This is a genomic window from Psychrobacter sp. SC65A.3 (genome assembly GCF_025642195.1).
GTDB classification, from domain to species: domain Bacteria; phylum Pseudomonadota; class Gammaproteobacteria; order Pseudomonadales; family Moraxellaceae; genus Psychrobacter; species Psychrobacter cryohalolentis.
The window spans coordinates 2,595,216-2,710,558 of record NZ_CP106752.1 but is presented as its reverse complement, the minus strand read 5'-3'; the positions used below and the strand labels follow the sequence as shown (position 1 = coordinate 2,710,558).

Below are 115,343 nucleotides of genomic sequence, written 5' to 3'. Positions count from 1 at the left end.
AAGCACGGATTTTATTGGTCAGACCGATGCCGCGTCCTTCTTGACGCAGATATAAAATCGCCCCGCAGCCCGTTTTTTGTATCGCATCCATAGCGGTATTTAGCTGTGGTCCGCAATCACATTTTAAGGAGCTAAAAGCGTCACCAGTTAAGCACTCAGAATGAATTCTTATTAACGGAATAGGGCGTTCTGATAAAGCATCATCTTTTTGATTTAAGATGCTGTCGGCAATATCCGTTTGATCAAACACAGGCAGACCTACCGTCAGCATCACATGCTCTTGACCCTCATCATTCTCAAAAATATGAATATCAAACTCGCCGTGACGAGTAGGCAATTTGGCGCTAGTAATAAATTGATATGACATTAATGCCCTGCATAAGCTGATCATCGTGGCGCTAACTGTCTGACATAGCTTTATTATAATAGCTAAGTTCTTGTAAGCTAGAGGGTTTGCAAGATAGTATGCTAATTATATTTATTATAAAAACCCATAAATTATAAAAACACACAAAGTTCACAGACGGCGCACGATGATTAAAGCGACAATTAAAAATAAATGCTATTATGCCATACTATTTTGACGGATACAGTGACAAGTCTTTGCCCTTACATTACTATGTCGTCACTAACGTCCGGTATGGATACAAAATAATAAGGCATAATAGCCATTATTATGACCTTTGAGACAGCTATTAGAGCAGTTTTTAGGGTTGTCATTGAACGTTATTATCTTTATATCAAATAGCGTATTTTGGGTTATTGCAGCGATAAAAGCTGTATCACTAATTGTATAGTCGATGCCATCTATTGTATTAGCGATGATACAAATGATGGCATGGCTATTATTAACGCCACTTAGACTATTGCTAGACCTTGTCTAAGGTAGCATCTGGTCAGCAGATTGGTAGGTATCGTACGTTTTATGCAGCAGTCACCTCATTCCCCACAGTCTCAGTCATTATCTGCGTCAGCTGTTGATTCTGCTGTACCGCTATCAAAACTGCAACAAACGTATGCAGTGATTCCACGTGAGCGTCCACAGACGCCATTGCTCGACAGTGTGGATAGTCCTGCTGATCTCAAGACTTTTAGCAGTGCTGAGCTGATGACTTTAGCCGATGAGCTAAGGCTGTTTGTATTGTATTCAGCGGGTCAAAGCGGTGGTCATTTCGGTGCCAACTTAGGCGTGATTGAATTGACTATTGCGCTACATTATTTGCTAGACACCCCGCAAGATCAGATCGTTTGGGATGTGGGTCATCAAGCGTATGCGCACAAAGTACTGACAGGTCGCCGTGATCAGTTAGGTACTATCCGCTCTAAAACTGGCTTAACGGCTTTTCCAGAACGCGCCGAATCTGTCTATGATACCTTTGGGGTTGGGCATTCATCAACGTCCATCTCAGCCGGTTTAGGCATGAGCTTAGCGCTACGCTATCAAGGGCGCGCGCAGACGGTTGCCTGTATTATCGGCGATGGGGCGATGACAGGTGGCATGGCGTTTGAAGCGATGAATGACGCGGTGCAACAAGACGCTGATTTGATGGTGATTTTGAATGACAATGACATGTCTATATCCTGCTCGATCGGTGGCTTTTCACGGCATTTAGCAATGCTTTGGGAGTCAGGGTATCAGGTTGATATCTCTGATGCAGGCGAGCCAATATTATGTCAACGCCCTGATATGCAAGCCTTTGATCGACGTAAGCGTCATAAAGAGCAGCGCGATGTACCGCAACTAGAAGACAACCTCTTTAAGGCGATAGGCTTTACCTATTTTGGTCCTTTTGATGGTCATAATATTCCTGAGCTACTACGTGTATTGTCTCTTGCCAAGAAAGTCAAAGGTCCAGTTTTGGTCCATATTTATACCACCAAAGGTAAAGGCTTTGCGCCTGCTGAATTAGATCCGGTCGGCTATCATGCTATTAGTAGCTTACCTGCTGAAGATAATGCACCAAAAACTGAAAAAGCAGCGATTAAACCTTCCTTAAAGTACTCGCAAGTATTTGGGCAGTTTTTATGTGACAAAGCGGCACAAGATAATAAGCTGCTCGCCATTACCCCAGCGATGGAAGAAGGCTCAGGGATGATTGAGTTTGCTCGTCAATTTCCAGAGCGTTTCTTTGATGTAGCGATTGCTGAGCAACACGCTGTGACGTTAGCGGGTGGCATGGCAACACAAGGAGTGAAGCCAATTGTGGCAATTTATTCGACGTTTTTACAGCGTGGGTACGATCAGCTGATACATGATGTTGCTTTGCAAAATCTTGATGTGATGTTCGCCATTGATCGCGCCGGCCTAGTTGGTGAAGATGGCGCTACGCATGCGGGCGTATTTGATTTTGCATTTTTACGCTGCGTGCCCAATATGCTGATTGCAGCGCCAAAAAATGAAAACGAATGCTATCATTTGCTCAATACTTGTTATGAATACCAAGGTTGTACCGCAGTGCGCTATCCGCGCGGTGTCGGCACTGGCGCGACTATTACGCAGCCTGCGCAAATTTATAATATTGGTGAGGCGGTTATAGAGTCGGTACTTGGTACAGACGATGCACCCAAGAAACTGGCATTATTGGCATTTGGTACGATGGTCGAAACGGCTGAGAAAGCCGCAGAAATGATTGCGAAATCCCCTTTATTAGCATCAAGCTGTCAGCTGCATGTGGTCAATATGCGTTGGGTGAAGCCTTTAGATACTAACTTGCTTGAAACCCTAGTTGAGCAAGGTATTACTCATATAGCGACTTTAGAAGAGCATATGATCATGGGCGGCGCGGGTAGTGCGGTCAATGAATACTTATTAAATAAATCGGCTGCTTTTAAAATCCATCGTCCATCTATTTGCAATATAGGTATCCCTGATCGGTTTGTTGCGCATGGCTCTCAAGCAGAACAGCTAGCAGATTGTGGTCTAGATGTGGAAGGTGTGTTCAATCAGCTCCAAAACTTATTATCTTAACTGATGTGGCTTAAGGTTTAAAAGACGATTAATCATCTATCTGCTACATTATAAAAATAATAAATACCCATAGTCCGTAAAAAGTTGATAAAATAGCTGTGTAAAAAATAAAGCTGTATTTTTGTGCCAAGATATCGCCTGCTTGCCGTAGGTGTGAACTATTTGACAACTTGAGCGGTGCGACTAATAGCAACCAAATATTGTGGTTTGCTATGTGGCTTTATTTTTCATTGATTTTATAAGTAGTGTTGGTGCTATAAGTATCTCTTACTTTACATACTTTCTTTATTAATAAGTATCTATCGATTGGTACTTATCAATTAATATTTATCTAGTAATATCCATTTATCAAACAAGCAGGTTATTGTATGGAACCCATGGTCGTCATCGCAGCGCGTGCTGCTGAAAAAGTCGGTAAAGAAATTTTGTACGCGCATCAAAACCGTCACAAAATTGAGTTGGATATCGAGTCAAAAGGACTAGATGGTCTGGTTACTCGTATTGATCGCTTTAGTGAAGAGCTGACGATTGAGACGCTAAAAGCCAGCTATCCAAATCATTCGTATTTGGGTGAAGAGTTTGGTATGCAGGAAGGTCGCGGCGAAGATGCTGACTGGTGTTGGATTATCGATCCACTAGATGGCACTAAAAACTTCGTTCATGGCGTACCGCAGTTCTGTGTGTCTATCGCCGTACAGCATAAAGGCGTGACTCAGCATGGTGTTATCTATGATCCTGTCCGTGATGAGATGTTCTCTGCTAGCCGTGGTAAAGGCGCGCGTTTAAATCAACGCCGTATCAGTGTCAGTGAGCGTAAAACGATCGATGGTGGTTTATTTACTACTGGGCATCCTCTTGAGCGTAAGCGCAATGGCGAAGTGATCTCATATGCCAAAGAGCACTACGAAAGCCTACAAAAAATCACTGAAGCGGGCGGTCAAATCCGTCGTTTAGGCTCAGCTGCTCTTGATTTATGTTATGTGGCTGCTGGTCGTTTTGATGGCTACTTTGAGATGTCAATCAAGCCTTGGGATATCGCAGCAGGCGAGCTTATTGTCACCGAAGCACGTGGCGTGGTCGTTGATCATACCGGCGCACACAATTCGATGACATCAGGCTCTATCTTTGCTTGTAATATAAAACTGCTAAAACCTTTGATGCAAGTGGTAGTGCCAGCATGGGGCGATGCACTTTAATCGTCCCCTTTTAGATAGCTAAGTATGACAAACAAAAAGCTGGTTCCGTTACGGAGCCAGCTTTTTTGTTTTACCATTACCTTTATAGCTACTTTTATCTTCAACTGTAATACCATTGAATTCAAGCTCTTTACTAACCTTTTCAAGGAGCTGCAACTCTTCTTCTATCAGCATCAGCATATCTTGCACATGAGGTAAGGCCTTGCTACAGGCAGTAATACCAAATTCAATCTTATCCAAATAACTTGCCAGCGTAATATTCATCGCTTGCCCGTTGAAGACAATCGAGGCAGGGTACAAAGATTGTAGGCGCGCGCCATTCCAATACAATGATTTTTCGGAGCCTGGCACATTTGAGATAATCAGGTTAAAGGCTTGTTTTTTAGGAAACAAACCAGTCGCCAGATTAATCCCTTCCCATGCATAAGACACCACACTGTAGTTAATAACTTGCGCTTGATTCATACGTCTAAAACGGCGTTTTCCATTGTTCATACTGCGATGAATTAGCTTGATTCTACTCAATGGATCATCCAGATGAGTACCCAGATTGGCAAGGACAAATGACAGCTGATTGCCCGCGACACTATCGTCAGTTCGTAAAGACATGGGCACGAACGCAATCAGAGGCTTGCTAGGTAGTGCATCCATCGAAATCAAATAACGCCGGATAGCACCAGCACAAACGGCTAGTACTACATCGTTTTTGCTAATATTAATACGCTCAGCAATATCATTGAAGCGCTTGATATCATAAGATTGTGCCGCTATGCGCCTCGATGCTGAGATGCGTCTGTTTAAAATACTTCTCGGGGCATCAAAGGTACTGACATAGCTGTCGTCATTATAATTTTTAAAATTATCCAGTAATTCTGTGAACACAGGCTTAATGGTAGATACTTGCTCTTTCAGGATGCGTAAAGCGGAGCGCTCTTTGGGCAAGATAGCATCGATCTGATTGCGATGGCGTGCCATTAATGACCAAATAGGCAAAGTAACCGGCTCATTGGGCGATTGTGACAAGGATTTTTTGACCAAACGCATGGCAGCGATGCCATCAACCAGCGAGTGATGGATTTTGAAATACAGCGCAAAGCGCTCTGGGCTACCTTCGCTCTCTGGCTGAATGCCTTCAATCACATGGCATTCCCACAGTGGCATAGCACGGTCCAATAGACGACCATGCTCTCTTGAAACATACATCAAAAGTTCGCGCACACGGGCGGGCTTGGGTAGGGCGACATGATGCAAGTGGTGCTCGACATCAAAATTTTTGTCTTTTTTCCAAAATACCATATGCTCAAGTACTTGGTTGAACGGAAACGTTGGCGGTACATCAGAGTCTTGCATCTGCTTTACAAGCTGATGAACAAAACTGATATCGGCATCCTCTGGTAATTCAAATAAAAATAGACCTCCAACATGCATGGGTTGTTTACGCGACTCAAGAAGTAAAAACAACTGGTCGACTGCTGTAAGAAGTCGCATAATAAATCCTTTTATAATGAAAAATATAATCACCTAACCTTTGATACTACTGAAAAAAGTATCCCGTCTGTGGTGAGCTGGCAGTTGCCATTTTGCGCATCGGCATACGACCCGCCAAGAAAGCCTGACGACCTGCCCATACCGCATGCTTCATTGCTTGAGCCATCATTACAGGATTTTGCGCATTAGCAATGGCTGAATTCATCAGTACGCCATCACAGCCAAGTTCCATGGCAATCGCGGCATCAGAAGCTGTACCGACACCAGCATCAACCAATACGGGTACTTTCGCATTTTCAATAATCAAGCTTAATGTATGGCGATTGAGCAAACCAAGACCAGAGCCAATCAGACTACCAAGTGGCATAATTGCCACGCAGCCCATACTCTCTAATTCTTGAGCAACGATAGGGTCGTCTGACGTATATACCATGACCTCAAAACCGTCATCAATCAACACTTTGGCAGCTTTGAGTGTTTCCATCACATTAGGGTATAAGGTTTTTTCGTCCCCTAATACTTCAAGCTTAACCAGATTATGCCCGCCTAATAGCTCGCGAGCAAGCTTACAAGTACGAATCGCCGTTTCTGCATCAAAACAACCCGCTGTATTTGGCAAAATAGTGTATTTATCTGGTGAAATGACATCAAGCAAATTGGGCTCATTGCTATTTTGACCGATATTGGTACGACGAATAGCGACCGTCACTATCTCTGCTGCTGACGCGCCGATGGCGGCACCCGTTTCAGTCATATCTTTATACTTACCCGTACCGACCAATAATCGAGAAGAAAAAGTACGACTGCCTACCGTAAAAGTATCTTGCAAAAAGGGTGCCGATTGAGTAGCAGTGCTAGTGTTATCTGACATAACTGAAAATCCTAATGACGAGTAAAACAAAATGCTATTATAACAAAATCATGCAATCTTACTTGCAGTCTTTTTGAGTTGAGCCAGTTAAGAATAATACATTTACCATGCTTTGATACAAGTTTTTTTCTGAGTTTTTCTTTATCTATTAGGTCGTTTTTATGATGCAACTGCCGTACAGTTTTGCAAAACGCCATCAGATTTTGGTTATTCTAGCCATTGATCCTGAGCTGCCACCGACATTGCTATTGACCAAGGTGACGCCGCTTTCAGCAATCAATGAAGCGGTGCGATTTTTACAGCAGCAAGGCATACGCGGTGTGCCAATATATGAAAGTGTCAGCTCGGAAGATTTTGAGAAACGCATGAATGCCGCTTATGCAGGTAACACTGGCGAGTCACAGCATATCGCCGCTGGCCTTGAAGACCATCCTGATCTTGATAGCTTGGCAGATAGCGTGCCTGAAACTGAAGACTTGATGGACCAACAAGACGATGCACCTATTATCCGTCTGATTAATGCATTATTGTCCGAAGCGATACGTCTAAACGCCTCAGATATCCATATTGAAACCTTTGAAAAACGCTTGGTCGTTCGCTTCCGCGTCGATGGTGAGCTTAAAGAAATCATCACACCAAAACGTCAATTAGCGCCGTTATTAGTATCGCGCATTAAAGTGATGGCAAAACTGGATATCGCCGAAAAGCGCGTGCCGCAAGATGGGCGTATTAGCTTGCGCTTAGCAGGGCGCGAGGTTGATGTGCGGGTATCGACATTGCCGTCAAGTTTTGGTGAGCGTGTGGTCATGCGCTTACTAGATAAGCAAGCAGGTCGCCTGAATATGACCTATTTGGGGCTATCTGATAATGATTATAGTGAGCTTAAGCGCTTAATCCATCGCCCGCATGGCATTATATTAGTGACAGGACCAACAGGCTCGGGTAAAACCACCACGCTATATTCCGCATTGACTGATTTAAATGATCAAACCCGTAATATCTTGACTGCTGAAGATCCGATCGAGTTCCAGCTTGATGGTATTGGGCAGACGCAGGTCAACAATAAAGTCGATATGACCTTTGCTAAGAGCTTGCGTGCAATGTTGCGTCAAGATCCAGATGTGGTCATGGTGGGTGAAATTCGCGATTTAGAGACAGCAGAAATCGCTGTGCAAGCATCTTTAACAGGGCATTTGGTATTATCAACCCTACATACCAACACCGCTATTGGAGCGGTTACGCGCTTGCAAGATATGGGCGTTGAGCCGTTTTTATTATCATCATCATTGATAGGCGTGGTCGCCCAGCGTTTGGTACGTACGTTATGTACACATTGTCATGATTGGCAGCTGGCTGACCATGAACAAGCCAAATTGTTTACTGAGATTGGTATTCAATCAATGTCTGACAATATTGCAGCTGATAATCTGACAGATAAAGCTATCAAGCTACCTAGAGCAGTCGGCTGCGATAAGTGTAACCAATCAGGCTTTAAAGGGCGGACGGCGATATATGAAGTGGTGCCCGTTGATGATGCGCTGCGACGCATGATTCATAGCAATACTGCCGAGTATGAGCTAGAGGAATACGCACGCCAAAAGACACCATCGATTCGTGCTGATGGTTTGCGTAAGGTAATCGCGGGACGTACGACGTTAGAAGAAGTGCTACGCGTGACCAAAGAAAGCGCCCTACTAGAGGACGCTTTGATTGTTTAGAGTAATATTTTAAGAGACATTTTTATTTGACAGCGATACATTCAACTTCAACGCTGGCACCTGCCGCCAATTCAGCTACGCCAAAAGCTGAACGGACGGGATAAGGCTTTGCCAGTTCAGCTTTGTAGATTTTATTGAAGTCATTAAAATCGTCCATATCGGTGAGCATCACCATACACTTAACGATATCTGACTTTTGGTAACCGTATTTTAATAAAGTAATATTGATATTATCCATTGTCTGTTTGGCCTCGGCTTTAACACCGCCTTTGACCAGCTTGCCATCTTTAAAGCCAATCTGACCAGACATATACAAAGTATCGCCGACACGGACTGCTTCTGAGAAAGGATAACTGCCGCCGTCACCTAAAAACACAGGGCTAGACTTAGTCATAGTTGCTGCATGGTGTGTATGAGTTGAAGTTTTTTCGGGTGCAGCAGTGGCACTAACGGTAAATCCTAATGCACAGATACTGATAAGAAAAGCCTTGGATAAATTAGTAAACGCTGTTTTAGAAGTAGCTTTGGAAATCATTTTGGACATCATTGTCTCCTTATTATAAGTTTATAAATCACCGCTATACGAAGTGCGCTATAAAAATGCTTTAACATGGATAGCGCACTACTTTACGTATTCTTAATATATTAGTTATCTCAAACAGCCTCATCATTATCAGCTGATTGATTGTCTTACTCAGTTTCTACTTTTGCGTCTGTTTCTACTACTTTGGTATGAGACTCAGTATCAGCCTCTGCCGACTTTTCATTAGCTTTGCCTTGACGACGCGCTTCTAACTCAGACTTGGGTATCCAAGCCCATGTCATCTCGACTACGATTGGGTCGCGATCACTGTCCGACTCACGGTCATGAATGACACATGGAATAATCATTTCGCCTTTCGGAGTATTTAAAATATCTAAACGCTGCTCATCAGATAAGCTTGCGATGGCAGCGATTTGTCCTTTTTTAATCGGTCGATAGAAATTCACTGAATAAGACTTAATCAATAGTACACGATCAGCAGGTAAGTTTAAGCCTAAAATGAATCCCGTTGCCGTTTCAGCAAGTAAAGTAATGGCAACTGCATGCACGGAGCCGATATGGTTTTGCACCGCTTTGGTATTATTTAAACTGACCACCACTTGGTTTGGCTCGACCGTTTCATAGTAGATACCCGTTGTGCCCACATAAGGTACTACCTTACCAAATGCTTTCGATAAAATGCTCGAACGTGCACCAGCAGGTAAATATTTGGTGATAGATAACAGTTTGGTAAATTGATTGCTGATTGGTTTAAGCGTGCTATTGGTTTTTTCGACTGCAGGCTTTGTGTTCTCAGAGACTTTGGCTGGCAGTTTATTGGTCCGTTTGATCGGGAGTTTTTTTAATAATCCTGACATACAATATTCCTCATTTAAGTGGGATTTACAATGCTAATGATACTAGGGTTAAAAGGCTCATGTCATAAATGAGTCACCGAATAGGCTTTATGCTAGCAGCTATTTTAGTTATGGTACATTAACTGCTCAGTCGCTACTATTATTACCATGTACTGCTGCGCTTACAAAATAACAGTGACGTAACGGCATCTTAGGCGTTAGTAATTTAAGCACTGATACCCTGTAGAATGAGTAACTATAATGATAAAATGCTAGCGCTTTTTTATACTTTTTTGCTGGATAATGTTATGCCTGATATGTGTGATGATAAGCCGACCAATATTATTTATACGGGCGTCGCGGGTACTGGTAAAACCTACCGATTGCTCCAAATTGCTAAAGAATATACGGACTATCTGCCTAAATCCAATAATGAGGATTTACTCAAGCAGTTATTGCAAGAATTGAACTGGCGTGATGTGGTGTGTTTAATATTTTTAGATTTTCAGTCGCAAAAACAGGACTTAGTAAAAGTACCTGAAATCGTCAATCATGAGTTTTTTATCGCCAAAGCATTACAAAACGCACGTGAGAAAAATTTAAGTAATACAGCGTGGTCTGTACTGCAAATGCACAGTCCAACCAGCTCACAGACGGTTGCGTATAAAAATAGAGCCAGCCAAGCGTATTTTGATAAAGACCCTAGCGGTGCGTGGTATTTACTGCCTGACAGCCTGATGCTATTAAGCGAATTGTCAGAGCAATTGTCAGAATTTCAGCAGGCGCAACGTGATAATAGTGCTAGCCAAAACCAACGCTTTAGCCAACAGCGCTTTAGTATGGTCAGTTTCCATCAGGCATATGGCTATGAAGAGTTTGTCGAGGGCATTCGCCCGGTAATGGCAGCTTCTAATCAGTCGAATAACAGCTCATCTCAAATGAGCTATGCCATTACTGATGGCGCCTTTTTAAAGCTCTGTCAGCGCGCGGCAAATGATCCTCAGCAGCGTTATGCGATGCTGATTGACGAGGTTAATCGTGCCAACGTCTCACGCGTTTTTGGTGAATTGCTCAGCCTTATTGAACCTGATAAACGAGCAGGTACGCCCAATGCGATGACAGTAAGTTTGGCATACTCTGGGCGAGCGTTTAGCGTGCCTGCCAATGTTGATATCTATGCGACCATGAATACCCAAGATCATTCGTTAGCGCCACTAGATATGGCACTGCGTCGTCGTTTTCGCTTTATTAACTGTCCGCCGCAGCCTGAGCTATTACCGATTATCAACCTCAATAAAGGATTAGAAATAGTCGACGAAGCGGAGTGCATCAATTTAGCCAAAGTATTAACGGGTTTAAATCATCGTATTAGCCAAACGTTAGGGATTGAGGCGCAAATGGGTCATGCATTTTTATTCTCCGTGCATAGTCTTGAGCAGTTACAAATGGCACTTACTGAGCAAATTATTCCACAATTAGCCCAAGCAGCTGGCGGGCAAGTGGCTGTCTTGCAGTATATTTTTAGAGATGAACAGCAGCCAATATCGGCACAATTTATTCATGATAGTCAAACGTCAATACATAACGGTATGTCCACTCAAATGGCTAGCGAGAATGGTATAGCTTCTCAGAACTCCATGTTTGCAGGACAGCAATCCTATTTTACTCAATCTATAAATGCCGGCAGTTATGCAATTAATACTGACCTTATTGCCAATACTGGCAAGTTCACCCAGCTTGCCGTCTATCAGCGCTTATATCCATGAGGATGTTAATCGATGATAAATACGCATAAGCACACTCAAAGCTCTGAAATGAATATCATGACGGTATTTGAACATCAGCGTTTAATAGCGTCTAATTTCTTGTACGACTCTGATTTTCAGTGGCTGATAACCCAAGAGCTGTCAGTATTTAGTATTAAACGCAAGCAAGGACAGTGGCAACTCAAGGTTGGACATTATATTGGCGTTATTGTACTGCCTAGTGGCATGACTCTTGAGATACTGCCAAAATTTATTGCAAACACTGCTAGCAACTCTATTAAGCAGCCATATCAGTCAAATGAATCACCAGTAGATGCGGATATTTTACAGACCCGTCACTGGGTACAAAATATGCTGTCAGACCTAATGAATAGTAACGATAACAAATCGCCTCACAACAAAAATTTTGGTCAATATAATGATAAATTAGCCGCACTACCATTAGCAGCATTACCCTTGTCAAATTGGCTGATTGAGCAATTCTTGCAGCGCTTAGCTCATTATCAACCGACCAAACAGTATCAAACCCAAATCCATAACCAAGCAGCAATTCAAGGACGTTTACTCATAAAAGAGCAATTACGTCATAACAGTATGCAGCCACATAAATTCGTTTGTGAGCGCAGTGTGCTGAGCCAAGACATGCTAGGTAATCGCATGATTAAGAGCGCACTGACGCTGCTGATGCCTTTGTTGTCTCAATCAAGTCTGCTTTTACATTTACAGCCGTGGCAGCAAGTGTCTGTCCTACATCTGCATGAAATACGCCAGCTAGAGTCGATATACCTTCAAGCAAAGCGTGAGCTTGCCATTCAGCCGCTGCAAGTAAAGCAATTACAAGCCGCCTTGCAACTGGTAGATTTCGCTTATTGGCTGCTTAGTCAATCAAATATGGAAATCGGTCATAGTATTAATGCACCAAAACCATTTGGTAGTAGGTCTACACCGCCACGCTTATGCTTACTGATAGATATGAATCAAGCGTTTGAGCAATGGGCAAGCCAGCGTATCGCTTTGATTTTTCAGCAATTAAGCGACGACTATAAACCATTATTCCAAGCGCAACGTGTTTGGCTTAATGATGCAGAAGGGCAGGCGTGTTTGTCTATTCGTCCTGATTTATTGATTTACCGCCAGATGCGTTCGAATACTAAAAATAAAGAGAAGCATGATGATGCTTTACCAATAAAGAATTTAGGAGCAAATCCATCACCAGAAAAACAAGCAGGTCAATATAGTCATGTGATCGATATTAAATGGAAGCCTTTAGCGCATGCCAGCGCTATTAGTGCCAGCGACGCTTATCAACTGAGCAGCTATGCGCAGGCGTATCAAGCAGAGCAAGTCTGGCTGGTATATCCAGTACAAGACAATCAGAGACGAGCGGTTGTATTAAAGCAAGATACTCAGGACATATACAATAGTGAAAGTCTATCCTATGCTCAGTTATGGCTGATACCTTTTAATGTGCGCACAGGTACGATAAACACTGACTTGCTTCCGACATAAGATTTAGTATAATATGCGCTTAGCTCATGAGGCACTATGTTAAGTAGCGCTTGTTGTCGACGCTCAGTTTATAAGAAATAAGCCTTTTTTAAATAATTTAGCAGTTATTTCAAATTAATTAAAAATAGGTGTTGACACCATCGGCGTTTCCCCTTAATATGTGCACCTCGATAGCAAGGAACGTTAGCCAGTTAGTGGCATTGCCAACAACCAGTTAATTAACAAACTATCGTGTTAATAGAGAATTTCGGAGTGTGGCGCAGTTTGGTAGCGCATCTGGTTTGGGACCAGAGGGTCGTAGGTTCGAATCCTATCACTCCGACCATCTATTTAAGAGCCTTACAGGCTTTTTTTTATGTATAATGGTTTGGTTTCTTGTATATCAAGCGGACCAAAATATGTAAAAGTCCTCTAAGAGCGCCTGTAGCTCAGTTGGATAGAGCATCTCCCTTCTAAGGAGGTGGCCGCAGGTTCGAATCCTGCCAGGCGCACCATTTAGCCTGCATATATTGCCGAATTTTGGCAACAGTTATGGCGGTTGTAGCTCAGTTGGTAGAGCCCCGGGTTGTGATCTCGGTTGTCGTGGGTTCGAGTCCCATCAGTCGCCCCATTTTTTTGCTATATCCCTTCTGTTTATATTCTATATTAAAATCATTTAAAAAAAGCCGCTGCCATTTTTGGCATTTTTTTGTACCTGTCTATTTTATATCTTTTTGCCTCTGTGATAGTCCTAAACCTTTTAAATCGCTCATGATCTAACAGTCTACTGGCGTTTTTTATCATTTTTTTTATGATACATATTGTGTCGTAAGGGCTTTATAAAGGTATATTAGCTGTACTGTCAAAGAAAAATTCATCTCAGTAGCACTATATTTTTAAATAAAATCGATCCTCATATTAATGCGATTTTTTTATTAAAGTGGCGCGTTATTGAGCAGCTGTTATTGAGGAAATGGTTAATGGATGCATTAAGCGTGTTACTACAAAATGTGCATTTATTCGATACGAAATACTATCGCTTAAATGGTACAGGCAATTGGTCTTACTCACTCACTAGACAAGATACGATTGTGTTTTATTTGGTGATGTCCGGTAGCTTTTGTATTGATATGGGCAGTGGACTCAGAGAAGCGCATGCTGGCGACATTATTATGATTCCTAGCGCGCACAATCATGTCAGTTACGCGCTCAACCATCATGGTGAGAGTGCCAAACCTTTGGATGAGTTGCTTACTAATTGCACGGAACAAGTGCTTGATATTCAGGGCGATGGTGATGCCCAATCATCTTTGATACTGATTGAATGCAAGTACGATAAAGAGATGATTCGTCCTTTATTATCAGTGCTACCAACGATATTGCCTGAAATTAACGATGAATCTGATGGTCGGTTCGAGGTGATTGATGTTGAGATTCGACTGCTGACGTTAGAAGCTGAGCATGAGCGGATGGGTAAGACGGCGATTATCAATCATTGGGCAAGTATTATGATGATTGAGTGTTTGCGGGTTTATATCGAAAGTTTGCCCGAAGCCACGGACAGTTGGCTAAAAGCCATGAAAGACCCGTTTTTAACCAAGGCATTGGTCGCCATGCACGAAAATCCAAGCCAAAACTGGAGCATTCATGAGCTTGCTGAAGTTGCAGGTATGTCACGCTCGAGTTTTGCGCAGCGTTTCAAAGACGTGGTTGGTATGCCGCCGTTGACCTACCTGATTGACTACCGTTTGCGTCTGGCGGCACGTTATTTGCGTTTGCAGCAAAATAGTATCAGCCGTATTAGTGAGCTAGTGGGTTATGCCTCAGACTCAACTTTTAGCCAAGCCTTTAAGCGTGTATATGGCATATCGCCAAAAGCGTACCGCCAGCAATATCAAAAACAAAACCTTGCTTAGCTGCTACTTCACACATAAATAGTCATCCAAGCTGTGTGATATTTTCTAAACTGAGTCAGTGATATAATAGCGTCTATCTGATAATAATTTTTCATCATTAGCATTTCGATCTTGCACAGCTGACAATGAGTGTAGGTTAAGGTACTATGGAATGACAATGAAGTAATAAGTCGCCTAGTTGCGACGGTGTTTTAGCGACCTATATTTTATGCTTATATATTACGGTCTATCCAGAATATAGTATGACTTAGGTGATGTTTATTTTTGCAGCTGATGGTGTTTTATGACTGAACCGACCGCAAAACCAAGCGTAAAATCAAATGATCTACAAGATTCTTCTGCGTCTATTAATCATAAAGACAAACTTAATAGCAGAGTCAAAGCTAACAATAATCAGCATGACTCAAATCTTCAGCAGGAAAATAGCGCACAGGCAGGTATGGCTATTCGGCTTGATAAAGCGGCATTATTAGCATTATTTGTTTTGCCAAATGCGGATGGCAGCTTGACAGAGACTAGCTCTGCTAATATAAATACTGCTAATCATACTCTGATAAACCAAAGCTCATCTATCTCTGCAAGTGACAGTAGTATTGCTACTCAGCGCGTGGCACTTTATCGGGCGCAGCATGAGCGCACGCAGCAATTATATTTGGCTTCTGCTGCTATCCGTCCGACTTACCTTGTACATACCCTCAAAACACAATTTGCCGAATACCAGCAATATTTGCTTGCACAGCAGCTGGATAAACGCGGTTTGATGGATACGGATGCCATTGAGCGCTTATGGCAGCAGCTGCATGTGGTCGATGACATCATCGAAGATATTGTACGCCATATGCCAGCTCAGCAACCTGCAGGTTGGCAGTTGACAATACAGGATGGACATAATCCATTATGCTTTGCCACCGTCGGCAAGCTAAAGCATAATAAACCTATCTTTGATCAAGGCAGTTTGAACAGCTATGTGCTCGGGCACTTTGGCGTCAGTAGCTTTACTTACGATCGTGGTTATTATATAGGACATGTGGTTGGCTATTTATTCAGCTGTTATTTTTGCGCCCATTTATCTATTACCTATGGCGTGACAGCACTTGGTCAGGATGTGGTGAGTGATTATGATTATGCCAGCCTTGAAACCCCGCACATGGTCAGATTGCTACAAGGTTTAGACGGTTATTGCAAAAAACGTATTTATCAATTGGCGGTCATTTGTGCACGTCTCAGTGTGTTTGCCAGTGATAAGCGCATTGAGCGTATGCTGATCGCTGAAGTCAATGATTTTGATAAAAAGCTACAACAACAGCATTTAGATGTTCTATTATTGCAAGGCTTGATGCCGGATAGTAACGATTCTACGCCGCTTCTTTAAGTCGTCTATTCTTTTAATAAGCCAACTTTTCAAATCTTGATCCATCCTCTTTTACTCTTGACCGCCTTAGGATATCCGCTGCTATGCCCGCTTATCATTATAAAGCGCTTGACGATCGCGGCGGCATCCAAAAAGGCTTGCTTGAAGGTGATTCTGCGCGGCAAGTACGCCAGCAGCTGCGTGATAAACAATGGACGCCCGTCGAAGTCAACGCCGTCAATGATAGGCAAAGTCAGCATAAAAGCCGCTATAAAAAACCCTCTGCTTATGAGCTGGCACTGCTTACCCGTCAGCTATCTGTATTACTTGCTGCTGGTATTCCGTTAGAGGAAACTTTGGCAGCTGTCGCCAAACAATCGCCAAAAACCCATATCAAATCTTTGATGCTTGCCGTGCGCTCGCATGTTCTAGAAGGTCTCAGTTTGGCGCGCGCTTTGCAGCAAGCGGCGAGCTTTCCGCCATTATATATCGCTACCATTGCAGCTGGAGAAAAATCTGGTCATTTGGACTTGATCTTAAATCAGCTTGCCGATTACACCGAAAATCGCTTTGCCTTACAGAAAAAAATACAAGGCGCTATGGTTTATCCCATCGTGCTGATGGTGATGGCAGTTGGCGTAATTATGGGGTTAATGAGCTTTGTAGTACCAAAAATTGTCAAAGTGTTTGAGCAGTCCGAACAAGCCCTGCCTTTAATTACCCAAATTGTCCTTAGCTTATCAAATATCATTACCCAGTGGTGGTGGCTGATGCTGCTAGTGTTGGCAGGAACGGCATTTTTATTCTATCGCTTTGCTCAGACGCAAGCGGGCAAACTTGCCATAGATAGTGCTGTGCTAAGATTGCCTATACTGGCACGCTTATCGAAAGGGTTGAATGCGGCGCGCTTTGCCAGTACGCTTGCGATATTGGTGCGCTCTGGTGTGCCATTGATTGAAGCGCTCCATATTGGCGCTGCGGTCACCACCAATTTGCATATTCAAAAAACCATCATTACCGCTGCAGATAGAGTGACAGAGGGTTCAAGTCTGTCGAGTCAATTAGACAAATCGCCCTATTTTCCGCCGATGATGGTGCAAATGATTAAAAGTGGTGAAAACTCGGGCGAGCTTGAAAATATGCTTAGCCGTGCTGCCAATATGCAAGAGGCAGAAGCCACCAATTTCATCAGTACTTTATTGTCATTACTTGAGCCTTTAATGCTGGTGCTGATGGGTGTGGTCGTCATGATTATCGTAATGGCGGTGATGCTGCCAATTGTGAATATGAATGACTTGGCTGGCTAGTTTTTATCAACCTTAAATATACGCTCCTGTTAGTAATAGTTGTTTTATTACCCTTATGCTTAACAGCATTTCTGTTTCCATATTTTGTATTTTCAAATACAGCCTCTATACTTCTAATACTTTGATTCATTTTTTTATTTATATTCTAATGATTTGACTTCAAATTTGGCTACGTTTCTTAAGTTTTGCTTACTGTTGTATATTATTGACCGGCCAACGCTTTTACTTTTGTCAAATCTAACCTTGCGTTATAGTAAGTATCAGTTATAAGTAACAGTCAAACGCTATTTCAAAAGGTTAGCCATCATAGATTATTAATGACACATTGACATAAATGACAACCTGCCTTCAATGCTGGATAAAAGTAAAACCATGGTTTATAGTAATAATCGTTTCAGTGCTCCTTAAGACACTGTAAATATGCCTATTATGAATGTGACGATAAAGGTAACTTAAACAAACGTCATCTTCATTATTTATATAACCTTGACGCGAAAAGCGATGCCAGAAGCGATGACTATGACTGATAATATTCGAGTAAGTACGATTTCACCAAGCAATATGGATGATACGCCAGAGTGTTTAGCGGCAGCGCAAAGTCAGAAAGCTGTTGCTTTATCAAGCACTCAGCGCGTAATCAATCTCCAATCAGGATTTACCTTGATTGAAATCATGGTGGTGATTGTGATTTTGGCCATTCTTGCTGGTCTAGTGGTGCCAAAGGTGGTCGGACAAAGTGATAAAGCACGGGTTAAAACCACTGAAACAGCGCTATCAACAGTATCAAATGCGCTAGATATGTATAAAGTAGATAATTCGCGCTATCCAACGACGGCTCAAGGCTTAGAAGCACTCACCACGCCGCCAGCGGAAGCTAAGAATTATCCTGACGGTGGTTATATTAAAGGCGGATATCCAACGGATGGCTGGGAAAACGAGCTGCAATATGTTGCCCCGGGTAGTGAAGGTCGACCTTATGATTTATTTTCTCTAGGGGCTGATGGCGAACAGGGCGGAGAAGGGCAGGATGCTGATCTTTATGCTCAGCTATAAGCTCTAGCCTACTCAGTTATTTAGGTATTGTTTGCAAGCGATACCATGATAAATACCTTGGCGCTAAAAGCACTTTTAATGAGACTAATATATCAACCAATAAGATGTTATTGGTTGATATTTTTTATGAATATCGCTAACTATAAATATCACTATAGTCAGGGAAAAGTTACATCGATACATCAAGTACTGCTGATATTCATTTTTCTTGCTTGCTGTGCCTACGCAGACAGAGGCTGCAAAAAATTTATATCAGCAGCACTGTAGCGCTTTTGAGATATTTTAACTATAACTTTAAATCCAGATAAGCGGAATCTTAACCCTGCTATTTATTATTAAAACGATTGACTATTTTCTATTGATTGTAAAAAAACAGCTGTTCTTCTAGTAATCCGAGGTAATCATATGTCTATTGAAACATCAAAATCGAAATCAATTATCATGAATAAACAATCAACTAAAAAGCCTTATTTGCTTGCTATAACAGCCACTGCTTTGATGACTACTTTGTCAATGACGTCTGTTGCGACTCAAGCTGCAGGTCTGGGGGAATTGTTTAGTAATAATAGTGCTCAGCAATCAAAATTTTTGCCCGTTGACAAGGCATTTCAAGTGACTAGCAGTACCAAAGCGACGGCTAAAGGCACGCAGTTATCGATCGCTTTTGATATCACATCAGGTCATTACGTGTATAAAGATAAGCTGACCTTAAGTTTTCCAAAAGGTATCAGTGCCGCGCCATTTACCTTTAGCCAATCGCCGGTTTCTATTGATGATCCAACCTTTGGCAAGGTACCCGTATTTACGCAAAAAACTGTGATAGCAACGACTATGATGACGACCAAAAACGGTAAAGCGGCAAAGAATGTGCCGGTTGTGATTGGCTGGCAAGGTTGTGCTCAAGCTGGACTATGCTATCCGCCAGAAAAGGTCAAAACCACGTTAAACATTGCAGTCAAACGTTAGTCACCAATAGATAGCGCAAGTAGGTTGATTTATATCGTCGTTATAACAGGTAGTCCTTTATGTCCATTAAGACAGCAAAAAGCATTTCGTCATTTAAAGCGGTATCCACAAGAAATCAGTCCTCAAATAATCAGCCATCAGTTGTAAATAAAGTGCCAAAGAAGTCTTATTTACTGGCATTGACTATAGCGAGTAGCTCGTTATTTGCAGGATTGACTGCGACGACTATGACGACGCAGGCAGCAGGATTGGGCGATCTTTTTAGTAGCAATCAAAGCGCTGGACAATCGAAATTTTTGTCAGTGGATAAAGCCTTCCAAGTCACGAGTAGCAGTAAAGCTGTCAAAGCTGGCACTCAGTTATCGATTAATTTTGATATCACTCCAGAACATTATGTTTATAAGAATCAGCTTAAACTCACTTTGCCTGCTGGGGTTACGGCGGCAACGTTTACTTTTAGTCAAACGCCTGTCTTAATTGATGATCCAACTTTTGGTAAAGTGCCAGTATTTGATCAAAAAAATATGGTAGCCACTACTACTCTGAGTACTAGTGGCAAGAGCATTGACAATGCAGCGGTGGTGATTGCTTGGCAAGGCTGCGCCAAAGCAGGACTTTGCTATCCGCCTGAGAAAATAAAAACCACTGTCGATATCGTTGCAAGCGCGCCGCAAGCGGTGGTCAATACGACAAGTAATGTCACTAGTGTTGCTAAAGGCGATGTCAATCAAGAGACTACTACTAATGTAAATTCGGTAAATAATAGCAATAGCGTCACAACATCAGAGGCGCCAAATGCCACAAGTATAGACAGTACTGAGGCAATGAGTCCTGAAACAGAGCAAGCGCTTGCAGAAGAAGATGAGGTCATTGATTATGCGTTGTTGGATGATGAGGCTTTAGATGGAGAGCTTGGCGCCACCAATACGATTTCTGGCGCTGATACACTGTTAACAGATAATGTTGCTCCGACAAATGATACGCTAGCTACCGCAGATAATTTGGCTGATGGCGATCCGTTTGGCTTAGCCAAGCATCCTTGGTTGGCATTAGGGTTATTGTTTTTGGCAGGGCTTGGCTTAGCGCTTACGCCGTGCGTACTACCTATGTTACCTATCGTCGCAAATATTGTCGCCCGTCAGCAAAATCCAACGGTTAAAAAAGGTGTCATTTTAACGACAAGTTATGCGATTGGGGTGTCGATTGCTTACGGGATACTTGGTGCTGTCATTGCTGTATTTGGTGAGTCACTCGGCATTATCGGCTGGCTACAAAACCCAATCATCCTGATCAGTTTTGCAGTAATATTCGTTTTGTTAGCCCTTTACATGCTTGAAGTATTTACCATTCGTTTGCCGCATTTTATCAGTAGTAAGATGCAGGGCTTAATCCAAGCAGGCGATAGTAAGCTTGGTAGCGCTGGTGGCAGTTTAGCTGCTGGATTTTTATCAGCATTGGTAGTATCGCCTTGTGTTTCTGCACCATTATTTGGCGCTTTACTTGCTGTCTCAACGATTGGTAATCCGCTATTGGGTTTTGCTGCCCTATTTATGCTAGGCTTTGGCTTGTCAGCACCACTGATTTTGATTGGTGCTACCCAAGGCAAAATTATGCCAAAAGCGGGCGAGTGGATGAACTGGGTCAAGCAAGGTTTTGCCTTATTGTTATTTGCCGTAGCGTTACTATTAATAGAGCGGGTCTTTATATCGTCAGTAATGTTACTGGTATGGGCATTATGGTTTATGGTTGTGGCAACATGGGCATGGAGCTGGCGTGGTAAAGGTCGAATGCTATCGCAAGCCATCGGTTTGATAGCTGGTATTTGGGCTGCTACTTTAGTGATTGGTGCCGCACTTGGTAATGATGATAGCTTACATCCGTTAGCTTCATTAAGTGCCGCCCCTATGTTAGTGCAGTCAGCTAACGGTCAAGCTGGCGCTCAAAATAATGCGACGAATAACTCAGATAAGCATATCACTACGTTGGCAGAATTGGATGTTATCACTGCCGCCAATCCTAAAGTTTTGGTCGATTTGACCGCTGATTGGTGTATTGAATGTCGCATTATGGATAAGAATTTATTTACCAATCGTCCTGCACAAATGCAAGACTGGCAATTGGTACGACTCGATATTACGGAAACCACGGCAGATTCTAAGGCAATTTTAGCACGTTATAAATTATTTGGACCACCAACTTTATTGTATTACCAAGATGGTCAATTGGTACAAAAACAAGTGGGTGAGATTGGTCGTGCAGAGTTTGAGCAGACTTTGACGGCATTAAATAAATAATAGTCGTATCGGAAATCTTTGTTTTATTTCTTTAGATGCCTTAATACGATTCCTATAAAAAAGCCAACGTACTGTCATAGTATGTTGGCTTTTTTATTTTTTCTTAGAAGAAGGCTTGCAGCACTCGATTAGTTGTATTTCGTGCTAAATAAAGCAACATTACTTTGAGAGTGTCATTAGCAAGACACTTGTTAAAGGGTCCTTTTTTTATTCTGTACTCATTATAAGCATTTGGTTTTATGCTACTTATATCTATTTAGCGCTACATTATGCAGCAATAAAGCTAGTATAGTGTGTACGTTTTCATTACAATAAAGCAACATTGCTAAATGCGCATTATTCAGCGTAACAGCAACCCTTTATCTCCAAGTTATATTGATTTTTTATGCCAGTTTAGCGTCGATGCTAATTGTTATATCAATCACCTCATATATTCTATTGACAGTAATGATCAGTTGAATAAAGGATACTTATGTTTTCCCATATTACTTCGCAGCGCCTCTCTGTAAATAAACTTGAAACGCCAAAAAAAATGATGCTCCGAACGACTAAATGCTCTCTACATATTGCCGTTGGTATAGCGCTCACTTGTTTCACAGTACAAGCTCAGGCTGCTGATACAGCTCAGGCTAAGAGCTTACAGCCTATAAATACCAGTATCGCTGTGCAAAATAGCAATGCAGTAAGCGAAGATTTTATCGCTCAGCAGGCTGCTCTGTTCTTTGAATGTACTCAAGTACAGACCAGTTCTGCCCGTTTGGCGTGCTTTGATAAGGTTGCAGAACAAGGCAAAACGCCAAGTTATGTCACAAGTAAACAGCCAGTAGATTTGGCAAAAACGGTTATAAGTACGCTGTCAGGCAACCCTCAAGTCATACTGGCTGAAGAAACCAGTACCATTACTGCCAATGGCAATGTCATCGCTAAAAAGGTTTCGAGCAATTATCCTCAAGATATTGAAACAAACCCGCCCGCTGAGACTGAAAGCTTGGATACGGTTGGACTGACGCAAAGAGAAGCAGAAGTACTGGAAAGTGTCGGCGTGACTCAAGCAGATATTGAAAAATATACGCCGCTAAGCTTAGCATATGATCTTGATAAAAACAGTGAACGCGGTACATGGACAGTCAGAGCCTATCGTCCAACCTATGTTATGCCACTGTTTTATACCTTTGATCCCAATTTAAGCCCAAGTACATCCACTCGACCTCAACCGGAAAAACCTTTTACGTCTAACGACACTCGTAATACGGATTTGAAGTTTCAACTATCATTAAAGACCAAAGTTGCAGAAGATTTGTTTAATACCAATGCTGATTTGTGGTTTGGTTATACTCAGGAGTCGCATTGGCAGGTTTATAATGAAGACAACTCACGACCATTTCGTGCAACCGATTATCAGCCAGAGGTATTTTTGACCCAGCCTGTGACAGCAAATCTGCCTTTTGGTGGACGACTGCGCATGCTCGGAGCAGGTGCTATTCATCACTCAAATGGTCAAGATGATCCATTATCACGCTCGTGGAACCGTGCTTATGTGATGGCAGGGGCAGAGTGGGGTAAATTATCTGTCATACCGCGATTCTGGTTACGAGTGAACAATGAAAATGACAGCAGTGAAGACAATCCCGATATTGAAGATTTTATGGGTTATGGCGATATCAAGTTCTTATATGATTTACCGAGTCAACAAAGCCTAAGTGGTACGTTGCGCTATAATCCAGGCACCAATAAAGGCGCTGCGCAAATCGATTATATTTATCCTTTATCGAAAAATGTTAATGGTTTTGTGCAGGTATTCCAAGGTTATGGCGAATCTATCGTAGATTATAACTATGAGAATACTTCTATCGGCTTTGGTATCGTACTCAATGATTGGAAAGGGCTGTAATATTAGCGCTTTAAATATCGGTGCCTATAGTGACAGCAAGTCATGCGTCACTTAGCGCCTTATCAAGCCGGACTATGGCTGGCAGAGTATATAAACTTACGCTGCCAGTTATGTGCCGTTTATCGTAGTACTCCGCAATCACAGCTGTTACAAAATCCCTCCTCGTCAAACGCTCCATTATTCAGTCAAAACAGTTTATTAGCTGAAAACGCATCGAGCTCTTTATCAGGTAGCCATTCTTCTTTTAGCAAAATCCGAAAGCAACTCTATAGCCGTTTTAGTAGCGGATTGCTGTGCATCAGCTGCCATAGCAGTATTGCGTGGTTGCCTAAGCCATTTGAAGTTGATATTACTGCTGGCATGACGCTCACCATTCAAGCAGCAACTTACTATGACTATCCCATGCGCCAAGCTATTAGAGCCTTCAAGCATCATGAGGATATGACAAAGCTGCCATTATTGTTACATGTGATACGTCAACTACCACGACCTCATGGTTGCCATCATGATAATAGTGTGATTGTCGCTATGCCAACGACCGATGAGCGTCTCATTAAACGTGGCTTCGATCCTGTCAGTATTTTGGCCGCGCATTTATCTAAGCATTGGGACATTCCTTTATGGCAAGGTATCAAGCGTATTGATAATACGGTCAGTCAGCAAGGACTCACCCGTGCCGAACGCTTGAGCAATCTAGACAATGCCTTTACTTTACTAGAGCCTTCTCCCGTTAAACGCCTTATCTTATTTGATGATGTGGCAACTACGGGAGCAAGTTTACAAGCCTTAGCTCGCATTCTGTCAAATTCTCCTGCAGTAGCCTTTAACTCCAATAATAAATATTATCTATATGCCTATGCCTTAGCGCATGGTAGCCAGTCATAGATGCTAGTCAAACTTGTTGGCAACTACTATTATGTTGCTATTATGTTGCTAATATTTTACTCCCACGCTATATTGACAATAACATAGACTATAAACATATGCTGCTAATAGCCAATAGCTAGCCTGCTTTAAAGATAGAGAAGTAAAGTGTTTAAGCTGATTAGATAACTTGTTTTATGGAACAAAAATTGCATGGCTATAGTTGACTATTTTATATTAAAGCCTGCTTAAATATTAGGTATTCACTACGACTGTAAAGCCAGTCCTGCTTGAATATGCCAGCAGCTATATAGGAATTTAACGTGAAAGCATCGGCTAACAATCGACCACAGAAATTACGCATGACTAGCTCAGGGTTTACGCTGATTGAGCTAATGGTAACGATTGCCGTGCTTGCCATTATTGTCGGTATTGCAGCACCTAGTATCAGTACTCAGCTTGCCAATCAAAGAGTTAAGTCGACTGCTTCAACGTTAGAAAACGCTTTAAAAGAGGCTAAGGCTGAGAGCATTATTCGTCGTCAAGACCTTACTTTCACATACAACAATAATGGTACTAATGTAGGAGTTATTAGTGTTGCAAATGTTTCAAGCTATAGCTATAGCGCTAAAAGCACCATTACTGACTCTGAGTCTAAAAACACTATCACCTTCAAACCGAGTAAAAGAGTTGATTCAATTATTTACACTATCTGTGATAGCAATAAGAGTGTGAAGTCACGACAGATTGAAGTAAGTAAGATCGCTAATATCACTAATAAGTTGGGAGGGACCTGCCCATGAAACGCCTGAATAATCAGCATGGTGTGGGTTTAGTCGAGGTATTGGTTGCTGTTTTGCTTCTATCTGTTGCTGTATTAGGTTTTAGTGCGCTACAAATGCGTGCCATTAGTGCCACTGATGAGAGTCTTGTGCGTACTAAATCTTTAACTGTCGTGCGCAACTTGGCTGAGGTGATGCGTGCCTATCCTGAGGCTTATGTGACTGGTAGTGGCTCTACTTTCACCAGTGTGTCTCCGAATACGGCACTTGGTATACCGACTATACAAGCTGTTATTACTAGTACTGCAACAGATAATATCAAAGTTGATACTAAGATAATTAGCCGTAGTGGCACGGATAATTGTCTATCAACTGGTGTCACAACTGATGCTAATGGTAAAAAAATCCCAAATAAATTATGCAATATCAGTCAGCTTGCTACCCGTGATGCGTTAATGATTAAACAGTTAGCAAAAGATGAAGATATCAAGCTCGCTATTGTTACTTGTCCAGGGACGACGACGCAGGCTATCCAACGCCAGATGTGTATTGTTACTGCTTGGAATGATAGCAAAGCATTATTAGATGATACAGATGCGAAGGCATGTGCCAATAGTAAAGGGGTTTATAAGACAGGCAGTCAATGCCTAATATCGGAGGCATATTAATGGACAGCCACAATACTAAAACCTATACCTCCGACGTCATACGTTCTGATGTTGCCGGATTTACCCTTATTGAGCTGATGGTATCATTAGTTTTAGGTTTATTGATATCAGCCGCAGTGATCCAAGTTTATATCATCAGTACTCGTACGGTCACGGTACAACAAGGTGCTTCAGAAGTTCAAGACAGTACAATATTTGCGCTACAGTCATTAGAGAATCAAATTCGTATTGCTAATCTTGGTAATCCAATTACTAATATTAATGACACTACAAAAAATGGTGGTGTTGTATTAAAAGGTGCTAACTTGGGCAACAGTAGTTATGCAGATACTGGTTATCTTACAGTCAGTGCTGGTCAGACAGGAACTGCAGGTGCTAACGGTTGGACAGGTATATCAAATACTAATATTGCTAGTGACCAGTTGACCATTCAATATAGAAACATTACCCCAAATGCTTTATTTGATTGTGAAGGTAAAGAGATTGTCGCTGGTAGCAGTGACTGGGTTATTGAGCGTTATTTTGTTCGTCCAGTAGCAGGTAAGACGGCTGTTACAGGCTCTCAGAATTTAGTTTTGGCTTGTGACTCAGGTCGTTTGAGCAGTGCAGGGATTGTCACTGCTTTAGGCGATAATGGTGAAGTGATGATACCAGCTATCGACCAATTTAAAGTATTACTAGGTACACTAGGAGATGTTAATGGTTTGACCTATCTACCTTCAAGCACGTATCTCAATGTGGATAAACCTTTAGTTGGTGATAAGCCTGCAATCACAACAATTAAATTGGGTGTCATTGTTCGCAGTAGCACACCATTAATTAGTAATATAGACAAAACCAGCTTTAATGTATTTGGTACAGACCATGCATTAAAAACTGAAGCGACTAAATACTATCGACGAAGCTATGAATCAATCAATCTATTGCGTAATGCACGTGTTATGTCAGTGACTGGTATACCAGTTAATAGCAATTAGTACTGCACCAAAAGAGGAAAATATGTCAACTACATCTCGTTATCAGTCATTTAATGGCTCTGTATCAGCGCAGCAAGGCGCTGTATTAATTGTAGTGCTACTATTTTTGGTATTGATTATTTTGGTCGGTGTTATTGCTGTCAAGCAAAGTACTACAGATTTACGACTAGCAACCAGTGATCAGATTAATACTTTGCTATTGCAGTCAGCGGATAACGCCAATCAAAATATCGAACAAGGTGTCAATGGAAATAGTGATGCAGAAGTTTATACAGATATGCTGTCACGTACAGGACCTTTCGGGCATTTTATCCTAGATGCCAATAGTGCCGAACATGAATATGTATTTTGTTTTCGCCCACGTGGTCGCTTCTTTGATATTAATAAAACGACTATTAATACAAAAGATGGCGGTAATATAGTAGGTAGTGAAGTTGGTTATTGTAATCCATCGACACCAGCAGACTATGTCAGTGATCGTAATGCGAGTATGACTCAAGTAAATATTTCACTAACTGAATCAAATGCTAATAATGAAGTATTTCGTAGCTATACTATCGGTCAAGACAGTAGTGAGATATCAAGCCAAGCGTTTATGTTTGATATTAATAGCACGGCAATTTTACCTGCCTATTCTGGTAAAACGGATGCAGCTAAAGACTGTTTTAAAAAGACCAGTCGAGTAGCAACAGTGACAAAGGCTGAAGACGCAATTGGTGGCTGTATGGCAAAGGAAAGCGTACCGAGTACTGTACTCTACGAAGTGGCAAACGTAGAAAATTTGTCATTACGCAAGAACTGTGTCGACTTTGGTAAAGGGAAAGGTGTGATTTGTACACTACCAACCAACTAGTTTTCCGCAATTAAGTATAGATAACACCATATAGTTATTAGAGTACATTTAAGTAGCGAATATATAATTGTTAAATGGCCATTACATGACTGCTAATGATTATCCGCTCGATAACTCAATCCGTTTAAGGAGTCAGTCATGAATAATATAAAAAACAACGCATTTAATCGGAAGTCATGGACTATAAAAGCTCTAACAGCAGTAATCGTTATCGGTATGACTGGTACTATGGTACAAGCAGCTAATCCTAATCATAAACCTATTGGTGATCTAGAGATTTATGCACCAGCAAAAGCAGGCACGGCAACCATCTTTATGATGCTTGATATTTCAGGAAGTATGGATAGTAGGAGTATACCAGTAGATTATGGCAGTTGTAGTAGTAGCTATAGCAGTCAGAGTTCAGAAGAGATTACAGCAGTAGTTCGGCAACGCGATTCAAATGGAAAAATAAACGGAAATCTTAAGGAGAGTGTGAGCTTTGTACCTAAAGGTTGTTATATATCTTCTAATAATAGAAATATGCGATTTGATAGATTGACACGTTTACAAAAAGCTCTCATAGAGTTGCTGGCTGATGAGGTATACATTGGTAATAAAATTCAAGCAGATAAAAGAGTAGCTAATAAAGGAAACTTACCCGATGATTATGAAATAGGCGTCGGTGCCTTTAGTTATAATAGTGATGGAAAATCAGCCTATGTGGTAGCTCCTACTTTTGCCTTAACACCTGATCAACGTATTAATCTTATCAAAGAAATTAAGAGCTTAACAGCTAATGGTGGAACACCTACTGCGTCTGCACTTACAGAGGCAGGTGCCTATATGATGGGGGCGACAACTATTTCTGATACCAAAGTCGTTGCCGAACGTGAGATTCGTAATGGCAGAAATGAATGGCGTCGTTGTAACGGCAATGACAGTTCATTATCATTTGATAATGAACTAGGTATACATATATACGATTGTAATAAGTGGGGTAGCTGGTCAAGTAGCTCTGATGTACTACCGAACTATAGTGTTGATTCTAATATGGACCATGCTGATAGTGGACGTACGTATTTTGGAAGTGGTAGTAACTCATTTAGTGGATTCCCTGGCTCAATAGCAACTTCTAAAAAGTTAAACACAAATAAAAACGACTATACTTCTCCTTTAAATAAAAGTGAATGTAGTGGAAACGGTATTTACTTATTAACGGATGGTGAGCCTTCTAATAATATCAGTAACTCTAACTCACTAGATATAATGAACGCGTCCCTAAAGGAATCTACTTTATCAATGAATTCCTGTAACAATTCTTTAGCAGGAGGCGGTTTAGGTGGCAGTACCAATCAAGGTTGGGGATGTATGGCGACCTATTCTGCGCTACTGAGGAATCCATTAAATCCTGGCAAACTACCTATTAAAACGGCAACAGTGGGTTTTGGTAAAACATTTGCAGGACTAACAGGTACTAGAGATATTGTAACTAGCGGCAAACTAGTAAAAGTTACAGACTGTGAAAGTGGAAGCGCATCAAGAGATTCAGATGTTCGTAATCTATGTAGATTGGGAGAACGTAAAGGGGATAATGAGACCAAAACTTTCGGTGATGGTGGTTTTTACTATACTGAAGAGTCTTCTGAAATCGCAGCCAGTATTGTAGATTTTGCAGCCAACTTGGTGCAGATTATCAATACTTCACCATCAGGAACCATAACTGTCCCTAACGATCCGTACCGTGCTTCTAATCAATTAGCATATGCCTATTTACCTATGCTAGATCCTGATATAGCTTCAGCAGCAAGTATTTGGAAAGGAAATCTTAAAAAATACGACCTAGATCAAGGTACACTGTTCGGCAAAAATAAAAACTTACTATATAAAGATGTCGCTGGTGATCTTAGTGCCACTACTCAAGATCTATGGCAGAACGGTGATTATATTAAAGGTGGTAAAACGTCAAATAATGATGTAGAAGCGGGTGGCGTATATGCTCAATTAAAGTCGCCAAATTCAGGTCTAGGTAGTTTACGTACCCTTTATGTTGAAGACTATACTTCTAGTAGTAATAAAACACCAACTTTACGTAAATTGAGTGTTGATAGTAGTGGTAAGCCACAAGGGTTCAATACACTCATAGATACGGCTACTTATACGCAAATCAATAAGCGCCGCTTGCTAAGTTTCTTGGGCTTTGAGAGTGTGTTAACGAGTGAGGGGCAGCCGACCGACACGAAGAACGTAGAAGATCTACAACTTACTAAACCTACTAAGGCAGTTAAGGTTTTAGGGGGTGTTGTTCACTCAAAGCCTGCTGCAATCTCTTATAGTGCGACGTTAGATGATAATGGTCGTATAACCAGCACGCGTGACGATTACGTTTTGTTCGGTTCTATGGATGGTGCTTTGCATTTGGTAGATTCTGATAAAGGTGAAGAGACATATGCCATCATTCCCAAGAAGATGTTAGAAAGCCAACCAATCGCTTTGGTTGATAGTTCGACAAGGGCAAAAGTTGGTGAGCCGTATTTCGGTGTAGACGCTCCTTGGTTGGTTGTTACTGATTACAATTATGACTTAGAAGCTAAAAAAGTAAAAGTAGATGCTGTGCCAAGTAAGGGAAAAGGTATGTTCGCCTACGGTGGTCTACGTATGGGTGGTGAGGCATTCTATGGAGTAGACATAACAGATAAAAATAGCCCTAAGGTATTGTTTACTTTTACACCAGAAGGACGTAACAACGCGACGAATAGTACTTTTGCGCGCTTAGGTCAAATTTGGAGTAAACCCACTGCCGCTAAAATTCGCCTGACAAAAGATGCAGAGCCAATCAATGTGCTCATATTTGGAGGTGGCTATGACATCAAGTATGAAAATGATGAATATACCGCTACTACTGCTGAACCTGCAAGAGGCAATGCCATTTATATGGTCAATGCAAATGATGGTACGCTAATATGGTCAACTAGCGGTGAAACTGGTAGCGGTGTAAATACCAAGACAACAGATATGATTCATAGTATCACAGGTGGAATTACAGTATTGGATAGGGACAATGATGGGCTAGTGGATCATATATATGCTGCTGACCTTGGTGGACAAATATTCCGTGCTGACTTTCAAAATGCTCGTCCTGCTAAGTTTGGTTTTGAAGTGGTAAACAATTTCTTAGCTAAAGGAGTCACTCGTGTATTAGATAGCAAGCCTAGTGGTAAACCTGCCTATCGTTTTTATGAGCGTCCTGTAGTTAGCTTCTATCGTAACCAGAGTAATGGGACGAATAACGGCAAATTATTTGCGCTTATAAACGTCATATCGGGTAACCGCAGTGCGCCGTTATCGACATTACGTAGTGATAATACTTATGCCAATCGTCTGTATGGGATTATTGATAACGACATTACCAATGCAGATCTTTATAAAAGTGGTTTTACCCTTTCTGTAAAAGACCTAAATGAAAGTAAATTGACAAATCTTGCAACGACATTAGGCAGCGCCCCAAATGAAGCTGCAAAAATTGCAGCAAAGTCAGCGATGGTAGAAGGCACCAAACAAGGCTGGTACTATCCATTGACTCGCTTCGATGGCTACAGCAATGTCAGATATAATAAAGGTATTGGCGACAGTGTCGTGATTAATAACTTATTATACACCACTGTTTATAACCCCGATAAGCTCTACGGTACAGTCTCAAGCTGTTCGGCGAAAATATCTGGTGGTTCAGAGCGTCAACTATACTGCTTACCTTATGGCGTCTGTATGGAATCAACCTCAGTAACAGGCACAGGAGGTTATCTGCCTGCTGGCCAAGGTATCCAAGAGCTGACACTTGGGGCATTCAATGCTAATAATACTGACCTTAAAGTGCTCATTGGAAATACAACGATTGCTGAACGAGCATTAGAAGCTAAACGGACAAGCTATGATGCTGATGGTTCAAAAAACAATAGTAATATCAAAGATTTATATCCAGGTGAGCAAAGCCGTCCTACACAAGTAGGTGGTGATGGTACTGCTGGTGAATATATCTTTAATGAGCGCTATACGATGCAACCACGCGTCTGGTACGAGCGTAAATAGTAGGGTCTATGGCAATCAAAGCCATTGCTCTATAATTACCAGTTGTTAGAATTTTTATTATCAATGGTATCACGTAGATATAGTCACACGATATTTGATAAATAGTGTGACTTATCTGTCATTAGATAACGGGACGTCGTACATGACTCAGACGAGAGATACAATCACACTTAATAACACTCGCGGCTTTACGCTGATAGAGCTGATGATTGTTATCTCTATTATCACAATACTCGCTGCGATAGCTGTTCCAAGCTATCGTCGTTATGTAGTACTCAATGCTGAGCGTGATGCGCAATCGAAGATGTTGCAGTTACAGATACAGCTTGAGCGTTGGCGATCGAAAGCGTTAAGCTACCAAGGATTCCAACCGCAAATGATCAATGGCACAACCAATGCTGTGACTTATAGTTATGCTGATCCGTCGGTAAATAAAACTATCTATGTGCCTGATGGCAGTGATGCATCTAATTATCGGTATAAGATAACCCTTGTCGACGGTGGCAATACTGAAGCATCGCTAGTGTCAACTGGGTTTTCTGTCATCACAGGTAGGACGTGGAAGATGCTAGCAATACCAAATACTTCAGGTCCTGCAAAGGGTGGCAGTACTATCATGCTAAGCAGTAGCGGCATACGCTGTCAGCACAAAACCAATACTATCGCTATTAAAGATAATAACTGCGGTACAGGTGAGGAAAGCTGGTAATGAGATTAACTTTTAATAAATGTGAGTCAGTTAAGCATAAGTCTAACAATCATCATGGTTTTACGTTAGTAGAGGTAATGATAGTGGTTGCTATCATTGGTATACTTGCTGCCATTGCTTATCCAAACTATCAACGCTACGTGATCAAAAGTAAACGAACTGACATGATGAGTGAGATGCATAATATCGCAGCTGAGATTCAAAGTCGCAAGTTAGTGCAGGGTAGTTATAGTAATGATTTAATTACGGGACTAGGGGGCAACTTCCCTCGGCAAGGTCCGACGTTCTATACCATCATCTTCACTCCCAATCCGCTTACCTCAGAGTGGCGTATCATCGCCACACCAAATCCCAACAGTCAAATGGCTAATGACGGCATACTAAGCCTCAATTATCAAAATAATAAGTGTCGGGGTAACGTTTGTGGTACAGGAGATAAGTGGAATGAGTAAAGATTACAGAAAACTGACAAAAATCGTCAGTTTTCTGTAATCTTTACTACTTATGATGGGTATACTGACAATTTTTAGTAGGTTAAGCGTAACATTATTTTTCGGTAAAAATTGGATTGAATGATCATTAGTACAAAAAGCATGATTTATTAAGTAAGAAATAAGAAAAATAGTGATAGCTATAATTTTGGCACGCTAAATGCAGCATCTATAATAAGAGAAAAACATATTATATCCCTAAAGATAAAACGCGACTGTATTAACAACAGCCACTTATCTTTATATACCCCCTAAAGGAGTTCTTATGAACACTGCTCAAAAAGGTTTTACCTTAATCGAACTAATGATTGTTGTTGCTATTATCGGTATCCTAGCTGCGATCGCTATTCCTCAGTACCAGAACTATATCGCTAAGTCGCAAGTTAGCCGTGTGATGGGTGAAACTTCATCTATCAAAACTGCAGTTGAAGACTGTGTATTATCAGGTAAAGTGAGTGCTGCTACTGCTGCTGTCGACGCATGTACTGCTGCTGATTTAGGTTTGACCGCTTCTAATATACAAGCAGGTGCTAGTACAGCTGCTGCTGTCGGTGGTTCTGCAGGATTACCAAGTGTACTTATTAACGCTTCAGGCACAGCATCTATCATTGGTACTCTTGGTCAGAATGCTTCTGCTAACTTGAAAGGTAATAAAGTTGCATGGCAACGTGATGTAAACGGTACTTGGACTTGTAATACTGACTTAGGTGAAACTAAAGCAAAGTACAAACCAGCAGGTTGTGATGGTACCACTGTAACAGCTGCTACAAACTAATAAAAGCAGTTAATATTAAACAGTCTGGAAAAATAAGCTAAGAGCAATCTTAGCTTATTTTTTTGTCTGCTAGCTTTATCATTGGTTTCTATAATAAGAAAGACGATATGTTTAAAACTTTAAAACTTAAAGATTTAGTAATATTCTTTTTATTAATATTGGTGACGGTGACTATCGGTTATTGCTATGCTAATTCACAAGCTCGTAGTCAGCTTTGGCAAAAAGCTTACCCTATACGTGCCGAATTGTCCGTTCGTCAAATAACCTGTAGTGAGGATAGCCCCATATGGCTTACCGATATCCTCAAACACCAAACCCGTAATAATAACGCTCCTGCCAATCAAATCGCTTATATTGAGCCAAATGGCATAGCACACCATTGTGAAAATGGCTATGTCGGTCAGTATCCGCTATTGTCAGATGCCACCACTGTGCAGACGCGCTTTCGTTATGCCAGCGTGACCAAGTTATGGACAGCAGATGCCATTTTAGAGCTTATCAAAGAGGGGAAGCTGTCACTGGATACGCCACTCACCGATATTATCAGCGAGATTGACACGCCGATAGATACCCGTATCAATGACATTACCATTGGTCAGCTACTTTTACACCGTGCAGGATTTGACCGCTATAGTGTATTCGGTCAGGATATGTTTGGTATCGGTAAAGATATTTGCCCCAATCATTTAGCAGGATTGAATGATATCACCCTAGGCTTTGACCCTGATAGCAAGACCAGCTATTCCAACCTTGGCTATTGCCTATTGGGAGAAGTCATTAGTCGCCTCAATCAAGACCGTCCTTATACTGATATTATCACTCAGCGGTATCAGCTGAACGATACCAGTTTACGCTTTGTACCTAATAGCGCATTGGCTGATGAGGTCACGTATAACTACGTCGAGACAGGTCTGACAGGTTATGCTGATATCTATACTGCCTTTGATTATGAGGGTTTAGCATCAGCAGCAGGCCTATCCGGCAATGCGATAGACTTAGCCAAACAAGTACACGTCATGGCAGTTAAGCCTGCTCCAAACATACTGAGCGATAGCCCCAAAGTCGCCTGTGATACCACACAAATAGCTGAGTGCTACGGCTATGCGATGCTTATGTATCAGCCTACACCTCAATCGAAAAAAGTGCATTATAGAGATGGTAGCTTGTTAGGACTGTCAACTGTCGTTGCTGTTGATGAGCGAGGTTCTACGGTGGCATTACTTAGTAATGGCACACCAGATAATGGCAAGGTAGGTAACGATAATATCAAAATGATGATATATGAGCAGTTGATTCAGTGATAGTTTATTTTAAGTAAATATTTTTATTCTCACTGTAGTACTCATTCCTATAAAAAAGCCAAACCTGATGTTTGGCTTTTTTATGTGAAAATAAATAATGGCATATTGTGTGCACTACTAAGTTAACCTTTATAACTTTATATGACCGCTATGACTAACCGTAAAGCGACTCAAAATCGTCACTCACTTACCCAAACAGGCTTTACCTTGATTGAGCTAATGATTGTCGTTGCTATCATTGGCATCTTGGCAGCGATTGCTGTTCCTCAATACCAAATATATATCGGTAAGACTCAGGCGAGTAGAGTGATTAATGAGTTGGGGCAGCTTCGTCTGTCTGTAGAAGAGTGTATACAGACGGGTAGGACAGTCATCGGACTGGGTAGGGATGAGTGTGATCCACGAGCATCGGCTTCCAATCTAATAGTGGGTAGCTCACAAGTAGGAGTAGTACTCCCCAATAATATGGGCGTAGCCCAACTGAGTAATCCACTGGTATTGACGACCAGTATCACTGCTACTGTATCGACACAAGTGACTCCGACTATTGCAGGTAAAAAGGTGCGGTGGCTACGCACTAGTGATGGATCATGGAGTTGTAGTAGTAATATTGAAGCTACCTATCTACCTCAATCATGTACGTATGATGCGAGCTTATAGAATTATTTCTTTTCAATAAAAAACCACCTAGCAGCCCTCTTATTTGATGGCCATTAGGTGGTTTTTTATTATCTCAGTATGTTGAGCGGTTTTAAAAGACTATCTACTTCTCTAAATACTGAATCTTACCTTCCACACCATCCCACTTTTCAGCTTCTGGCATCTGTCCTTTCATCTCAGTAATGTTTGGCCATTTTTGTGCCAGTTCCTCGTTTAGCTGAGTGAACATCTCTTGCCCTTTTGGCACTTCATCTTCTGAGAAGATAGCATTGGCAGGACATTCAGGCTCGCATAGAGCACAATCGATGCACTCATCAGGGTCGATGACGAGGAAGTTTGGTCCTTCATAAAAGCAGTCGACAGGACAGACTTCCACACAGTCGGTGTATTTGCAAAGAATGCAGTTCTCTGTAACGACAAAGGTCATAGTACTGTCTACCTGTTATTGGATTGAGCGAAATAGAATAGATTAAAAATAAGGCACATTTTAGCGCTTTTGAGATAATTTAACAATTCCCTTTAATAACTAATGATTTCCTTCAGATGATATAGTAAATCATGTGCCTGCTTTGGCGTGAGGCTGTCAGGGTCGATAGCCTGTAGTTCGTCTTGTAGGATAAATAGCTGATTCTGTTGTAGAATATCTATATTTTTTTGTTTTTTATCGAGATTCCTGATGTTTGATTTCTCTATATTACTATCATAAGTCTGCTGGCGTTTATCCTTTACCGACTTAGCTAATTCATTTTTGTCATCATCAATACTTTCGTTATCTGGTTTTAGATTATCTATGCTTAAGTTATCTACTAAATAACGCTTGGCATCATTAAGCACTTGAATTGGGATACCCGCCATTTTTGCCACATGTAACCCAAAGCTGGAGCTTGCTGCACCATCTTTGATTTGATGCAGCAGTAACAGTTGACCGTCGATCTCACTGGCGGCGACATGGACATTACGGATAAACTTATCATTACTGCCACTACTTTCTTTAGAGTTTTGCGCCAATTTTGTCAGCTCAAAATAATGAGTGGCAAATAATGTCAGGCAGCCAATCTCTACCAATCGATTAACGCAAGCATGAGCGATTGCCAAGCCATCAGTGGTGGCTGTACCGCGTCCGACTTCATCCATCAGAACCAACGATTTATTGGTCGCTTGGTTGAGAATATTAGCGGTTTCAATCATCTCCACCATAAAGGTTGATTTGCCACCTGCCAAATCATCAGCCGAACCAATACGGGTAAAGATACGGTCGATATCGCCAATATGCGCACGCACTGCTGGGACAAAGCTGCCGCAATGCGCCAGTAGAACAATTAAAGCAGTTTGGCGCATATAGGTAGATTTACCACCCATATTAGGACCAGTAATCATTAATAATCGCTCAGGGTTTGCATGACTGCCCAATGCACAATCATTGGCGACAAAATGACTGCTATGTTTAGCAGGATTATTTTGATGAGTATGAATAGGATTTAGTACAGCTTCTACAACAACATGACGACCTGCTTTGATATCAATACTGGTTTGACTGTTATTATTCAAGCCATTTTCTGAGTGACTGTTTTCTAAGCTGTTATCTAGGATGCTGCTCTCTTTTGAGTCGTTACTCATGACTGGACGCTGCCAGTTATAAGTGATTGCAAGTTGCGCCCAATTACTGAGTACATCTATCTGGGCGATAGCAGCGCTAAGCTGTTGTAATTCAGCTAAATGGCTACCTAATTGTATCAATAGCTCATTATACAGCTGCTTTTCGCGAGTCAATGCTAAGCTTTGCGCGCTTAGATATTCAGTTTCGACTGTTTTTAGCTCGTCAGTGATGAATCGCTCGCTACTTTTCAGCGTTTGCCGACGGATAAAATGCGCTGGCGCATTCTTTGCCTGCATTTTAGGCAACTCGAAATAAAAACCGCTGACCTTATTAAAACCCACTTTTAGGCTGGGTAATTGGCTCTCTTGACGCGCACGTTCTACCATCTCATCCAATGTCATTTGGATATTGTCATGCAGATGAGTCAGGCGATCAAACTCTGCATCATAGCCTGCGGCTAGCATGCCACCATCACGAATATGGGCAGGCGGCTCAACGATAATGGCTCGCTCAATAAGCTCAGCGATGGACTGTATGGCAGGTAACTGCGCAGGCAATTGCTGCATGAGCATGGGTAATAAGCCAGTATCCTCATGGCTGATACCTGATTCAGTTAGCAAACTAGTAAGCTGGGTGCTACTTGCAATACCGTCTGCAAGCTTACGTAAATCGCGTGGCTTGGCGCTCAACAGACCGATACGGCTACTGATACGCTCAATATCGCCGATAGCATTTAAAGTCTCACGTAAGCTTGTAATTAATGAGTCATTTTCTAGATTTCGATTAATATTTTTGTTTTCGACAAAGTAATTATCTGTATTTAGTAAACTGGCTATCGCATCTAAACGCAAATTAATACGGGCATGCTGACGCAGTGGGCGTTTCATTTGCTGCACGAGTAAGCGTCGACCCATCGGCGTTTGACAATGGTTGAGGACAGATATCAATGACGTACCATTGCTGCTAACGGGCGCAAATAGCTCAAGATTTTGCTGACTATTGGCATCAATGATTAAATAGTCATCATTATATTCGACGATAAGCTGGTTAACTTGTGGTACATGACGCTGCTGGGTTTGTCGTGCATAGTGAATAAGCGCCGCACAGCTAGACTGGGCAAGTGGTGCACCGCTAATACCAAGCCCATCAAGACGCTGAACCTCAAACTGTTGGCAAAGGGTTGCGCTGGCATGCTCACGGTGGAAGTCATTGGCCGCAACTTCAATAATAGGGCAATTAAGATGTTGACGTAGCCATAGCAGCCACTCTTCGCTGATATCACCATTACTGTCACTCAGCGCTTCACTAATAATACATTCGCTTGGCGCAAAGCGTGCCAGCACCGTGAGCATTTGGGTTTGTAAAGATTCAATATCATCTTGATTAGCGCTGATCGTTTGCGTCGTCAAAGTCCCAGCGGCTAAATCCATTTGGCTAACGGCAGCTTGCACAGGTTGTTTGCTGTTCGATTTAGGAGTCTCGATATCAATAGCGACGACAGTCGGGGTGTGATTGGGCGCAATGAGTGCATCGTCAGTAATAGTCCCTGCGGTCAGCGTTTTGACCACTTCACGGCGCATAATAGTGCCAGCAGTAGATTTGCTCTTATCTTTCTTCTGCTTATCGCCCATCGTCGGAGCATTGGACGGGTTATTTGCATTGTCAGTGCCAGTAGCTGATTCATCGATTTGTTCACAGACAACGACGGTTTGCCCAGCAGCTATCAATCTTGCCATATAACTATCTGCAGCATGAAAAGGGACACCTGCCATCGCAATCGTATTACCTGCTTTATCGGTACCTCGACGGGTTAAAGTAATGTCCAATATCTGTGCCGCGCGTTTGGCATCATCAAAAAATAACTCGTAAAAATCACCCATCCGGTACAGCAATAACGCTTGGGGATAGTTAACCTTCATATTGAGATATTGCACCATCATCGGCGTATGATCTGCCAAGTGATAGATGGCATCACCTATGACCAATGAGTCAGAGTCAACTGGCACAGATTTTGAAGTGGGTTTACTAAGATTGTTATTTTGAGCAGAAGGTTTAACTGGCATGCAGAATCTCTTAAGTTGTCTTTTTTATTTATTGAATAGGGGTGTTTAAATAAGTTTGGCTAGATAGAAGGCTTTAGATATAAAGGCTAATAATAATCGGTTCAAAATAAAATAGATCATCTAAAAAGTGTGCTGGCAATAAGCAAAAAAATTGAAAAACATAGGTTTATAAGTGTTATTTTAACACGTCCTATCACCTTTTTACGTCGGCAAATATCTGCTAACTGCCCTTGTATCCATCGCCGTCATAACCATATATAATGACGTCACACTTAATTGGGCGATATTTTATTGGACTGTCTTAAATTGGACAGTAACCAGCCAAATAATTAAAAAAACAGCGAGTAAAGCGTTGTCATGCGCACTAATTATCGAATATTTCCATAGGTCAAAAAATTATGTTATCAAAGATTATAGGCAGTGTCGTTGGCACCAAAAATGAGCGTGAGCTTAAACGCATGCGCAAAGTGGTCAGCAAAATCAACGCATACGAGGCTGCGATACAAGCCCTGTCTGATGAGCAATTACAACAAAAAACTGAAGAATTTAAAGTAAGACACCAAGGCGGCGAAAGTCTAGATGCGTTATTGCCAGAAGCGTTTGCGGTTTGTCGTGAAGCGTCGCTACGGGTTAACGGTATGCGTCACTATGACGTGCAGCTGATCGGTGGTATTACCTTGCACGAAGGCAAAATCGCTGAGATGAAAACTGGTGAGGGTAAAACCTTGATGGGCACCTTGGCGATGTACCTCAATGCCATCAGTGGCAAAGGCGTACATTTGGTGACGGTTAATGATTATTTGGCGGCACGTGATGCGGAATTAAACCGTCCCTTATTTGGCTTTTTGGGCATGACGGTTGGCGTGATTTACTCGCAGCAACCACCACAAGAAAAAGTCGATGCTTATCAAGCGGATATCACTTACGGTACCAATAACGAGTACGGTTTTGATTATTTGCGCGATAACATGGTCTTTAGTTTAAAAGAGAAAAAGCAGCGCCCGCTAAACTTCTGTATTATCGATGAAATTGACTCTATTTTAATCGATGAAGCTCGTACGCCGTTGATTATCTCGGGTCAAGCTGAAGATTCATCACGCATGTATGCGCTGATTAATACAATTATTCCCGTGCTGATTCGCTCAAAAGACGAAGAAGCCAATAAGAATAATGAAGAAGAAGATTTCTGGATTGATGAGAAAAATCGCCAGATTGAGATTAGTGAAAAAGGCTATGAGAAGATTGAGCGCTTTTTAATCCAAGTCGGTGAGCTTGGCGAAAACGAAAGTCTTTATAGCCCAAGCCGTTTGCCATTATTGGCTCACGTACAAGCGGCGATTCGTGCCCACCATGTCTTTGTCAAAAATATCCATTATATTGTCGATGATGGCGAAGTGGTTATCGTTGATGAAAACACCGGTCGTACCATGCCTGGTCGCCGCTGGTCAGAAGGTCTGCATCAAGCCGTTGAAGCCAAAGAAAACGTTGAGATTCAAGCCGAAAATCAAACCCTTGCAACCACCACATTCCAGAATTTTTTCCGTCTATATGACAAGCTGTCTGGTATGACGGGTACCGCTGATACTGAAGCAGCAGAATTTAAATCAACCTATGACTTAGATGTCATTGTGATTCCAACGCATGAGCCGATTGCTCGTGTCGATATGGATGACCAAATTTTCTTAACCAAGTTAGGCAAATACAAAGGCATCATCCGCGAGATTCAAGAGATTCAAGCAAAAGGCGCGCCAGTATTGGTTGGTACGGCAACGATTGAAGCCAGTGAAGAATTGTCCTATCTGCTCGATCAAGAAGGCGTTAAGCATAATGTGCTAAACGCTAAGCAGCATGAGCGTGAAGCTGAAATCATTGCGCAGGCAGGTAGTCCAAAATCGGTCACGATTGCTACCAATATGGCAGGTCGTGGTACCGATATTATCCTTGGCGGTAACTGGCAATCGTTTATTGAAGATATTGATGCGGTTAGCCCTGAAGAAATGGCGCGTCTAAAAGCCCAATGGCAAATCAAGCATGACCAAGTCGTTGCGGCTGGTGGTTTGCATATTATTGGTTCTGAACGTCATGAATCACGCCGTATTGATAATCAGCTGCGTGGTCGTGCGGGTCGTCAAGGTGATCCTGGGATGTCACGTTTCTTCTTATCACTTGAAGATGACTTAATGCGTATCTTTGCCGGTGACCGCGTCGTGAATATGATGCGTGCCATGGGTCTCAAAGAAGATGAAGCCATTGAACATAAAATGGTTTCAAAGTCGATTGAAAACGCCCAAGGTAAAGTAGAAAGTCGTGATTTTGATGCGCGTAAAAACCTACTGAAATACGATGATGTGGCCAATGATCAACGTAAAGTCATCTATGGTCAGCGTGATGATTTGTTGGCTGAGATGGATTTGTTAGAGGCCATTAAAATCATGCATCAAGAAGTCTATAATGCCATGATTAACCAGTTTATTCCGCCAGGCTCTATCGATGACCAGTGGAATGTCGATGGGTTAGAGGATGAGCTTGAGAACGAATTTAAGATTGCAATGCCTATTAACGATTGGCTTGATGAAGATCGCCGCCTAGATGAAGAAGGGTTACGAGCCAAGATCATCGAAACAGCATTGGATCGTTATCACAGTCGCCGTGAGCAAATGGGCGAAAAAGATGCTGCTCAGCTTGAGCGTCATTTTATGCTGCAAAGTTTAGATAAGCACTGGAAAGAGCATTTAACCCAGATGGATCAGCTGCGTAAAGGTATTCATCTGCGTGGTTATGCACAGAAAAACCCTGAGCAGGAATATAAGCGTGAATCATTTGAGCTGTTCCAGATGATGCTTGGCGCGATCAAGTCTGAAACAGTACAAGACTTATCACGTGTGCATATCCCAACCAAAGAAGAGCTAGAGGCGTTAGAAATACAGCAACGTGAAAATGCCGCTCATATGCAAATGCAGTTTGAGCATAGTGATATCGATAATATGGACGGCGGTGTGGAAAGAGCAGCAGTGCAAAGCCGCAATGTCGTTGGCGGTGCTACGGGTGCTGGCGTAGCAGGTGCTATGGCGGGCAGTAGCGATGATACAGACCCATATGCTGGTATGAATATCAGCCGTAACGCCCCGTGCCCATGTGGTTCAGCACTTAAGTATAAGCAATGTCATGGCAAAATCTAAACCTAGCTAACATTCCTTAATTAAAAAGTCCTTATCGAAATAGATAGGGACTTTTTTATGCACTGAGGAGTGATGGTTGAATAAAAATATCATCTACATTGTATTGATTACTTACAAATTCAATGTAGGCGCGCATTTGTGGACAGGCTATAGTGTTTAGCATAATTATTTGGGAGAGCATGATGAATGTAGCATTATTAAAACAGTGGCGTCACTCTTTGGTTGTTACGGCATTATTGGCAGGAGCCTTGTCTATAACAGCCTGTCAGCCAAAGCAAGAAACAGAGCCAAGTCTAGAAGAGAGTATCAGTGAAGAGCAGGCTGTGCCTATGTCTGCTGAACCTGCAGAGCCAAGTGATGTAGTCGTAGATGCCCCCGCTAGCGAAGTCGCAGATGATACCGTAGCTACAGTAAATACTGGCGTCAATCAAATAACGTACTTGTGCTCTCCTGAGCTAGAAGTCGAAGCGACTTATAAAGATACTAACCAAGTGGTGCTTGCGACTGCTAAAGGGTCAGTCACTTTGACAAAAACCAATGAAGCCAGCAATCCTGAAGTATTTGAGGGCGCAACGGCTATCGATGGTACGACAGGCTTTGTACAATGGCGCGTAGCCCATAAAGATCGCGAAACAGGTGTAATGCGTACCGCTGGCACTGACACTACTAACGTCACTACTTATGAATGTAAAAAGACTCAATAATGGCTAGAACGTTGATGGATAATCTAATATAAAAAAGCAACGTTCGCGTTGCTTTTTTGCTTTTGCTTTCCACAAAATCAGAAACTCGACAGTTTATCTCTTATGAGCCGTATTTTGCTCATGTGCCAAAAACCCTTCTTCAGTAACATCGAGTTCCTCATGTTTGAGTTCGACTTCGATGCTGTCAGTATGCGTATGTGTGGTTTTTTCAATGGCTATTTCTTGGATGACGTAAGTGTCCTTAGTAATGGTTGCGATTTGACGCGATAAAACAATCTCAATAGGCGCATCGCCAATCTCAACTTGTGTGCCATTAATAGTAACGACGGCTTTACTATCTAATGAAGGCTCAACATGACGCAAGATGTCTTTATCATCATAGTTTCCTGACAACAGATCCTGACTTTCGGCATCCTGATAATCGGTACGTACCGTGATATATTCTTCTACTAACTCAATAGGTACTTGAATAGTTTTGGTGCGAAAATGCTTGGTGACAGTTACTTTACCAACATCCAAGCGCTCTTTATTGACTACTGGGCGCTCTTCTAATAACTCTAGATAACCACCGTTATTGTTATTAGTATCGGTTAGATTTTCTGAAATACTTTCTTGTTGATTGCTTATTATTGTTTGCTTCTGACTATGATCAGATGATAACAAGTCAGATGAGGTTAAATCATCTTGCGTGCCACTAACGGTATTATTGGTAAAGTCAGGATAGTTGGTATTAGGATAGTTATTTTCATTATTAGCATTCATGGTTGTTGTCCTTATTATTGTATATAAAAAAAGACCAGAGACGAGCTCTGATCTTATCTACTGAGCAAATCACTCAGTGGCTAATGGCTGTCGTAGAGTATTGATTTAAATAGTATATAACAATATCACAAATACTATTTAGATTATAAAACCATACGAGTACCTAGCCTATTACATACCACGAGCGCGGCGTACATCTTCAGCAGTGATATCATCACGGGTAAACAAATTGCCATCACGATCAATCACGTTACCATTGTTATCGACATCTAGCTCTTCACGTTGAATGGTATCTACGATCGTTTCAGTATGACGCTCTGTCGTTTTACCAACATTCACTTCTTCTGTGACATAAGTCTCTTTATTAACATGAGCACGCTCAGCTTCTAGCTCAACTTCAATCGTATGATTGCCATCGATATCACCGATACGGCGTTCAGTTGGGCGATTAACGTTGGTACGTTCAATATTGGCATGTTCCTCTTCCAAGTCAACATTGACGTTACGCTCTTCAGTCACGACATGTTTACCGACTTTTACCAAACCTGCCACAATACGATCTTTATTAACAGTCAGACGTTCTTCTAATAGCTCTAACGTATTTGGTGCATCGTAATTGTGATCGGCAATTTCCATACGCTCAGCTTCTGGGATACTGTCAGCGACAAATGCCTGACGGTCTCTTTCATACTGTTCTTTATAGCTATACTGGTAATCATGGTCATAGACTTCCATCGCTTCGACCTGCGATTTGGTTAAGCTATCAAAGAATACGTCATCACCAACGATACGTGCTAAACCTGCTGGTACTAATACTTCTTTTGAGCTAAACCAACCACCTGCATCGACGATTAAGTAACGAATGCGACCAGTAGTATCTTCTACCAATGCGCCTTCGATTTTGCCGATTTTTTCTTCATTAACACCAAAAGCAGTCTTGCCAGTTGGGTCATAATAATCATCACCGATCAGATCACGGTGAGTTGCTTGGATATCTCTTAAACGAATAAGTTGGCTCATTATTATCTTCCTTTTGTATGAGTAAATTTCTTTTTATAAAATGGTTTATTGATATTCTTATATGAACTGTTATTAGATAAACGGTTCAAGCAATAGTATTTATTATAGCCAGTCGCTATCTCGACTTGTTGATATCGTAACAGGACGATTTGGCATGAGATATATAAGCAAGGTAGCAAAGTGTGCGCTTGACGTAAGGGTGTGTAATAGGCTGTAAAGAGCATAATCACTATATAACCTTTAAGTTAAGGCTTTCCTACGCTAATACGTTTAAGCAGACGGGTGTTAATATTTTGACATAAAAAAACCGCATTGCTCAAAGCAATGCGGTTTTAGATTCTGATAATAAGCTAAAAATTTACAGCATACCGATCATTTTAAAATAGCTTAAGCCAATTCGATTGCTACGGCTACTGCTTCGCCGCCACCGATACACAGTGTAGCAACGCCTTTTTTGCCACCAGTACGCTTTAGAGAGTTAATAAGCGTCACTAGGATACGAGCGCCTGAACAGCCCACTGGATGACCAAGGGCACAAGCACCGCCTTCGATGTTTACTTTAGCATGTTCGATGTTTAGCTCATCCATTGCTGCCATCGTAACCATGGCAAATGCTTCATTGATTTCCCATAAATCGACATCAGCGACTGACCAGCCAGCACTTGCCAATACTTTTTCAATCGCGCCAACTGGGGCAATAGTGAACTCGCTTGGATGACGAGAATTAGAGGCAGTCGCAATGATACGCGCTTGATACTCTAGACCTTCTTCTTTGGCTTGTGACTCTTTCATCAATACAACAGCTGCAGCACCGTCTGAGATAGAGCTGGCGTTTGCTGCGGTGATGGTACCGTCTTTTGCAAAGGCAGGACGCAAAGTAGGGATGCGCTCAGCATTAGCAAGGGCAGGCTGCTCATCGGTATCAACCGTTTGCTCGCCTTTACGAGTTTTGAACGTAACTGGTTCAATTTCATCTTTGAAATGATTGTCTTTGATCGCTGTAAGTGCACGATTTAGCGACTCAATAGCAAAATTATCCATTTGTTCGCGCGTATAGCCTTTTTCATCCGCCATTTCTTGTGCAAATTGACCCATTAACTTACCAGTATCGGCATCTTCTAGACCGTCTAAGAACATATGATCTTTGACTTCTTTATGTCCCATGCGATAGCCACCACGCGAACCTGGCATGATATAAGGCGCATTGGTCATCGACTCCATACCGCCAGCAACAGCAACCTTAAAGCTTCCGGCTTTGATACCGTCATGAGCTTGCATAACTGCTTTTAGACCTGAGCCGCACAGCTTATTGATGGTAACTGCACCCGTCGCATCAGACAAGCCAGCTTTGCGCATCGCTTGACGCGCAGGACCTTGACCCAAACCTGCGGTTAAGATACAGCCCATAATAACTTCATCAATATTATCAACATTAACGCCTGAACGCTCAACAGCTGCTTTGATAGCCGCTGCGCCCAAATCTGTGGCGCTTATGTCTGTCAATGCGCCTTGGAAGCCGCCCATTGGGGTGCGAGCGCCGTTTAAGATTACAATTGCATCATGTGACATTGTTATTTCCTTTTTTGAGTATTTTAATCCAACATATTTGATTGATTAAAGCATATTTTTACGCCAGCTCATCTAAGCGTATGCGTACTACTTTATCAGTAATGGTGTCTAACTTCTCGATTTTTTCGATGGCAAGATTCATCTGACTCTCAACCACTGGCAGCGTTAAAATAATCACTGGCACTTGCCCAAGCTTATGCGCCGGTTTTTGTAAAATAGCATCGATATTGATACCAGCATCACTCAAGATACGGGTAATATCTGCCAACACACCAGGGCTATCGTACGCATGGACACGTAGGTAATATCCGGTGATCATTTGTTCAGCACGCAATATCGGCGTATCTGACAATTTTTCAGGGATAAAAGCTAAGTGCGGTACATGATGACCATTGCTGTTTTGTTGGTCAGCATCTTTACATCCCAATACACGCACTAAATCCATCACATCTGCCATCACTGCAGAAGCCGTTGCGCCTGCACCCGCGCCGTCACCGCAATATAACGTCTGACCGAGAGGGTGAGAGTTCACCAGTACGGCATTCTTTACGCCATTAACATTAGCAAGCAGGGCGTTCTGTGGAATCAGCGTTGGGTGTACACGCAGCTCAATACCGGCGCTGTCGTCCCCGCTGCCATTTCCTGCACGGCGAACTGCAAAGCCCAAGTGCTTGATACGATAGCCAAGCTCTTCAGCGTAATTGACATCCTGCAAAGTAATACCGGTAATACCTTCACAGTAGACTTTGTCAAACTGCAATGGAATACCAAAGGCGATAGAGGCGAGTAGCGCCAGCTTGTGCGCCGCATCGATACCTTCAACGTCAAAAGTAGGGTCTGCTTCAGCATAACCAAGTGCTTGCGCCTCGTTCAGTACATCGGCAAAAGGGCGACCTTTATCGCGCATCTCTGTCATGATAAAGTTGCCCGTACCATTAATGATACCCGCTAGCCAATCAATTTTATTGGCAGCTAAACCTTCACGCATGACCTTAATAATTGGAATACCACCTGCTACAGCTGCTTCATAGGCGACATGAACATTATGCTGTTCAGCAAAAGCAAAAATCTCATTACCATGCTCAGCCAATAACGCTTTATTGGCGGTCACCACATGCTTGCCATTTTTGATGGCGTGCATAATAACGTCTTTTGCAAGGGTCGTACCGCCAATCAATTCGATGACAATATCGACATTGTCACTGGCAGCAGTTGCCATCAGATCACTGTTTTGCATAATATTGGGATTAATGTCATCACGCTGACGACGAATACCAACTTCGGTAATCACAATGTCGCGTCCGCTACGACGTTTTAGTTCATCTAAATTATCATTGATTAGATTGACCACGCCCGTTCCGACGGTGCCTAAACCAAGTATCGCTAGTTTGATGGATTTGCTCACAGGATCCTCAAGAGATTAAATAGTGGGATAAAAAACGCTGCTATGAAAGATCTTGAAACTACAAGAATCACTAACATAAATAAGCGCTTATATAGAAATTATATGGCTAAGCTTGCCTAGCGCTTCATCCTATCATACCGATAAGCAGTTGTGACGTCTACACAATGTCGCCACCGTCATACATATCACAAATACTTAAATCATGTAACCGTCTTTAGTTAGCGCCAACTGCTTCTACCAATTGAGCTGCAGGTAGATAGCCGCCTACTTGCTGTCCTGCTTCAGTAAAGATAGCAGGCGTACCTCGCACACCAAGTTTTGCCCCTAATGCCATCTGTTCTTGTACAGGATTGGCACAGCTAGGCGCTTGCACATCGGCGCCAGCTTTCCCCTGATTCATTGCCGCCTTACGATCTTGACTACACCAAATAGCTTCCATTTTTGGCACTGATTCTTGGCTACGTGGCCATGCCAAATAACGTACTTCGATGCCACGTGTATTAATATCATCCATCTCTTCATGCAATTTACGGCAATAACCACAATCTGCATCTGTAAAGGCGTAAACCACAGCTTTAGTCGCGCCTTTTGCTGGATAAATAACCATGTCTTTTTTATCGACTGCTTTTAACGCTTCTTGGGCAGTACTGGCCAACAACTCGGCACTAATATCTACAGGCGCTTCTGCACCAACTGCGATGATTTGCCCTTGAATAATATGCTTGCCCGCCTTATCCGTAAAAAAAGAAGGCAATCCTTCAGCTGTCACCCAATAAATACCAGTCATATCGGTTGGTACAGCTGAGAGGATAGTCTCTTCAATACCAGAAGCCTTTAAATTGGCTTGCAAAGACTTTACTACTTTGGCATCGCTGTCCTTAGAAACCGCAGCAGTACTCGTTTTGGCTTTGCTGCTATTGACAAGATCTGTATTGCTGGTCGCATCTGCTGCATTATTAGAGCAGCCAGCTGCAATGATAACCAGCAAGGCAGCACTCATAACACGAGTAAGAGGACTGCGAGAAAATGTATCACGGTTGAGATTGGTTTTAGAAAAAGGCGCTAAGAACATGGGATGTTTCCTTTAGGCAGTCATGCCTAATCAAGATTTTGGTAGCAAAAAGGTAATGAAGATTTTTTGGAATTTTGATCTAACATGATGACTAGATCGAGCTATAAGAGGTAATAAATTTTTACAGTTTATTGATAACAAAAGATAACTAATAATCAGCCTCATATTAGCATATTTTTATAAATAACCGCGAAAGCCTGTATAACGGTCTTATTAAATACACAATTTGTAGCTATTCGTTAAGAAAATATAAATAAAATACATTTGTGCTATTTCATATCATTTTATGTCTAGGTAGGCTACTGCTTATAGCTGTGTTTTGTGACTGACCATATTTTATGACAGAGTCATCTGTTATTTGAAAATTTACTTATTGAAGCAATTTAGCTTAAGGAGCAACTATGGCAGGTGCCAGTTTATTAACCTTACTTGATGATATCAGCGTGATATTGGATGATGTCTCAGTCATGACAAAAATCGCCGCCAAAAAAACAGCAGGGGTGTTGGGTGATGACTTAGCGCTTAACGCTGAGCAAGTCTCAGGCGTCAAAGCAAACCGTGAGCTTCCCGTTGTTTGGGCGGTTGCCAAAGGCTCATTTATTAATAAGCTCATTTTGGTCCCAGCGGCGTTACTTATCAGTGCCATTTACCCGCCATTAATTACGTTTTTATTGATGTGTGGTGGGTTGTTTTTAGTTTATGAAGGTGCTGAAAAAGTCATTCACCGCTTTTGGCCACATGCTTTACCGCATGATGAAGAGCAAGAAGCTCGTCGAAAAGCCAATGCTGATGAAAAGGTAGATTTGGTTGCTTTTGAAAAAGAGAAAATCAAAGGAGCAATACGTACCGATTTTATTTTATCAGCAGAAATCATTGTGATTGCACTGGGTGCCACTGCTAGCGCAACTTTGCTAGAGCGCAGTTTGGTGCTGTCTATTTTAGCGATTAGTATTACCGTTGGTATTTATGGTCTGGTTGCTGGTATTGTCAAGATTGATGATGTTGGTTTACATATGATGGAAAAAGAAGGCGCATTTACCCAAAAGGTCGGTAAGGTTTTATTTGCCGCAGCGCCCAAATTAATGAAATTTCTATCTATCGCTGGTACCTTGGCGATGTTCTTAGTCGGTGGTGGTATCTTAGTGCATGGTATTAATTTCTTATATCATGGTGTTGAAGATATTGCCCATTTGACCGGTATCTTTGAAAGTTTCACTACCGCCTTATTGAATGGTGTCATTGGCTTTATTATTGGTGCGATCATCGTTGCACTCTTGACGGTTATTGGTAAAATACGCAACAATGATGAATCTGCTGCTCATTAATAGCTTTAGTTATTAATCAACAATATTAAATAAGCTCTTATATTCAATCCAATAAAAAAAGCCCCAAAGTTGCTGACAACTTTGGGGCTTTTGCTTTTTAGACAGGGTTAACTTACGATTAGCTCTCTCTATCTGAGTTATCTGAATCATCTGACTCAAGTTTTTCAGCTTGCGTCGGCTTTTTATGGTCAGCTTTTGGCTTACGGGCACGAGCCTTTGGTACTTTAGGCGTTGTTAAGTTGAACATGCCTTTTTGTGGTAGTAATTGCTCTGCCACATTTTCAATCATGTTTTTATAACTGGCTATGGTCGTTTTTGACTTGGCTGCTTGACTGTCGTCTTTCAGAGAAGGCGCTACTATTGATTCAGCATCTTGTACAGTCTCACTTTGCTCGACAGTAACGTTTGCAGCCTCAGCAGCGTCGACGTCGGTCATTTTGATTTCAGCTACATCATTTTCGACACTTTTGATACTTTCGATATCATTGCTTTCGATATGAGCTTGCACTGCATCTACTTCTGCTAATGTTTGCTCAGTATCTAATAACTGCTTGCTTTGATCACTGACAGCCTCTGTTTGAGCTTGATTGGCCAGAGCACCGGCTTCTACTTCATGCGCATCAATATCGATGCCCGTTTGAACGGGCTCGTTATTTGCCGCATCAGTAACCGCCAATACCGCTGATTCTTTATAATCAGGATGCTGACCACGTGGATCGTTGCTAGCACGTTTACTGATAGCACGGGGTTCTACTGAGGTTTTACCTTGGGACGCTGCAAACTGACTGACGGCTTTTGTCATTGACTCAAAACGTGCAATGTAGTCCGCTGCTAAAGGCTGATAGCCGTAGTTACTAAAGTCAAAGTCGCTATGAGCAACTGGTTTAATAGCCACTTGCTTGTCAGCGCTGTCTTTAACTAGCTTCTGCTCTAGATGCTTAGCGATAGCAGCATTAAAGCAGCTGATGACACCGTCTGTCGCTAAGCGATTTTCTGCCTCTGCTAAGGTTGCACGGATAAATTCACCAACCGTACCACGAATGGTAGGCGCGCGTTCACTAACTTGCACATCTTGCTCATTTGCGTGAGACGCTTTAGCAAATGATGCTTGCACCTGTTGAAGACGTACGACGCGTGGGTCATTACTGGCTTGACCAAACTTATTTGCCGCAACGTAGCGTTCAGAAAATAAAGAATCACGGCTAAGCTCAAGTACTGCCTGACTGCTACTATCCTCGGCAGCAACTTCGTTAGAATCCACGACCACATTTTCTTCGGCAGTATTTTCAGCAACATGAGCCTTCTGAGTGGTTTCGATTGGCGCTGCCTTTTCTACTTGCACCGCTACCACTTCTTGAGTTGATGCAGTATTCTCGGCTTCACTGTCCATGCTAATTTTTGTATTAGCTCGTTCATCTACAGCAGGTTTGTGGCCACTAATTTTATCGCCGCTTTTATCGTCTTCTTTCGAAGTAGGTTGATCCACTTTGTTGGGATTAGCGCTTTTTTCTACTTGATCGATCTGAGTAGTATTGACGTGTGCAGAGACTTTTTCAGAAGTTTTAGCTTGGACGCTACTTTGTTGTGTGTTATCAGATGCAACGCTACTGGTATCAATCGTTTTAGAAGTTTTTTGAGCTGGTTTGTTATCGACGGACTTTTGCTTATCCGCACGTTGCTCATTATTATTCTCTGAACGCTCTTTTTCAGCATCAGTATCACTTTCAATTACTGCTTGCTTGTGAGTCGCTTGGCGTGATGTAGTAGACTTGCTATCATCTAATGACAAATGTACCACTTCTGGTGATTTGAGCTCACTAGTAGCTTCATTCACCTGTAATACTACTTCATTAGGGTCTTGGTTGCGACGTGCATTAGACTGGTGTTTGTTGCTGTTAGCATTTTTAGGGGCTTGCTGATTGTTTTGCTTAGAATCAGCTGCCGTTAAAGTTTCACCGCGCTCAAGCTTGCCACGTGATCCACGTTGACTGTTCGATTTGCGCTTAGTACGAGTTTGCTCTTCTACTACATTATCAGAGCTGTCAGAACGACTGCTGTCGCTGACACTGGTTACATTAGCACTGGTCGGATTAGCGTTGTCTTCATTTGTATTACGATTATTGTCTTGGCGATTGTTGCGATTACGATCGTTATGACGTCTATTATCCTGCTGACGTTTATCTTGATTATTAGCTTTGTCATCAGTGCTAGCGCTGCTGTCAGTCGTATTGCTAGTGGCACTATTCTCAGTTTCATCTGCCTGCTCTTTTCTTTGACGCGGCTTAGATGGTCTTGATTTGCGTGGTTTACGTCTTCTTCTTTCTTCAGCATCGCTGCTATCATCAGTACTACTCTCAGCAGAACGTGTCAGTTGACGATTCTGCTCATTACTACTTTGCTGATTAGTTGCTGGCTGAGGCGTTGCAGTATTTTGACTATTGTCATTGTTCGCTAAAGCCGTATTATCCACTTGGCCAAACGAGCCTAGACTTTGTGCTCCGGTATTGACCAATGCTTCAATAGCTTCAGCTGCGTCTCGGCTACTAATACTCGATGTGGTTTGAGCTTGCGGTGCTTGCGCAAATAAATTAGACAACCAAGCAACTGCTTGTGGCTGTGCAGCGGCAATAGCAGTAGGTTGTGGTGCTACTGGCGCTGATGGGGTCACAATGTTTTGAGAGCTCTGAGGGTTTTGAACGCTTGGAGTCTCTTTAGTCTGTGGCGCACGTGCTGATGTCACATTGCTACTATTGTTATTACTGCGATGTTCATTGCTATGACTGGTGCTATTCTGTTGCTGCTGCGTAGGCGTACTTTGCTGGACGTTAGGACGAGCCTGCACTTGATCGCTGCTATTTTTATCCGCAGCTTGACGAGGCTGTCGAGTTGGCTGTTGCTCAGGGCGCTCTTTTTCAGCCGTTTGCCAATCAACATTGTAGCCAAGCTCGCTATGTTCTTGCAGCTGAGTATCGGTGATACGCTCATAGCTTGACGGGGCAAAGCCATCGCGATTAAAGTGAAGTTTAAAGTTTGGCGACTCTAAGTGCGCATGCGGCAAAATAGTGATACGCGTACCACTGTCTTGCTCAAGATAGACTAAGCTGTCGCGTTTCTCATTCAGCAAAAACGCTGCGATATCAGTCGGTACTTCTGCTTGAACTTCACCTTGACGCTCTTTTAGCGCGATTTGCTCAATCTGACGCATGATAGATAATGACAATGAACGCAGGTCACGAATCATGCCATTACCATGACAGCGTGGGCAGATATAACCGGTTGACTCTTCTAATGAAGGACGCAGGCGCTGACGGCTCATTTCCATCAAACCAAACTTGGAAATATCACCAAACTGAACGCGGGCACGGTCATATTTGGTGGCATCAATCAGACGTTTTTCAACTTCTTTTTGATGCTTGTTGTCATTCATATCAATGAAATCGATGACAATCAAACCGCCCATATCGCGCAGGCGCAATTGACGGGCAATCTCATCGGCGGCTTCTAGATTGGTATGGTAAGCGGTTTCAGCAACGTCTGAACCTTTGGTAGACTTAGCAGAGTTGATATCGATAGATACCAATGCTTCTGTCTGATCGATAACAATTGAGCCACCTGATGGTAGGCGAACTTCACGCTGATAGGCAGTTTCAATCTGTTTTTCAATATTAAAGCGCGAAAACATCGGCTCATAATCGGTATATTTGCGTAGTTTTTCAGCCTGTTTTGGCATCACAGCATCGATAAAGCCCGCCGCTTCAATATAAGCGTTTTCGTTATCAATCCAAATCTCAGAGATGTCATCACGTAGATAGTCACGGACAGCACGCGTAACGACGCCCGCTTCTTGATGCACTAGGCGCGGTGATGGATATTTTTGGTTTTGTTCTTGAATGGCTTGCCAGATGTTTAGCAAATGATTTAAATCGTGCTGCAAGTCTTCTTGGGTTTTACCAATACCAGCAGTACGTATGATAACACTCATGCCTTTTGGCAGATCTAAGCTGCCAAGCATACGTTTCATATCTTCACGCAATTTGCCTGAGATTTGACGCGAGATGCCACCGCCGCGAGGATTGTTTGGCATTAATACCAGATAACGACCAGCCAATGACACATAAGTTGAAAGGGCAGCGCCTTTATTGCCGCGCTCTTCTTTTTCAACTTGGACGATGAGCTCGTCACCTTCTTTGATCAGCTTTTTAATGTTCTCATCACGCGGATTTCCGCTTAAATATTCGGCAGAGATTTCACGAATCGGTAAGAAGCCTTGACGCTGTGAGCCATATTCGACAAATACCGCTTCAAGCGAGGGCTCGACACGGGTCACGTGGCCTTTATAAATATTAGATTTTTTTTGTTCGCGGGTACGGTTTTCTAAATCGAAATCGTAAAGATGGTTACCTTTACATAAGGCGACACGAATTTCTTCGTTTTGAGTGGCGTTGATTAAAATGCGTTTCATAATAGTATCCTATGAGTACGCATAATAACGAAAAGACAGGCTTTAGGGTAAAGTGGCAAGTACTTGCTAATAACAAAATCAGCATAAACAGATATAAATTAACGAAAGAACGTAAATAAAGCGCAGAAACGCGTTTCGAAAGCTTAACTTTGGACCAGTGATAGTAACTTCAATATAGAAGGTATAGGGTGTAAGTCTATGTCTATATCTTAATATAAGCAGGCTTGTTATAGCGATTAATGCATAAGCAGGTTAGTGATCGTTTATTATCAGTATTTTGAACCATATTGGTGGTCAGCGCACTTTGTCATTTTGTCATAGCGGCGCATGGTTACTGATATATAAAGGTATTACTGATACCAAAAAAGCATCGTGCTGGCACAATCAATCAAAGTCTAGCAATAATATTGCTGTCGACTATATAAAACAGTACGATTCAGCAGTTATCCATCTAGGTCAAGCAATTGGTCATTCTTTATTTATCGTTCTTTTGGATATAACGTTAATAATATCTTGGGCGTCTCAAAGCGAGTTCTTGCTGCGTTAGTCATCAGCGGGGCGTACTTGGCAAACAGAATAAATGACCGGCTTATCGGCACGGTGTCTCATGTCTATTCTACTTATCGTCCTCTGTTTGACCACCAATACTCAGGCAGTTATCGAGGTTTACAGGGTAATACTCGATTGCACTCTCAACGACCCATACTTGCTCAACTGCACGCGGCTAAAGGACTGTTAGATAATAAATCATCAAATCAAGTCGTTATCATGCGGGTAGTGAGTAAAGGGTATATGGTTGGTTATCGCTTAATAAAAGGCTAATGCCATATTTATCAAGTCGATACTATCTATTGTCATAATATTCTGTAAGAAATGCTTCATAAGAATAAATAGCTTTTACTAAAAAAATTTTTTTACTGATAAATATCAGTCATGTTCTTTCAATTTATTAGGTATTATAAAGTATATCTGTTGCTATAACACCCTTAAAATCAGATGAAGCGCCGAGCTTGCATAGGATGTATGAGTCAGCCGATTGTATTGACAAGTGATTAGCCAGTCATAAAATCGATATTTTCCACCTAAAACAACAATCAATTAGCAATGAATTATTGTCTCAACCTCTGCTTAATTGGCGCTCAACATGTTAAACTATAGCAAATCTTTATGTAATTGCCTAACTAAAAATGACGAACTCAAAAATGACAAACGACGAACCTATCCACGAAGCGCCAGCTATCTTTAATAGCAAAACGCGCCCACAAAGTGCTGACGATGAGATTAGCAACTTCGGCAAGGTCAATTACCTTGAAGTCACGCGTCATCAGCACGACCAGCGCTTGGATAACTTTTTGCTTAATCGCTTAAAAGGTTTGCCAAAACCGCATATCTATAAAATGATTCGCTCAGATGAGATTCGCGTTAATAACAAGCGCTGCAAGGCTCATGACAGAGTGCAGCGTGAAGACGTGGTACGCATTGCGCCAGTGGTACTCGCCACTCGCGAAAAACCTATCATCAGTACCGAATTTGCCAAAAGCTTATTGGCACGTGTGGTCTACGAAGATGAAGGCTTGATTGTGCTTAATAAACCATCAGGTATTGCGGTTCATGGCGGTAGTGGTCTTGCATTTGGTGTCATTGAAGCCATGCGTGAAGTCACAGGCAAGAAGTATTTAGAGCTGGTGCATCGTATCGATAAAGATACTTCAGGTTTATTGATGATCTCTAAAAAACGCTCTGCACTTAAAGTATTGCAGCAACATCTGGTCGACAAAACCATTCAAAAGCATTACTTATGTATTGCAAAAGGTCAGCCTGCACTTAACGAACAACGTATCGATGCGTCATTGTTGCGTTATACGCTTGCAAGCGGTGAGCGCCGCGTTAAGGTAGATGCACAAGACCCGCAAACCAAAGAGAGTCAGACTGATATCGTCGTTCATGGTCGTTTTATGATTGCTGAGCAGCCTGTTAGCTTGATTGAAGCCAAGCCGCTCACCGGACGTACCCATCAAATTCGTGTACATTTGGCGCACATTGGTCATGCTATCTTAGGGGATGATAAGTACAATGTACATGATAAATCTGGCGTGCATCGTCTGTGCTTACATGCGTGGCGCCTAGATATACCTGGTTATGAGACTATCACTGCGCCTTTACCAGAAGAGATGCTCGACTGGATGCCAGAAGAGATTAAAGCCAATTTGCCTAAATAATCTGATGCTTAAACAAGCTTTGATTAGATGCTATGTTAAGCATCAGATTTAAACGTCACGATAGCTTATGAAACATAAGTCGCCGTGACGTTTTGCTATCTGCCATTTATTATGATTATTCATAAAGGTCTATTTATGAGCCAAACTACTACAATGATTCCTGCTCAGAGTTCTCAGTCAGCCAACCCGCATCATTTAGCCGATAAGACCTTAATCATATTTGATTGGGACGGTACGCTAATGGATTCGATTGGCTTGATTGTTGAAGCTATGCATATAGCAGGTGAGGCACATGGCTTCAAGACAACTGATAAGGCCGTCAAAGATATTATTGGGTTAAGTTTAATGAAGGGCATTGAGCTTTTATATCCGTATTCAAGCGATAAGCAAAAACTGTTAATTCAACAAAGTTACGCAGATTATTATATTGCTAACAGCCAGCGTACACCGTTCTTTGCGCCGATAGAAAATATGCTACAAACCTTGCAGCGGCAAAATCGTCAGCTTGCAGTTGCGACAGGTAAAAAACGTAAGGGTCTAGATCGTGTTTTGGACGCTTCAGATAGCCATCATTATTTTGTTATGACGCGCTGTGCGGATGAAGCAGGCTCCAAACCTGACCCGCAAATGCTGACGGATATTTTACAATATACCGAACAGCAAATCTCTGATGCTGTATTTATCGGTGATAGCATTTATGATATTCAAATGGCAAACAGTCTGGGCATGACCAGTATTGCAGTTAATTATGGTACCGCCAGCAGCGACGAGCTTGCCGCACAGCAGCCCACATATCAGGTGGACACGCCACAAGCGTTGGCACAATTATTATGTGCTTAAATATAAATCGGCGTAAATGATAATCTGCTTAAATGGTAAAAAATGATAACAAAAAAAGGGTTTATCGATAATAACGATAAACCCTTTTTCATTGAAAGATATGAGATTTATTTGCTGTCTTCTTGATAGCTGTCTTTTTGAAGCGCATCCTGTTCGATTGCGTCTTCTAGCTCATCGCCTTCTAGCAATGCAAAAGAGGACTCGATAATTTTGTCTGCATCTAGCTGATACTCATACCAGTTGCCCATAACCCCTGCTAATTCATCCAGCCCTTCTTTTCTTAAGGCTGAAAATAGCTGAATACTACAGTTCAGACCCAGTTCTTTCAGTCTTTTACGAGTATTAAGCAACGCATTTTTAGAGGCACCATACTTTAGCTTATCTGCTTTCGTTAACAAGATATGAACGGGCAGCTCACCATCTTTTGCCCAACGTAGCATTTGCTCATCAAAGAACTTCAATGGATGACGGATATCGCTCATCAGAACCAGACCTGCAAGGCTTGAGCGCGATACCAAGTACTCTTCTAGCTCAACCTGCCATTCTTTTTTCATCTCAAGCGGTACAGCGGCATAGCCATAACCTGGCAAATCTACCAATCGTCTATCAGCATCACCAACATTAAAAAAGTTAATCATCTGCGTACGACCAGGCGTTTTAGATGAGCGTGCCAATTGGCGCTGGTTGGTAAGCGCATTAATGGCAGAAGACTTACCAGCGTTTGAGCGACCAGCAAATGCCACCTCTAAGCCTATATCTGCAGGACACAGGCGAAAGGTTGGTGCTGACATCATAAATTCAGTTTGCTGAATACGCTGACGGGCTTTGGTATTAAAAGCCGCATGCTTGGCGGCGACATCGTTGAACGGGGTACTCATAAATGACTCATTACGGTTAAAATTTAGATACTTAAATTTAGATAAAATAGTAAAAGATTTTGCAATTGCTCGGTCAATAGCACAGCATCTTTGGCTACTAATAACCAACTATCAATCTTTCATAAAATAAGGGCTTTAAATTACTGACTATTCTATACTATTAATGCGCTTAGTTATTGAAATAACGGTTATTAGCCGCATATTAATTACAGTAGAGACGTAATTGATAGGCGGCTAATAACTCATTTTTCGATTCTTTATCCAAGCGTATTAACAAAGTTAAACTATATTCATATATATTAATTTGACATATATTGTTACAATCTCTATCAGAATAGGTTTATTCACAGATGTTAAGGCACAGAAGCAATGAAGCAAACGTCTGGACGAATGAGCCAATGGAGGTGTCTTATGTTATCGATGACCATGATTTTTGCCAAAGGCAGTCGCTTTTTAGTTAGCAGTGTTAGCGCGCTTATCATTAGTGCAGCTATGATAGCTGGTGCAGGGGCGGCTAGTACTGCAACGACTTATAATGAGTCCTGCGCTGCGTGTCATGACAGCGGTGCCTTGAATGCGATTAAAAAAGGCGATAGTGCCAAATGGCAGCAGCTAATAAAACAAAAAGGCATGCCTGCACTTATTAGTTCGGTTAAAAATGGTATGATTCAGATGCCAGCTGGTGGGTTGTGCGAAGATTGTAGCAATGATGACTATCGTAAGCTGATTGAATATATGAGCAAATAATTAGCCAAACATCTATTAAATCTTTATTAGCTATTTGCTAAGACATATAAATAAGGCGCAAGGGTCTAGAACCTTTTGCGCTTTTTGCCCTTTATAAACCAGAGATTGAGTCAGTAAGGGGGAAAACTACCCAATGCTACGATTAAGTAGGCAAATAGTAAAAAGTCTTGCTATAATAATCCAAAATAAACCCTGATATTAGTAAGTACTTTCGTGCTGCTTGTGATAAAGACGATAGAATATACGGCTTAGCAACTAAATAATGGCTTTGTGAATATAATGCGTCTACATAATGCAATCACTCTAAACAATGCTTACATCGAGTTAGTAGGATTTGTATCAATGAAAAAGTTAATCGCTGCCGCCAGCTTATGTGTTGCAAGTTTCAGCGTACAAGCTGCTATCACTGTTCCTGAATATGATCTTAATGCTGGCAAACAAATTGCAGAAACTGTCTGTGCTGCTTGTCATGGTGTTGATGGTGTGAGCCCTGTGCCCGCCCAGCCAAATCTTGGTGGTCAAAACGTTAAGTATTTATATAAGCAATTGGTCAATTTTAAAGCAGGCTACCGCAAAAACGGTATCATGCAGTCGCAAGTGGCCAATTTATCGCAGCAAGATTTAGCCAACGTTGCAGGTTATTACTCAAGCCAGAAACCTTGGGGTGTGGCGTTCGGTAATCCTGCAACCACGCAAGAAGCCAGCAAGTTATTTTTAGGTGGTGATAAGTCACGCGGTGTCATCGGTTGTGCGGGCTGTCATGGTCCAGACGCAGCGGGTAACGTATGGGCAGCATTTCCACGTTTAGGTGGACAGCATGCTGAATATATCGCCACTCAGTTGAAGCTTTTCCGTGCCGCTGGTCGTGTAGATGATATCGATAGCGACGAGCAAAAGCGTGTCAATGATGCTGCAAAAGAAGGCGAGATGGGCATGATGCAGACCGTTGCTTCTAAACTGTCAGATCGTGATATCCGTATCTTGTCAGATTATGTGAGTGCTATTCACTAATATCAGATAAAGTTGGTGCTCTTCATTGCTATTCTTAAGAAAAGCGCTTTCTACATTGGTTTTAACTGAGTTATTAAACCCCGATTTCGGGGTTTTTTTATAACTGTCAGTCCTTATATAATGGCATATTAGTAGTACTTTACTTTATAAAAATAAATCGCCTATATATCAATTTGACGATTAAAAGCTTAAAAGTTATTTATGCTTAACTAATATTACTCAATGTCACTCACCTTGAATCGCTTGGATATAAATTATGATGATTCGCTATGCTTCTTATTTTATTGCAGCGCTGCTACCATTATTGCTTTTTCGCTGGTTTGCACCGGTGTCAATAGGAGAGATTGATTTTTGGCTGTTGTGGCTATTGGCTATGGTGCTGGTCTCGCTACCGGTCATTTATGCTGAGATAGCATTGGCTTATCGTAGTGCTGAGGCACCTTTAGCGGGTATGCAAAAGCTCACTCGAGAGGCAGATGCCAGCGCCTTATGGCGTGGCTTTGGTTGGCTTGCTGCCCTCGTAGCCATAATCATTGCAGCGCTTGTGATATCAGGTGCTAGTACGGGTATGTTGACTGCACTTACAGACTTAAATAGCACACCTGAAGTGCCGAGCTTTGCGGTTGCCGCAGGCTTGATGGTCATTGCCGCATTGTTAAGCTTGTTGGGTGTGACACCCTTACCGATTGGTTTGGGATTAATGCTTATTGGATTGATATTTGGGGTAGCAAACGGTTTGCCAAATATTACCTTTGCGATGACCAATATCAGCTTAGGAGAATGGGCACGAGCAGTTGCACTAGCACTTGTCAGTGTTGGCGCAGGTACAGGCTTATATTGGTTTGGTCAAAACCGTATCACTAAGCAAGCGGTAACAGCGGTGGGCGTAGACAATCACTATGCTCAAAATCCCTCTCGTGCTCAGGCGTCAAGCGAATATCGAGCAACCAAGCTGGTGCTACCGATTTGGATGTTACAGTTATTGGTAGGGATGGTGGCTTTATTTATCAGTGGTATGACGCTACCACCAATCGGACAGCTACTGTATTGGGCAGGGGTGGTTTTTGTCGCCAGTTACTTGCTACATTATAGTACGCAGCAGCTCGCGCATAAGTTTGGACTGCTGGTCAGTTTGGTCATAACGGCTGTCATAGCGATAGTGTTGGTCGTTGTCATACCGACTATTTGGCTGGTAGGTATACTGGTTATCATCAGTACGATAGCCGTATTGTTATTGTCAGTTTTTGCAGGTTGGCAGATGAAAATTAGTCACTTGCGTAAGTCTTTAAACTTTGGCAATGAAGCTTTTTATAATTTATGGCGTGTGGCGATACGTTTGATTGTGCCCGTAGCACTCTTATTAGCCTTGATAGGTTGGGTGATGCAGTGGTTAAGCTAATAGCTGATGAGGTTCAAATTAACACACTGGATAGTTCTCAACAAGACAACGTTCAGCAAGGCACTGTTCCACAAGCTATTATGATAACGGTATATTTAGCCTATGCTGAAGATGCACAGAATCAGCATTATCTAACCTTGTCAGTAGCTGATGGCACAACCTTATATGCAGCATTGAAGCAAGCTGGTTGGTTAACGCAGTTTGAAGGACTAGCAAAATGGTGCGATGAGGTGATTGATGTGGCAGTGCCGACAGCCAAACGTTGGCACGTTGGCATCTATGCGCAAAAACAGCCACTTGAATATCAATTGCAGCCGTTTGATCGGATAGAGGTATATAGAAGCTTAAGCGCTGATCCTATGTCTCAGCGCAAAAGTAAATCTCGAGTCTGAGGATTAAAGCTCGCTATCGAAGCGATTATTTAGGAAGAGTTTCCAGACCTTCAATGCGAGTCACTATGCCATTATTATTAAAATAAACTTTTAGATGCTGACTGGCGTTTTTAACGTCAGCGATACCTTTACGTTGACCTTCAGTCCCTGCTTGATAGTCATAAATATAGTCCCAACGGTTCGGCTCTAGGGTATCTCTAATGGCTGGGCTACCAAGAAGATAAAGTACCTGATTTTGATTCATACCCACTTGTAATTTTTGTGCTTGGGTTTGAGTAATAGGCGTCCCTTGTGGCAAATCAATCTTATAAACACTCAGTAACGAGCAGCCAGACATGGTAACAGCGGCGCCCAATATGCTGGTAATGACAATCTTGCGTAATACGCTTGAAGAATGAAGCGGACGTAAATTTAGGGTCTTTATCATGGTAAGATGACTCATAAAAAATGGGTTAGGTACGGCTAAGCACAGTAGATGCTGGTCTTACCGACAATCTTGGATAAATGATACGTCATTTACTTGCAATTGCCTACCACTTACGACATTATTTACCAAATGTGCGCTTGCATCATTTATTATTAATATTTTAAATTCATATACTTATAATCATATTTTTTAGTAAAAATGTACTGGAAATATATTTGATAGTGACTGATTTTGTATGAGGATGATTTTTTACAATTAACCATTCATCACTACTAATGATTATTTACCTTATGTTTTTTGAACTTATTTGTTAAGACTTTCATAGTCAGAAGGGATATTATGGCTTCTTTTACCAATCAAGACTTACGTAGAGCGGGTCTAAAAGTAACGTTACCGCGTATCAAAATTCTAGAGCTGCTTGAGAGCGCAAAGCTGCATCATATGAGCGCAGAAGAGGTTTACAAGGCGCTAATTGAGCAAGGCGAAGATGTGGGTTTAGCGACCGTTTATCGCGTGCTGACTCAGTTTGAGCAGGCAGGTATTGTCGAGCGTCACAACTTTGAAAACAATTTATCCGTGTTTGAGATTACTCAAGAAGAGCATCACGATCATCTAGTTTGTGATAATTGCGGTAAGATTGTCGAATTTCATAATGAAGTGATTGAAGAAGAGCAGCTTAAAGTAGCAGCAGAGCATGGCTTTAAGTTATCAGGTCACTCATTGGTACTATATGGTATCTGTGATGACCAAGCCTGTAAGGACAGCGTCAAGTAAGCATCAACTTATCGATGAGATAAAATTAAAAAAGCCCTTATATATGATGAGGGCTTTTTTATAACGGTTTCTTAGGCATAAAAAATAATAACTATGATTAAAAATACATCATTAAGTAATATCTAACGATAAACTGTCCGCGCCTTCATCCAAGTTTGCCACGCCATTTTTGCTGCTGAGTTTGATTTTTAAGCGCAAATCATTGGGAGAGTCTGCATGAAGAATCGCTTCTTTATAAGTAATCTCACCGTTTTCATATAGATCAAACAGCGCTTGGTCAAAGGTTTGCATACCGCTATCACGTGAGCGCGTCATGACATCTTTGATTTCGTGCACCTCACCTTTACGAATATAATCGCTAATCAGCTGTGAGTTTAATAAAATTTCAATAGCAGCGCGGCGTCCCTTACCGTCAGGCGTTGGAATCAACTGCTGCGCGATAATGGCTTGTAAGTTAAGCGATAAATCCATAAACAATTGATTATGGCGACTGGTCTCAAAAAAGTGAATAATACGATCAATTGCTTGGTTGGCATTATTGGCGTGCAAGGTTGCAAAGACCAAATGCCCCGTTTCAGCATATTGAATCGCGTAACTCATGACTTCACGATTGCGAATCTCACCAATCAAAATCACATCTGGCGCTTGGCGCAAGGTGTTTTTTAGACCGGCTTCAAAAGAGTGGGTATCGATACCGACTTCGCGCTGGGTAATAATACAGCCACGATGCTTATGGACAAACTCGATAGGATCTTCTATGGTAATAATATGACCATGCGAGTTTTGATTGCGGTGTCCTATCATTGCCGCAAGGGTGGTTGATTTACCCGTACCGGTTGCACCTACTAATAAAATAATACCACGCTTTTTCATTGCCAGCTCTTTTAGAGAGGGGGGCAGGCGTAGCTCCTCGACAGTAGGGATATTATTTTCGATTTTCCGTAAAATCATCCCTGCCATATCACGTTGTATAAAGGCACTGACCCTAAAACGTGCTTGCTGCGCCTGATCAGTAATCGCAAACTGGCACTCGTTGGTCTCATCAAACTCTTTTTGCTGATTGACTGTCATGACGCCTTTAACTAGCCTCATAGTCTGCTCAGCAGTTAAAGGCGTTTTACCAACCGGCAGTATTTTGCCATTGATTTTCATGGAAGGGGCGACATCAGCAGTGATAAAAAGGTCAGAGCCGTTTTTGTTAATCATCAATTGTAAAAGTTTATCAATGTCCATAACGTACCTATATGTGCAAGAAAATGTGCCATAAATAGAGTGAAACCTGCTTAAATAAACTTTTTTTGCACAAGATGACCATTAACCTAAAGAATGAATGCTTAGATAGCTGCAATGAGTAGTCTATTACTTTAGTCAGAATGCCTGATAATATTTATATTATAAAAATGCTTCAGGCTGTTTAGCGTAAGGTCGTGCAACGTCTTTACTAATTGTGCCTCTCGCTACAAGATTTTTAAGAGTTTGATCAAGAGTAATCATGCCATCACCAGCACCAGTTTGGATAGAAGAGTACATTTGAGCGATTTTATTTTCTCTTATTAAGTTACGAATAGCGGGCGTACCTAACATAATCTCATGGGCGGCAATTCGCCCGCCTGTTTGACGACGTAACAATGTTTGCGAGATAACGGCTTGTAGTGACTCTGATAGCATCGCTCGAATCATGTCTTTTTCAGCAGCAGGGAAGACGTCAATAACACGGTCAATGGTTTTGGCAGCGGAACTGGTGTGCAAAGTGCCGAAAACTAAGTGACCGGTTTCAGCGGCAGTGAGCGCTAAGCGTATGGTCTCAAGATCTCGTAGCTCACCAACCAGAATAACGTCCGGATCTTCACGTAACGCTGAGCGCAATGCTGGCTCGAACCCCAAGGTATCGCGATGGACTTCACGCTGGTTAATCAAACTCTTTTTGGACTCATGAACAAATTCAATTGGGTCTTCAATGGTCAAGATATGCTCTTTACGGGTTTCATTGATATAATCAATCATGGCAGCTAGCGTGGTCGACTTACCTGAGCCGGTTGGACCAGTGACCAATACCACGCCACGTTTAAAGTCTGAAACACGCTTAAATACTTCGCCCATACCTAGATCTTCCATCGTTAGAACTTTGGAGGGAATCGTACGAAAGACGGCGCCTGCACCGCGATTTTGATTAAATGCGTTTACCCGAAAACGGGCTAGATTTGGAATCTCAAAAGAAAAATCCGTTTCAAAAAACTCTTCAAAGTCGGCACGTTGTCTATCATTCATGATGTCATAAATGAGCTGATGAACTACCTTATGGCTCATCTCTGGCATATTAATCCGAGTCATCTCACCATCAACTCGAATCATCGCAGGCATACCGGCTGAAATATGTAAATCTGAAGCCTTATGCTTGACAGTAAAACGCAGCAAGTCTTCAATGCTTAAATTTTGTTCAGCCATAATTGGATATTCCTATTAATAAATAAAGTGTGCCAAAATCAACATAGAAAGCAGGCGATAAGCAAGGTTCTATGACATTGTTTGAGCCAACCTCATTAAAATAGGTTAGGCGTCACTATAATTGTTACTGTTACTGTTACTGTTACTGTTACTATTGCTAGAGCTTTTAGTAGCATATGTTAAACCATGTAACAATATCATAACAAGACTGTACTGATTTAACCATCTACTAACTGCATAAAATGCAAAAATAGACTGACTGGTTTTTCGCATAGTGATAAAGCATCGATACAATCAGCTCTCTTTTATTTCGAACTCACTATATCAACAAGAGTTTTTATGAATATGTCTTCTCAGCAAGTAATTAAAAATGTCGCAATCAATCTTAGTAATAATGATGAAGCAGAAGTTCAACATCTAACTGAGAGCTGGCAGCAGGTAAAGACGCAAGTGGTACAGGCATGCGAACAAACGTTGCGAGCGCCGAGCAGTGTAACTTTGCTTGCGGTGTCCAAAACCAAATCTGCTGAGATGGTGGCAACATTGGCGCGTCAAGGTCAGCATGATTTTGGTGAAAATTATCTACAAGAAGCGATTGAAAAAATACAGTTGCTACGTGAGCAGATAGGATGTAAGCATATTGTCTGGCACTATATTGGAAGCATTCAGCGTAATAAAACCCGTGATATTGCTGAGCATTTTGATTGGGTACAAACGCTTGAGCGTGACATTATTGCCAAGCGTCTTAACGACCAACGTCCTGCTGAGCTGCCACCTCTAAACGTCTTGATCCAAATTAATATTGATAATGAAGACAGTAAGTCGGGATGTCTGCCAGAGCAGCTTCCAGAATTGTTAACAGCAATTAAAAATTATGAGCGTTTGCAATTGCGCGGATTGATGATTATTCCTGCTAAGGCAAATTCAGATGCTTTCAAGCGCACCAAACAACTATTTGACGACATTAAGCGTACCCATCCTGAGCTAAGTCAATGGGATACTCTGAGTATGGGTATGAGTGATGATATGACTGATGCGATTGCTAGTGGCACTACCATGGTGCGTGTTGGTACTGCGATATTTGGTGCGCGTGCTTGATGTATAGTGAATTCAGTATTAAAACGATACAGTAGGACTGGGATGAATTTTACGCAGCCTCTGTCAGCGTAGTCACAGCACGCCAGAAAAATTTATACCAGTACTGTGTTGGAATATAACGTATCTGTTTTATTTGAAATTGACTATAGTACGCACGCTTGAGGATAAAAATTATCATAAAGCCAACCCTGACAGTACTCATAAATTACATTATGTATTAAATGAATTAAATCACATCTTCAAACTTTGTCACCAGTAGCTGAGTTATTTTAAGATTGTCAGTGGCGATAATCTCAAAACGATAATTGGCATACTCGACACAGTCTGTCTTTTTAGGAATTTTACGCAGCATATACATCATAAAACCGCTAATGGTTTCGTAATTTTGGCTATGTGGTAAATTGACCATGCCCAATGAGCGAATCACATCTTCAATGGGCGTCATGCCATCAATTAGCCAAGAGTTATCTGTACGCTGGACAATCGGTTGCTCCTCTAAGGTGACCAACTCGCCCATCACGATGCTCATTACGTCTTTGAGCGTGATCACCCCAACCACTAATGCATACTCATTTACAATGACGGCAAAATCTGCACCCGTTGATTTAAACGTTTCTAATACTTCAAACAACGATAATGTATCGGGAATGAACAAGGCAGGTTTTAGCAACGCTTTGTCTGTTAAACACACTTCTTGCTGCTCAAGTACTGAGGCTAAAAAGCTGCGCGACTCTACATAACCGATGATATGTTCTAAGTCATCGTCATTACAGACCAAGAATTTATTATGCGGCTGCTTAATCATCACAGCAACCACTTCTTCGGTGCTGGCTTTAGTATCAAAATAGACAATATGCTCGCGCGGATTCATGACTGAGGTTACGGTTCGCTCTTGCATCTCAAAGATATTTTCGATCAAATGATGCTCTTGATGCTTAATAACACCGGCTTCCGCACCTGCATCCATCACCGCATAAATATCCTCTGACGTCATTTCATCTTGGCGTACGGTTGACACGCCTATGAGTTTGAATAGTAAATTTGCCGCCCCATCAAACACCCAAATAATCGGCTTAAAGATAAAAATAAAGAAAATCATCGGTCGAACCATTTTGACCGCGATAGGTTCAGCGTTGGACATAGCCAAACGCTTGGGCATCAAGTCTGCAAACAACACAAACACACTGGTAACTAAAATAAATGACACCACGGACGCAGCAGTCTCATTGCCAAAAAGCTGCTGTAAATATGGACTAATGGCTGACTCACCGATGACCCCTGCTAAGATAGCCACTGCATTGAGCGCCACTTGTACCACGGTAATAAAGCTGCCGGGTTGCTCTTGCATATTGAGTACATCGAGTGCTCGTACTTCGCCTTCTTTGGCCATGACTTGTAACTTGATTTTGCGGGCGGAGGCAAGCGCCAGCTCCGAACTAGAAACGATAGCGCTTAGCGCAATTAATATAAAAATAAACACACCAGCGGTTAGCAAGCTCATGACATACTCGGATAGAAATAGATAAGGTAAATAGATTTACAGTAATGATTGAAGATAATAATTGGTAGGTTTTGAGGTAAAAGACATTTAGTTATTAGCATTTAATTAGGCACAAAAACTAAAAAAGCTGGGCAAGCACCCAGCTAATTATAAAACAATTTTATGATATTAGATAAAAACTTAAATTTATCAAGCTTTTAAGAAATGGCTCTAAAAGGTTTTTGATAAGTTCAGTATCAAAGCTTAGCCTTTTATTGACCATTTATTGACGAGCGGATAACGGCGCTCACGACCAAAGGCTTTATGGCTAATCTTAGTACCAATTGGTGCCTGCGAGCGCTTGTATTCACTATTGTCGACCATTTGGATAACCTTGGCGACCAAATCAGCATCAAACCCTTTATTAATAATATCTTGATAGCCCATATCTTCATCGATATATGACATTAAGATACCGTCTAAAACATCATAATCAGGCAAGCTGTCTTGGTCTTTTTGATCAGGACGTAGCTCAGCAGATGGTGGACGAGTAATAACGCGCTCCGGAATAACAGGCGTATCTTCTAAACGGTTACGATAGCTGGCCAATTTATAAACTTGTGATTTATACACGTCTTTTAAAACGTCAAAACCGCCTGCCATATCACCATATAAGGTCGAATAGCCAACAGCTAGCTCTGATTTATTACCAGTCGTGATGACCAAATGCCCAAATTTATTAGACAATGCCATAAGTACCACACCGCGTGCACGTGCTTGGATGTTCTCTTCGGTGGTATCAGCAGGCGACTTGTTGAATAGTGGCGCAAGCGTATGACGGATACCTTCGACCGCATCAAAGATAGGACAAACGGTATAAGAGACATTGAGACGGCGTGCTTGGGCTTGCGCGTCCTCTAAACTGATTTGCGAGGTATATTCGTAAGGCATCATGACTGCATAGACCTTGTCAGCACCCAGTGCGTCGACCGCAATACAGAGTGTCAATGCTGAATCAATACCGCCTGATAAACCAACGATGATGCCAGTAAACCCTGAAAGATTGACATAATCGCGTAAGCCTACGACCAATGCTTGGTACATCTCTGATTCACGGCTTAATGATAAAGGTGCTTTTGCTTGTGTATCAAATTTTGCTGTTTTTACATCAAAGCTTGCCAGTAGTAACTGATTCATAAAACGTGAGGCTTCATGTGCGACGCTGCCGTCTGCTTGAATGGCCATAGAGCCACCGTCAAATACCAAATCATCTTGACCGCCAACGGCATTAAGATAAACGATAGGTAAGTTGTTTTCACGGCTACGCTTGGCCAGCATTGTTTTGCGAGTATCTTGTTTTTCGATCTCAAATGGTGAAGCGTTTAAGCTCACAATAAGGTCAGCACCTTGCTTTTTGAGCTCGGCAATAGGACCTTTTTGCCATAAATCTTCACAGATCAGCAGACCAATGGTGATGCCTTTATAGTCGAATAAGACTTGATTACGTCCTTTATCAAAGTAACGGCGCTCATCAAATACGCCATAGTTTGGCAAAATTTGCTTATGATAAAAGCCCTTTTGATGACCATTATGCAAGATAGCGGCTGAGTTAAAGGTACCATGATGATCAACATGCGGATAGCCAACAATCATCACGATATCATCGATATCGCTTAGGGTAGACAACGCGCTTTTGATACGTCCTGAAAGACTAGGACGTAGCAACAAATCTTGCGGCGGATAGCCCAATAAGGCCAGCTCTGGGAAAATAATGACATCAGCACCTTGCTCGCGTGCTTGCAATGCTAGGGTGCGCATTTTTTCAGCATTGGCTTTGATATCGCCAACTAAAAAGTGAGATTGGGCTAGGGCAAACGTAACGCTATCTTGCGATTTTGAAGCTTGGTTGCCCTTATTGGAAGCGGTAAGGTTGGGGTTATCAGTATCTTTTGCAGTGTCTTTTGACATTGTTATTGTTCCTATCAATAGGTTATTTAAATCTGTTATATATTTCTTGGTTTCAAATAAAACCAAATGAAAATATGTTTCCGAAAACGACTCAAAATATGTATTTAAAATCATTTACTCAAAATAAGATGCTTCAATAGTGCATCAATATCATGAGCATCAAACATGTATAGGCATGAATGTCATGCAAATGTGCCCTCTCAATTTATGCAGCACTGCTCTAAAAATAATGCTAAATACCATCTAGAGTAAGATCACAGACGAGAGGTGTTTTATAGACGCTAAGGGCTTACCTCAATAAAAGTAATAAAGCCAAACCAACAGAGCGTCATTTAAAAGCGTAAATCAATCCCTTTAGTATAACATCAATTGATGTTACTAATAGAACCAGCCAGTGATTTAGCTCTCTAGATGGTAGATATAAAAGTGCTTAAAAAGCGCATATTGATGATGTTTTTGTTAAGATAATTATGTTCCATAGGTTTTGGCAATCAACATCAATGACGATACAGGCACTAACAAATTTGCTCACAAGAAAGTTGTAAGTAAAGGTTACAACATAGCGTTATTTATTTGGATAATCTTGTTGCATAATAGTTTTTTGCTGTTAGCCTAATTAACCTTATAAAAGCAGATGTTTTATCCAAATCTGTACTGCTCAAAATCTTCGCTAATGGATGAAAATTACAAACATAATCTGTGATTTAAACAACCCATTTATAAATTTTATAGTAGAACCGTATTAGGTTTCTGCTGGTCACCCTTGGTTTGCATGCTATGATTGAAAACTGGACGAAAGAATTTATTATTCAGCGCTTGCTGGCAATCACCTTATTGGTCGTGCTGTTTGTGCTGTGTTTTCAAGTGGTGCAGTTTTTTATTGTACCGGCATTGTGGGCAGCGATTCTGGCATATGTGACTTTTCCTATTTATAACTTTTTTCATCAAAGAGTCAGATTTAGCTCAAATTTTAGTGCAGCGATTATGACCGTCAGTATTACTTTGATGATAGGCGTGCCCTTGGTAGCCGGTATTTTTATCTTACAGCAAGAAGCGTTAAGCCTGATCAGTAATTTGGTCTATCGTATTAAAGTGGGTTATCTGGACGTGCCTGATTCTGTCAAAGATTTGCCGATAATAGGACAGCAGGTCAAAGATGTGCTTTGGCGCATCAATAAAAACCCTGAAGGGACGCTAGAGGCGTTTCGTCTTTGGGTACAGTCGCATCTGTACTACGGAAAAATTGCCTTTGACGTCGTGTTCAGCAGTCTTGCCAAACTTGGTATGGCGCTTATGACGTTGTTCTTCTTTTATCGCGATGGCACCAGTTTGGTTCGCCAAATTCGACAAGCGCTGCGTAATATTATCGGTAATCGTATCGACGGTTATATTGACTCTGTCGGTACTACCACGCGTGCGGTGGTTTACGGTATCGGTCTGACAGCATTAGCACAGGCATTGCTTGCTGGTATCGGCTATTATTTTGCCAGTGCACCGAGTCCTATTTTAATGACGATTGTAACGTTTATCATTGCTCTCATTCCATTTGGTACGCCATTTGTTTGGGGCGGTGTCTCACTTTGGTTATTGAGCCAAGGGCATACGGTTGAAGGTATCGGCTTAGCACTTTGGGGTATTTTAGTGATTAGCTGGGTTGATAACCTTATCCGTCCGATCGTTATTAGTGGTGCGACCAAAATTCCTTTTATTATTATCTTTATTGGGGTGTTGGGCGGTCTGACGGCTTTTGGTTTTGTGGGTTTATTTATTGGTCCTGTGGTACTAGCAATCGGACTTGCGGTATGGCGTGAATGGATATCACAGCATAAAAATGATCTGTTTGCCCAACAAGAAGAGCTGGATCAAGGTAAAAGTTTGATTAAAGTGGATCAGCCGAGCCAAGACACACTTTTATAAGCGCGTTTATAGTAAAGCAATCATCTAAAGCGCTTAAAGTCATATATAAGATTATCTATATTCAATGAGACGGTAGCGAATACTATGAAAAACAAGGTAGATACGATGAAAAATCTCACTATTGTGGCTGATAGTAATATCGCAAGCCTTGATGAGTTCTTTAATCCTGTAGCGCTGGGTCAAAATACTGAGCAACAGGTGCAGGTCATACGTGTTGCTGGTCGTGATATCAATGCACAATTAATGGCAGATGTGCAGCCTGACGTTTTGTTGATACGCTCTGTCACTTCAATAAATGAATCACTATTAAGTGATAATAATAGCGTCAAATTCGTTGGTTCTGCGACCATTGGTACTGACCATGTCGATCAAGAATATTTGGCAGAACGCAATATTACCTTTGCCAATGCCGCTGGCTGTAGCAAGCATTCAGTCGCACAATACGTAGTGACTGCTATATTAACTTTACGCCCACAGTATTGGCAGCAATCCACGAAGCCATTAACATTGGGTATCATCGGACTTGGTAATATCGGTAGTACGCTAGCTCAGTATGCCAATGATTTAGGCTGGAAAATATTGGGTTATGACCCTTTATTAGCCACATCCGATATCAATAACGCTAGTCTTGAGCAGGTATTGAGCCAAAGCGACATAGTAAGTTTACATGTCCCTTTAACGGATAAAAAAGATACGGATGCGCAAGGTGCAACTAGCAACAGCAACAGCATTAGCAATAATGTCAGCGACTATCCAACGCGTCATTTAATTAATGCAGAAACTTTGACACTGATGTCGCCGCATACTATGCTGATTAATAGTGCGCGCGGACCTGTGATTGATGCCGCTGCCCTCGAAGCCGATATCGATGCGACTGAACGCCAAGTGGTATTGGATGTGTTTGAACATGAGCCGCAGATTTCTGAGAGTTTGCTCTCTAAGCTTGCTATTGCCACTCCACATATTGCTGGTTATACCTTAGAAGGCAAGCTGCGTGGCACGCAAATTATTTATGACGCCTTATGTGAAAAATTGGCAGTACTACCTGTATTATCGATGCATCAGTTACTACCACTCAATACTTATCTATGGTTTGAGCTAAAAGAACACCCAGACAGATTGCAAAAGTTTTATGATATTAGAAAAGACGATGCGGCATTAAGAAATAAAATAACCAACGGTAAAGTTAAAGGTTCAGATTTTGATCAATTACGCCGTGATTACCATCTGCGTCGTGAATGGCAAGCACAAACAATCAGTGTGACTATTTAATTATCTGTTTTTACGATTTATGAGGCACTATAACCAGTCATGAGTAAAGCCAATAATCAGCCTTTATCTAATCTAAGCTATGCCCCAACGATGACCCTTGCAATGGCGCAGCAGCGTGCAAAATTAATGAGTGTCATTCGTCAGTTCTTTGCCATGCGTCAAGTATTAGAAGTGCAGACGCCGCTATTATCGCAAGCAGGCAATACCGATACCTTTTTGCAATCCGTAGCCGCACAGGTCACGTATCAAGACAAGCCTTATACTTATTATCTGCATACGTCACCTGAATTTGCCATGAAGCGTTTGCTTGCCAGCTGGCAGGTGCCCATTTATCAAATCTGTCCAGTCTTTCGAGATAATGAGATCGGGGCGCGGCACAATATTGAATTCACGATGCTTGAATGGTATCAGCCAAATTATAGTCTGGATGATCTAGCAGCAGAGCTTGGTGAGCTATTGGAAGCGCTCTATGGTCATCCGATAATCATGAGTCATTATCGCTACGTTGATGCTTTTATGGATTTTGTTGGTATTCACCCGCTGACCGCCAGTCTAGCAGCATTACAAGCCGTGGCAGAAGACAAAGGTCTGATAGGATTTGATTTTAATAGTGCAGAGAGCTGCGATAGCGAACAAGACCGTCGTCAAAGCTGGCTGGATTTATTGTTTAGCCATGCTGTTGAGCCAAATTTGGGTCACGATTTGCCGACGTTGGTGATTGAATATCCGCCTGCAACTGCCGCTTTGGCAAAGACCGCTGTTGATAAAGAAGGTAATAAAGTTGCCAAACGCTTTGAGCTGTATATCAAAGGAATCGAGATTGCCAACGCTTATGATGAGCTAGCAGACGGGCAGGCGTTAAGAGAGCGGTTTGAACAGGACAACCAATTGAGAGCGCGGCATAACTTGCCACAAATGCCTATTGATGAGCACTTAATAGCAGCGTCTGATGATTTGATACCTTGTAGCGGGATTGCTGTTGGTTTAGATAGGCTGCTGATGGTGTTGACAGATGCAACGAGCTTAGAAGAAGTTATCTCATTTCCTAGTGGTTCGGCTTAGTCGCTCTTTGATAGATTCAACATAGTCGCCACTTATTTAACAAGACTATTAGAAAAAAGCGAGTAAGCCTTTTGACTTACTCGCTTTTTTGTCTGTCCTTTTATTTAGAACTAACTAGGGCGTGTCCTCAATTCAATTGATCATATCTAAACGGGCTAAAAATGGCTAAATTTTGCCAAACATCGTTAAATAGCTGGTTAATATCCCGATATTATCTGCGCTATTTTCCTCGTTTGACTGCAATTTATCTCATTTTTATCACCATTTTTGAAATGAGGACACGCCCTAGTACGGGGCGCCATTATAATTTTGCAATAGCCTCAGCAATGTTTGTATCACCATTATGCATACTAAATACGGTGTTAATGCTATTGTCTGCATTAAGTACAGCAGCTAGCGTAGTTGCGACATCTTCGATTGAGTTCTCACCGGAATTATCATCATTGATGGTAATTTTTCCAGTGGCAGTTCGCTCTTTTAACGCTCCTGCTTGTACGATGGTGTAATCCAGACTGCTATTATGGATTAACCACTGATCGGCGTAATGCTTGCAGATATAGTATTCTTTTAAATTTTCAATAGCTGAACTGTCCCATTTACTGGTGTCTAACGAAAAGACGGTACTTAGCATAATATAGCGTTTGATACCTTTATCTTGTACGGCTTGCATGGTCTTAACCGCCCCATGTAAATCGACTTCTAACACATCTTTACCACCAGAACCGGCGACGAAATAGACAGCATCGATATCTTGATCAATTTGCTGTTGAATTGCATCCTTGTTTGCAGTGATATCCAAATCTAATTGGCTATAATTATTATCTTGAAATAACTTTTCTTCCTGACGGGTAGTGCCAATCACTTGGTGGTTATCTGCTAATAGTTGCTTAACCAAATCAGTACCCACTCGACCACTTGCGCCAATTACTAAAATCTTCATAATCATTCCTGTTTTTATTCATGCCATCGTCGTTTGAAAAACGGATTTCTTTACACATCGAATATAGCGTAACAAGAAAAATCGGCACGCTTCGTTATGAAGCGTGCCGATTGCATAGTGTTTGGTTATAGAGTGTATACGGTTTGCAAGGAAGCAAAGAGGGTATACGGTTTGAAATAATAGAGAGAACGTTATTTATAAAAAATTAGCGTACCAATTTATTTAGCCCATCAGCAAAGGCTTTTTTATCACGATCGCCATAAGGTTTTTGTCCGCTCATTTCTTGCAGCTCAAGCACGCCAGTACCACGCATGGTGTCCATAAAATCACGCATATTGAGCTTCTGCTTAATATTATTTTTGTCATAGACTACACCGCGTGTTGTCAGTACCATGCCACCTTTGTCCAAAATATCATTGGCCAAAGGGATGTCACTGGTAATCGCCAAATCACCCGGCTGAATCTGCTCAACAATATAATCATCGGCTTTATCAAAGCCAGAGGGCACGACAGTCATCACCAGTAGAGGCGATTTACGCAGCTTGATTGGCTGATTGGCGACAAATATCGCCATCGTTTGTGTGCGCTCAGCGGTCTTAATAATCAAGTCTTTGGCAATCAAAGGCACTGAATCTGCATCTACCCAAATCTGCATTATTTCTTAGCCTTCTCTGCTTTAGAGTTGGTTGACTCAAAATTTTGTTGCTCATTATCATCATTTGCTAAGCTTTCTCTATTTTCAGCGTCAGCCTTTACTTTAGCAGTCGTTAAGCTATCTTCTGCCGTTGCCGGATGATTGATGGGCATTACCTTTTTATCAAGACCAACTTTATTAGGCAGTACGGCGACCAGCTTTGCCAATGCAGGCTCTAAGTCTGCGACATCATTTGGCATCAAGGTAATATGGGCGATTTTACGGTCATCGCGCTCCGCTTTATGATAGCTATGATAATGTACGCCATCGATATTGAGCACTTCACTGATATCAGGATATTGCCCCAAGACATTAATCATAATTGCTGGATAGACATTGTCAGTATCGCCTAGTGGCAGATTGACTACGGCACGAATATGATTCTCAAATTGGCTGGTGACAGCACCTTCAATACTCCAATGACCAGAATTATGCACGCGTGGCGCTATTTCGTTGGCAAGTAGAGTATCATTGCCACGAGCGTCTTTGGTCACAAATAGCTCAAGCGCCATCACCCCAACATAGCCCAAATGATTCATGACGTTAGTAATAGCATCAGTTGCTTGTTTGAATAAGTGACTGGTGCCAATAGCTGGCGCTTGGGTCTTGGCCAAGATACCCTGATGATGATGGTTTTCGACCAAATCATAACAGCGTACCTGACCGTTTTGACCTCGTGCGGCGATGATAGAAAGCTCACGACTAAAGTGAATAAAACCTTCTGCAATCAATGGCGCTGGCGTTTGTGTAAGCGTTCCTTTACCCGTAACTGCATCCTTTAGTTCTTGCCAAGCTGCTTTGATATCGCTGTCTTGTCTAATCACAAACTGACCTTTGCCATCATAACCGCCTCGGCTAGTTTTTAGGACAATAGGCAATCCAAGCTTATGACAAGCTTGCTGTAATTCCGCCTCTGAACTAACAGACACGAAAGGTACGGTTGCGATATCAAGCGTATTAAACATCTGCTTTTCTTTTAAGCGATCTTGCGCAATATCTAGGGCAATCGTTGGCGGAAACATGCCTTGTTTGCTGCCAGATTTTGATAGATTTGCTAGTTGCTGAACGGTAGCAGTTGGGGTATTTTCAAACTCCAAAGTGAAGACGTCAGCTGCTTCAATAAAAGCATCTAATTGCTCGCTGCTAAAAACGCGCCCATATAGACTGGCCGGACAGTCAGCGCTGTCTTCCAAAAACACACATTGATAGCCCAATGGCATAGCCGCTTGTGCCAGCATCATGCCAAGCTGACCACCGCCTAAAATACCAATGGTGCGGATGGTTTGAGTAACAGGGTAAGCGTTCGCTATGGTCATGGCAGGCTCTTTGATTCAGATAAACAAGGGGTTAAATGCTTCAATATATGAAAATATAAATGCATATGGCTATAAAGGGTATAAAAGTCTAACGAGTTAAAATAGGAAAAGGTGCATTGTATGCACCTTGTATTTAGTAAAACTTATCTAAAAATAAATATCAAGTAAATCCGTTTATATTTAAAATGAACGATAAAAATGGTAAATATAATAATTATTTTCCAGTCGCTCAACTTAAATACTAAGTATTAATAATACCGGGCGTTGGACTGGCAAGAATGGTGTCAGTTTGCGCTTGACGCATATTATCCAGCTTAGTCGCAATCGACTCATCATGTAATGCCAACACTTGAATCGCAAGCAGTGCCGCATTATAAGCGCCAGCGGAGCCAATAGCTAATGTGCCAACTGCCACGCCTTTGGGCATCTGAACGATAGATAGTAAGCTGTCCCAACCACTCAGCATAGAGGATTTTACAGGGACACCAAAGACAGGTAGCGGCGTTTGACTGGCACACATACCGGGCAGATGAGCTGCTCCGCCAGCGCCAGCGATAATCACTTGCAAGCCGTTGCCTTTTGCGCTTTTAGCATAATCGAATAATCTGTCAGGCGTACGATGTGCTGAAACCACTTCACATTCAAAGGCGATATCAAAGTCTGCAAGCAATTGTGCTGCTGCGCTCATGGTTGCCCAATCAGACTGCGAACCCATGATAATGCCAACTTTTGGTTGACCAACAGGGGAGGTGATAGGTACGTTCTGATCAGTGGCGTTAACCGTCGCTGAGATGATGCTCATGCTTTGATATCCTCAAAAAGACCATCATACAAAAATTTTGCTGTATTCGTAAAGCCAAGTTTGCGCTTTAATGCCAAATCACGCATATAAAACATCATACATCTCAAAGATAGCCAAGTATGCGAGCCTCTTAATCATGATGATATTGTATAAAACGACTGGTCTTTAACGGTAAAGGCTGCTCACTATCGAGCTGATAACAGGTCAGATAACCGCTATCGATGGCTGCCGAATAATCGGTACAGACAACTTGCGGACTAAGCGGTTCAGGCTCGCCCGTTAGCCAATAATGTCCGACAAAGACAGGTTTGTGAGTTTTCAGAGTGAAATCAATATTTTCAGCCAATACATCTTTAGGAATTTGTGCCAATGCCGATAAAGGTGCACGCGCTACTTCATAAAGACTGCGTGTATTCAACTTATCAAGCCACCAGCGTACTCGTACGCGCGTGCGCTTGGCGCCTTCTTTATCGACCATCACTAAGCCTTTAGGCAGCGGCGTTTCAACGCCTTTTAATACGCGCTCTAATGCATCAAATTCTACAGTACCTTCTCTAGAAGTGGCAATAAGCCCATGGGTTGTCAGGCAATTATTCTCTGTCAATAACGGCTGCAATATTTCCATACTATCGACATCCCAACAAGCATGTACAAAGCAGGCATAGTCGGTTTCAAGCCACAAAGGAATCTCACACAAGCGTCGTAGCCAATATTGATGTGTCTCTGAACCAAAAGGGACTTCTGCCAAAAACGCCTCATGCTGACGAGTATGTATCTCATTATGTGAGCGCAGATATTGACTACTATCATCAGGATCGAGGGTGGCAAAGGCGAGAGCATTATATTCATGATTGCCCATTACGGCATCAGCGACATCGGCATCGAGCATAGCAAAAACGATTTCTAATGTCGCTACCTGCTGTGAGCCGCGATCAATCAAATCCCCAATAAATAGCGCACGATGACCAAATGGCGGCACAAAGCACTGACCATTATGCACATAACCCAGTTGCTGTAACAATCCAACCAGCTTGTCTGCATAGCCGTGAATATCGCCGATAACATCTATAATCATAATAAAGTTTCAAATCTTAAATATAAAAGGGCTTAAAAAGCGGTTTTGTGAAAATGATAGCCACTGTTATCCGTGTTTTCTTGGTTCGTTACTGCTATTTTCAGTCATTTTTTTAAAACCCAGGTGACAACAGCGCATTTAGAAAATGCGGCAGGACTTGTGGCTCTAGAACAATCGTGGCTATTACCCCAAACGCGCCGCCCCACATATGGGCCATATGATTGATGTTTGAGCCGCCGCGTTTATCAGAATAGATACTGTACGCGACATAGGCCACTGCAAATAAGATAGCGGGAATAGGAATGATCGCAAACAGATAGATTTTTTCCCAAGGAGCAAGCAATATAAACGCAAACAATACAGCAGAGACACCGCCTGATGCGCCAAGACTTAAATAGCTGGCACTTTGCTTATGCTTAATATAACTTGGAATCATCGCAACAATAATAGCCAGTACATAGAAAAGCAGAAAACCATAACCGAACAAAAACTTCTGGTATAAGCCCTCAATGGCACGACCAAAAAAGTATAAAGTGAACATATTAAAGAGCAAGTGCATGCTGTCAGCATGGATAAATCCATGAGTCACAAAGCGATCCCATTGACCATTGTTCACTGCTGGGGGATAAAAAATCAGTCGATTAAACACTGCTTTGTTTTGCCACGCCAATAGACTGACAATAACCGTAATAATAATGATAAGCGTCGTCTGGTTAAACAAAGGATAGTCCTTAGGTTGGGTCTGATAGATAGCAGTGATAAGTAAGGCAATACTTATAACATAGGTTGTGTTGGTTATTGTCATCCAAATATGAATAATAAACAGTTACGTATTCATCTTAATAATAGTAGCAGCGATTATCATGCAAAAACCAATATGCGACAAAATTGTGCTTTAATGCTTGTTTATATTGAATAATATAACATCGTACGAGTGACAGTGAGTAATGCTTCGTATACTGACAGTAACGACTGATGCTATGACCAATCAAAATATATCGACTATATATGTAACATTAACGCTGACAGAGGCAGTAACTTATGAGTATCATCGACCAACTAGAGCAAACGGTGACCCCAGCTATATTGGGTAACAATGGTAGCGTCTCCCATGTCAGCTTATTGGAACAATTTTATGCGATTTTGGCATCGCGTTTGGCATTGCCACATATTTACTCACAGTTATTGCGTGACGATGCCACCGTTACTAATGACAATGTCGCACAACCGCCGTTATTTGAGCAACTTTGGCAAACCGCAAGCTTACGTCGGTTGATGATTCAAGAGCTGGCAGCGACCCATCATATTGATGAGTTTACGACGATGCAGCTGCTAATGAATGCCGCGCCACTGGCCTATCAAGAGTTAAAAATACTGGCAAATGGACAATTTTTGCCAGCCTTTTTGCAAGGTGAACAAGCCTCATTGCGCCCTTATTTGCCGATATGGTCCGCACCTATCATTGGCGCGCCGCAGCATACTGATGACGAGTTGTTTCAGAGCCAGAGAGTATTGGCAGGGACTGTGATACCAGCTATTGCTTTAAATAACTACAAGCCCGCTACTGTCGATATTATCGCTTCACCGACTTTCACAGCAGAATCGCCGATACCAACTTTAGATGAGCGTCTCAGCACTGATTCGATTCATGTCAGTCCAGCAGAGCATCATTTGGCAGAAAATAGTAGCCTACGCCGAGAAAAAACACGTACCCGTAATCAACGTAATGACATGTTGCTATGGACATTTGTATTACTAGGGGCAGTGACCGCTATTGGACTTGTGTGGGCATTATTAATCAAGCCAAATGACACGCCGCCAGTAGAGGCTGCGGTTACAATGCCAGTTGTCGTACCGCCTGTGATTGAACCGCCCGTACAAGTGGTAACGCCAATTGAGCTCATAGTTGGGGTGGATAACAATGGCAGTCTTTATACTTGTAGTGGGTCAGTGGGCGATGTCGCGCTACAAAGCCTATTACAACAGGCACTCAATACTAGCTTTGGTGAGCAAGCAGGGATGTGTCAGTTAACTGTCAAAGAAGGCGTTGCCAGCAGCGTTGCCAATATGCCAATAGAGGTATTACCTAATGTACTAACATTATTAAGAGCAGCGCCGTTTGCGCGCTTACAATTACAGAATGATCGCATCACGGTAGAGGCGCCAGATGCTATGCAGCTACAGCGCTTAATGACAGATATGCGTACATTGCTACCATCGATGATGATTGAGAGTACTGCGCCACTACCATTACCTAGCAACCCTAATGATATGAATAATGGTATCGTAGAGCAACAAGGTATGGCGACCAATAATTTTAATAATCAATTTGAGAATGTGCCTGCCAATAACAATGCTAACAACAACGCTAATAATGTGGAATATCAAGCGCCAGACGATGAGACCAACGATAGTGTGATGCCAGCACCTGTCAGAAATAATAATACTAATAATTTTAATAGCGCGCCTTCAGGTTTAAATGGCTCTATCTCTTTATCTGAAGTTGACGACATGGCAAAAAATGTCATTGTGGTTGAACCTGCTCAAGTCAGATGATAAGTCACTATCATTTTAAATGACTATAAAACGTTAAAAAGTGTCTTATATTTTATAAGGCACTTTTTTGTTTTCACTAATAAGCAGTTTTTTAGGCAATATTTGATTGGCCCTGTTTTAATATTGCAATTTAACGTTGAGCTGAATATAGATTCGCAATTTTTACTTTATAGGCATCATAGTTACGAGTAACAACTGAAATATTACTTATTGTAGCATTTGCACAACAGCGCGTTGATTGTGAACGCCTTCTTAATACTTTTATAATGACGAAAGCTGAATCTGGTCATTGCCCACTTTATAGCGTGGCTAGGTGTTATTTCAGACGATTAAATTTTAGATTACTACTGTTATAGATTAGCACTGACATAACGCGCTTTTTTTGAGCGCGTAAACGATACAAAACAAGTCACATAAAATAATGATGAATCGAGGAAGGATGTTATGGATATTATTAGTCATTTGACACGGACAGTCAGTCCAGCGGTACTTGGAGACGATCACAATCCTGTCAAGAAAAACTTACTTGAACAGTTCTATGCTATTTTTGCGGCGCGTCTAGCAGACAATCAGACCCATGACCGTTTTGCCAATGAAACGATTGCTCGTGATGATCAAGGTTTTTATGATCGTGTGTGGACAGAAGACGCGCATCGAGATCAAATCGCTCGCGAGCTTGCCGGTAAGCATAACGTCGATGTCACGGCTGCTCGTGGCTTAATTGCCATGGCAGCACCGCTTGCCTATCATGAAATCAAAAGTTTGGCGGGCACGACGCCAGTACCGCAATTTTTAAACGAAAATATTGACAGTTATCAGCGTCATATCCCCGTATGGGCAAAGGCTGTATTGCCTGTTGGCGTGATTGCTGCTGCTCCTGTTTCTACTGGTACGCATATATCAGATACTGTGAGCACCGCGCCGCTACAGCGCGAAGCAGAAAAAGATGGCAGCTTTATGAAGGCGCTGCTACCTATTATCGGATTGATTATTTTAGGGGCTTTAGCTTGGGCGCTATTAAGAGGCTGTCAAGATAAGCCTGAGCCGGTCGGCAAGCCTGTTGTGACAGAGCAACAAGCCGCGGATAGTGATGGGCAGGCAGTTGCAGGTGATATTACACCAGCATCCTTGCGTATTGCTACTGGTGAAAATAGTGAGCTATATGCATGCCGTATGGATGTGGGTAATGACACGCTACAGAGCAATGTCATGACTGCGCTGACTGGCGTGTTTGGTGATGCCGCCAATAATTGCCGTGCAGATGTCGATGATAATTTCTCAATAGATATGCCAGCAACTGCGCAGCTCGCGACTATTTTGCCTATTTTCAAAAACGTCCCAAATGCCAGTATGTTGGTTAAAGGCGATACGATTACGGTCAATGCTGCTGATACTGCCGCTTTAACCAAATTGGTATCGGATTTACAAGCTGCTGCGCCAGCGATGACAGTTATTGCTGAAGGTCCACTGAATGAGCAAACTGAGATTGCTGATAGCTTAACAGCGTCTGAGGCGGCAATGGATAACTTGGGTCAGAACCCCGATCCTCGTGATGTCGCTCGCGCCTTAAGTCTACAAGTGGTCAATTTTGAAGTAGATAAAGCGGTGATTCCTGACGCCAATAAAGCGCTATTAGATCGCGCTGTGAAGCTAATGGAGCAAGTGCCCAATATGACACTGATGATTATTGGTCACACTGACAAAACAGCGGATGCTGCTTATAATCTAAAGCTATCAGAAGAGCGTGCGCAGGCTATGAAGGCATATTTGGTCGCGCAAGGTGTTGATCCGAGTAAGCTTATGACCAAAGGTATGGGTGAGACCGATCCTATAGCGGACAATACGACAGACCAAGGTCGTTTCCTTAACCGCCGTATCGAGTTTGTGGTTTATGACGAAACGACTACGGCCAATGATGGCTTAGCGATTAATAGTGATGCGCTTGATCCAGACCTAAATCCATTAGACAGCGACAACGATGATTTAACGCCAGATGCTGATGATGCTAGCCGTGGTACGGCATTGGATCCAGCTGCAACCAATTAAGCGAAGCGTTAAGATACATTGAATTAAACTATAAATCAGAAAAACCGCATCTTAATCAAGGTGCGGTTTTTATCTTGTCTATTCTTCTATATCAAATTAACTTGATTGCCATTTATTAGATGTATAGTCAAAATACTCTAAAAACGCTACGGTACTGCTGGTACAAATTTTTTGCAGCCTCTGTCTGCATGGGCACAGCAAGCAAGAAAAATTGATACCAGCAGTACATAATGTGTCGATATTACTTTTCACTGACTATAGCTAGTCGGGTCTTTTAACTCAAGATTAGCGGATGCCTTAGAGTCTAATTGAGTAGGAAAAAACGTCTGTGAAATATTCTCTTTTGCTTGTTGCCAATAGTCAAACTGCTGACAAGTCGATTCAAGGTTGCCTTGCCAAGCGGGTATCTGTCCACACATGGTTTTGATGCGTTTTTGATTGGGATAGGGCAGCTCTTGCGCCGCTTTTGCTGCTTCATGAGCCGCGACGCGATCATTACAAACCAAAGCAATATCGCAGCCAGCTTCGATCGCTGCTTTGACGCGTGCACTGACATCACCCGCAGCTTTTGCCCCTGCCATAGACAAGTCATCAGAAAACAATACCCCATCAAAATTTAGCTGCTCACGAATAATGTCTTTGAGCCAAATCTTAGAAAAACCCGCTGGTTTATTATCTACTTGCGAAAAAATCACATGTGCTGGCATCAAAGCATCAAGCCAAGGCAACGTTTGCGCAAATGGCTGCATATCACTGTTCATAATCTCATCTAAGCTACGATCATCGATGGCTTCTGCAACATGCGAGTCGGGGGCTATTGCACCGTGACCAGGGAAATGCTTGCCCGTCGTTGCCATGCCAGCGGCTTTCATACCACGCATAAACTGGCTTGCTAAAGCAGTGATAGCTTGCGTCTCATGGTGGAAGCTGCGATCACCGATTACTTGGCTGATACCATCTCTATCGAGCACCGGTGCAAAGCTCAAATCAATGCCCACTGCTAATACTTCTGATGCCATCAAATAACCACAATCATATGCACAGTCTAGAGCACGATTGGGGTCTTGGTTAAATAACTCACCAAGCCCACCCATCGCTGGCAGTGGCGTAAAACCGTTACGCAATCTGGCAACGCGCCCGCCTTCTTGATCGACCCCAATCAGAATGTCAGCGTTGTGACAACGTATATCGTCACACAGCGCGCGCACTTGGGCGGCATCGGTGACGTTTCTGGCGAATAATATGACCCCACCAACTTGTGCTTGTCTAATCAAGCTGACATCTTCAGCCGTCAGCGCGGTACTATCGATATCAATCATTAAAACACCATACATTGCGTGATCCTTATGAGGTTATATATTGTTATATGCTACGGTAAACTAAAAAGTCATGAGAAATGACATCTATTATTCATCGCTATCACGGTCTTATTATGACAGTAATTACGAGTCCAGCATAATGTATCACGGGAATTCATTTGAAGGCATTTTAATACATTGACCGATATTCGTTAAATGGATACGTCTGGTTTATGTAGTAGGAAACTTGGTATGAGCGCGCGCAGCGTGTAAGATTGTTTATACAGTTTGAGACAGAGCTATATTCATGCCCATGCTAGTATTGATTGGTTTTTTAACGATAAAACCAACATAATCCTTACGCAGATATAAGCTTTTAGTGCTAGCGTAACGCATGGTTTAGTGTTAAATATAAGAGAGTAAAAATAGCTGGATTTTATGGACAGCCATTTATAGATATTTTTTGATTTTGCTAAAAACAGAGCATACTTTTCACTTAAAATAATTAGGTAGATATGATGAAAAAACAACCAGCACAGTGGTTACTCAGTGCAGCGTCAGTGGGCATCGCAGGTTTAATTCTTACCCAGAGCTACGGCACCGCAGTAGCTGACACCAATACCGAAGGTTTTAAACAGACGCCTGAGCAACAGGTTACCACGCGCCAAGTAGCGGCATTGCTGGATCGCAGTCATTATCTTAATCAGCCACTGGATACAGCGACTGGTAGCGAGATTTTGTCTATGTATATCGATAGTCTCGATCCAAACCATACGTTGTTTTTGCAATCTGATGTTGATGAGTTTAAGAAAAAGTATGCCGATGAATTTGGTGCGCGTTTAAAGCGTGGTGATTTGTCTGCTGGGGTAGAAGTATTTGAGCGCTATCGTAAACGCTCAAATGAGTATTTTGCCATGGCAAAAAAGATGCTAAAAACGGATATCAATTTGACCAGCAAGGATAACATTGTCCTTGACCGTGAAAAACTCAATCATTTTAAAACCAAAAAAGAGCAGCGCGATTATTGGGCAAGTCAGTTAAAGTTTCAGTTGATGAGTATTACTTTGGGTAAGGAAGACGAAAAAGCAAAAGAGAAAGTATTTTTAGACAACCCAGATATCACGCGCGGTCAAGATTTAGTCCGTAATGATGAGCGCACGCCAAGTGAGATTTTACTGAATCGCTTATCTCGTCAGCAAGAGCAGTTTACCCGTCTCAAAGATGATGAGATTATGGAAACCATCTTAAACACGGCGATGCTGACTTATGATCCGCACAGTAATTATTACGCGCCAATTCAAGCCAATGAGCTGCAAATACAGTCTAGCCTACAGTTAGAAGGGATAGGGGTATCTATCCGTCCTGACCGTAAAAATCCAGACTATACGCGTATTGTGACCTTAGTCGATGGCGGTCCAGCTGCTAAATCAGGTCAAATTAAGCCTAACGATTTAATTATTGGTATTGCCAAAGATGGCGAGACTATGACTGATGTGGTCGGCTGGTCAACGCGTGAAATAGTCAGTTTGATTCGTGGTAAACGCGGTACATCGGTGACGATTAAAGTTCGTCAGCCTAATACCCCTGATGCCAGCGCCCGTAATGTAACCGTGGTTCGAGATATTATTGCACAAGAAGAATCAGGCGTCACTCAGCGTGTCGTTGAAGTTCAGCGTCCAAATATCGATAAAACTCCGAAACGTATCGGTGTTCTTGAAATACCAAGTTTTTATTTGAACTACCGAGCCCGCCGTAATGGTGAAGATTATCGTAGTGTCAGTATTGATACCGAAAAAGCATTGAAAGAGTTAAATAAAAAGAATATCGATGGCTTGGTCGTTGATTTGCGCAATAATCCAGGTGGCTCACTAGATGAAGTTGCCAAGATGCTTGGCTTCTTTATTAAGAGTGGTCCGCTAGTACAGATTCGTGATAATCGTGGCAATATTCAAGTTTACCGTGATGATGACGGTGGTGAGCAGCTATATGATGGTAAGGTAGTCGTTTTGACCAATCTTGCCTCTGCGTCAGCAAGTGAGATTTTTGCTGCCGCTATCCAAGACTATGGACGTGGCTTGATAGTCGGTAGTACTACAACAGGTAAAGGCTCAGCGCAAATCCAATTAGACAGCTTGGCGCTTGGTTCTGCGACATTAACGCAGCGTAAATTCTATCGTATCACCGGTGGTAGTACGCAGAATAAAGGCGTGGTCCCTGATATTGAATTGGTCAACATCTATGACGATGCAACCTTTGGCGAGCGCGCACAGAAAAAGGCGCTGCCTTGGGATACAATTAAGACTGCACCGTATAAGCCCGAAGGTAAATTCACGTCAAATACCTTGGCGACGCTAAACCAACAGTCAAAAATCCGCCAACAAAAAAATCCGCAGTTCGTTTATTTATCAACGCTCAATGATATCCGTAATATGGAAGATGAGAAAAAACCAGTTGCGCTCGATATTAATAAACGCCGTGCCAAAATGCAGCTAATAGAAAAACGCTCCCTAGAGGCTGAGAACAAGCGTCAGATTGCAACTGGTGAGCGTCCTTATGCCAACTGGAATACTTATCAAGCGGCAATGGATGCAAAGTTTGAAGAGCGTAGTCAGATGAAGGCTGCTGAGCGTCCAGAGCTACCAGAAGATGAAGCTTTCATTAATGAAGCGGCTTATATTATGCTCAGTGCTGAGCCAACAAAGCTGAGCAGTCCTGAAGAAAAGCTATAAAAATTATTGTAAACTATTATTTATTCAGCTGCCCAAACTCTATGAAAATTACACGTAAGCATATGCTTACAAGGATTGACGTTTAGACCTCTTACTTAGTATGGGTCAATCTGCGATTATACATCTACGGCACGATTGAACTGAAAGGTTCAGAGGTACTAGGGATTGGTATCTGGAAAGTCGCATAAGGGATAGGTAGTTTGCTGATTAGGGATGATAGGGCTGGATGCCCGACCGTTATAAAATACTTCGGGATTAAGTATTGAATGACAGTAACATGGATGGTTGGTAATAAAAGCCGCATAATGCTAGTCATTATGCGGCTTTGTTACGTCTGGGCTTTGTGATACTTTAAAGGTCTTAATTTGAAGTAAGTGCAAATAAAAACCTTTAAATTTGCTCATAAAAAAGGGTCAATAGAAAAATCTACTGACCCTTTGCAACAAAGGATGGACTTCATCACTCATTGCTTATGCATCTAGCACAATAATCTCTAAGAGATTAGTGTTCAACGCCACCTGCGCCATGTACATGACCGTGGTTTAGTTCATCTTCAGTAGCAGCACGTACTTCTTGGATTTCAACATCAAAAGTCAAACGCTTGCCAGCTAGTGGATGGTTTGCATCAACAGTCACTTCTTTGTCACTGACGGCAGTCACAGTAACTAGCATCACTTGACCACCAGCTTCTGACTGAAACTGCATACCAGGCTGGATATCTTCAACGCCTTGGAAGTTGTCACGTGGTACATGCTGTACCGCTTGTTCTTGGTATTCGCCGTAACCGTCAGCAGGCTCAACAACAGCATTAACTCTTTCGCCAGCAGATTTACCTTCTAGTTGTTGCTCTAGACCTGGGATGATATTACTGTGACCATGCAAATAAGCAAGTGGTTGACCTTCTGGAGATTGGTCAAGGATATTACCTTCGTCGTCTTTTAGCGTGTAGTTAAACTTGACGGCAGTGTCTTTTGCGATAGTAGTCATAAATTATCCTAAATATGTTGATATTAAAAATTAAATACGGTTGCAATAAACCTAAAAAAGCCAATCAGCCAGCCAAATAGCCACGTCATCAGTTAATTATCATCAGTTTATTAGGGTAACTTTAGCAGTTAGCCTCTTTAATTGCGATAACTCCCATCACTTTCAAGGTTAAAACAACAAAAAATGCCAATTAATCGTGTAATTGAGCAGAATAATCCATGTTTTTAGCATATTAACCAAATACTGCCTTGCTGGTTTTAGGTTCGCCAGTTGCGTTTTTGAGCAATGACTTCTACCATAGCAATAATTATAAGGATAAAAAATATGACTTCACTCTCTCATGCTGCCAATAATCAGCCATCTAATATTAACTACCAATTCGACTTTGAGCGTTTTTTAGAGCATCTGGTTGATGTCACGCTTAGGTTTACAGCAGATACAGACGCGCCAAGCTTATGGCTACCAGCATGGATACCGGGTAGTTATTTGATGCGTGAATTTGCTCGAAATATCACCGCTGTACATTACGAGATATTGGATAAAGAATTATCGGATAACCAGATTGCGAATAACAAAAATCCTAAGTGGTATCGCGCGCAAAAAACTGATAAGCACACATGGCAATTGCCACATGCAAAAGCAGGGCAAACGATAAGCGTATATTACGAAGTATATTGTTATGATTTATCGGTACGCACGGCTTATGTCGATCAGCAGCGCTTGTACGGCAATTTTACCTCACTGGCATTGGCAGTTGCTGGGCAAGAGCAATCATCAATCCAAGTTAGCTTGATGGTACCTGAAGCCTTTTTTATTGATAAAAATAAAGAGCAAGTATTACTAGCGTGTGGACTCAAAGCTACACATTTACAAAGCGATGAGCAATATTTATATGGTGTGCAAGCGGAAAGCTATCACGAACTGATTGATTATCCGTTTGAGATTGCGATACAAGAGAAATTTGATTTTATCATTCAAGATAATCAGCATCAGACGCTGAGCCATCAATTTTTCCTCGCAGGTAAGCATAATGCCAATATGGGACGATTGCAGCAAGACCTAACTCGGATCTGCCAGACGTATCTCAATTGGTTGGGTGACGCGCCATTTAATGATTATACTTTTATGACTTATGCTAGTGGGCAAGATTATGGCGGCTTGGAGCACATCAATTCGACCAGTTTGATTACCCCACGCCGTGATTTACCTCGTATCAATGAACCAACAATGCCAAGTAGTGATTATCAGCGATTTTTAGGCTTGTGTAGTCATGAGTATTTTCATGCGTGGTGGGTCAAGACAGTTCGTCCCGATGTGATGCTAGATGTGGATTTACGCCGCGAAGCTTTTACACCTTTGCTATGGGTATTTGAAGGCTTTACCTCGTATATTGATGACTTTATGCTGCAAGCCTCAGGAGTGATTGATAAGGCAAGCTATCTAAAGTTATTGGCAGAACAAATTAATCGCTATCACCAAACGCCAGGTCGCGCACAGCAAAGTGTGGCAGAATCGAGCTTTGATGCGTGGATTAAGCTGTATCGCAACGATGAAAATACTGGCAATGCGGGTATCAGTTACTACAATAAAGGAGCTTTAGTGGCGTTATGTCTAGATTTAACGCTACTAGAAAAGAGCGCGGGACGTTATCGTTTATTTGATGTGGTCAAAGCTTTTTATGAACAAGCGAAGCAAAATGATAATCAGCGCGTCGGGATCAGTAGTGCCGATATGGGGACTGTCATTGGGCAGTTTATACCATTAGCGGATTGGGAAGATTTTGAGCGCTGCTATGTTAATGGCGTTGAAGAGTTGCCTCTGAAATCGTTGTTAGCCGCTAACGGTATTCAGTTACATAGCAATACCAAAGAGACCGCTGATAAACATGTACCGTGGGGCATGAGATGTGCTGAAACGCCAATAGGACTCAAGGTCAGTAAGGTAGCGCGCGCGAGCGCCGCGGCAAAAGCTGGACTCTCAGCACATGATGTTATTATCGCAATTGATGGTATCAAAGCAGATAACAAACAACTAGCACTATTCAATGATGCATCACACGACATTGAATGCCATTTGTTTCGCCGTGATGAGCTGATGACGGTTAAGGTTGTACCGAAAGTCGATACAGATGAGAGTGATGGTTTAGATAAAGTCTTTCCACATAGTATTAGCTTGCGTTTAGAAAAGGCTAATACAGATGATGAAAATAAGATAAATGAATTAAAAACAGAAAGTGCTTGGTTAGATGTGATGAGCGGTGCTCAGTCATAGTAATTTGGCTGTCACACGTAGTTGAGTGCTCTACAAAGACAGTAGCTACTATAAAATTAGCAGCTATTAAAAAGCCCATACTAAACAATGATGCTTAGTATGGGCTTTGTGTTGTACACTTAAAATTTAAGCATTAGGTTTTGTGGTTTTGGCAACCTCTACGGCTTCTTTCTGGTTTGCAGAAGTATCTTGATCGGTAGCATTGCTTGCATCTTTTTCTGCATTAACTAACGTTTTTGCAATCCATTCTTGTAACCATATAATTTCAGGCTGCTGGACATCAATGATGTCTTGTGCCAATTTACGCATTTCTTTATCAGTACCATATTGGAGCTGTATCATTGCCATATCTACCGCGCCGCGATGATGAGGCAGCATACCACGTGCAAATGCCATATCTGGTATAGGGTTTGCGATGCCAGTCATCATGTCGTCATGCATGGCTTGCATGCCTGCCGTATAAGCTTGTTGCATTACTTGGGTATTGGGCTTTGGCTTGGGCGCATCAGGGTGGCTAGCAAGCCATTTATTTATAATATCAATCTCAAGCTGCTGTGAGTCAATGATGTCTTTTGCCAGCTTACGCATCGTCTCATCAGTACCGTATTTAAGCTCAATCTTTGCCATATCTACTGCACCATGATGATGCCCAAGCATACTCTTTGCAAAGGCTGTATCAGGATCATTATAAGCCATACCTACCATCATCTCATTATGCATATCAGTCATAGACTTCGTATAGTCTTTAAATATGTCCGTCATTGGCATCTCATCTGGCGTAGTATCAGCAGTCATCATATCGTGAGCATCCATATCTTCATGGTTGTCAACTTGCTCTGCTACGACCGGTGCATCGTCTTGCCCTGTATTCACCTCAACATCATCTGATGCTGGCTGGCAAGCACTTATTAATAGCGCAGCAGACACGCCAGTAGCAAACAAGGCAAAACGATGAAAAGCAGTCATGACATATCCTTACCATAAATTGAACAAGAAGCTTAGCAAAAAAGCATATGAATCATATAGAGCACATAGCTAAATGTTAACAGATAAATCTTACTCTTTCGAGACGCTATGTTTAAGATGTCGTAATATAGTGATCTTAAATAAAAAAGCTATCTTAAGTACAGCTTTACTCAGGTATTATGATAGCTAACCTATGACGCCAAGTTTTCGGCATTGCTCACTATTTAAATGAATGCGTACAAACTCACCAACGCCCAACTCTCCAAGCTCAAATCCTGCCACTGACCAGCGTATCAAGCGTAAGCAAGGCAGCCCTACATGCGCAGTCATACGCCTCACTTGGCGATTTTTGCCTTCATAAATAGTCAGCATCAACCATGACGTTGGGATATTTTTACGCTCACGAATAGGCGGATCACGCTCCCATAATGTAATCGGCAAGTCGACTTCATCCACCAATACTGCAGAGGCAGGCAATGTCTTACCGTCTTTCAAGACCACGCCTGACGCCAGCGCCTTTAATTGGACAGAAGTGACCATGCCTTCTACTTGCACCAAATAAGTCTTACCTTGTTTTTGTTTGTTTTGCGCAAAGCCCTTTGCAGATGGTGGCTGCGTGATGGCTTTATTAATGCGTCCATCACTGGTCAAGATCAGTAGCCCCTCTGAGGTAGCATCAAGTCGACCAGCGATACGGAGTGACTTGTCCGTGAAATATTCTGATAGAGTAGTATGGTCATTATTGCTGTCATCACGGAATTGACTTTGTACTCCGTAAGGCTTATTAAACAAAATCAGGCTAGAGCTGGACATAAAATAGCGTTTCCCAAAAATAAAATGGCGGATAGCAGGGCATATACTATAAGAATTAATATACGAGTAAAGCCTAAAGGTAGAGGCGTGTTTTACCTTAAGTTTATCGTATTGTACAAACATTTATAATGCTGTCATCACCATGATAAAACAGCTAGCATAACAGAATGCCAAGGACGCTTAAAACACATAATACCTATCAAGGAGTATCACCTCATGTCATATAACAAGGTTATCGTACCAATAAACGGCGAAAAAATAACCGTAAATGCTGATTTATCCTTCAATATTCCAAATCATCCGATCATTCCCTTTATCGAAGGCGATGGCATCGGCGTTGATATCACACCTGTCATGATTGAAGTGATTGATGCGGCAGTTGAAAAAGCTTATAAAGGCAAAAAGTCCATCGTTTGGATGGAGACCTATTGCGGTGAAAAAGCCTCTAAAATTTATGACGGCGAATTTATGCCAGAAGAGACGCTTGATGTGTTGCGTGATTATGTCATCAGTATAAAAGGTCCGCTGACCACGCCAGTTGGCGGTGGTATGCGCTCGCTGAACGTGGCAATGCGACAAGAGCTTGATTTGTACGTTTGTCAGCGTCCTGTACGTTGGTTCGAAGGCGTTCCAAGTCCTGTCCAGCATCCTGAGTTGACTAATATGATTATTTTCCGCGAGAACTCAGAAGATATCTATGCCGGTATCGAGTGGAAAGCAGGCAGTGAGGATGCCAAAAAAGTCATTAAGTTTTTAAAAGAAGAGATGGGCGTGACACAGATTCGCTTTTCAGAAGATTGTGGCATTGGTATCAAGCCAGTATCAAAAGAGGGCTCACAGCGTTTGATTTGTAAAGCCATTCAGCACGCCATCGACAATGACTTGCCTAATGTGACGCTTGTGCATAAAGGCAATATTATGAAGTTCACTGAAGGCGCTTTTAAAGAGTGGGGATATGAGGCTGCTACTGAGTGCTTTGGTGCTCAATTACTAGATGGTGGCCCTTGGATGACGATAACAAATCCTAAGACGGGTCATAAGATTGTGATTAAAGATGTGATTGCGGATGCGTTTTTGCAGCAAATCTTGATGCGTCCAGCTGACTACTCAGTGATTGCGACATTAAATCTAAACGGCGACTACATCTCTGACGCGCTAGCCGCGCAAGTCGGTGGTATCGGTATTGCTCCGGGTGCTAATAAAGGAGTTGCTATTGCCGTATATGAGGCAACCCATGGTACAGCGCCAAAGTACGCTGGACAAAACAAAGTTAATCCGGGTTCGCTTATTTTATCAGCTGAGATGATGCTACGTGATATGGGCTGGACAGAGGCCGCTGACTTGGTCATCGAAGGTATCCAAGGTGCTATCAAAAATAAGACCGTGACCTACGATTTTGAACGCTTGATGCCGGATGCCACCTTACTGAGTACCTCTGAGTTTGGTAAAGCAATCATTAAACATATGAATGGGTAAGAAAATGATGTCTTTTACATAATGTCTTGTAAATAGCTTTTGACATAAAAATTCCTCATTAATAAAAGACAAAAAAACACCCCAAAATCTAAGATATTTGGGGTGTTTTTTTTACGCTAATGTCACTTCTATAAATTAACTTTTATAAGATGAGTTAACTATAATGAAGCAATGGCATTATTGAACAAAGTGCTAGGACGCATTGCTTGCTCAGCCAATGCTTCATCCGCTAGGTAATAGCCTTTAAGATCCATAGGCTTACCTTGAGCATCATTTAGCTCTTTGATAATAGCTGCTTCATTGCTCTCAAGATTCTGCGCAAGTGCGGTAAATTGCGCTTTTAGCTCGCTGTCTTGATCTTGAGCAGCAAGCTCTTGTGCCCAATACATCGCAAGATAGAAATGACTACCACGATTGTCAAGCTCACCGGTTTTGCGTGATGGGGACTTGTCATTCAATAACAGCTTTTCAGTTGCTCTATCTAAGGTATCAGCCAATACTTGAGCTTTAGGGTTGTTGTCATTCTGTGCTAAATGCTCTAGCGACACAGTCAATGCCAAGAACTCACCCAAAGAATCCCAACGTAAGTGGTTTTCTTCAACCAATTGTTGTACATGCTTTGGTGCTGAACCGCCAGCGCCTGTTTCAAACAAACCGCCGCCTTTCATTAATGGAACCACTGACAACATCTTAGCACTGGTGCCCAATTCTAAAATCGGGAATAAGTCAGTGAGATAATCACGTAAGATATTACCAGTAGCAGAAATCGTATCAAGACCACGAGCAACGCGCTCTAAGGTATAACGCATGGCACGAACTTGTGACATGGTTTCGATATGTAGACCAGTGGTATCATGATCTTTTAGATACATTTTTACCTTTTTGATCAGCTCGTTTTCGTGTGGACGATACGGGTCTAACCAAAAGATAACTGGCGTATCAGATTCGCGTGCACGGCGTACTGCAAGCTTGACCCAATCTTGGATAGGCTCATCTTTAACCTGACACATGCGCCAGATATCACCTTTTTCAACACGCTGTTCAAGCAAGATCTCATTTGTTTCTTCGTCAACAATACGAGCAATACCGTTATCGCTCGCTTCAAAAGTCTTGTCGTGTGAGCCATATTCTTCCGCTTTTTGAGCCATTAGACCGACGTTAGGTACTGTACCCATCGTTGTTGGATCAAAGTTGCCATGCCATTTACAGAAATTGATCATTTCTTGATAAATGCGGGCAAAGGTAGATTCTGGCATGACGGCTTTACAGTCATATAGTTTACCATCAGCACCCCACATTTTGCCGCCGTTACGAATCATAGCTGGCATGGATGCATCAACGATGATGTCACTTGGCGAATGGAAGTTGGTGATGCCTTTTGATGAATCAACCATCGCCAAACGTGGACGGTGGACTTGGCAAGCATGTAGATCACGCTCAATCTCTTCACGCAAACTGGCTGGCAACTCGGCAATTTTTTCATACAAACTTGCCATGCCGTTATTAACATTGACACCTAGCTCGTCAAATAATGCGCCATGCTTTTGGAAAGCATCTTTATAGTAGATTCTAACCGCATGACCGAAGACGATAGGGTGTGATACTTTCATCATGGTCGCTTTTACATGCAACGAGAATAAGATACCAGCTTCACGGCAGTCTTCCATTTCACGCTCATAAAAATCAAGCAGTGATTTTTTGCTCATAAACATAAGATCGATGACTTCTTTATCAAGCAAAGCGATGCCTGTTTTGAATACATTGACAGTGCCATCGTCCGCTAAGCGTTCCATACGTACAGTACGTGCTTTATCTAAAGTGATAGATTGCTCGCCATCATAGAAGTCGCCGCTGTGCATATGTGATACATGCGTTTGTGACCATTGTTTCCATTCACCCATAGAATGCGGATGTTTGCGTGCGTAGTTTTTGACCGCTTTTGGTGCGCGGCGATCTGAGTTACCTTCACGAAGTACAGGGTTTACCGAGCTGCCTAGACTTTTGCCATAACGCAGACGAATCGATTTTTCTTCGTCAGTTTTTGGGTCATCTGGAAAATCAGGAATAGCGTAGCCTTTACCTTGTAGTTCTTTAATAGCTGCTTTCAACTGTTGAACAGAAGCACTGATATTTGGCAATTTGATGATGTTGGTGTTTGGATCTTGTGTCAGACGACCTAGCTCAGCTAAGTTATCAGGAACGCGTTGCTCTTCACTTAAAAACTCAGGGAATTCAGCCAATACACGCGCAGCAACTGAGATATCACTGGTGTCAACTTCAATGCCTGCTGTGTGAGTAAATGCTTTGACAATAGGCAAGAATGATAGGGTTGCAAGCGCTGGGGCTTCGTCGGTTTTTGTATAAATAATTTTTGACATTGTAGTAGAGTATTCCTTTATGTTGTCATTAATAAGGGGAGTAAGGCTTGGATCTTATTTCATCGCTTTATGCAGCCTTCATACCATAATGAGTGATGGCGCTAAATTAAGCACATCAAGTGTCACTTTTGCAATCATACAAAAATATATTTAAACAGTTTGACGCATTTAAATAGTTTCGAGACTGCCTGTTGACCTTATTTTGCAAAACTATCTTTTGGAGGCTGTTTTAACCTTTATGACAAACTTACCGCCAAAAGAGGGGTTGAACGATTGGGTAACACTGCCTGACGATACATGACAGTCGATATATTATAGTTCATCCACTATAAATCCGATATGATGTCAATCTCGTATGTTGAACTAAGTATACTATTTCGCTCATATCTCATCTATATGAATTATATTAAGCTAATAATACTCTTATTCTATCAGTCATCAAGATTGATATCATCTTTTCCATGTAATTTGCCTGTTTTTAATGGCAGTTTTTATTACGTATGGCATCAAAGTTTTTGTTTCTCTCACACTAGTACGGCATCATTTCTTAAACGGTATCAATAATCCTATAACGGTTATATAAAATTCTTGCAAATTGTGACAGCAAAAAAATGCCAATTTGATAGGCTATATGATCAAGAAAAGTCATCAAAAAAAACAGTGTACTGATTATGAATTTACAATATGCGTTACTGAACGATATCAGTTGGCAAAGCCTAAGTGAGTGGCAAACGCCAGACACCCCTTTTATGTCATTTGCCTTTTGGCAAGCGCTTAGTGACACTGGCGCGATTGGCGAAGAGGCTGGCTGGTTACCTATTTATATATTAGTGCACCGTGTAGATGCCGATGATGATTTTGTAGTACAGAAAAATTTGTCTTCTGTAGAAGCTTCTATAAAGGTGAAGCAGCCGGTTGCCGTGATGCCCGTATTTATTAAAGGTCATCACCAAGGGGAATTTGTATTTGACCATTCATGGGCGCAAGCTTATGCGCAGTATGGTCTCGACTATTATCCGCGTTTGGTAACGAGCGCCCCTTATACGCCTATTACTGGGCAGCGTTTATGGTTGGCAAAGGGTGAGACGCTCGATGCTGACATTATAAAGACCGCTATTGCAGGGGTGGATGATATTGCGCAGCAAGTAGATGCTTCTGGCTGGCATGGGCTATTTGTCACACCTGAGATGGCTGCTATGGCTAACGCATCGCTGCCGACTGATATTGATATAGAAATGGCGCTTAAAACCCAAGCAAATGGTGTAGCGGCAAAACCGATTGAGTTACCGATACTTGAGCGTCAAGGTTGCCAATTTTTATGGCAGAATAAAAATCTAACTCAAAATAATCAGCTGTTCACAGATTTTGAAGCATTTTTGACCACGCTTAAAGCCAAAAAACGTAAAACCATTCGGGCTGAGCGCAGAAAAGTTGCTGAGCAAGGTATTACGTGCCAGCGAAAATGCGGTGATGACATTACCGAGTCCGACTGGAAGACTTTTTATCATTGTTATGTAATGACTTATGCGGTACGTGGGCAGCAGCCTTATTTGACCATGGATTTTTTTAAAGCATTAGCGCAACATATGGCTGAGCATTTAATGCTCGCACAAGCACTTGATGCCAACGGTGAGATTATCGCGAGCAGTCTGTTTTTATATGATAAGCCTGACAATAAAACGGCAACTTTGTACGGTCGTTATTGGGGAGCGCTTGGTGAGTATGATAGCTTGCATTTTGAGCTGTGCTATTATCAAGGTATTGAGTTTGCCATCGCGCAAGGCTTGCACTATTTCGACCCAGGAACGCAAGGCGAGCATAAGCTGATTCGTGGCTTTATTCCAACAGCTACCCACTCACTGCACCGTATTTATGATGCGCGTTTTGTGCCAGCGATTGCTGATTTTTGCCGCAAAGATCGGCTACAGATGTCGCAATATCGAGAGCAGGCATTTGAAGCTTTACCATTTAATATTGATAATATGCCAATGTTTGATAACAATGAATAACCTTATCTTTTAACCATCTTCTACTTAATAAAGTACATATTAGCCGTAAACTATGACCTCTCATCTTTCTTGCATAACCAATTCATTACCTCCAACTGAGCTATTACCTTGGCTAAATATCGAAGGCTCTCTTACTGCCTTGCTTGAGGTAAAAGCTGGGCGGCCATTACTCGTAGAACGCAGATTTGAGGGCTATCGGTTATTGTCTTTAGCACAAAAAAAACAATTGGGTATCAAAGGGGCAGCGCTTAGTCATCCACGGCTGGCTTGGGTCCGTGAGGTATATTTATACGGGAATGACGAGTTACCATGGGTACAGGCGCAAAGCCTGTTTCCGTTATCAAGTCTAAAAGGCAGTGCCAGACGTCTACAGCAACTAAAAAGCACACCCATAGGTTATGTATTGTTTAATCGCAGTCGCACCTTGCCCAATCAGCGCTGTATCAAATATACGGCAGATGGCTGGCAACGGCAGACGCTTTATGATTGGCACGGTCGTTCTTTACTCATTAGTGAGACCTTTTTGCCACGGTTCTGTGAAAAACAATTAGATATTTAAGTACTTCATCAGAAAATTAAAACAACCAATTAATTAGCCAACTATTTTCCACTTTATTATTCAGATAAGTTTTTAGTGAATAAATTTACTGCTTCTATTTAGAGGATATATTGATAAGTTACTGAAAAAAATAGATTTAAATATAGAGAATTTTGCCCTGTCGTCTACTAAAAATAAGCTGATATTTTTTTGCGCTCGCAACATAAAGTTTCATGTTACACTTAAACTTTAGCGAGAATATCGATGCAAAAGAGTATCGAATTTATCCTTAAAACTGCAAGCTAATGATAAGCTCATGCCTTTTGCTTGCCTATTTCAAACTTCTTTTGCTACTCGCTTCTTTCAACGACCGTTATTACTAATAAACGTCACCACTTAGGACTTTACTATGTTTAAAGATATCTCTATCAAAGATTTTGATCCAGTACTTGCTGAAGCTATGGCTGCTGAAAGCGTTCGTCAAGAGAACCATATTGAGCTTATCGCTTCAGAAAACTACTGCTCACAAGCAGTGATGGAAGCGCAGGGTACTGATTTGACCAACAAATACGCTGAAGGCTATCCTGGTAAGCGCTATTACGGTGGTTGTGAGCATGTTGACGTCGTTGAGCAACTAGCTATCGACCGTGCGAAAGAATTGTTTGGTGCAGAATATGTGAACGTACAGCCACACTCTGGTAGCCAAGCAAACTCTGCTGTCTTTTTAGCATTGCTTGAAGCCAATGATACTGTGCTTGGCATGAGTTTAGATGCTGGTGGTCACTTGACTCATGGCGCGCACATCAACTTCTCAGGTCTAAACTACAATGCAGTACAGTATGGTTTGGTCGAAGGCACTGGTCTTATCGATTATGACCAAGTTGAGAGCTTGGCAAAAGAGCATAAGCCTAAAATGATCATCGCTGGTTTTTCAGCGTATTCACAAGTAGTTGATTGGGCACGTTTCCGTGAAATCGCTGACGAAGTAGGCGCTTACTTGCTAGTGGATATGGCTCACGTTGCTGGTCTTATCGCTGGTGGCGTTTACCCAAGCCCAGTACCGTTTGCTGATGTGGTGACCACGACTACGCACAAAACCTTACGTGGCCCACGTTCAGGTATGATTCTTGCTCGTGATGAAGTACTTGCTAAAAAGCTCAATTCTGCCGTATTCCCAGGCAACCAAGGTGGACCGTTGATGCATGTCATCGCGGCAAAAGCAGTTTGCTTTAAAGAAGCATTAGAAGAGAACTTCAAAACCTATCAGCAGCAAGTGGTTAAAAACGCTCAAGCCATGGCAAAAGTCATTCAAGATCGCGGTTATGAAATTATCTCTGGTGGCACTGAAAACCATCTGATGCTTATCAGCTTAGTTAAGCAAGAGATGACCGGTAAAGAAGCGGATAAATGGTTGGGTGACGCACACATTACGGTCAATAAAAACGCCGTACCAAACGATCCAAAATCTCCGTTTGTGACTTCTGGTATCCGTATTGGTACACCAGCGATTACCACTCGCGGCTTCAACGAAGCACAAGCAGGTGATTTGGCAGGTTGGATTTGTGATGTTCTTGACAGCCGTGGCGATGAAGCAGTGACTGCTGAAGTCCGTGGCAAAGTAGAAGCGATCTGTAAAGAGCTTCCTGTCTATGCTAAAAACCAGTAATTTCTGATTAATTGGTTTTATAAGTCAGATATAAAAAAACCGCTTAGCTTTTGCTAGGCGGTTTTTTATTTCGCGAGTATTAAATCAGCTTTTTATTTCATCAAATCACATAAATGGCAATTTGGTGAATATCTGCAAGATCGTCGCGTTAACGATATCAACGAAGAATGCACCAACCATAGGTACAATTAAAAATGCCTTATGTGATGGTAGGTAACGATCGGTGACCGCCTGCATATTGGCAATCGCTGTAGGAGTTGCACCCATACCGAAACCACAGTGTCCTGCTGACAAGACAGCTGCATCATAGTCTTTGCCCATGAGTTTAAAGGTCACAAAGTAAGCATAGCCAATCATTAGAACAGTTTGTGACAATAAGATGATCAATACCGGACCTGCCAAATCTGTCAATTGCCACAGCTTTAATGACAATAAAGCCATCGCTAAGAATAAACTCAAAGAAGCGTTACCGATGACGTCAATCGCACGGTCAAACATATCAAAGTTAAATATCATGGTTAAGGTATTGCGCAAAATCACACCACCTGCTAATGCCCATACAAAGGTCGGTAACTCAAACCATGTATCCTGCGCTACCAAAGTCATGAGATCAGCAAATGCCAATGCTGCGGCAAACAGTGCCAATGATTCAATGGTAGACGATGCCGTAATCAGACGGATATTATCCGGTTTTTCAAACATCTCCTTATTACTATGAACTTCCTCTTCGCTGTGCTTGGTGCTATAGAGCGACTGCTCACTTGCCAGTTTTTCAACATCACTTGGGTTTGGATTGTCTGCTGTAGGCTTGAGACCAAGCTTTTTAATCAAGCGACGGGCAACAGGACCACCGATAATACCACCTGCTACTAAACCATAAGTGGCAACTGCGATACCCAGCGTCGTCGCGCCAACCACACCATACTGCTCCTCCAAAGTAATGCCCCAAGCACCAGCAGTACCATGACCACCAGTCAAAGCGATTGAACCGGTCACCAAGCCAAGCAAAGGATCAAGCCCAAGTGCGCTTGCCATTGCAACACCAAGGATGTCTTGCAAAATGATAAAGACAGACACGATAATGGTGAAAATTAGTAAGGGTGAGCCACCTGCTTTTAACCGACCAAAATCAGCGCTAAGCCCGATAGAGGCAAAAAACATCAGCATAGTCGCTGTTTGCAGTCCTTGATGGAAATTAAAGCTATAGCCCCAAACAATATTAAGAATATAAACGACAATCGCTGCGACCAAACCGCCTGCGACTGGTTCTGGAATATTGAAATCTTCTAAAAACTTAATTCTTTTGACTAAGAAGCGTCCAAGCAAAAGTACTAATGTGGCTAATATCAGGGTGTAATAGCCGTTTAGGGTGATTTCCATATGTTAATCCTTTCTATAAATATAAATTAACCTGAATTCGGGATAAATCTGTTTTTATCTCGAATTTAGATTCTTCTCTTACTGGCGACTAAGACAAATCATCAGACGCCACGACAATCCACAGCTGTGGTTTGCCAAATTCTTTAAAAGCATCTTCTATAATACTTTTGAAGACATTAAAATCTTCGGTGTTAATATTTTTAACCGCTGTTAAATCAAGTACCAAATGCTCGATATCACTGTCTGTTAAGCAGTCCCACGCTGCATCCCAGTTATGACCAAACCAACTTGGGAAATCGCAGGCTTTCGCTAAGCTACTTAAGAGTGTTTCTTTATCTAATCGCTCTTCTATAGGTATAGAGATTGCTTGTTCAGGAATAGTAGCAGACGTTCTGCTGCTTTTACCTTTAACAAGGTTTTGCCTAGTGCTGCTTTGATTTACATAGTAAATAGCTTGAGTCATGTTATTTCACCTCCAGTTTTTGAAAGCTGTCGTAATGATCAAGGGTCAAATAATAAATGGTTGGTGGGTGACCGCCAGTGACAATACGTCGTGCACCGCGATGCGAAACGGCAGGTGTGGGTACAGTATATTCGCGATAGTAGCCTTGCGACTGCGCCGGTAACTTGCCTTCGCGATTATAGAAAGTGGTTCCGTCTTTGTTAGGATAAGGGAAGGGTCCACCTTGCTTGATAAGCACAAGCGTCTGATCTATTTGCGCATCACCAGTGATAGCCGCTGCATTTGAATTACTGGCAATTTCAATATGATTTTGCGATAGAGTAGTAGATGGCGCGCTATCGGCAAAAAAACTGGATTTCAAATCAGCAAAGAAATAGACCGCAACAGCGATAATGGCAATCAAACTGAATAGGGTAGAGAAGCTGCTTTTCTTATTTTGGCTGCTACGATTATTTTTGCTAATATAGTTTCGATTGTTTTTCTGATTAATATTGTCTGAGCTGCGATGCATTGAATTTGCCACTGAATTGGATGCTGGCGTCTCTAAAATACTCAATTCATCCGATGTGACTTCGGTGGCGCGCAATTGGTTTTTGTCATTGCGCTCACTATTAAAATAGACACGTTGCCCTTTGCTGATAGGCTGCGCCATTCGCACGGATTTTATGTGAAAAAACACATCTTCACTCTGATTGTCGACATCGATAAAGCCATAGCCTTTATCAGAATTCCAATGCTTAATTTTGCCACTTTGCATGGGCATCCTCGTCCTATCGATAGATTTTTATCACGTAAAATAATGGCTTTATGTCATACATAATATAGTTATTAATAATAAAAAAACGCCAGCAATTAAGCTGGCGTTCTGTAACAATTATACTGCAGACAACATTATAAATTGTAGTGAAGACGTAATAAATTAGGCACGCGTTTCGCCATGACCATAAACAATCCACTTTTGTGAAGTTAAGCCTTCAAGTCCGACTGGTCCACGCGCATGAATCTTGTCAGTTGAGATACCAATTTCGGCACCAAGACCATATTCAAAACCATCGGCAAAACGGCTAGAGGCGTTAATCATCACGCTTGCCGAGTCGACTTCGCGGATAAATCGCTGTGACTTGGTATAGTTATCTGTAATGATGACATCGGTATGATGACTGCCATGGGTGTTGATATGCTCAATCGCCTCATCAATGCCGGATAGTATTTTAATCGCGAGGATAGGGGCGAGATATTCGGTATCCCAATCTTCAGCGGTGGCGGCTGATAAATGGCCTTTAAGGGTGGTGTTATCGTTCAGAATAGCCTGCGCTTTATCATCAAGGCGCAATTGCATCGCATTATCGGCTTCGACGATGGCTTCGGCAATTTTTGGTAACAGCTCATCAGCGATGGCTTCATCGACCAACAAGGTTTCCATGGTATTACAAGTACCATAGCGATGGGTTTTGGCATTGACACTTACGTTAATGGCAATCTTGGGATCAGCATCACTGTCAATAAAGGTATGACAGTTGCCATCTAAGTGCTTAATGACAGGCACGCGCGCATCGCGGCTGATACGTTCAATCAGCCCTTTACCGCCGCGTGGTACGATAACATCAACATATTCTGTCATAGTGATAAGCTCACCGACGGCAGCACGGTCAGTGGTCTCTAGCACTTGGACACTATACTCAGACATACCAACGTTTTTTAGTCCTTCTAAAATACATCTGGCAATCGCTTGATTAGACTCAAATGCTTCAGAGCCGCCACGTAAAATGATGGCGTTACCTGACTTTAGTGCGAGCGAGGCTGCTTCCAAAGTGACATTGGGACGCGACTCATAAATCATACCGACTACACCAAGTGGCACGCGCATTTTGCCCAGATGAATACCCGACGGACGATACGTCATGTCGGTAACCTCACCAATAGGGTCAGGCAATGCCGCAACGTCTTTTAGACCTTGTAGCATGCCATCAAAGCGGGCATCATTTAACTCCAAGCGATCAAGCAGAGCAGCATCTAGATCGTTCTTTGCCCCATTGTCCATATCGACTGTATTGGCGGCTAAGATATCTTGCTTAGCGTTCTTTAATACATCGTGAATCGCCATCAGTGCAGCATTTTTGTCACCCGTATTGGCAGCAGCCAGTGCTCTGGATGCAGCGCGCGCTTCTTTACCAACATTTTGCATATAAGCGGTTACGTCTGTGGTATTGGTTTGACTCATAAATATTCTTCCTTATAGTTATAAATAGAAAACAATCAGTGTTCTTTAGCGCTCTAATGGCACTCTGCTATTTAACATAGAGGAGATTAGGTCGATAGTAAAGCCGATTTTGTGAATAGAAGTCACTTGTCTTTATATGATAGTCATGATCGAGCATTAGATTGATGGTTACGTATTTTTAACAGAAATAGACTGTAATTACTAAGGTAGTCGCTATGAATCGTCCGTATAGTGAGCGCTAAGTAGCAAAAGATTCATTTTAGCTTTGACACGTTATTTTTAAACTCGTTCGGCTACATGATAGCTATTCATAGTAGAAATTAATGATAGTAAATAAAAATATTGGAGAATAAATATGACCATTGACCAACAACAAATTCAAAAATCTGGTGCTTACAAAAACTGGTTGGGCGTTGGATTGGTTGCAGCGGCATTGACGCTAAGTGCCTGTGGTAAGAAAGATGAGCCACCAGTAGAGACGGCGCCAGCAGTCGATGCACAGACTTCGATAGAAGAGGAAGCAACGGGGGTGGCTACTGCCGGCAGTGCTGACGATGTTGCGGTAGCATCTGCTGACAATGATATGGCAGTAAGTAGCACGGATGATGTGGCCGTAGCAACTGCGGATGATGCAGAGATGATGGACGGTACTGAAAGCGAAGAGCACGTCTCAAGCTACTAATGTGGCAGATAAAACAGCGCTCACGCTATTAAGATGATAAAATAAGGCCCATAATTGACTGTATATTATGGGCCTTATTTTATAAAGGTAATTTAATGCCAAACGCCTTTTTAATGCTAAGCACCTTTTTACGTCATGTTTTCATTCATATTTATTGGAAGTCTGCTAAACCATGCTTGATACTGCAAATAATCCGACTCGACCTATCGCTTTAGATTTACAAGATATCCATAAAAGTTTCGGCTCATTGGCCGTACTGAAAGGCGTATCTCTAACTGCCTATGACGGTGATGTTATCTCTATTTTAGGCTCGTCTGGCTCAGGTAAGTCGACCCTGCTGCGCTGTATCAATTTGCTCGAAAAGCCCAATCACGGTCGCATTATTATCGGTAAAGATGAGCTGATGCTAAAGCCAGCTAAGTCAGGCGAATTGCAAGCGGCTGATATCAAACAGCTAGAACACTTGCGCGCACGCGTGGGCTTTGTCTTTCAGAATTTCAATCTATGGCCACATAAAACGATTATTGACAATATCATCGAAGGGCCAATACAAGTCTTAAAAATAAAAAAAGACCAAGCCATTAGCGATGCTGAAAAGCTGCTCGATAAAGTCGGTTTGCTTGATAAAAAAGACGCTTATCCTGCTAATCTGTCTGGTGGTCAGCGTCAGCGTGTTGCTATTGCACGCGCCCTTGCTATGCAGCCACAGGTATTATTATTTGATGAACCGACTTCTGCTTTAGATCCTGAGCTCGTCAATGAAGTGCTTGCTGTTATGCGAGAGCTAGCAGCCGAGGGACGCACGATGTTGATTGTGACCCATGAGATGCGTTTTGCTCGTGATGTTTCTAGTAAAGTGGTGTTTTTACACCAAGGCGTTATTGAAGAGATTGGTACGCCTGAGCAGGTCTTTGATAACCCTAAGTCTGAGCGCGTCAAAGACTTTATGGCTTCACATCGTCAAATTTAATCCATTGCTTAAATCTAGTAAAATGGCAATCTTAGCAATAATTGTTTAAAACGCTAAGATTGCACATCAGTAAGTCTATTCGTGCCTTTATTACTCAATAATCACAGTCGGTATGCAAAACGTTTGTTTTTGATATTCCACTCAGGTATTATCAAAAGACTTGTGAGCGGGTATGCATAGCACTTATCCATATACCTAAACATCTCACAGCCTGAATATCCAGTTGCCTGAATCTGAGTAACTTATCTGGCAGGGACGTCAGAGAAAATAGACCAGAACACTGTATCAAAAATTAGAGATTAAAAATCATCTTAAAAATCCATCAGAATTTAAGGAACGTATGATGTCGAATTCTCGCCTATTGTGGTCATCGATGACCGTTACTGCCGCGCTCATGTTAGGGGCTTGTAGCCAACCTGCTAATGACGCTGCTGATACCAATGCAGATGCACCGGCAGCAGGAACCGCTGGCAAGACCATTCGTATTGCGACTGAAGGCGCATACCCTCCTTTTAACTATACCAATGCCGATGGCAGTTTGGCGGGTTTCGATATCGACGTTGCCAATGCTCTATGTAAGCAGATGCAAGCCAAATGTGAAATTGTCGCTCAAGATTGGGACGGTATTATTCCGGGTTTATTGGCGCAAAAATACGATGCGGTTATCGCTGGTATGTCTATTACCGCTGAACGTCAAGAAAAAGTCGATTTCAGTGAGCCTTACTTTGCCAATACGATGGTTTGGCTGACCGATACCAAAGGCAGCTTTGATCCTAAAGTCATCAAAAATCTGACGCTTGGTGGTCAACGTTCAACGACGCCGGGTGCTTATTTACAAGACAATTATGAAGGCAAAGACGGCAATACCGTTAAGCTTTATGACAATTATGACAATGCTTATTTGGACCTAAAGTCTGGTCGTAGTGATGTTGTATTGGCTGAAAAAGTATCAGCAAAATCATGGTTAGCAGACAACCCTGAAGGCTTCGGTATCGTGGGTGATGAGATTGACAATGATGACAATATTGCGATTGCTGTCCGTAAAGGCGATGCCATTAAAGAAGACTTTAATAAAGCGCTGAGTGAAATTCGCAGTAACGGTGAGCTTGCCCGTCTTGAGCAGCAAAACTTTGGTCAATAATCTGTAATCATTAGCGTCGATTGCTTATATCCGTCTTAAGCAGCGGATATATATACGGCTGGTAAATATATTAAGGAATAACCACTATGATCATTTCAATGACCTCGTCAATGACCAAAAAAGCCTTGTGGTTAGCGCCACTAAGCGCTGCCATGCTGATGCTAGCTGCCTGTAACAACAGCTCTGCACCGACAGAAAGCACTGAAACAGATGCTCCAACTGATACGCCTTTAAATATCAAAATCGCGACAGAATCAAGCTATAAACCTTTTAGTTATACCGATGCTGATGGCAAGTTAATCGGCTATGAGATTGAATTGGTTGACGCACTATGTGCGCAAATGAAAGCCAAATGCGAAGTGATCTCCCAGGATTGGGATGGCTTGATTCCAGGCTTAAATGCGCAGAAGTTTGACGCTGCCATCGCTGGTATGTCAATCACCCCTGAGCGCAAAGAAGTGGTCGAATTTAGCGAACCTTACTTTCATAGCGGTATTATCTTAATCGGTAAAAAAGGCGACGATGTTAGTGTTGACGCTCTAAAAGGTCAGCCAATTGCCTCACAGCGTTCAACTGTTGCCTCGCAATATCTACAAGATAAACATGCTGATGCTGATATCAAACTTTATGATACCCAAGACAATGCGTATCTGGATCTAACGTCAGGTCGTGTACGGGCGATGATGTCTGATAAAGTGACTGGTATTGACTGGCTAAAAACAGAAGCTGGTAAAGACTATGAGGTCAAAGGTCAAGAAATCAGCACCAATGATGATGCGATGGGTATCGCTTTCCGTAAAGGCGATCCATTGGTTGCCAAATTTAATAAAGCCTTGGCTGAGCTAAAAGACAATGGCACTTATGATCAAATCACGGGTAGCTATTTTGGTACCAGCTCAACCACTGCTGCTCAAAAAGCAGTCGCTACTAGTGATATCAAAGAAGTAGTAGTCATGGATAAAGCTAGTGTCGATGCTGATACGGCGATTGCTAAAGAAGAGCAAGCGACAGCAAACTAATACCTGTGATGACAAATATGTATTGATCCTAAGTTTTGAGGAATGCATATTTGCCAGCACTTATCAAAATTTCACGACGTAATAAACTCAAGGATGATTATGAGCAACCATCTTGTCATAGGCTCAAATTCAGTGACCAGTCAGCGGTTTTCAAAACCTATGCTAGCAGTGGCAGCATTTTTAGCTTTAGTCGGTTGTAGTAACGGTCAAGATAAAGGGGCTGAAAGTACTAACTCAGACGCTAATAATACTGCGGAGACAGCTGAGAAAAAAGCAGATGCGACAGAGGGTAATGTGCTGCGTATCGGTACTGAGGGTGCTTATGCGCCCTTTAACTATACCAATGCAGATGGCACGCTCGGCGGTTTTGATATCGAAATTGCCAATGCTATCTGTGCTGATATGCAAGTAACTTGTGAGATTGTGGCGCAAGATTGGGACGGTATCATCCCCGGTCTCAAGGCTGGTAAATATGATGCTATCGTCGCTGCGATGTCAGTCACCCCTGAGCGCGCTCAACAAGTCGCTTTTACGGATCCGTATTTTAGCAATGCGCTAGTGTTTTTAGCCAAAAAAGATAGCACCTTTGACCCTGCTAAGGTGACTGATATTAATGCCCACTCTATCGCCGCTCAGCGCTCCACCATCTCATCACAGTGGCTAGAAAACACTTATCCAAAAGCGGATATGAAGCTATATGATACATTAAGTAATGCGTTTTTAGATTTAGGTGCTGGTCGCGTCGATGCCATGATATCGGATAAACTGCCAGCGATTGAATGGCTCAGCTCGACGTCCGGTAATAATTATGTGTTAAAGGGCGCGGAGATTGATATCAATGATAACTTTGCGATTGCGGTGCGTCCGAATGATGAAGCTCTACAAGCAAAAATTAATACCTCATTGAGCAATATTAAAGCCAATGGCACTTATAATAAGATCAATAAAAAATACTTTGCTGTGCCAGCAAGTGCGACACTAACAGAAGCTCCAGCTATAGATAGTGCTACACAGTAAAAGCTCAGTAGTATTACTATTTTCACGACTGCATTCATATTGTGTTAATAAGCATGAGGACATCGCCATTATGGTGATGTCCTTTTTCTTGTGTCCTTATTTACAGTCACGCTATTATTGTAAGCATTATTAACCAACAGATTTGCTGTTATTTAACCAAATTATCGGCCTTTTAAAGAGATAGATATCTATTTAGGCGGTGCTTTTACACGTCAGTATTAACATAGCGGCGAATGAATATGATAAAATCAGCGCTCATTTCTACTGTGTCAATTATCGCGGCAGTAATCGTATTAATCTAGCGTCAGTCTATGACGCAAATGGCTCATATTTCTTGGGTCTAAAGTACGTTTATTAACTGTATTCAGCTATTGATGCTGATTTTTTTAACTCATATTTTGCAATTTGCTAATATAAAGAGACTGAGTGGATAATCGTGTTTGACTTACAAGGATTTGGCGCGCTTTTATTGAGCGGCGCTACCGTCACCATACAGCTTGCCATGACCAGTCTGATCATCGGCATGTTCTTAGGTTTGCTCGGTGCCACAGCAAAGCTATCTAATATCTGGCTGCTGCGCAAAATTGCGACTGTCTATACCGCCACGATGCGCGGTATTCCTGAGCTGCTATTGGTATTGTTTATCTACTATGGCGGCTCTATACTGCTAATGAGCATCCTCAAAAAGTTCGGCTATAACGACTATGTCGAGATTAGCGCTTTTTGGGGCGGCGTGATGGCACTGTCTATTGCTTTTGGTGCTTATGCGACTGAAATCTTCCGTATGTCGATTCAAGAGATTCCTATAGGACAGCGAGAAGCGGCGCAAGCGATTGGTATGCGTCCTTTTCAGACTTTTTATCGCATAACCTTACCGCAAGTATGGCAGATTGCATTGCCAGGTTTGGGTAATCTATTTTTGGTTTTGCTTAAAGATACGGCACTGGTGTCGGTCGTAGGTCTTAAAGATATCATGTATCAGTCCTCGCGCGCCGCGCAATCAACACAGCAGCCATTTACCTTTTATATGGCGGCGGCGATTATCTATTTGGGTCTGACCATGTTGATTACGGGCTTTATGATGTGGCTTGAATGGCGCGCCAATCCGGCAGCGCGTTATGCTAAAAAGCTCAGCCGTCAAACAACCCGCCGTCAATCGACCATAGGGTAGAGGAGATATACTATGGATTGGAATTGGCAGGTGATTTTTGATCATATCCCAGACTTACTTGGTGGCGCGGTATTGACCGTACAGTTGGTTTTGTTCTCGGGTATTATGGGCTTATTTTTTGGTTTGGTTTTGGCGCTGTTACGTCTGTCCAAAAATTGGGTGGTACAGATACTCCCTTTTCTGTATATCTTCTTTTTTCGTGGCACACCGCTACTGGTACAGATATTTCTGATTTATTATGGTCTTGGGCAGTTTGAAGCGGTACGTAATTCGTTCTTATGGGAACCAGTCCTTAGCCAAGCTTACTGGTGTGCAATTATTGCCTTTACCTTAAATACTAGTGCATATTTGGCAGAGATTATTCGCGGTGCGATCCAAAATATTCCGGTGGGTGAGCTTGAAGCAGCCGATGCGATTGGGATGTCAAAATGGCAAAAGCTGACCCGTATTACATTACCGCGTGCTTTTGGTATTGTGATTCCGGCGTACAGCAACGAAGTTATCTTTATGCTAAAGGGCAGTGCGCTGGCGTCAACGATTGCTTTAATGGATATCACGGGTGTCGCTCGTACCATTAGTGCGCGGACTTATACTTTAATGGAGCTATTCTTCGCTGCAGGTATTGTTTATCTGTTATTGTCGTGGGTGATTTTATTTAGCTTTAGAATGTTCGAAAAGCGTATGAATCGTCATGCAAGCTATGTGCCGCCAGATGTAAGCACGAATACAGTTGGCTAATGAGTTGTCATGAACAAAACTTATCATAAACGTCATGTAATAGTGCAGTATGTTTCTCTTTTTACAATATTAACCATTTGCTGTGAGCGCCTAGTATGAGCCAATCACCATCTATATCCTTAGTCGATGCGATTGCTGTCAGTGTCAATGATGACGCGAGCATCGCTACTGTTAACAATAGCGTACGTGCATCGATTGGCAAGGTCATTTGCGTTGGCCGTAACTATGCGGAACACGCGCGTGAGCTTGGTAATGAGATACCAAAATCGCCTATCTTATTTATGAAGCCCGCATCGTCAGTGGTCAGCGTGCATAATGATATTGTCCGTCCAAATCCAGCGCTATATGGTGACACTCATTACGAAGCAGAGCTGTGTATTCAGCTGGCAGCCGACTTATCGTCAGCAACGGTTGAACAAGCCAAGCAAGCGATTGGCAGCGTGACCTTGGGACTTGATTTGACCCTACGTGATCTACAAAGCAAGCTGAAAGAAAAAGGTCATCCATGGGAGCGGGCTAAGTGCTTTGATGGCGCTTGCGTACTTGCTGATTGGATTGATCCGCAAACGTTTGGCGATTTTTGCCATGTTGAATATCAGCTTTATATTAATGACGAGCTGAAGCAAGATGGCGATAGTGCCCTAATGCTATTTCCAGTGTATGAGCTACTAGTAGAGATTAGCCGTGCCTTTAGCTTACAAGCAGGCGATGTTATTATGACTGGTACGCCGAGCGGCGTTGGAGTATTGCAAGCAGATGATACGCTAACATTCAAGCTTGGCACTCATGAATGGCAGGTGCAAGTTCGATAGTTTTTTATCGCAGCAGTATCATATAAGTTTTTACATGCATTGGCGCTATCAAAAAATCCCAAGTTCACACTTGGGATTTTTTTGGTTTATCAGTGGTAATAGCCATTTGTCATGAGGTTATCGTCACATTACTATCAAATTGGCATTTGGTTTTCAACATACTGTCATAAACACTCAGTAGACTTAGGCATAATTCGTATTTTGGTGATTGCAATTACAAGACTGCAATCAACTCTCTCATGCCAATCAAGCCTAACAGCAAGGTGACTGATAATGACATTATTGAATAGCAAACAACCACTTGCCCATGAAGTCGTTGAAGATTCTAATCCGACCAACAATATCGATTTTCAAACCATTATTAGTCGTCGTTTAAATCGGCGTAGTATCCTAAAAGGTGGCACAGGATTAACAGCGGCGGCGTTTTTTGGCGCGCTCCCTTTAGTCGGCTGTAGCGATGACGATGATAGTATTCCTGCCAAAAATAATGGCAATGATGCTGCTGTCCCTGCACAAGGTAATCTCAAACGTCCCGAAACTTTGAAGTTTACAGCAGTGGCGCATTCGACTGCCGAAACGATGAGCGTGGCAGCAGGCTATAAGGCCGAGATGATATTACCACTTGGCACGCCGCTGATATCTGGTATTGATGACTGGAAAGACAATCGAGAGCAGTCGGCTGAGTCATTCGAATGGCGCATGGGTGATAATCATGATGGCATGTGGTTCTTTGGCAAAAAGGGCAGCGCCTATGACCCCAAAGCGTCAGAGAATGGGCTGCTGGTAATGAATCATGAATACGTAAACAGTAGTGAGCTGAGTCCGTTTGGCTATCATGTTATCCAAGATAACAACGCCGCGCCCATCTTTCAAAATCGTCGACTTGCTAGCGACGTGCGCCGTGAGGTTAATTGTCATGGGGTGGCGGTGGTCGAGATGAAACGCCGCGCTGATGGTATGGGCTATGAGATGGTGGCTGATTCGAAATATAATCGCCGTCTCACGAGTAGTAGTACGGCGCAGTTGACAGGACCCGTTGCAGGTTCTGATTTGGTCAAGACTAAGTTTGATCCGACAGGCTTTCAGACTCGCGGCATCAATAATAACTGCGGTGCAGGTTTATCACCTTGGGGCACTTATCTGACCACCGAAGAGAACTTTTTAGGGGTATTTGCCCGTGGGCAAGATGCTAGCCAATTAAGCGCTGGGCATAACTATGGTCGCGAACGCTACGGGGCAACGGAAAACTTCCCTGGTTGGGAATATTTATGGCATACCCCTGATGCTAAAGATGCCAAGATAAGCGATGAGTTTTCACGCTGGGATATGACCGCCGCTAGTGCTAGCGCTGCTGACGATTATAGAAATGGCTTTAATACCTTTGGCTATATCACCGAAATTGATCCTTTTGATCAAAATTCCATGCCGCAAAAGCGCACGGCACTAGGACGTTTTGCTCATGAAAATTGTGCCTATGCCCCTGTTGAACAAGGCAAACCGGTGGTCTTTTATATGGGTGACGATGCTCGGGGTGAATATATCTATAAGTTCGTCTCCAAAGCCACATGGTCAAATGCTGATATCGGCGGTGGATTAAAAGCAGGTGACAAGTATTTGAATGAGGGTACGCTCTATGTTGCCATCTTTAATGAAAATGGCCGCGGTGAATGGAAAGCGTTGATTCACGGTCAAAATGGACTGGATGTCTCCAATACGGTCTTGCCTTTTCATGGACAAGATGAGGTGTTAGTCTTTGCTCGTGCAGCAGCAGATGTGGTCGGTGCCACCAAAATGGATCGACCAGAGTGGGTGTCGGTCAGTCCCATAACGGGCGATGTATATGTAACATTGACCAATAATAAATATCGTGGTGTACGTGATGATCAGCCACTTTCAGCGCCCAATCCGCGCAGCTATAATACTGGCGGCAAAGCGCGTGGTAATGACAATGGTCATATTATTCGCTGGGCAGAAGCAGGGGGCGATCATGCGGCAACCAGTTTTGAATGGGATATTTATTTATTTGCTGCGCCGAGTGATTTATCAGCAGAAAACTTATCACAATTAAATGACAATAATGACTTTTCTTCCCCCGACGGCTTATACTTTGATCCACGTGGCGTCCTATGGATTCAAACAGATGACGGTGCTTATACCGATACCAGCAGCTGTATGTTGCTAGCTGCGCTACCGGGCAATGTCAGTGATGGAACCCTCACTACTACGTCAGCGGGGCAACAAACCCGAGTCGGCATGCCTGCCAATAATGACAATATCAAACGTT

At 42.2% G+C, this 115,343-nt stretch carries 89 protein-coding genes and 3 tRNA genes (2 of these 92 cut by a window edge); 58 read left to right on the top strand and 34 right to left on the bottom strand.

Translation table 11 applies throughout. From position 1 onward, the window contains the following. Window positions 1–367 carry the 5' portion of a GTP cyclohydrolase II gene (gene ribA, locus OEG80_RS11450; RefSeq protein WP_133103852.1) on the bottom strand. Its footprint begins 308 nt before the window's first position, so 367 of the gene's 675 nt are visible here — the first part of the coding sequence; its start codon is at window positions 365–367; the stop codon falls past the left edge of the window. Between the two features lie 558 nt (window positions 368–925). Between ribA and dxs the strand changes: the two genes are divergently transcribed. Both dxs and OEG80_RS11440 read left to right on the top strand, forming a co-directional pair. Beyond that, complete coding sequence (gene dxs / locus OEG80_RS11445; RefSeq protein ID WP_263240922.1) at window positions 926–2,968, top strand: 1-deoxy-D-xylulose-5-phosphate synthase; 2,043 nt, start codon at window positions 926–928, stop codon at window positions 2,966–2,968. 368 nt (window positions 2,969–3,336) lie between these two features. Further along, window positions 3,337–4,164 (top strand): inositol monophosphatase family protein, encoded by an 828-nt coding sequence (locus tag OEG80_RS11440; protein ID WP_011512618.1) that lies wholly within the window; start codon window positions 3,337–3,339, stop codon window positions 4,162–4,164. 48 nt (window positions 4,165–4,212) lie between these two features. Here the strand turns inward: OEG80_RS11440 and OEG80_RS11435 are convergent, their stop codons facing one another. Both OEG80_RS11435 and OEG80_RS11430 read right to left on the bottom strand, forming a co-directional pair. Next, entirely contained in the window at window positions 4,213–5,652 is a 1,440-nt protein-coding gene (locus tag OEG80_RS11435; protein ID WP_263240920.1) for a WS/DGAT/MGAT family O-acyltransferase, read from the bottom strand. 46 nt (window positions 5,653–5,698) lie between these two features. Further along, a complete protein-coding gene (locus OEG80_RS11430) occupies window positions 5,699–6,523 on the bottom strand; it encodes a thiazole synthase (protein ID WP_263240919.1) in 825 nt (274 codons plus the stop codon). Window positions 6,524–6,684: 161 nt separating this feature from the next. Here OEG80_RS11430 and gspE point away from each other — a divergent pair, with 161 nt between their 5' ends. Further along, window positions 6,685–8,241: a type II secretion system ATPase GspE gene (gene gspE / locus OEG80_RS11425; protein WP_263240918.1), complete on the top strand. Its 1,557-nt coding sequence runs from the start codon at window positions 6,685–6,687 to the stop codon at window positions 8,239–8,241. A 22-nt stretch (window positions 8,242–8,263) separates the two neighbouring features. On the opposite strand, the gene OEG80_RS11420 is transcribed toward gspE, so the two are convergent. Both OEG80_RS11420 and OEG80_RS11415 read right to left on the bottom strand, forming a co-directional pair. Further along, window positions 8,264–8,785 (bottom strand): RidA family protein, encoded by a 522-nt coding sequence (locus tag OEG80_RS11420; protein WP_263240916.1) that lies wholly within the window; start codon window positions 8,783–8,785, stop codon window positions 8,264–8,266. A 146-nt stretch (window positions 8,786–8,931) separates the two neighbouring features. Further along, complete coding sequence (locus OEG80_RS11415) at window positions 8,932–9,642, bottom strand: DUF4442 domain-containing protein (protein ID WP_263240915.1); 711 nt, start codon at window positions 9,640–9,642, stop codon at window positions 8,932–8,934. A gap of 248 nt (window positions 9,643–9,890) precedes the next feature. Here OEG80_RS11415 and OEG80_RS11410 point away from each other — a divergent pair, with 248 nt between their 5' ends. The 23 genes from OEG80_RS11410 (at window position 9,891) to OEG80_RS11295 (ending at window position 35,798) form a co-directional block, all read left to right on the top strand. Continuing rightward, window positions 9,891–11,387 (top strand): McrB family protein, encoded by a 1,497-nt coding sequence (locus OEG80_RS11410; RefSeq protein WP_442792469.1) that lies wholly within the window; start codon window positions 9,891–9,893, stop codon window positions 11,385–11,387. Window positions 11,388–11,399: 12 nt separating this feature from the next. Next, window positions 11,400–12,896, top strand: coding sequence for an McrC family protein (locus tag OEG80_RS11405; RefSeq protein ID WP_263240912.1), 1,497 nt, complete (start codon window positions 11,400–11,402; stop codon window positions 12,894–12,896). A 248-nt stretch (window positions 12,897–13,144) separates the two neighbouring features. After that, window positions 13,145–13,221 (top strand) — tRNA-Pro (locus OEG80_RS11400). A 92-nt stretch (window positions 13,222–13,313) separates the two neighbouring features. After that, window positions 13,314–13,390: transfer RNA gene (locus tag OEG80_RS11395), tRNA-Arg, on the top strand. A gap of 40 nt (window positions 13,391–13,430) precedes the next feature. Beyond that, a tRNA-His gene (locus tag OEG80_RS11390) sits at window positions 13,431–13,506 on the top strand. Between the two features lie 349 nt (window positions 13,507–13,855). Further along, the gene (locus OEG80_RS11385) at window positions 13,856–14,791 is read left to right on the top strand and encodes a helix-turn-helix domain-containing protein (RefSeq protein WP_011512626.1); all 936 of its coding nucleotides are present in this window, start codon (window positions 13,856–13,858) and stop codon (window positions 14,789–14,791) included. Window positions 14,792–15,074: 283 nt separating this feature from the next. Then, window positions 15,075–16,163, top strand: a complete 1,089-nt coding sequence (locus OEG80_RS11380; RefSeq protein ID WP_263240911.1) for a hypothetical protein — start codon at window positions 15,075–15,077, stop codon at window positions 16,161–16,163. Window positions 16,164–16,246: 83 nt separating this feature from the next. Beyond that, on the top strand, window positions 16,247–17,449 hold the full coding sequence (gene gspF, locus OEG80_RS11375) for a type II secretion system inner membrane protein GspF (protein WP_149408917.1): 1,203 nt from the start codon (window positions 16,247–16,249) through the stop codon (window positions 17,447–17,449). Between the two features lie 519 nt (window positions 17,450–17,968). Next, window positions 17,969–18,502: a type II secretion system major pseudopilin GspG gene (gene gspG, locus OEG80_RS11370; protein ID WP_327107304.1), complete on the top strand. Its 534-nt coding sequence runs from the start codon at window positions 17,969–17,971 to the stop codon at window positions 18,500–18,502. Window positions 18,503–18,943: 441 nt separating this feature from the next. Beyond that, complete coding sequence (locus OEG80_RS11365; protein WP_263240910.1) at window positions 18,944–19,468, top strand: protein-disulfide reductase DsbD N-terminal domain-containing protein; 525 nt, start codon at window positions 18,944–18,946, stop codon at window positions 19,466–19,468. 59 nt (window positions 19,469–19,527) lie between these two features. After that, complete coding sequence (locus OEG80_RS11360; RefSeq protein WP_263240909.1) at window positions 19,528–21,762, top strand: cytochrome c biogenesis protein CcdA; 2,235 nt, start codon at window positions 19,528–19,530, stop codon at window positions 21,760–21,762. 472 nt (window positions 21,763–22,234) lie between these two features. Then, window positions 22,235–23,653 carry a phospholipase A gene (locus OEG80_RS11355; protein ID WP_263240908.1) on the top strand — a complete coding sequence of 473 codons (1,419 nt, stop codon included), beginning with the start codon at window positions 22,235–22,237 and terminating at the stop codon, window positions 23,651–23,653. 42 nt (window positions 23,654–23,695) lie between these two features. After that, window positions 23,696–24,538 carry a ComF family protein gene (locus OEG80_RS11350; protein ID WP_263240907.1) on the top strand — a complete coding sequence of 281 codons (843 nt, stop codon included), beginning with the start codon at window positions 23,696–23,698 and terminating at the stop codon, window positions 24,536–24,538. A gap of 302 nt (window positions 24,539–24,840) precedes the next feature. After that, entirely contained in the window at window positions 24,841–25,320 is a 480-nt protein-coding gene (locus tag OEG80_RS11345; protein WP_263240906.1) for a pilus assembly FimT family protein, read from the top strand. Next, a complete protein-coding gene (pilV, locus tag OEG80_RS11340) occupies window positions 25,317–25,967 on the top strand; it encodes a type IV pilus modification protein PilV (RefSeq protein ID WP_263240905.1) in 651 nt (216 codons plus the stop codon). Before OEG80_RS11345 ends, pilV begins: the two co-directional genes overlap by 4 nt. Further along, on the top strand, window positions 25,967–26,944 hold the full coding sequence (locus tag OEG80_RS11335) for a PilW family protein (RefSeq protein WP_263240904.1): 978 nt from the start codon (window positions 25,967–25,969) through the stop codon (window positions 26,942–26,944). Before pilV ends, OEG80_RS11335 begins: the two co-directional genes overlap by 1 nt. Before the next feature lie 22 nt (window positions 26,945–26,966). Further along, window positions 26,967–27,797 carry a PilX N-terminal domain-containing pilus assembly protein gene (locus tag OEG80_RS11330; RefSeq protein WP_263240903.1) on the top strand — a complete coding sequence of 277 codons (831 nt, stop codon included), beginning with the start codon at window positions 26,967–26,969 and terminating at the stop codon, window positions 27,795–27,797. A gap of 138 nt (window positions 27,798–27,935) precedes the next feature. Beyond that, on the top strand, window positions 27,936–31,862 hold the full coding sequence (locus OEG80_RS11325) for a PilC/PilY family type IV pilus protein (RefSeq protein WP_263240902.1): 3,927 nt from the start codon (window positions 27,936–27,938) through the stop codon (window positions 31,860–31,862). A gap of 142 nt (window positions 31,863–32,004) precedes the next feature. Then, the gene (locus tag OEG80_RS11315) at window positions 32,005–32,571 is read left to right on the top strand and encodes a type IV pilin protein (protein ID WP_327107299.1); all 567 of its coding nucleotides are present in this window, start codon (window positions 32,005–32,007) and stop codon (window positions 32,569–32,571) included. Beyond that, window positions 32,571–33,023, top strand: coding sequence for a type IV pilin protein (locus OEG80_RS11310; RefSeq protein WP_263240901.1), 453 nt, complete (start codon window positions 32,571–32,573; stop codon window positions 33,021–33,023). Before OEG80_RS11315 ends, OEG80_RS11310 begins: the two co-directional genes overlap by 1 nt. A 304-nt stretch (window positions 33,024–33,327) precedes the next feature. After that, a complete protein-coding gene (locus OEG80_RS11305) occupies window positions 33,328–33,837 on the top strand; it encodes a pilin (protein ID WP_263240899.1) in 510 nt (169 codons plus the stop codon). A gap of 107 nt (window positions 33,838–33,944) precedes the next feature. Beyond that, window positions 33,945–35,138 (top strand): serine hydrolase domain-containing protein, encoded by a 1,194-nt coding sequence (locus OEG80_RS11300; RefSeq protein ID WP_263240898.1) that lies wholly within the window; start codon window positions 33,945–33,947, stop codon window positions 35,136–35,138. Window positions 35,139–35,288: 150 nt separating this feature from the next. Next, window positions 35,289–35,798: a pilin gene (locus tag OEG80_RS11295; RefSeq protein ID WP_263240897.1), complete on the top strand. Its 510-nt coding sequence runs from the start codon at window positions 35,289–35,291 to the stop codon at window positions 35,796–35,798. Between the two features lie 103 nt (window positions 35,799–35,901). On the opposite strand, the gene fdxA is transcribed toward OEG80_RS11295, so the two are convergent. Together fdxA and mutS are read right to left on the bottom strand one after the other, a co-directional pair. Beyond that, a complete protein-coding gene (gene fdxA, locus OEG80_RS11290) occupies window positions 35,902–36,225 on the bottom strand; it encodes a ferredoxin FdxA (RefSeq protein ID WP_149408904.1) in 324 nt (107 codons plus the stop codon). 92 nt (window positions 36,226–36,317) lie between these two features. Beyond that, on the bottom strand, window positions 36,318–39,458 hold the full coding sequence (gene mutS / locus OEG80_RS11285) for a DNA mismatch repair protein MutS (protein ID WP_263240895.1): 3,141 nt from the start codon (window positions 39,456–39,458) through the stop codon (window positions 36,318–36,320). A gap of 398 nt (window positions 39,459–39,856) precedes the next feature. On the opposite strand from mutS, the gene secA reads away from it, so the two are divergent. Both secA and OEG80_RS11275 read left to right on the top strand, forming a co-directional pair. Further along, window positions 39,857–42,637, top strand: a complete 2,781-nt coding sequence (gene secA, locus OEG80_RS11280) for a preprotein translocase subunit SecA (RefSeq protein WP_263240893.1) — start codon at window positions 39,857–39,859, stop codon at window positions 42,635–42,637. Between the two features lie 182 nt (window positions 42,638–42,819). Next, a complete protein-coding gene (locus OEG80_RS11275; protein WP_133103827.1) occupies window positions 42,820–43,341 on the top strand; it encodes a hypothetical protein in 522 nt (173 codons plus the stop codon). 93 nt (window positions 43,342–43,434) lie between these two features. On the opposite strand, the gene OEG80_RS11270 is transcribed toward OEG80_RS11275, so the two are convergent. The 5 genes from OEG80_RS11270 to OEG80_RS11250 all read right to left on the bottom strand — a co-directional run bounded on the left by OEG80_RS11270 (window position 43,435) and on the right by OEG80_RS11250 (window position 49,169). After that, window positions 43,435–44,103 carry a YsnF/AvaK domain-containing protein gene (locus OEG80_RS11270; protein ID WP_263240892.1) on the bottom strand — a complete coding sequence of 223 codons (669 nt, stop codon included), beginning with the start codon at window positions 44,101–44,103 and terminating at the stop codon, window positions 43,435–43,437. A 171-nt stretch (window positions 44,104–44,274) separates the two neighbouring features. Then, entirely contained in the window at window positions 44,275–45,123 is an 849-nt protein-coding gene (locus tag OEG80_RS11265; protein ID WP_263240891.1) for a DUF2382 domain-containing protein, read from the bottom strand. A gap of 387 nt (window positions 45,124–45,510) precedes the next feature. Next, window positions 45,511–46,692, bottom strand: a complete 1,182-nt coding sequence (locus OEG80_RS11260; protein WP_020442635.1) for a thiolase family protein — start codon at window positions 46,690–46,692, stop codon at window positions 45,511–45,513. A 58-nt stretch (window positions 46,693–46,750) separates the two neighbouring features. Further along, window positions 46,751–48,097, bottom strand: a complete 1,347-nt coding sequence (locus OEG80_RS11255; protein WP_020442636.1) for a homoserine dehydrogenase — start codon at window positions 48,095–48,097, stop codon at window positions 46,751–46,753. Window positions 48,098–48,311: 214 nt separating this feature from the next. Continuing rightward, window positions 48,312–49,169 carry a DsbC family protein gene (locus OEG80_RS11250; protein ID WP_263240889.1) on the bottom strand — a complete coding sequence of 286 codons (858 nt, stop codon included), beginning with the start codon at window positions 49,167–49,169 and terminating at the stop codon, window positions 48,312–48,314. A gap of 401 nt (window positions 49,170–49,570) precedes the next feature. Here OEG80_RS11250 and OEG80_RS11245 point away from each other — a divergent pair, with 401 nt between their 5' ends. Continuing rightward, window positions 49,571–50,494 carry a DUF808 domain-containing protein gene (locus OEG80_RS11245; protein ID WP_263240888.1) on the top strand — a complete coding sequence of 308 codons (924 nt, stop codon included), beginning with the start codon at window positions 49,571–49,573 and terminating at the stop codon, window positions 50,492–50,494. Window positions 50,495–50,612: 118 nt separating this feature from the next. On the opposite strand, the gene OEG80_RS11240 is transcribed toward OEG80_RS11245, so the two are convergent. After that, complete coding sequence (locus OEG80_RS11240) at window positions 50,613–54,956, bottom strand: Rne/Rng family ribonuclease (protein WP_263240887.1); 4,344 nt, start codon at window positions 54,954–54,956, stop codon at window positions 50,613–50,615. A gap of 564 nt (window positions 54,957–55,520) precedes the next feature. On the opposite strand from OEG80_RS11240, the gene OEG80_RS11235 reads away from it, so the two are divergent. From OEG80_RS11235 to OEG80_RS11225, 3 genes are all read left to right on the top strand, one after another. After that, the gene (locus OEG80_RS11235) at window positions 55,521–55,778 is read left to right on the top strand and encodes a hypothetical protein (protein WP_149408895.1); all 258 of its coding nucleotides are present in this window, start codon (window positions 55,521–55,523) and stop codon (window positions 55,776–55,778) included. A gap of 380 nt (window positions 55,779–56,158) precedes the next feature. Then, a complete protein-coding gene (locus OEG80_RS11230; protein ID WP_263240885.1) occupies window positions 56,159–57,175 on the top strand; it encodes an RluA family pseudouridine synthase in 1,017 nt (338 codons plus the stop codon). Between the two features lie 135 nt (window positions 57,176–57,310). After that, entirely contained in the window at window positions 57,311–58,015 is a 705-nt protein-coding gene (locus OEG80_RS11225) for an HAD-IA family hydrolase (protein ID WP_263240884.1), read from the top strand. A gap of 107 nt (window positions 58,016–58,122) precedes the next feature. Here the strand turns inward: OEG80_RS11225 and yihA are convergent, their stop codons facing one another. After that, window positions 58,123–58,893: a ribosome biogenesis GTP-binding protein YihA/YsxC gene (gene yihA / locus OEG80_RS11220; protein WP_084674207.1), complete on the bottom strand. Its 771-nt coding sequence runs from the start codon at window positions 58,891–58,893 to the stop codon at window positions 58,123–58,125. A gap of 411 nt (window positions 58,894–59,304) precedes the next feature. Between yihA and OEG80_RS11215 the strand changes: the two genes are divergently transcribed. The 4 genes from OEG80_RS11215 (at window position 59,305) to OEG80_RS11200 (ending at window position 62,442) form a co-directional block, all read left to right on the top strand. Then, window positions 59,305–59,640, top strand: coding sequence for a c-type cytochrome (locus OEG80_RS11215; protein ID WP_263240882.1), 336 nt, complete (start codon window positions 59,305–59,307; stop codon window positions 59,638–59,640). A 342-nt stretch (window positions 59,641–59,982) separates the two neighbouring features. Then, window positions 59,983–60,651, top strand: a complete 669-nt coding sequence (locus OEG80_RS11210; protein ID WP_011512659.1) for a c-type cytochrome — start codon at window positions 59,983–59,985, stop codon at window positions 60,649–60,651. A 256-nt stretch (window positions 60,652–60,907) separates the two neighbouring features. After that, window positions 60,908–62,050 (top strand): hypothetical protein, encoded by a 1,143-nt coding sequence (locus OEG80_RS11205; protein WP_263240880.1) that lies wholly within the window; start codon window positions 60,908–60,910, stop codon window positions 62,048–62,050. Next, window positions 62,038–62,442: an RnfH family protein gene (locus OEG80_RS11200; protein ID WP_263240879.1), complete on the top strand. Its 405-nt coding sequence runs from the start codon at window positions 62,038–62,040 to the stop codon at window positions 62,440–62,442. The genes OEG80_RS11205 and OEG80_RS11200 overlap by 13 nt, the downstream gene beginning before the upstream one ends. 25 nt (window positions 62,443–62,467) lie before the next feature. Here OEG80_RS11200 and OEG80_RS11195 read toward each other — a convergent pair whose 3' ends face one another. Beyond that, window positions 62,468–62,884 (bottom strand): outer membrane protein assembly factor BamE, encoded by a 417-nt coding sequence (locus OEG80_RS11195; RefSeq protein ID WP_263240878.1) that lies wholly within the window; start codon window positions 62,882–62,884, stop codon window positions 62,468–62,470. 324 nt (window positions 62,885–63,208) lie between these two features. Between OEG80_RS11195 and fur the strand changes: the two genes are divergently transcribed. Next, a complete protein-coding gene (fur, locus tag OEG80_RS11190; RefSeq protein ID WP_011512663.1) occupies window positions 63,209–63,643 on the top strand; it encodes a ferric iron uptake transcriptional regulator in 435 nt (144 codons plus the stop codon). Between the two features lie 111 nt (window positions 63,644–63,754). Here fur and OEG80_RS11185 read toward each other — a convergent pair whose 3' ends face one another. Both OEG80_RS11185 and OEG80_RS11180 read right to left on the bottom strand, forming a co-directional pair. Next, window positions 63,755–64,876: a PilT/PilU family type 4a pilus ATPase gene (locus OEG80_RS11185; RefSeq protein ID WP_133103813.1), complete on the bottom strand. Its 1,122-nt coding sequence runs from the start codon at window positions 64,874–64,876 to the stop codon at window positions 63,755–63,757. A gap of 159 nt (window positions 64,877–65,035) precedes the next feature. Continuing rightward, the gene (locus tag OEG80_RS11180; protein WP_020442648.1) at window positions 65,036–66,088 is read right to left on the bottom strand and encodes a type IV pilus twitching motility protein PilT; all 1,053 of its coding nucleotides are present in this window, start codon (window positions 66,086–66,088) and stop codon (window positions 65,036–65,038) included. Between the two features lie 339 nt (window positions 66,089–66,427). Between OEG80_RS11180 and OEG80_RS11175 the strand changes: the two genes are divergently transcribed. After that, complete coding sequence (locus OEG80_RS11175) at window positions 66,428–67,186, top strand: YggS family pyridoxal phosphate-dependent enzyme (RefSeq protein ID WP_263240877.1); 759 nt, start codon at window positions 66,428–66,430, stop codon at window positions 67,184–67,186. Between the two features lie 226 nt (window positions 67,187–67,412). On the opposite strand, the gene OEG80_RS11170 is transcribed toward OEG80_RS11175, so the two are convergent. Together OEG80_RS11170 and OEG80_RS11165 are read right to left on the bottom strand one after the other, a co-directional pair. Then, the gene (locus OEG80_RS11170; RefSeq protein WP_020442650.1) at window positions 67,413–68,687 is read right to left on the bottom strand and encodes a hemolysin family protein; all 1,275 of its coding nucleotides are present in this window, start codon (window positions 68,685–68,687) and stop codon (window positions 67,413–67,415) included. A gap of 243 nt (window positions 68,688–68,930) precedes the next feature. Beyond that, window positions 68,931–70,634, bottom strand: coding sequence for an NAD+ synthase (locus OEG80_RS11165; protein ID WP_263240875.1), 1,704 nt, complete (start codon window positions 70,632–70,634; stop codon window positions 68,931–68,933). Window positions 70,635–71,411: 777 nt separating this feature from the next. On the opposite strand from OEG80_RS11165, the gene OEG80_RS11160 reads away from it, so the two are divergent. The 3 genes from OEG80_RS11160 to epmA all read left to right on the top strand — a co-directional run bounded on the left by OEG80_RS11160 (window position 71,412) and on the right by epmA (window position 74,885). Further along, a complete protein-coding gene (locus tag OEG80_RS11160) occupies window positions 71,412–72,551 on the top strand; it encodes an AI-2E family transporter (RefSeq protein ID WP_011512669.1) in 1,140 nt (379 codons plus the stop codon). Between the two features lie 105 nt (window positions 72,552–72,656). Further along, window positions 72,657–73,823, top strand: coding sequence for a 4-phosphoerythronate dehydrogenase (locus tag OEG80_RS11155; RefSeq protein WP_263240873.1), 1,167 nt, complete (start codon window positions 72,657–72,659; stop codon window positions 73,821–73,823). Between the two features lie 39 nt (window positions 73,824–73,862). After that, window positions 73,863–74,885 (top strand): EF-P lysine aminoacylase EpmA, encoded by a 1,023-nt coding sequence (epmA, locus tag OEG80_RS11150; RefSeq protein WP_263240872.1) that lies wholly within the window; start codon window positions 73,863–73,865, stop codon window positions 74,883–74,885. A 301-nt stretch (window positions 74,886–75,186) separates the two neighbouring features. Here the strand turns inward: epmA and OEG80_RS11145 are convergent, their stop codons facing one another. The 6 genes from OEG80_RS11145 to OEG80_RS11120 all read right to left on the bottom strand — a co-directional run bounded on the left by OEG80_RS11145 (window position 75,187) and on the right by OEG80_RS11120 (window position 80,433). Beyond that, a complete protein-coding gene (locus OEG80_RS11145) occupies window positions 75,187–75,825 on the bottom strand; it encodes an NAD(P)H-binding protein (protein WP_201530893.1) in 639 nt (212 codons plus the stop codon). A gap of 205 nt (window positions 75,826–76,030) precedes the next feature. After that, window positions 76,031–76,480: a YaiI/YqxD family protein gene (locus OEG80_RS11140; protein WP_011279582.1), complete on the bottom strand. Its 450-nt coding sequence runs from the start codon at window positions 76,478–76,480 to the stop codon at window positions 76,031–76,033. Beyond that, complete coding sequence (locus OEG80_RS11135) at window positions 76,480–77,835, bottom strand: 5-(carboxyamino)imidazole ribonucleotide synthase (RefSeq protein ID WP_263240871.1); 1,356 nt, start codon at window positions 77,833–77,835, stop codon at window positions 76,480–76,482. The genes OEG80_RS11140 and OEG80_RS11135 overlap by 1 nt, the downstream gene beginning before the upstream one ends. 241 nt (window positions 77,836–78,076) lie before the next feature. Next, a complete protein-coding gene (purE, locus tag OEG80_RS11130; RefSeq protein WP_263240868.1) occupies window positions 78,077–78,637 on the bottom strand; it encodes a 5-(carboxyamino)imidazole ribonucleotide mutase in 561 nt (186 codons plus the stop codon). A gap of 130 nt (window positions 78,638–78,767) precedes the next feature. Continuing rightward, window positions 78,768–79,712 (bottom strand): metallophosphoesterase, encoded by a 945-nt coding sequence (locus OEG80_RS11125; RefSeq protein WP_263240866.1) that lies wholly within the window; start codon window positions 79,710–79,712, stop codon window positions 78,768–78,770. A gap of 112 nt (window positions 79,713–79,824) precedes the next feature. Further along, a complete protein-coding gene (locus tag OEG80_RS11120; RefSeq protein WP_133103801.1) occupies window positions 79,825–80,433 on the bottom strand; it encodes a rhomboid family intramembrane serine protease in 609 nt (202 codons plus the stop codon). A 320-nt stretch (window positions 80,434–80,753) separates the two neighbouring features. On the opposite strand from OEG80_RS11120, the gene OEG80_RS11115 reads away from it, so the two are divergent. After that, entirely contained in the window at window positions 80,754–82,268 is a 1,515-nt protein-coding gene (locus OEG80_RS11115; protein ID WP_263240865.1) for a hypothetical protein, read from the top strand. A gap of 444 nt (window positions 82,269–82,712) precedes the next feature. Beyond that, a complete protein-coding gene (locus OEG80_RS11110; RefSeq protein ID WP_263240864.1) occupies window positions 82,713–84,314 on the top strand; it encodes an OmpA family protein in 1,602 nt (533 codons plus the stop codon). A gap of 248 nt (window positions 84,315–84,562) precedes the next feature. Here the strand turns inward: OEG80_RS11110 and nagZ are convergent, their stop codons facing one another. Beyond that, window positions 84,563–85,648: a beta-N-acetylhexosaminidase gene (gene nagZ, locus OEG80_RS11105; RefSeq protein ID WP_263240863.1), complete on the bottom strand. Its 1,086-nt coding sequence runs from the start codon at window positions 85,646–85,648 to the stop codon at window positions 84,563–84,565. A gap of 482 nt (window positions 85,649–86,130) precedes the next feature. Here nagZ and OEG80_RS11100 point away from each other — a divergent pair, with 482 nt between their 5' ends. Then, window positions 86,131–88,341, top strand: coding sequence for a carboxy terminal-processing peptidase (locus OEG80_RS11100; protein WP_263240862.1), 2,211 nt, complete (start codon window positions 86,131–86,133; stop codon window positions 88,339–88,341). A gap of 501 nt (window positions 88,342–88,842) precedes the next feature. Here OEG80_RS11100 and OEG80_RS11095 read toward each other — a convergent pair. Continuing rightward, window positions 88,843–89,328, bottom strand: a complete 486-nt coding sequence (locus tag OEG80_RS11095) for an FKBP-type peptidyl-prolyl cis-trans isomerase (protein ID WP_011279591.1) — start codon at window positions 89,326–89,328, stop codon at window positions 88,843–88,845. Window positions 89,329–89,652: 324 nt separating this feature from the next. Between OEG80_RS11095 and OEG80_RS11090 the strand changes: the two genes are divergently transcribed. Beyond that, window positions 89,653–91,599, top strand: coding sequence for a M61 family metallopeptidase (locus OEG80_RS11090; protein WP_263240860.1), 1,947 nt, complete (start codon window positions 89,653–89,655; stop codon window positions 91,597–91,599). A gap of 126 nt (window positions 91,600–91,725) precedes the next feature. On the opposite strand, the gene copM is transcribed toward OEG80_RS11090, so the two are convergent. Together copM and OEG80_RS11080 are read right to left on the bottom strand one after the other, a co-directional pair. Then, a complete protein-coding gene (copM, locus tag OEG80_RS11085) occupies window positions 91,726–92,565 on the bottom strand; it encodes a CopM family metallochaperone (RefSeq protein WP_263240859.1) in 840 nt (279 codons plus the stop codon). 186 nt (window positions 92,566–92,751) lie between these two features. Continuing rightward, window positions 92,752–93,378, bottom strand: coding sequence for an rRNA large subunit pseudouridine synthase E (locus tag OEG80_RS11080; RefSeq protein ID WP_263240858.1), 627 nt, complete (start codon window positions 93,376–93,378; stop codon window positions 92,752–92,754). A gap of 216 nt (window positions 93,379–93,594) precedes the next feature. Here OEG80_RS11080 and icd point away from each other — a divergent pair, with 216 nt between their 5' ends. Further along, complete coding sequence (gene icd, locus OEG80_RS11075) at window positions 93,595–94,854, top strand: NADP-dependent isocitrate dehydrogenase (RefSeq protein ID WP_263240857.1); 1,260 nt, start codon at window positions 93,595–93,597, stop codon at window positions 94,852–94,854. A 158-nt stretch (window positions 94,855–95,012) separates the two neighbouring features. Here the strand turns inward: icd and OEG80_RS11070 are convergent, their stop codons facing one another. After that, window positions 95,013–97,232: an NADP-dependent isocitrate dehydrogenase gene (locus OEG80_RS11070; RefSeq protein WP_263240856.1), complete on the bottom strand. Its 2,220-nt coding sequence runs from the start codon at window positions 97,230–97,232 to the stop codon at window positions 95,013–95,015. Between the two features lie 671 nt (window positions 97,233–97,903). On the opposite strand from OEG80_RS11070, the gene OEG80_RS11065 reads away from it, so the two are divergent. From OEG80_RS11065 to glyA, 3 genes are all read left to right on the top strand, one after another. Further along, window positions 97,904–99,241, top strand: coding sequence for a GNAT family N-acetyltransferase (locus OEG80_RS11065; RefSeq protein WP_263240855.1), 1,338 nt, complete (start codon window positions 97,904–97,906; stop codon window positions 99,239–99,241). Between the two features lie 52 nt (window positions 99,242–99,293). After that, window positions 99,294–99,800: a chorismate--pyruvate lyase family protein gene (locus tag OEG80_RS11060; protein WP_263240853.1), complete on the top strand. Its 507-nt coding sequence runs from the start codon at window positions 99,294–99,296 to the stop codon at window positions 99,798–99,800. A gap of 388 nt (window positions 99,801–100,188) precedes the next feature. Next, a complete protein-coding gene (gene glyA, locus OEG80_RS11055) occupies window positions 100,189–101,445 on the top strand; it encodes a serine hydroxymethyltransferase (RefSeq protein ID WP_011512688.1) in 1,257 nt (418 codons plus the stop codon). Window positions 101,446–101,550: 105 nt separating this feature from the next. On the opposite strand, the gene gltS is transcribed toward glyA, so the two are convergent. From gltS to OEG80_RS11035, 4 genes are all read right to left on the bottom strand, one after another. After that, window positions 101,551–102,825, bottom strand: coding sequence for a sodium/glutamate symporter (gene gltS / locus OEG80_RS11050; protein WP_263240851.1), 1,275 nt, complete (start codon window positions 102,823–102,825; stop codon window positions 101,551–101,553). Between the two features lie 88 nt (window positions 102,826–102,913). Then, window positions 102,914–103,288 carry a barstar family protein gene (locus OEG80_RS11045; protein ID WP_263240849.1) on the bottom strand — a complete coding sequence of 125 codons (375 nt, stop codon included), beginning with the start codon at window positions 103,286–103,288 and terminating at the stop codon, window positions 102,914–102,916. A 1-nt stretch (window position 103,289) separates the two neighbouring features. Next, on the bottom strand, window positions 103,290–104,051 hold the full coding sequence (locus tag OEG80_RS11040) for a ribonuclease domain-containing protein (RefSeq protein ID WP_263240848.1): 762 nt from the start codon (window positions 104,049–104,051) through the stop codon (window positions 103,290–103,292). A 156-nt stretch (window positions 104,052–104,207) separates the two neighbouring features. Beyond that, complete coding sequence (locus OEG80_RS11035) at window positions 104,208–105,509, bottom strand: glutamate-5-semialdehyde dehydrogenase (protein WP_263240847.1); 1,302 nt, start codon at window positions 105,507–105,509, stop codon at window positions 104,208–104,210. 355 nt (window positions 105,510–105,864) lie between these two features. On the opposite strand from OEG80_RS11035, the gene OEG80_RS11030 reads away from it, so the two are divergent. The 9 genes from OEG80_RS11030 to OEG80_RS10990 all read left to right on the top strand — a co-directional run. Next, entirely contained in the window at window positions 105,865–106,191 is a 327-nt protein-coding gene (locus tag OEG80_RS11030; protein ID WP_263240846.1) for a hypothetical protein, read from the top strand. Window positions 106,192–106,363: 172 nt separating this feature from the next. Continuing rightward, entirely contained in the window at window positions 106,364–107,161 is a 798-nt protein-coding gene (locus tag OEG80_RS11025) for an ABC transporter ATP-binding protein (RefSeq protein WP_263240845.1), read from the top strand. Window positions 107,162–107,501: 340 nt separating this feature from the next. Further along, entirely contained in the window at window positions 107,502–108,302 is an 801-nt protein-coding gene (locus OEG80_RS11020; protein WP_188004062.1) for a transporter substrate-binding domain-containing protein, read from the top strand. A gap of 86 nt (window positions 108,303–108,388) precedes the next feature. After that, window positions 108,389–109,321 carry a transporter substrate-binding domain-containing protein gene (locus tag OEG80_RS11015; protein WP_263240843.1) on the top strand — a complete coding sequence of 311 codons (933 nt, stop codon included), beginning with the start codon at window positions 108,389–108,391 and terminating at the stop codon, window positions 109,319–109,321. Window positions 109,322–109,420: 99 nt separating this feature from the next. Then, entirely contained in the window at window positions 109,421–110,338 is a 918-nt protein-coding gene (locus OEG80_RS11010; RefSeq protein WP_263240841.1) for an ABC transporter substrate-binding protein, read from the top strand. Between the two features lie 436 nt (window positions 110,339–110,774). Beyond that, window positions 110,775–111,509: an ABC transporter permease gene (locus OEG80_RS11005; RefSeq protein ID WP_263240839.1), complete on the top strand. Its 735-nt coding sequence runs from the start codon at window positions 110,775–110,777 to the stop codon at window positions 111,507–111,509. Window positions 111,510–111,521: 12 nt separating this feature from the next. Then, window positions 111,522–112,247, top strand: coding sequence for an ABC transporter permease (locus tag OEG80_RS11000; protein WP_263240837.1), 726 nt, complete (start codon window positions 111,522–111,524; stop codon window positions 112,245–112,247). Window positions 112,248–112,342: 95 nt separating this feature from the next. Continuing rightward, window positions 112,343–113,059 (top strand): fumarylacetoacetate hydrolase family protein, encoded by a 717-nt coding sequence (locus OEG80_RS10995; RefSeq protein ID WP_263240836.1) that lies wholly within the window; start codon window positions 112,343–112,345, stop codon window positions 113,057–113,059. Between the two features lie 273 nt (window positions 113,060–113,332). Next, window positions 113,333–115,343, top strand: the 5' portion of a protein-coding gene (locus OEG80_RS10990; protein ID WP_263240835.1) for a PhoX family protein. 191 nt of this gene lie beyond the right edge of the window; 2,011 of the gene's 2,202 nt are visible here — the first part of the coding sequence; its start codon is at window positions 113,333–113,335; its stop codon lies off the right edge, out of view.

Coding starts and splice junctions, on each gene's coding strand:
- OEG80_RS11245 (WP_263240888.1), top strand. CDS start 49,571: ATGGCAGGTGCCAGTTTATTAACCTTACTTGATGATATCAGCGTGATA.
- yihA (WP_084674207.1), bottom strand. CDS start 58,893: ATGAGTACCCCGTTCAACGATGTCGCCGCCAAGCATGCGGCTTTTAAT.
- OEG80_RS11060 (WP_263240853.1), top strand. CDS start 99,294: ATGACCTCTCATCTTTCTTGCATAACCAATTCATTACCTCCAACTGAG.
- OEG80_RS11310 (WP_263240901.1), top strand. CDS start 32,571: ATGAGATTAACTTTTAATAAATGTGAGTCAGTTAAGCATAAGTCTAAC.
- OEG80_RS11230 (WP_263240885.1), top strand. CDS start 56,159: ATGACAAACGACGAACCTATCCACGAAGCGCCAGCTATCTTTAATAGC.
- OEG80_RS11065 (WP_263240855.1), top strand. CDS start 97,904: ATGAATTTACAATATGCGTTACTGAACGATATCAGTTGGCAAAGCCTA.
- OEG80_RS11350 (WP_263240907.1), top strand. CDS start 23,696: ATGCGTCACTTAGCGCCTTATCAAGCCGGACTATGGCTGGCAGAGTAT.
- OEG80_RS11275 (WP_133103827.1), top strand. CDS start 42,820: ATGAATGTAGCATTATTAAAACAGTGGCGTCACTCTTTGGTTGTTACG.
- nagZ (WP_263240863.1), bottom strand. CDS start 85,648: ATGTATGGTGTTTTAATGATTGATATCGATAGTACCGCGCTGACGGCT.
- OEG80_RS11335 (WP_263240904.1), top strand. CDS start 25,967: ATGGACAGCCACAATACTAAAACCTATACCTCCGACGTCATACGTTCT.
- OEG80_RS11100 (WP_263240862.1), top strand. CDS start 86,131: ATGAAAAAACAACCAGCACAGTGGTTACTCAGTGCAGCGTCAGTGGGC.
- gspE (WP_263240918.1), top strand. CDS start 6,685: ATGATGCAACTGCCGTACAGTTTTGCAAAACGCCATCAGATTTTGGTT.
- epmA (WP_263240872.1), top strand. CDS start 73,863: ATGAGTAAAGCCAATAATCAGCCTTTATCTAATCTAAGCTATGCCCCA.
- OEG80_RS11365 (WP_263240910.1), top strand. CDS start 18,944: ATGAATAAACAATCAACTAAAAAGCCTTATTTGCTTGCTATAACAGCC.
- OEG80_RS11260 (WP_020442635.1), bottom strand. CDS start 46,692: ATGTCACATGATGCAATTGTAATCTTAAACGGCGCTCGCACCCCAATG.
- OEG80_RS11035 (WP_263240847.1), bottom strand. CDS start 105,509: ATGAGTCAAACCAATACCACAGACGTAACCGCTTATATGCAAAATGTT.
- OEG80_RS11110 (WP_263240864.1), top strand. CDS start 82,713: ATGGATATTATTAGTCATTTGACACGGACAGTCAGTCCAGCGGTACTT.
- OEG80_RS11160 (WP_011512669.1), top strand. CDS start 71,412: ATGATTGAAAACTGGACGAAAGAATTTATTATTCAGCGCTTGCTGGCA.
- OEG80_RS11145 (WP_201530893.1), bottom strand. CDS start 75,825: ATGAAGATTTTAGTAATTGGCGCAAGTGGTCGAGTGGGTACTGATTTG.
- OEG80_RS11430 (WP_263240919.1), bottom strand. CDS start 6,523: ATGTCAGATAACACTAGCACTGCTACTCAATCGGCACCCTTTTTGCAA.
- OEG80_RS11070 (WP_263240856.1), bottom strand. CDS start 97,232: ATGTCAAAAATTATTTATACAAAAACCGACGAAGCCCCAGCGCTTGCA.
- gltS (WP_263240851.1), bottom strand. CDS start 102,825: ATGGAAATCACCCTAAACGGCTATTACACCCTGATATTAGCCACATTA.
- OEG80_RS11080 (WP_263240858.1), bottom strand. CDS start 93,378: ATGTCCAGCTCTAGCCTGATTTTGTTTAATAAGCCTTACGGAGTACAA.
- OEG80_RS11440 (WP_011512618.1), top strand. CDS start 3,337: ATGGAACCCATGGTCGTCATCGCAGCGCGTGCTGCTGAAAAAGTCGGT.
- OEG80_RS11385 (WP_011512626.1), top strand. CDS start 13,856: ATGGATGCATTAAGCGTGTTACTACAAAATGTGCATTTATTCGATACG.
- OEG80_RS11410 (WP_442792469.1), top strand. CDS start 9,891: ATGCTAGCGCTTTTTTATACTTTTTTGCTGGATAATGTTATGCCTGAT.
- OEG80_RS11380 (WP_263240911.1), top strand. CDS start 15,075: ATGACTGAACCGACCGCAAAACCAAGCGTAAAATCAAATGATCTACAA.
- OEG80_RS11045 (WP_263240849.1), bottom strand. CDS start 103,288: ATGACTCAAGCTATTTACTATGTAAATCAAAGCAGCACTAGGCAAAAC.
- OEG80_RS11305 (WP_263240899.1), top strand. CDS start 33,328: ATGAACACTGCTCAAAAAGGTTTTACCTTAATCGAACTAATGATTGTT.
- OEG80_RS11360 (WP_263240909.1), top strand. CDS start 19,528: ATGTCCATTAAGACAGCAAAAAGCATTTCGTCATTTAAAGCGGTATCC.
- OEG80_RS11115 (WP_263240865.1), top strand. CDS start 80,754: ATGAGTATCATCGACCAACTAGAGCAAACGGTGACCCCAGCTATATTG.
- OEG80_RS11125 (WP_263240866.1), bottom strand. CDS start 79,712: ATGATTATAGATGTTATCGGCGATATTCACGGCTATGCAGACAAGCTG.
- OEG80_RS11195 (WP_263240878.1), bottom strand. CDS start 62,884: ATGAGTCATCTTACCATGATAAAGACCCTAAATTTACGTCCGCTTCAT.
- OEG80_RS11225 (WP_263240884.1), top strand. CDS start 57,311: ATGAGCCAAACTACTACAATGATTCCTGCTCAGAGTTCTCAGTCAGCC.
- OEG80_RS11040 (WP_263240848.1), bottom strand. CDS start 104,051: ATGCCCATGCAAAGTGGCAAAATTAAGCATTGGAATTCTGATAAAGGC.
- OEG80_RS11315 (WP_327107299.1), top strand. CDS start 32,005: ATGACTCAGACGAGAGATACAATCACACTTAATAACACTCGCGGCTTT.
- icd (WP_263240857.1), top strand. CDS start 93,595: ATGTCATATAACAAGGTTATCGTACCAATAAACGGCGAAAAAATAACC.
- OEG80_RS11140 (WP_011279582.1), bottom strand. CDS start 76,480: ATGCAGATTTGGGTAGATGCAGATTCAGTGCCTTTGATTGCCAAAGAC.
- fdxA (WP_149408904.1), bottom strand. CDS start 36,225: ATGACCTTTGTCGTTACAGAGAACTGCATTCTTTGCAAATACACCGAC.
- OEG80_RS11300 (WP_263240898.1), top strand. CDS start 33,945: ATGTTTAAAACTTTAAAACTTAAAGATTTAGTAATATTCTTTTTATTA.
- OEG80_RS11010 (WP_263240841.1), top strand. CDS start 109,421: ATGAGCAACCATCTTGTCATAGGCTCAAATTCAGTGACCAGTCAGCGG.
- pilV (WP_263240905.1), top strand. CDS start 25,317: ATGAAACGCCTGAATAATCAGCATGGTGTGGGTTTAGTCGAGGTATTG.
- secA (WP_263240893.1), top strand. CDS start 39,857: ATGTTATCAAAGATTATAGGCAGTGTCGTTGGCACCAAAAATGAGCGT.
- OEG80_RS11025 (WP_263240845.1), top strand. CDS start 106,364: ATGCTTGATACTGCAAATAATCCGACTCGACCTATCGCTTTAGATTTA.
- OEG80_RS11170 (WP_020442650.1), bottom strand. CDS start 68,687: ATGAGCTTGCTAACCGCTGGTGTGTTTATTTTTATATTAATTGCGCTA.
- OEG80_RS10995 (WP_263240836.1), top strand. CDS start 112,343: ATGAGCCAATCACCATCTATATCCTTAGTCGATGCGATTGCTGTCAGT.
- OEG80_RS11250 (WP_263240889.1), bottom strand. CDS start 49,169: ATGTTCTTAGCGCCTTTTTCTAAAACCAATCTCAACCGTGATACATTT.
- copM (WP_263240859.1), bottom strand. CDS start 92,565: ATGACTGCTTTTCATCGTTTTGCCTTGTTTGCTACTGGCGTGTCTGCT.
- fur (WP_011512663.1), top strand. CDS start 63,209: ATGGCTTCTTTTACCAATCAAGACTTACGTAGAGCGGGTCTAAAAGTA.
- OEG80_RS11020 (WP_188004062.1), top strand. CDS start 107,502: ATGATGTCGAATTCTCGCCTATTGTGGTCATCGATGACCGTTACTGCC.
- OEG80_RS11270 (WP_263240892.1), bottom strand. CDS start 44,103: ATGAATGCTAATAATGAAAATAACTATCCTAATACCAACTATCCTGAC.
- OEG80_RS11090 (WP_263240860.1), top strand. CDS start 89,653: ATGACTTCACTCTCTCATGCTGCCAATAATCAGCCATCTAATATTAAC.
- OEG80_RS11295 (WP_263240897.1), top strand. CDS start 35,289: ATGACTAACCGTAAAGCGACTCAAAATCGTCACTCACTTACCCAAACA.
- OEG80_RS11325 (WP_263240902.1), top strand. CDS start 27,936: ATGAATAATATAAAAAACAACGCATTTAATCGGAAGTCATGGACTATA.
- OEG80_RS11095 (WP_011279591.1), bottom strand. CDS start 89,328: ATGACTACTATCGCAAAAGACACTGCCGTCAAGTTTAACTACACGCTA.
- OEG80_RS11205 (WP_263240880.1), top strand. CDS start 60,908: ATGATGATTCGCTATGCTTCTTATTTTATTGCAGCGCTGCTACCATTA.
- OEG80_RS11030 (WP_263240846.1), top strand. CDS start 105,865: ATGACCATTGACCAACAACAAATTCAAAAATCTGGTGCTTACAAAAAC.
- mutS (WP_263240895.1), bottom strand. CDS start 39,458: ATGCCAGTTAAACCTTCTGCTCAAAATAACAATCTTAGTAAACCCACT.
- OEG80_RS11180 (WP_020442648.1), bottom strand. CDS start 66,088: ATGGCTGAACAAAATTTAAGCATTGAAGACTTGCTGCGTTTTACTGTC.
- OEG80_RS11175 (WP_263240877.1), top strand. CDS start 66,428: ATGAATATGTCTTCTCAGCAAGTAATTAAAAATGTCGCAATCAATCTT.
- OEG80_RS11240 (WP_263240887.1), bottom strand. CDS start 54,956: ATGAAACGCATTTTAATCAACGCCACTCAAAACGAAGAAATTCGTGTC.
- dxs (WP_263240922.1), top strand. CDS start 926: ATGCAGCAGTCACCTCATTCCCCACAGTCTCAGTCATTATCTGCGTCA.
- OEG80_RS11215 (WP_263240882.1), top strand. CDS start 59,305: ATGTTATCGATGACCATGATTTTTGCCAAAGGCAGTCGCTTTTTAGTT.
- OEG80_RS11135 (WP_263240871.1), bottom strand. CDS start 77,835: ATGACCATAGCGAACGCTTACCCTGTTACTCAAACCATCCGCACCATT.
- OEG80_RS11155 (WP_263240873.1), top strand. CDS start 72,657: ATGAAAAATCTCACTATTGTGGCTGATAGTAATATCGCAAGCCTTGAT.
- OEG80_RS11185 (WP_133103813.1), bottom strand. CDS start 64,876: ATGGACATTGATAAACTTTTACAATTGATGATTAACAAAAACGGCTCT.
- OEG80_RS11330 (WP_263240903.1), top strand. CDS start 26,967: ATGTCAACTACATCTCGTTATCAGTCATTTAATGGCTCTGTATCAGCG.
- gspF (WP_149408917.1), top strand. CDS start 16,247: ATGCCCGCTTATCATTATAAAGCGCTTGACGATCGCGGCGGCATCCAA.
- OEG80_RS11435 (WP_263240920.1), bottom strand. CDS start 5,652: ATGCGACTTCTTACAGCAGTCGACCAGTTGTTTTTACTTCTTGAGTCG.
- purE (WP_263240868.1), bottom strand. CDS start 78,637: ATGAGCATCATCTCAGCGACGGTTAACGCCACTGATCAGAACGTACCT.
- OEG80_RS11165 (WP_263240875.1), bottom strand. CDS start 70,634: ATGTCAAAAGACACTGCAAAAGATACTGATAACCCCAACCTTACCGCT.
- OEG80_RS11405 (WP_263240912.1), top strand. CDS start 11,400: ATGATAAATACGCATAAGCACACTCAAAGCTCTGAAATGAATATCATG.
- glyA (WP_011512688.1), top strand. CDS start 100,189: ATGTTTAAAGATATCTCTATCAAAGATTTTGATCCAGTACTTGCTGAA.
- OEG80_RS11265 (WP_263240891.1), bottom strand. CDS start 45,123: ATGAGCCAACTTATTCGTTTAAGAGATATCCAAGCAACTCACCGTGAT.
- gspG (WP_327107304.1), top strand. CDS start 17,969: ATGACTGATAATATTCGAGTAAGTACGATTTCACCAAGCAATATGGAT.
- OEG80_RS11210 (WP_011512659.1), top strand. CDS start 59,983: ATGAAAAAGTTAATCGCTGCCGCCAGCTTATGTGTTGCAAGTTTCAGC.
- OEG80_RS11000 (WP_263240837.1), top strand. CDS start 111,522: ATGGATTGGAATTGGCAGGTGATTTTTGATCATATCCCAGACTTACTT.
- OEG80_RS11415 (WP_263240915.1), bottom strand. CDS start 9,642: ATGTCAGGATTATTAAAAAAACTCCCGATCAAACGGACCAATAAACTG.
- OEG80_RS11420 (WP_263240916.1), bottom strand. CDS start 8,785: ATGTCCAAAATGATTTCCAAAGCTACTTCTAAAACAGCGTTTACTAAT.
- OEG80_RS11355 (WP_263240908.1), top strand. CDS start 22,235: ATGTTTTCCCATATTACTTCGCAGCGCCTCTCTGTAAATAAACTTGAA.
- OEG80_RS11015 (WP_263240843.1), top strand. CDS start 108,389: ATGATCATTTCAATGACCTCGTCAATGACCAAAAAAGCCTTGTGGTTA.